This is a genomic window from Natrinema saccharevitans (genome assembly GCF_001953745.1).
Taxonomy (GTDB): Archaea; Halobacteriota; Halobacteria; order Halobacteriales; family Natrialbaceae; genus Natrinema; species Natrinema saccharevitans.
Genome location: NZ_LWLN01000001.1, coordinates 720151 through 829339, shown reverse-complemented (window position 1 = coordinate 829339; position 109189 = coordinate 720151). Strand labels below are relative to the sequence as shown.

The 109189-nt window shown below is 66.0% G+C and carries 114 protein-coding genes and 1 tRNA gene; 60 read left to right on the top strand and 55 right to left on the bottom strand.

Annotated elements, in window-relative coordinates:
• Positions 1–113 precede the first annotated feature (113 nt).
• Complete coding sequence (locus tag A6E15_RS20770) at positions 114–278, bottom strand: hypothetical protein (RefSeq protein ID WP_175607203.1); 165 nt, start codon at positions 276–278, stop codon at positions 114–116.
• A 531-nt stretch (positions 279–809) separates the two neighbouring features.
• On the opposite strand from A6E15_RS20770, the gene A6E15_RS20765 reads away from it, so the two are divergent.
• The 7 genes from A6E15_RS20765 (at position 810) to gdhB (ending at position 6748) form a co-directional block, all read left to right on the top strand.
• A complete protein-coding gene (locus A6E15_RS20765) occupies positions 810–971 on the top strand; it encodes a hypothetical protein (RefSeq protein ID WP_175607202.1) in 162 nt (53 codons plus the stop codon).
• Between the two features lie 70 nt (positions 972–1041).
• Complete coding sequence (gene msrB, locus A6E15_RS04285; protein WP_076144013.1) at positions 1042–1443, top strand: peptide-methionine (R)-S-oxide reductase MsrB; 402 nt, start codon at positions 1042–1044, stop codon at positions 1441–1443.
• A 53-nt stretch (positions 1444–1496) separates the two neighbouring features.
• Complete coding sequence (locus tag A6E15_RS04280; RefSeq protein ID WP_076144011.1) at positions 1497–1703, top strand: DUF2196 domain-containing protein; 207 nt, start codon at positions 1497–1499, stop codon at positions 1701–1703.
• A gap of 140 nt (positions 1704–1843) precedes the next feature.
• Positions 1844–2017 (top strand): DUF7556 family protein, encoded by a 174-nt coding sequence (locus tag A6E15_RS20760; RefSeq protein WP_175607201.1) that lies wholly within the window; start codon positions 1844–1846, stop codon positions 2015–2017.
• A 192-nt stretch (positions 2018–2209) separates the two neighbouring features.
• Positions 2210–5164, top strand: a complete 2955-nt coding sequence (locus tag A6E15_RS04275) for a bacterio-opsin activator domain-containing protein (protein ID WP_076144008.1) — start codon at positions 2210–2212, stop codon at positions 5162–5164.
• A 112-nt stretch (positions 5165–5276) separates the two neighbouring features.
• On the top strand, positions 5277–5423 hold the full coding sequence (locus A6E15_RS20240) for a rubrerythrin-like domain-containing protein (RefSeq protein ID WP_139326563.1): 147 nt from the start codon (positions 5277–5279) through the stop codon (positions 5421–5423).
• Between the two features lie 2 nt (positions 5424–5425).
• Positions 5426–6748, top strand: a complete 1323-nt coding sequence (gdhB, locus tag A6E15_RS04270; protein ID WP_076144006.1) for a glutamate dehydrogenase GdhB — start codon at positions 5426–5428, stop codon at positions 6746–6748.
• Between the two features lie 112 nt (positions 6749–6860).
• On the opposite strand, the gene A6E15_RS04265 is transcribed toward gdhB, so the two are convergent.
• Positions 6861–7481 carry a phosphoribosyltransferase gene (locus A6E15_RS04265; protein ID WP_076144004.1) on the bottom strand — a complete coding sequence of 207 codons (621 nt, stop codon included), beginning with the start codon at positions 7479–7481 and terminating at the stop codon, positions 6861–6863.
• A 186-nt stretch (positions 7482–7667) separates the two neighbouring features.
• Here A6E15_RS04265 and A6E15_RS04260 point away from each other — a divergent pair, with 186 nt between their 5' ends.
• Positions 7668–8444 carry an ADP-dependent NAD(P)H-hydrate dehydratase gene (locus A6E15_RS04260; protein WP_076144002.1) on the top strand — a complete coding sequence of 259 codons (777 nt, stop codon included), beginning with the start codon at positions 7668–7670 and terminating at the stop codon, positions 8442–8444.
• A 17-nt stretch (positions 8445–8461) separates the two neighbouring features.
• Here the strand turns inward: A6E15_RS04260 and A6E15_RS04255 are convergent, their stop codons facing one another.
• Both A6E15_RS04255 and A6E15_RS04250 read right to left on the bottom strand, forming a co-directional pair.
• On the bottom strand, positions 8462–9100 hold the full coding sequence (locus A6E15_RS04255) for a class I SAM-dependent methyltransferase (protein ID WP_076144000.1): 639 nt from the start codon (positions 9098–9100) through the stop codon (positions 8462–8464).
• Positions 9101–9190: 90 nt separating this feature from the next.
• Positions 9191–10621 carry a sensor histidine kinase gene (locus A6E15_RS04250; protein WP_076143998.1) on the bottom strand — a complete coding sequence of 477 codons (1431 nt, stop codon included), beginning with the start codon at positions 10619–10621 and terminating at the stop codon, positions 9191–9193.
• Positions 10622–10946: 325 nt separating this feature from the next.
• Between A6E15_RS04250 and A6E15_RS04245 the strand changes: the two genes are divergently transcribed.
• Together A6E15_RS04245 and A6E15_RS04240 are read left to right on the top strand one after the other, a co-directional pair.
• Complete coding sequence (locus tag A6E15_RS04245) at positions 10947–12020, top strand: pyridoxal-phosphate-dependent aminotransferase family protein (protein WP_076143996.1); 1074 nt, start codon at positions 10947–10949, stop codon at positions 12018–12020.
• A gap of 178 nt (positions 12021–12198) precedes the next feature.
• Entirely contained in the window at positions 12199–13398 is a 1200-nt protein-coding gene (locus A6E15_RS04240) for a redox-regulated ATPase YchF (protein WP_076143993.1), read from the top strand.
• Positions 13399–13422: 24 nt separating this feature from the next.
• Here A6E15_RS04240 and A6E15_RS04235 read toward each other — a convergent pair whose 3' ends face one another.
• Positions 13423–13635: a hypothetical protein gene (locus tag A6E15_RS04235; protein ID WP_076143991.1), complete on the bottom strand. Its 213-nt coding sequence runs from the start codon at positions 13633–13635 to the stop codon at positions 13423–13425.
• Between the two features lie 240 nt (positions 13636–13875).
• Here A6E15_RS04235 and A6E15_RS04230 point away from each other — a divergent pair, with 240 nt between their 5' ends.
• Positions 13876–14499 (top strand): hypothetical protein, encoded by a 624-nt coding sequence (locus A6E15_RS04230; RefSeq protein ID WP_076143989.1) that lies wholly within the window; start codon positions 13876–13878, stop codon positions 14497–14499.
• Here A6E15_RS04230 and A6E15_RS04225 read toward each other — a convergent pair.
• The 3 genes from A6E15_RS04225 to A6E15_RS04215 form a co-directional block, all read right to left on the bottom strand.
• A complete protein-coding gene (locus tag A6E15_RS04225; protein WP_076143987.1) occupies positions 14496–16331 on the bottom strand; it encodes a carbon starvation CstA family protein in 1836 nt (611 codons plus the stop codon). The genes A6E15_RS04230 and A6E15_RS04225 overlap by 4 nt on opposite strands.
• 233 nt (positions 16332–16564) lie before the next feature.
• Positions 16565–17542, bottom strand: a complete 978-nt coding sequence (locus tag A6E15_RS04220) for an ArsA family ATPase (protein ID WP_076143985.1) — start codon at positions 17540–17542, stop codon at positions 16565–16567.
• Positions 17542–17838, bottom strand: coding sequence for a hypothetical protein (locus A6E15_RS04215; RefSeq protein WP_076143983.1), 297 nt, complete (start codon positions 17836–17838; stop codon positions 17542–17544). Before A6E15_RS04215 ends, A6E15_RS04220 begins: the two co-directional genes overlap by 1 nt.
• A 93-nt stretch (positions 17839–17931) precedes the next feature.
• Between A6E15_RS04215 and A6E15_RS04210 the strand changes: the two genes are divergently transcribed.
• Both A6E15_RS04210 and A6E15_RS04205 read left to right on the top strand, forming a co-directional pair.
• The gene (locus A6E15_RS04210; RefSeq protein ID WP_076143980.1) at positions 17932–19161 is read left to right on the top strand and encodes a CobW family GTP-binding protein; all 1230 of its coding nucleotides are present in this window, start codon (positions 17932–17934) and stop codon (positions 19159–19161) included.
• A gap of 89 nt (positions 19162–19250) precedes the next feature.
• Positions 19251–19478, top strand: coding sequence for a hypothetical protein (locus A6E15_RS04205; RefSeq protein WP_076143977.1), 228 nt, complete (start codon positions 19251–19253; stop codon positions 19476–19478).
• A 91-nt stretch (positions 19479–19569) separates the two neighbouring features.
• Here the strand turns inward: A6E15_RS04205 and A6E15_RS04200 are convergent, their stop codons facing one another.
• The gene (locus A6E15_RS04200; protein ID WP_076143975.1) at positions 19570–21510 is read right to left on the bottom strand and encodes a hypothetical protein; all 1941 of its coding nucleotides are present in this window, start codon (positions 21508–21510) and stop codon (positions 19570–19572) included.
• Positions 21511–21613: 103 nt separating this feature from the next.
• Entirely contained in the window at positions 21614–22024 is a 411-nt protein-coding gene (locus A6E15_RS04195) for a polyketide cyclase (RefSeq protein WP_076143973.1), read from the bottom strand.
• 137 nt (positions 22025–22161) lie between these two features.
• Between A6E15_RS04195 and A6E15_RS04190 the strand changes: the two genes are divergently transcribed.
• Positions 22162–23844: a spermidine synthase gene (locus A6E15_RS04190; protein ID WP_076143970.1), complete on the top strand. Its 1683-nt coding sequence runs from the start codon at positions 22162–22164 to the stop codon at positions 23842–23844.
• 58 nt (positions 23845–23902) lie between these two features.
• On the opposite strand, the gene A6E15_RS04185 is transcribed toward A6E15_RS04190, so the two are convergent.
• Positions 23903–24697, bottom strand: a complete 795-nt coding sequence (locus tag A6E15_RS04185) for a helix-turn-helix transcriptional regulator (RefSeq protein ID WP_076143968.1) — start codon at positions 24695–24697, stop codon at positions 23903–23905.
• Between the two features lie 237 nt (positions 24698–24934).
• Between A6E15_RS04185 and A6E15_RS04180 the strand changes: the two genes are divergently transcribed.
• The gene (locus A6E15_RS04180; protein ID WP_076148179.1) at positions 24935–25915 is read left to right on the top strand and encodes a DMT family transporter; all 981 of its coding nucleotides are present in this window, start codon (positions 24935–24937) and stop codon (positions 25913–25915) included.
• A 3-nt stretch (positions 25916–25918) separates the two neighbouring features.
• Here the strand turns inward: A6E15_RS04180 and pth2 are convergent, their stop codons facing one another.
• Together pth2 and A6E15_RS04170 are read right to left on the bottom strand one after the other, a co-directional pair.
• Entirely contained in the window at positions 25919–26257 is a 339-nt protein-coding gene (pth2, locus tag A6E15_RS04175) for a peptidyl-tRNA hydrolase Pth2 (RefSeq protein ID WP_076143966.1), read from the bottom strand.
• A gap of 68 nt (positions 26258–26325) precedes the next feature.
• On the bottom strand, positions 26326–27141 hold the full coding sequence (locus A6E15_RS04170) for a hypothetical protein (RefSeq protein WP_076143964.1): 816 nt from the start codon (positions 27139–27141) through the stop codon (positions 26326–26328).
• Positions 27142–27343: 202 nt separating this feature from the next.
• Here A6E15_RS04170 and dcd point away from each other — a divergent pair, with 202 nt between their 5' ends.
• The 3 genes from dcd (at position 27344) to A6E15_RS04155 (ending at position 29418) form a co-directional block, all read left to right on the top strand.
• Positions 27344–27958: a dCTP deaminase gene (dcd, locus tag A6E15_RS04165; RefSeq protein ID WP_076143962.1), complete on the top strand. Its 615-nt coding sequence runs from the start codon at positions 27344–27346 to the stop codon at positions 27956–27958.
• A 155-nt stretch (positions 27959–28113) separates the two neighbouring features.
• Positions 28114–28410 (top strand): hypothetical protein, encoded by a 297-nt coding sequence (locus A6E15_RS04160; RefSeq protein WP_076143960.1) that lies wholly within the window; start codon positions 28114–28116, stop codon positions 28408–28410.
• Positions 28411–28623: 213 nt separating this feature from the next.
• Positions 28624–29418, top strand: coding sequence for an alpha/beta fold hydrolase (locus A6E15_RS04155; protein WP_076143958.1), 795 nt, complete (start codon positions 28624–28626; stop codon positions 29416–29418).
• On the opposite strand, the gene A6E15_RS04150 is transcribed toward A6E15_RS04155, so the two are convergent.
• Positions 29419–30702 carry a YihY/virulence factor BrkB family protein gene (locus A6E15_RS04150; protein ID WP_139326561.1) on the bottom strand — a complete coding sequence of 428 codons (1284 nt, stop codon included), beginning with the start codon at positions 30700–30702 and terminating at the stop codon, positions 29419–29421. It lies immediately after the preceding gene.
• A 234-nt stretch (positions 30703–30936) separates the two neighbouring features.
• Here A6E15_RS04150 and A6E15_RS04145 point away from each other — a divergent pair, with 234 nt between their 5' ends.
• Complete coding sequence (locus A6E15_RS04145) at positions 30937–31137, top strand: hypothetical protein (RefSeq protein WP_076143955.1); 201 nt, start codon at positions 30937–30939, stop codon at positions 31135–31137.
• 224 nt (positions 31138–31361) lie between these two features.
• Here the strand turns inward: A6E15_RS04145 and A6E15_RS04140 are convergent, their stop codons facing one another.
• Entirely contained in the window at positions 31362–31643 is a 282-nt protein-coding gene (locus A6E15_RS04140) for a YgaP family membrane protein (protein WP_076143953.1), read from the bottom strand.
• A gap of 324 nt (positions 31644–31967) precedes the next feature.
• Positions 31968–33083 (bottom strand): tRNA (guanine(26)-N(2))-dimethyltransferase, encoded by a 1116-nt coding sequence (locus tag A6E15_RS04135; RefSeq protein ID WP_076143951.1) that lies wholly within the window; start codon positions 33081–33083, stop codon positions 31968–31970.
• Positions 33084–33204: 121 nt separating this feature from the next.
• On the opposite strand from A6E15_RS04135, the gene A6E15_RS04130 reads away from it, so the two are divergent.
• On the top strand, positions 33205–33561 hold the full coding sequence (locus tag A6E15_RS04130) for a hypothetical protein (protein WP_076143949.1): 357 nt from the start codon (positions 33205–33207) through the stop codon (positions 33559–33561).
• A 119-nt stretch (positions 33562–33680) separates the two neighbouring features.
• Here the strand turns inward: A6E15_RS04130 and A6E15_RS04125 are convergent, their stop codons facing one another.
• The 5 genes from A6E15_RS04125 to A6E15_RS04105 form a co-directional block, all read right to left on the bottom strand.
• Positions 33681–34880, bottom strand: a complete 1200-nt coding sequence (locus A6E15_RS04125; protein ID WP_076143947.1) for a Cdc6/Cdc18 family protein — start codon at positions 34878–34880, stop codon at positions 33681–33683.
• A gap of 1064 nt (positions 34881–35944) precedes the next feature.
• Positions 35945–36607: an imidazole glycerol phosphate synthase subunit HisH gene (gene hisH / locus A6E15_RS04120; RefSeq protein ID WP_076143945.1), complete on the bottom strand. Its 663-nt coding sequence runs from the start codon at positions 36605–36607 to the stop codon at positions 35945–35947.
• Between the two features lie 111 nt (positions 36608–36718).
• A complete protein-coding gene (locus A6E15_RS04115) occupies positions 36719–37306 on the bottom strand; it encodes a uracil-DNA glycosylase (protein ID WP_076143943.1) in 588 nt (195 codons plus the stop codon).
• A 129-nt stretch (positions 37307–37435) separates the two neighbouring features.
• Entirely contained in the window at positions 37436–38008 is a 573-nt protein-coding gene (locus tag A6E15_RS04110; RefSeq protein ID WP_076143940.1) for an endonuclease dU, read from the bottom strand.
• Between the two features lie 3 nt (positions 38009–38011).
• Positions 38012–38188, bottom strand: a complete 177-nt coding sequence (locus A6E15_RS04105; RefSeq protein ID WP_076143937.1) for a DUF5786 family protein — start codon at positions 38186–38188, stop codon at positions 38012–38014.
• 202 nt (positions 38189–38390) lie between these two features.
• On the opposite strand from A6E15_RS04105, the gene A6E15_RS04100 reads away from it, so the two are divergent.
• A complete protein-coding gene (locus A6E15_RS04100; protein WP_076143934.1) occupies positions 38391–39008 on the top strand; it encodes an MBL fold metallo-hydrolase in 618 nt (205 codons plus the stop codon).
• Positions 39009–39261: 253 nt separating this feature from the next.
• On the opposite strand, the gene A6E15_RS04095 is transcribed toward A6E15_RS04100, so the two are convergent.
• Positions 39262–39411 (bottom strand): 50S ribosomal protein L40e, encoded by a 150-nt coding sequence (locus A6E15_RS04095; RefSeq protein WP_076143931.1) that lies wholly within the window; start codon positions 39409–39411, stop codon positions 39262–39264.
• A gap of 131 nt (positions 39412–39542) precedes the next feature.
• Between A6E15_RS04095 and A6E15_RS04090 the strand changes: the two genes are divergently transcribed.
• Complete coding sequence (locus A6E15_RS04090; RefSeq protein WP_076143928.1) at positions 39543–40457, top strand: hypothetical protein; 915 nt, start codon at positions 39543–39545, stop codon at positions 40455–40457.
• Positions 40458–40496: 39 nt separating this feature from the next.
• On the opposite strand, the gene A6E15_RS04085 is transcribed toward A6E15_RS04090, so the two are convergent.
• The gene (locus A6E15_RS04085) at positions 40497–41003 is read right to left on the bottom strand and encodes a DUF367 family protein (protein ID WP_076148177.1); all 507 of its coding nucleotides are present in this window, start codon (positions 41001–41003) and stop codon (positions 40497–40499) included.
• A gap of 183 nt (positions 41004–41186) precedes the next feature.
• Here A6E15_RS04085 and A6E15_RS04080 point away from each other — a divergent pair, with 183 nt between their 5' ends.
• From A6E15_RS04080 to A6E15_RS04070, 3 genes are all read left to right on the top strand, one after another.
• A complete protein-coding gene (locus A6E15_RS04080) occupies positions 41187–42089 on the top strand; it encodes a redoxin domain-containing protein (protein WP_084177335.1) in 903 nt (300 codons plus the stop codon).
• 60 nt (positions 42090–42149) lie between these two features.
• Positions 42150–42473, top strand: a complete 324-nt coding sequence (locus A6E15_RS04075; protein WP_076143923.1) for a nuclear transport factor 2 family protein — start codon at positions 42150–42152, stop codon at positions 42471–42473.
• A 93-nt stretch (positions 42474–42566) separates the two neighbouring features.
• Positions 42567–44099, top strand: a complete 1533-nt coding sequence (locus tag A6E15_RS04070; RefSeq protein ID WP_076143921.1) for a stage II sporulation protein M — start codon at positions 42567–42569, stop codon at positions 44097–44099.
• Positions 44100–44135: 36 nt separating this feature from the next.
• On the opposite strand, the gene A6E15_RS04065 is transcribed toward A6E15_RS04070, so the two are convergent.
• On the bottom strand, positions 44136–45509 hold the full coding sequence (locus A6E15_RS04065) for an MFS transporter (RefSeq protein WP_076143918.1): 1374 nt from the start codon (positions 45507–45509) through the stop codon (positions 44136–44138).
• 147 nt (positions 45510–45656) lie between these two features.
• On the opposite strand from A6E15_RS04065, the gene A6E15_RS04060 reads away from it, so the two are divergent.
• Positions 45657–46346, top strand: a complete 690-nt coding sequence (locus A6E15_RS04060) for a DUF502 domain-containing protein (protein ID WP_076143915.1) — start codon at positions 45657–45659, stop codon at positions 46344–46346.
• A 403-nt stretch (positions 46347–46749) separates the two neighbouring features.
• On the opposite strand, the gene A6E15_RS04055 is transcribed toward A6E15_RS04060, so the two are convergent.
• The 6 genes from A6E15_RS04055 to A6E15_RS04030 form a co-directional block, all read right to left on the bottom strand.
• Positions 46750–47688 (bottom strand): branched-chain amino acid transaminase, encoded by a 939-nt coding sequence (locus tag A6E15_RS04055; protein WP_076143913.1) that lies wholly within the window; start codon positions 47686–47688, stop codon positions 46750–46752.
• 114 nt (positions 47689–47802) lie between these two features.
• Positions 47803–48510, bottom strand: coding sequence for a 3,4-dihydroxy-2-butanone-4-phosphate synthase (ribB, locus tag A6E15_RS04050; protein WP_076143911.1), 708 nt, complete (start codon positions 48508–48510; stop codon positions 47803–47805).
• Positions 48507–49214 carry a DUF120 domain-containing protein gene (locus tag A6E15_RS04045; RefSeq protein ID WP_076143908.1) on the bottom strand — a complete coding sequence of 236 codons (708 nt, stop codon included), beginning with the start codon at positions 49212–49214 and terminating at the stop codon, positions 48507–48509. The genes ribB and A6E15_RS04045 overlap by 4 nt, the downstream gene beginning before the upstream one ends.
• 144 nt (positions 49215–49358) lie before the next feature.
• Positions 49359–50162, bottom strand: a complete 804-nt coding sequence (locus A6E15_RS04040) for a DICT sensory domain-containing protein (RefSeq protein WP_076143905.1) — start codon at positions 50160–50162, stop codon at positions 49359–49361.
• Positions 50163–50266: 104 nt separating this feature from the next.
• Positions 50267–51301 (bottom strand): 4-demethylwyosine synthase TYW1, encoded by a 1035-nt coding sequence (gene twy1 / locus A6E15_RS04035; RefSeq protein ID WP_076143903.1) that lies wholly within the window; start codon positions 51299–51301, stop codon positions 50267–50269.
• A gap of 59 nt (positions 51302–51360) precedes the next feature.
• Entirely contained in the window at positions 51361–51696 is a 336-nt protein-coding gene (locus tag A6E15_RS04030; protein WP_076143900.1) for a hypothetical protein, read from the bottom strand.
• Between the two features lie 137 nt (positions 51697–51833).
• On the opposite strand from A6E15_RS04030, the gene A6E15_RS04025 reads away from it, so the two are divergent.
• Positions 51834–52196 (top strand): hypothetical protein, encoded by a 363-nt coding sequence (locus A6E15_RS04025; protein ID WP_076143898.1) that lies wholly within the window; start codon positions 51834–51836, stop codon positions 52194–52196.
• 26 nt (positions 52197–52222) lie between these two features.
• Positions 52223–53224 (top strand): prolipoprotein diacylglyceryl transferase, encoded by a 1002-nt coding sequence (locus A6E15_RS04020; RefSeq protein ID WP_076143896.1) that lies wholly within the window; start codon positions 52223–52225, stop codon positions 53222–53224.
• A gap of 39 nt (positions 53225–53263) precedes the next feature.
• Here A6E15_RS04020 and A6E15_RS04015 read toward each other — a convergent pair whose 3' ends face one another.
• From A6E15_RS04015 to glpK, 3 genes are all read right to left on the bottom strand, one after another.
• Positions 53264–53944, bottom strand: coding sequence for an HAD-IIB family hydrolase (locus tag A6E15_RS04015; protein WP_076143894.1), 681 nt, complete (start codon positions 53942–53944; stop codon positions 53264–53266).
• Positions 53945–54081: 137 nt separating this feature from the next.
• A complete protein-coding gene (locus A6E15_RS04010; protein WP_076143892.1) occupies positions 54082–55155 on the bottom strand; it encodes a hypothetical protein in 1074 nt (357 codons plus the stop codon).
• A gap of 2 nt (positions 55156–55157) precedes the next feature.
• Positions 55158–56699 (bottom strand): glycerol kinase GlpK, encoded by a 1542-nt coding sequence (glpK, locus tag A6E15_RS04005; RefSeq protein ID WP_076143890.1) that lies wholly within the window; start codon positions 56697–56699, stop codon positions 55158–55160.
• A gap of 240 nt (positions 56700–56939) precedes the next feature.
• On the opposite strand from glpK, the gene glpA reads away from it, so the two are divergent.
• The 4 genes from glpA to A6E15_RS03985 are packed head-to-tail and all read left to right on the top strand — an operon-like array spanning position 56940 to position 62498.
• Positions 56940–58640 carry an anaerobic glycerol-3-phosphate dehydrogenase subunit GlpA gene (gene glpA, locus A6E15_RS04000; RefSeq protein WP_076143888.1) on the top strand — a complete coding sequence of 567 codons (1701 nt, stop codon included), beginning with the start codon at positions 56940–56942 and terminating at the stop codon, positions 58638–58640.
• Complete coding sequence (gene glpB / locus A6E15_RS03995) at positions 58641–59945, top strand: glycerol-3-phosphate dehydrogenase subunit GlpB (RefSeq protein ID WP_076143886.1); 1305 nt, start codon at positions 58641–58643, stop codon at positions 59943–59945.
• 40 nt (positions 59946–59985) lie between these two features.
• Positions 59986–61335, top strand: coding sequence for an anaerobic glycerol-3-phosphate dehydrogenase subunit C (locus A6E15_RS03990; protein ID WP_076143884.1), 1350 nt, complete (start codon positions 59986–59988; stop codon positions 61333–61335).
• Entirely contained in the window at positions 61335–62498 is a 1164-nt protein-coding gene (locus A6E15_RS03985; RefSeq protein WP_076143881.1) for a Cdc6/Cdc18 family protein, read from the top strand. The genes A6E15_RS03990 and A6E15_RS03985 overlap by 1 nt, the downstream gene beginning before the upstream one ends.
• 76 nt (positions 62499–62574) lie before the next feature.
• Here A6E15_RS03985 and A6E15_RS03980 read toward each other — a convergent pair whose 3' ends face one another.
• Entirely contained in the window at positions 62575–63528 is a 954-nt protein-coding gene (locus A6E15_RS03980; protein ID WP_076143879.1) for a DUF368 domain-containing protein, read from the bottom strand.
• 52 nt (positions 63529–63580) lie between these two features.
• Entirely contained in the window at positions 63581–66514 is a 2934-nt protein-coding gene (locus A6E15_RS03975) for an oligosaccharyl transferase, archaeosortase A system-associated (RefSeq protein WP_076143877.1), read from the bottom strand.
• 172 nt (positions 66515–66686) lie between these two features.
• On the opposite strand from A6E15_RS03975, the gene aglG reads away from it, so the two are divergent.
• On the top strand, positions 66687–67646 hold the full coding sequence (aglG, locus tag A6E15_RS03970; RefSeq protein WP_076143876.1) for a glucosyl-dolichyl phosphate glucuronosyltransferase: 960 nt from the start codon (positions 66687–66689) through the stop codon (positions 67644–67646).
• Between the two features lie 15 nt (positions 67647–67661).
• On the opposite strand, the gene A6E15_RS03965 is transcribed toward aglG, so the two are convergent.
• From A6E15_RS03965 to A6E15_RS03950, 4 genes are all read right to left on the bottom strand, one after another.
• Positions 67662–68828, bottom strand: a complete 1167-nt coding sequence (locus tag A6E15_RS03965; RefSeq protein WP_076143874.1) for a glycosyltransferase — start codon at positions 68826–68828, stop codon at positions 67662–67664.
• A gap of 71 nt (positions 68829–68899) precedes the next feature.
• Positions 68900–70027, bottom strand: a complete 1128-nt coding sequence (locus tag A6E15_RS03960; protein WP_076143872.1) for a glycosyltransferase family 4 protein — start codon at positions 70025–70027, stop codon at positions 68900–68902.
• A 105-nt stretch (positions 70028–70132) separates the two neighbouring features.
• The gene (locus tag A6E15_RS03955) at positions 70133–71149 is read right to left on the bottom strand and encodes an alkaline phosphatase family protein (RefSeq protein WP_076143870.1); all 1017 of its coding nucleotides are present in this window, start codon (positions 71147–71149) and stop codon (positions 70133–70135) included.
• 140 nt (positions 71150–71289) lie between these two features.
• Positions 71290–72228, bottom strand: coding sequence for a hypothetical protein (locus A6E15_RS03950; protein WP_076143868.1), 939 nt, complete (start codon positions 72226–72228; stop codon positions 71290–71292).
• Between the two features lie 238 nt (positions 72229–72466).
• Between A6E15_RS03950 and A6E15_RS03945 the strand changes: the two genes are divergently transcribed.
• From A6E15_RS03945 to aglM, 6 genes are all read left to right on the top strand, one after another.
• The gene (locus A6E15_RS03945; RefSeq protein ID WP_076143866.1) at positions 72467–73267 is read left to right on the top strand and encodes a hypothetical protein; all 801 of its coding nucleotides are present in this window, start codon (positions 72467–72469) and stop codon (positions 73265–73267) included.
• 70 nt (positions 73268–73337) lie between these two features.
• The gene (locus tag A6E15_RS03940; protein WP_076143863.1) at positions 73338–74492 is read left to right on the top strand and encodes a glycosyltransferase family 61 protein; all 1155 of its coding nucleotides are present in this window, start codon (positions 73338–73340) and stop codon (positions 74490–74492) included.
• 254 nt (positions 74493–74746) lie between these two features.
• Positions 74747–75544, top strand: a complete 798-nt coding sequence (locus A6E15_RS03935) for an alkaline phosphatase family protein (RefSeq protein WP_084177333.1) — start codon at positions 74747–74749, stop codon at positions 75542–75544.
• 171 nt (positions 75545–75715) lie between these two features.
• On the top strand, positions 75716–77182 hold the full coding sequence (locus tag A6E15_RS03930; RefSeq protein ID WP_076143858.1) for an oligosaccharide flippase family protein: 1467 nt from the start codon (positions 75716–75718) through the stop codon (positions 77180–77182).
• 144 nt (positions 77183–77326) lie between these two features.
• Positions 77327–78058, top strand: coding sequence for a UTP--glucose-1-phosphate uridylyltransferase AglF (aglF, locus tag A6E15_RS03925; protein WP_076143856.1), 732 nt, complete (start codon positions 77327–77329; stop codon positions 78056–78058).
• A 63-nt stretch (positions 78059–78121) separates the two neighbouring features.
• The gene (gene aglM, locus A6E15_RS03920; protein ID WP_076143854.1) at positions 78122–79411 is read left to right on the top strand and encodes a UDP-glucose 6-dehydrogenase AglM; all 1290 of its coding nucleotides are present in this window, start codon (positions 78122–78124) and stop codon (positions 79409–79411) included.
• Positions 79412–79433: 22 nt separating this feature from the next.
• Here aglM and A6E15_RS03915 read toward each other — a convergent pair whose 3' ends face one another.
• Together A6E15_RS03915 and A6E15_RS03910 are read right to left on the bottom strand one after the other, a co-directional pair.
• Positions 79434–79949, bottom strand: coding sequence for a metal-dependent hydrolase (locus tag A6E15_RS03915; RefSeq protein ID WP_076143851.1), 516 nt, complete (start codon positions 79947–79949; stop codon positions 79434–79436).
• Positions 79942–80484, bottom strand: a complete 543-nt coding sequence (locus A6E15_RS03910) for a hypothetical protein (protein ID WP_076143849.1) — start codon at positions 80482–80484, stop codon at positions 79942–79944. Before A6E15_RS03910 ends, A6E15_RS03915 begins: the two co-directional genes overlap by 8 nt.
• Positions 80485–80686: 202 nt before the next feature.
• Here A6E15_RS03910 and aglJ point away from each other — a divergent pair, with 202 nt between their 5' ends.
• On the top strand, positions 80687–81694 hold the full coding sequence (gene aglJ / locus A6E15_RS03905) for an S-layer glycoprotein N-glycosyltransferase AglJ (RefSeq protein ID WP_076143847.1): 1008 nt from the start codon (positions 80687–80689) through the stop codon (positions 81692–81694).
• Positions 81695–81795: 101 nt separating this feature from the next.
• Here aglJ and A6E15_RS03900 read toward each other — a convergent pair whose 3' ends face one another.
• Positions 81796–82125, bottom strand: a complete 330-nt coding sequence (locus A6E15_RS03900; protein ID WP_076143845.1) for a DUF5789 family protein — start codon at positions 82123–82125, stop codon at positions 81796–81798.
• Positions 82126–82272: 147 nt separating this feature from the next.
• On the opposite strand from A6E15_RS03900, the gene A6E15_RS03895 reads away from it, so the two are divergent.
• Both A6E15_RS03895 and A6E15_RS21645 read left to right on the top strand, forming a co-directional pair.
• The gene (locus A6E15_RS03895; RefSeq protein ID WP_076143843.1) at positions 82273–82482 is read left to right on the top strand and encodes a ribbon-helix-helix domain-containing protein; all 210 of its coding nucleotides are present in this window, start codon (positions 82273–82275) and stop codon (positions 82480–82482) included.
• 125 nt (positions 82483–82607) lie between these two features.
• The gene (locus tag A6E15_RS21645; protein ID WP_277612877.1) at positions 82608–82739 is read left to right on the top strand and encodes a hypothetical protein; all 132 of its coding nucleotides are present in this window, start codon (positions 82608–82610) and stop codon (positions 82737–82739) included.
• A gap of 71 nt (positions 82740–82810) precedes the next feature.
• Here A6E15_RS21645 and A6E15_RS03890 read toward each other — a convergent pair whose 3' ends face one another.
• Both A6E15_RS03890 and A6E15_RS03885 read right to left on the bottom strand, forming a co-directional pair.
• The gene (locus tag A6E15_RS03890; protein ID WP_076143841.1) at positions 82811–83233 is read right to left on the bottom strand and encodes a hypothetical protein; all 423 of its coding nucleotides are present in this window, start codon (positions 83231–83233) and stop codon (positions 82811–82813) included.
• 53 nt (positions 83234–83286) lie between these two features.
• Entirely contained in the window at positions 83287–83970 is a 684-nt protein-coding gene (locus A6E15_RS03885) for a hypothetical protein (protein WP_076143839.1), read from the bottom strand.
• A 142-nt stretch (positions 83971–84112) separates the two neighbouring features.
• Here A6E15_RS03885 and A6E15_RS03880 point away from each other — a divergent pair, with 142 nt between their 5' ends.
• Positions 84113–84802 (top strand): VOC family protein, encoded by a 690-nt coding sequence (locus A6E15_RS03880; RefSeq protein ID WP_076143836.1) that lies wholly within the window; start codon positions 84113–84115, stop codon positions 84800–84802.
• Positions 84803–85025: 223 nt separating this feature from the next.
• On the opposite strand, the gene A6E15_RS03875 is transcribed toward A6E15_RS03880, so the two are convergent.
• The 3 genes from A6E15_RS03875 to A6E15_RS03865 all read right to left on the bottom strand — a co-directional run bounded on the left by A6E15_RS03875 (position 85026) and on the right by A6E15_RS03865 (position 87165).
• On the bottom strand, positions 85026–85799 hold the full coding sequence (locus A6E15_RS03875; RefSeq protein ID WP_076143834.1) for an SDR family oxidoreductase: 774 nt from the start codon (positions 85797–85799) through the stop codon (positions 85026–85028).
• Between the two features lie 354 nt (positions 85800–86153).
• Entirely contained in the window at positions 86154–86444 is a 291-nt protein-coding gene (locus A6E15_RS03870; protein WP_076143832.1) for a DUF5779 family protein, read from the bottom strand.
• A gap of 265 nt (positions 86445–86709) precedes the next feature.
• Positions 86710–87165 carry a ferritin-like domain-containing protein gene (locus A6E15_RS03865; protein WP_076143830.1) on the bottom strand — a complete coding sequence of 152 codons (456 nt, stop codon included), beginning with the start codon at positions 87163–87165 and terminating at the stop codon, positions 86710–86712.
• Between the two features lie 456 nt (positions 87166–87621).
• Between A6E15_RS03865 and A6E15_RS03860 the strand changes: the two genes are divergently transcribed.
• The 7 genes from A6E15_RS03860 to leuD all read left to right on the top strand — a co-directional run bounded on the left by A6E15_RS03860 (position 87622) and on the right by leuD (position 95035).
• Positions 87622–88830, top strand: coding sequence for a LeuA family protein (locus A6E15_RS03860; RefSeq protein WP_245800597.1), 1209 nt, complete (start codon positions 87622–87624; stop codon positions 88828–88830).
• Between the two features lie 326 nt (positions 88831–89156).
• Entirely contained in the window at positions 89157–90974 is a 1818-nt protein-coding gene (ilvB, locus tag A6E15_RS03855) for a biosynthetic-type acetolactate synthase large subunit (protein ID WP_076143826.1), read from the top strand.
• Positions 90971–91630, top strand: coding sequence for an acetolactate synthase small subunit (gene ilvN, locus A6E15_RS03850; protein WP_076143824.1), 660 nt, complete (start codon positions 90971–90973; stop codon positions 91628–91630). The genes ilvB and ilvN overlap by 4 nt, the downstream gene beginning before the upstream one ends.
• Positions 91623–92672, top strand: coding sequence for a ketol-acid reductoisomerase (gene ilvC, locus A6E15_RS03845; RefSeq protein WP_076143821.1), 1050 nt, complete (start codon positions 91623–91625; stop codon positions 92670–92672). Before ilvN ends, ilvC begins: the two co-directional genes overlap by 8 nt.
• 10 nt (positions 92673–92682) lie before the next feature.
• Complete coding sequence (locus A6E15_RS03840) at positions 92683–92979, top strand: hypothetical protein (protein ID WP_076143819.1); 297 nt, start codon at positions 92683–92685, stop codon at positions 92977–92979.
• On the top strand, positions 92976–94400 hold the full coding sequence (gene leuC, locus A6E15_RS03835; protein ID WP_076143817.1) for a 3-isopropylmalate dehydratase large subunit: 1425 nt from the start codon (positions 92976–92978) through the stop codon (positions 94398–94400). Before A6E15_RS03840 ends, leuC begins: the two co-directional genes overlap by 4 nt.
• Positions 94400–95035: a 3-isopropylmalate dehydratase small subunit gene (gene leuD / locus A6E15_RS03830; protein ID WP_076143815.1), complete on the top strand. Its 636-nt coding sequence runs from the start codon at positions 94400–94402 to the stop codon at positions 95033–95035. The genes leuC and leuD overlap by 1 nt, the downstream gene beginning before the upstream one ends.
• A gap of 266 nt (positions 95036–95301) precedes the next feature.
• Here the strand turns inward: leuD and A6E15_RS20230 are convergent, their stop codons facing one another.
• Positions 95302–95799, bottom strand: coding sequence for a hypothetical protein (locus A6E15_RS20230; RefSeq protein ID WP_139326559.1), 498 nt, complete (start codon positions 95797–95799; stop codon positions 95302–95304).
• Positions 95800–96493: 694 nt separating this feature from the next.
• Here A6E15_RS20230 and A6E15_RS03820 point away from each other — a divergent pair.
• From A6E15_RS03820 to A6E15_RS21325, 4 genes are all read left to right on the top strand, one after another.
• Positions 96494–96712: a HalOD1 output domain-containing protein gene (locus A6E15_RS03820; RefSeq protein WP_076143811.1), complete on the top strand. Its 219-nt coding sequence runs from the start codon at positions 96494–96496 to the stop codon at positions 96710–96712.
• Between the two features lie 296 nt (positions 96713–97008).
• Positions 97009–97923: a DMT family transporter gene (locus tag A6E15_RS03815; RefSeq protein WP_076143809.1), complete on the top strand. Its 915-nt coding sequence runs from the start codon at positions 97009–97011 to the stop codon at positions 97921–97923.
• Between the two features lie 92 nt (positions 97924–98015).
• On the top strand, positions 98016–98996 hold the full coding sequence (gene leuB, locus A6E15_RS03810; protein WP_076143807.1) for a 3-isopropylmalate dehydrogenase: 981 nt from the start codon (positions 98016–98018) through the stop codon (positions 98994–98996).
• A 47-nt stretch (positions 98997–99043) separates the two neighbouring features.
• Positions 99044–99358: an MFS transporter gene (locus tag A6E15_RS21325; protein ID WP_245800527.1), complete on the top strand. Its 315-nt coding sequence runs from the start codon at positions 99044–99046 to the stop codon at positions 99356–99358.
• Positions 99359–99668: 310 nt separating this feature from the next.
• Here A6E15_RS21325 and A6E15_RS21640 read toward each other — a convergent pair whose 3' ends face one another.
• The gene (locus A6E15_RS21640) at positions 99669–99794 is read right to left on the bottom strand and encodes a hypothetical protein (protein WP_277612876.1); all 126 of its coding nucleotides are present in this window, start codon (positions 99792–99794) and stop codon (positions 99669–99671) included.
• A gap of 181 nt (positions 99795–99975) precedes the next feature.
• On the opposite strand from A6E15_RS21640, the gene A6E15_RS03800 reads away from it, so the two are divergent.
• Positions 99976–101061: an alpha/beta fold hydrolase gene (locus A6E15_RS03800; protein WP_076143805.1), complete on the top strand. Its 1086-nt coding sequence runs from the start codon at positions 99976–99978 to the stop codon at positions 101059–101061.
• Positions 101062–101227: 166 nt separating this feature from the next.
• On the opposite strand, the gene dph5 is transcribed toward A6E15_RS03800, so the two are convergent.
• Complete coding sequence (gene dph5, locus A6E15_RS03795; RefSeq protein ID WP_076143802.1) at positions 101228–102016, bottom strand: diphthine synthase; 789 nt, start codon at positions 102014–102016, stop codon at positions 101228–101230.
• A 72-nt stretch (positions 102017–102088) separates the two neighbouring features.
• The gene (locus A6E15_RS03790; RefSeq protein ID WP_076143800.1) at positions 102089–102508 is read right to left on the bottom strand and encodes a Rieske (2Fe-2S) protein; all 420 of its coding nucleotides are present in this window, start codon (positions 102506–102508) and stop codon (positions 102089–102091) included.
• A 325-nt stretch (positions 102509–102833) separates the two neighbouring features.
• On the opposite strand from A6E15_RS03790, the gene A6E15_RS03785 reads away from it, so the two are divergent.
• From A6E15_RS03785 to A6E15_RS03765, 5 genes are all read left to right on the top strand, one after another.
• Positions 102834–103235 (top strand): ArsR/SmtB family transcription factor, encoded by a 402-nt coding sequence (locus tag A6E15_RS03785; RefSeq protein WP_076143798.1) that lies wholly within the window; start codon positions 102834–102836, stop codon positions 103233–103235.
• Positions 103228–104415 (top strand): ACR3 family arsenite efflux transporter, encoded by a 1188-nt coding sequence (arsB, locus tag A6E15_RS03780; protein ID WP_076143796.1) that lies wholly within the window; start codon positions 103228–103230, stop codon positions 104413–104415. The genes A6E15_RS03785 and arsB overlap by 8 nt, the downstream gene beginning before the upstream one ends.
• A gap of 219 nt (positions 104416–104634) precedes the next feature.
• Positions 104635–105072 (top strand): arsenate-mycothiol transferase ArsC, encoded by a 438-nt coding sequence (locus tag A6E15_RS03775; RefSeq protein ID WP_076143794.1) that lies wholly within the window; start codon positions 104635–104637, stop codon positions 105070–105072.
• A gap of 211 nt (positions 105073–105283) precedes the next feature.
• The gene (locus A6E15_RS03770) at positions 105284–106321 is read left to right on the top strand and encodes a class I SAM-dependent methyltransferase (protein ID WP_076143791.1); all 1038 of its coding nucleotides are present in this window, start codon (positions 105284–105286) and stop codon (positions 106319–106321) included.
• A gap of 104 nt (positions 106322–106425) precedes the next feature.
• Positions 106426–106499 (top strand) — tRNA-Thr (locus A6E15_RS03765).
• 159 nt (positions 106500–106658) lie between these two features.
• Here the strand turns inward: A6E15_RS03765 and A6E15_RS21635 are convergent.
• From A6E15_RS21635 to A6E15_RS03750, 4 genes are all read right to left on the bottom strand, one after another.
• Positions 106659–106790, bottom strand: coding sequence for a hypothetical protein (locus tag A6E15_RS21635; protein ID WP_277612875.1), 132 nt, complete (start codon positions 106788–106790; stop codon positions 106659–106661).
• 236 nt (positions 106791–107026) lie between these two features.
• Positions 107027–107731, bottom strand: a complete 705-nt coding sequence (locus A6E15_RS03760) for an energy-coupling factor transporter transmembrane component T family protein (protein ID WP_076143788.1) — start codon at positions 107729–107731, stop codon at positions 107027–107029.
• Between the two features lie 49 nt (positions 107732–107780).
• On the bottom strand, positions 107781–108485 hold the full coding sequence (locus A6E15_RS03755; protein ID WP_076143785.1) for an energy-coupling factor ABC transporter ATP-binding protein: 705 nt from the start codon (positions 108483–108485) through the stop codon (positions 107781–107783).
• A 19-nt stretch (positions 108486–108504) separates the two neighbouring features.
• A complete protein-coding gene (locus A6E15_RS03750) occupies positions 108505–109089 on the bottom strand; it encodes a biotin transporter BioY (protein WP_076143783.1) in 585 nt (194 codons plus the stop codon).
• Positions 109090–109189: the final 100 nt, after the last annotated feature.

Below are 109189 nucleotides of genomic sequence, written 5' to 3'. Positions count from 1 at the left end.
CACGATTGGACGGCACGTGCTATATCGAGGCGCTCGGACCCGCGGACTCGCCGCTCCGTACCCCATCGGTCGGTTTCCGAGCGTCGCGGCCGATCGACGGAACGCGGACGACGTCAGCGAAGCGATAGGGACCGATCGCTGCTTTCACAGCGGTTCAGTTCCTGCTGACTCTGCTGGAAGTACTCGTTGGCTTGTCGACTATCACCGTCCTCGAGCGCTCGGGAGCCCCGCTCGTAGTACTTCGCTCCCTCGTGCAACGCGCTGGTGTAACAGGACAACTCGATGATGTCGCTCCGGTACTCCGCCGGTGCCGTCGCCTCGGCGTCGTAAAGCAGTTATCATCCGATCATAATCAGCGATGTACCGACGCTTACCGACCCGTATTTCCCACCCTGAATGGGACGGCCGTCCGACGAAATTTACGGGTTCGATCTATTTAATTGGTTTTTGATAGGTTCGATAACGCTTTTATCGCCGTTCGTGGACGAACCCCACGGAGATCCGGCGTCCCGGGCCGCCGAACCGACGATTCGAGCGCTAGATCGGGCGTTTTGCCGGACACGGCTCGCTCGTCGACGGGCGCTCGAGGACGGTGGCCGATCCGTCGAGCCGATCTCCGAACTCGTCAGCGCGACTCGCGGTCGCGATCGGCGTTCGTTCGCCGGCCCACGGGTCGCGCCGTCCGCGCTCAACCCTGTCAGACGCGGTCGCGGCCGATCGTCCCGATCGGCCGCTCGACCCGTCGGAACCGGTGAGAGATCTCCAAATGTGAACAAATGCCTATGTATGATCATCGCATAGATCAGCCTATGGCACAGGATCAGGCGACGCGCGGACAGTCACGGTGTCGCAATTGCGGCTTCGAAGCGCCCGGCGGGGACGACGACTGGCGGCGGATCGACGTCCCGAAACTGGGCCGAATGACCCAGTGTCCGGACTGTGAGAGTACGGACGTCATCACCACCCGCTGAGAGGGCCGGTCCTCCCAGAGTGGGCCGTGACTACGAACAGACTCTTCAACGGCTCGCCCCTACTGTCGGTATGAGCAACGAACCAGCGGACACCCCGTCGGCCGACGAGGAGTGGCGCGAGCGGCTGACCGACGAGGAGTACCGGATCCTCCGAGAAGCGGGAACCGAGCCGGCGTTCAGCGGCGAGTACGTCGACCACAAGGAGGACGGCACCTACGCCTGTGCCGGCTGCGGTGCCGAACTGTTCGACTCCGAGACGAAGTTCGAGTCCGGCTGCGGCTGGCCCAGCTTCTACGACACCGACAGCGACCGGGTCGAAACCCGCCTCGATACGAGTCACGGGATGCGACGGACGGAAGTGCTGTGTGCGAACTGCGGCGGCCACCTGGGTCACGTCTTCGACGACGGTCCCGAACCGACCGGGAAGCGATACTGCATCAACTCCGTCGCGCTCGAGTTCGACGACGAGTGACGGTAGCGACTGCAGGCAGCACGGTTTTCGAAACCCCTGCCCCATCACCGCCCATGTCGGGTGAACGACCGACGGCCGAGGAACTACGGCAGGGGATGACCGTCGAGATCGTCCAGGACGACGCGGACCCGCAGTCCGAGGACACGAAACCGATCGTCGGCGAAGTCGGGACGATCTACGGCGACGATCCGGACGGCCCGCACGTGAAACTGAAAAGCGGTATCGTCGGGCACGTCCGGTCGATCGCGCCCGACCGGTAGCGACCACCGAGTTCCGAGGTTCAACTCGAGTAGCAACTGAGATCGGTATCTAAACGAAATCGGCACATTATATCCAGTACTCAACCACCTATCGAGCTTCTTCCGGAACATTCATACTGTATGTAGCGAAAGGACCGACCATGACGCCCGAAGCGACACCGGTCGGACGAGAGGCGGACAGGGCGAGCGACGTCGTCGCCGCGGTCGACGAGATCGACGGTCAGCCGCACCTCGTGATCGCCGACATCGCTCGAGACGACGCGTGGGTCGCGATGGCCGAATCGGCGGCCGTCACCGTCGAAGACCACCGGTAGACCGCTCGGGATTTTCCGCCGTCGAGGGCTCCGTCAGCGACCGCCGTCGATCTCGCGAAGCGCCGCATAGATCGTCGACGGTGACGGCGACACGGACGTCGTCCGAACGGATTCGATCCGTGACGGCGTGCCGGTCCCGGCGAGTGCGACCGGAACGATGGGTTCTATCGGCCGGAGGTCGTAACGGGAACGATGGCTTCCGAACGGCCGCTCGACGGCGCTCGGCTCCTCGTCGTCGCGCCCACCGAAACGAGACCCGAGCCGCTGGCGAGCGTCCTCGACGACGGCGCGCTCGACGCGACCGCGGTGTCGACCGCCGCGGCGGCGCTCGAGCGCCTCGAAACGACACCCGTCGACTGTCTTTTGACCGTCCAGTCGCTCCCGGATCGGAGCGGCCTCGCCCTCCTCGAGGCGGTCAGGGAGCGCGCGCCCGACCTGCCGGTCGTCCTCGCGCCGGTCGACGGCGACGAGTCGGTCGCGAGCGCGGCGATCGCCGCGGACGTCTCGGCGTACGTCCCCCTCGACGGCTCCGCCGACGGACCGGACGAGGGCCTCCGACCGGCGATCGAACGGGCGCTGTCGGCCGCCGCCGATCGCCGGTGGCGGCGGGACCGCGCTCGAGCGTTCGACGCCGTCTTCGACGATCCGGAGACGTACGGCTGGCTGCTCGCGCCGGACGGGACCGTGCGGCGGGCCAACGAGCCCGCGCTCGGGGCGATCGACGCGACCGCGACCGACGTCCGCGGCCGCCCCTTCGCGGAACTCCCGTGGTGGGAGTCGGCCGTCGACGGGGAAGCGGTCCTCCGGGACGCGATCGACGCGGCCGCGAGCGGGGAGATCACACACCGAGAGCTGACGTGTGTCCGCGCCGACGGTACGACCGCTCGAGACGGGAGCGACGCGGCGGGAGAGAGGGCCGATCCCGACCGGGAGCGAACGTTCGACGTGACCGTCCACCCGATCCGTGACGAGTCCGGGACCGTCGTCTCGCTGTTCGCACGGGCGGACGACGTCACCGAGCGCGCCCGCCTCGAGCGGGAGTTACGCGAATCCGAGCAGTTACATCGCGTGACGCTCAACAACATGACCGACACGGTCCTCATCACCGACGACGACGGGGCGTTCACCTACGTCTGTCCGAACGTTCACTTCGTCTTCGGCTACTCCGACGACGAGATCCACGAGATGGGGACCATCGACGAACTGCTCGGACCGGACCTCTTCGACCGCGACGAACTCGAGGCGGCCGGCGTCCTGACCAACATCGAGTGTACCGCCACCGACAGGGCGGGCCGGGAACACACGCTGCTGGTCAACGTTCGCGAAGTCTCGATTCAGGGCGGGACGACACTCTACAGTTGCCGCGACGTGACGACGCGGAAACGCCGCGAGGAGGCGCTGACGGCGCTGCACCGAACCACCCGCAAGCTGCTGTACGCCGAGACGGACCGCGAGATCGCCGATATCGTCGTCGACGACGCGGCGGACGTCCTCGATCTCGAGGCCACCGCCGCGTACCTGTTCGACACGGACGAGAACGTCCTGCGGCCGGCCGCGTCCTCGCCGGCCATGGAGCGGTTACACGGGCCGGTCCGGGACCACCGGGCGACGGACGACAGCGTTCCCGGTCGCGTCTTCGTCGACGGCGAGAGCCGGTTCTTCGCGGACGTCCACGAGTCGCCGTTGCTCTCGAACCCGGGCACGGAACTGCGAAGCGTCGCGTCCGTTCCGCTCGGGGACCACGGCGTCTTCGTCGCGGGCTCGAGCGAGCCGGACGCCTTCGACGACGTCGCCCGCGAGTTGACGGCCCTGCTGGCCGCGACCGCCGAGGCCGCGCTCGATCGCATCGGGCGCGAGCGAACGTTGCGCGAACGCGACCGCGAACTCGAGCGGCGCAACCGCCAGCTCACCCGTCTGAACGGAATCAACGAGATCATCAGGGACCTCGATCAGGCGCTGGTCGGCGCGGAGACTCGCGACGAGATCGAACGCGCCGTCTGTGATCGACTCACGACCGCGGATCGATTTTCGTTCGCCTGGATCGGGGCGGCCGACGCCGGCGACGACCGACTCGCGGTCCGCGCCGACGGCGGCGCGACCGAGGGACGGGCGTATCTCGACAGCGTGTCGCTCTCGCTGACCGAGGGCACCGAACCCGGGGTCAGGACCGCGGCCGACCGGGCGGTAACCGGCGTCGCGAACGTCGCCGACGGGCTCCGCGAGGAACCGTGGCGGTCGGAAGCGCTCGCCTGTGAGTTCCAGTCCGTCGTGAGCGTCCCGCTGTCCTACGACGACTTCACGTACGGCGTCCTGACCGTCTACGCCGATCGGTCCGACGCGTTCGACGAGATGGTCCGGACCGTCCTCGCCGAACTCGGAGAGACGATCGCCGCCGCGATCGCCGCCGTCGAGCGCAAGCGCGCGCTCCTCTCGAACTCGAGTACGCGCCTCGAGTTCGCGGTGGGCGACGAGACGGTCCTCTTTACTCGCCTCGCCCGACGGACCGATTGCACCGTGTCGTTCGACGGCGGCGTTCGCCACCGCGAGGACGGCGCGACCGTCGTCGTGACGGTCGCGGGCGCGTCGCCCGACGACGTCGCCGCCGCGGCCACGGACCTCGTCACCGTCGATGGGGCGCGAGTCATCGGCCGCGAGGGCGACGCGGACGGCGCCGACGAGGACGTCGGCGGGGCGGTCCTGCTCGATCTCTCGCGACCGGTTCTCGCACTGCAACTCGCGGACCACGGGATACTGCTGCGCGGCGTGGAAGCGACCCCCGACGACACGCGCGTCGTCGTGGACGTCCCAAGTACCGTCGACGCGCGGGGCGGTGCCGACGTCGTCTCGACGGTGTTCTCCGCGGTCGAACTCCGGTCGAAGCGATCCGTCGAGCGGACGACCCCGCGTGACTTCCACGCGAGCCTCCGCGACCGGCTCACCGACCGCCAGCTCGAGGTCGTCCGGCTCGCGTACTACGGCGGCTACTTCGAGTCGCCGCGCGCGCAGTCCGGCGAATCGATCGCCGAGACGCTCGACATCTCGCCCGCAGCGTTTTACCGGCACGTGCGAACCGTCCAGCGGAAGCTCTTCGAGATCGTGTTCGACGAGATCGGGCTGCCGGCAAACCCATCGGGGAGGGTTGAATAGTGAACCCCAACAAATCGTCGACGCTAGTTATCTGACGAATAAGTTCATCCTAATATCCCTATTATTCCTAAGTGCGACGAACGCACGATCAGCCGCGCTCGTCATCTCTCACATGCAACACAAAGACGCCGAACTCGACCCCAAGACGGAATCGACCTACGAGTGTTTCGAATGCGGGACCGTCGTCCGCGCCGCCGCACCGGACGCCTGCCCCGAGTGCGGGGCCGAAATGCGAAATCGGCGCACACCGATGGAGTAACGATGGCATCGCAAAACCGTTCTTCGCCCTCGAACCGGGAAGCGACGGGTGAATCGACCGAGTCGGAAACCGCACTCGAGACGGCGCGCCGGCAACTCGACCGCGCCGCCGCCCGACTGGACGTCGATGACGCGGCCCTCGAGCGGCTGCGCCACCCCGCGTCGGTCCACGAGGTAACGGTCCCCCTCGAGCGCGACGACGGCTCGGTCGAGGTCTTCACCGGTTACCGGGCCCAACACGACAGCGTTCGCGGCCCCTTCAAGGGCGGCCTGCGCTACCATCCCGACGTGACCCGCGACGAGTGCGTCGGTCTCTCGATGTGGATGACCTGGAAGTGCGCGGTGATGGACCTGCCCTTCGGCGGCGCGAAAGGCGGGATCGTTGTCGATCCCAAGCGGCTGAGCGACGACGAGACCGAACGGCTCACGCGCCGGTTCGCACAGGAACTGCGCGACGTGATCGGGCCGAAGTCGGACATCCCCGCGCCGGACATGGGGACCGACCCGCAGGCGATGGCCTGGCTCATGGACGCCTACAGCATGCAGGAAGGCGAGACCATCCCCGGCGTCGTCACCGGCAAACCGCCCGTCATCGGCGGGAGTTACGGCCGCGAGGAAGCGCCGGGGCGAAGCGTCGCCATCGTCACCCGGGAGACCTGCGAGTACTACGACTACCCCCTCTCCGAGACGACGGTCGCCGTCCAGGGCTTCGGCAGCGTCGGTGCCAACGCCGCCCGCCTGCTCGCCGACTGGGGCGCGACCGTCATCGCCGTCAGCGACGTCAACGGCGGGGTCTACGACCCGGACGGGATCGACGTCGCGGCGATCCCCTCCCACGACGAGGAGCCCGAAGCCGTCACCCGGTTCGCGGCCGGTCTCACCGAAGACGACGGTCCGCGCCGGCTTTCGAACGAGGACCTGCTCGAGCTCGACGTCGACGTCCTGATCCCGGCCGCGGTCGGCAACGTCATCACCGCCGACAACGCCGACGCGATCGCCGCGGACATCGTCGTCGAGGGGGCCAACGGCCCGACGACGTTCGCGGCCGACGCCATCCTCGAGGAGCGGGACGTGCCGGTGATCCCGGACATCCTCGCGAACGCGGGCGGCGTCACCGTCTCCTACTTCGAGTGGCTCCAGGACATCAACCGCCGCCAGTGGTCCCTCGAGCGCGTCAACGAGGAACTCGAGTCCGAGATGATCCGGGCCTGGGCCGCGCTGAAAGACGAGGTCGAACGGGCGGACATCTCGTGGCGCGACGCCGCCTACGCCGTCGCGCTCGATCGGGTCGCCGAGGCCCACGAGGCGCGCGGCCTGTGGCCGTGATCGAGCGACTCACGTAGCGGTTTCGTCTCCGGCGCGCGCCACCGCACGTCGATTGATCGGTCTGGAGTTGTCTGCCCGCTTCGCAGTCGATCACCGGGTCGGCACCACTGTCTCACTCGAGGTATTCGAGCGCCTCCTCGTCGCTGACCTGCCCGAAAGTCCGGTAGTACTGGCCGACGGCGCGAAAGTCGGCCGGCGTCTCCAGTGCGATGAGGTCGTCGGCTTCCCGCTCGAGGTCGTCGAGCGCTCGCGGGGAGCCCACGGGGACGGCGAGTCCGACCCACTCCGGGCCGGCCTCGCGGACCTGCCGGAGGCAAGCGGTCGCGGTCGCGCCGGTCGCGACGCCGTCGTCGACGACCAGCACGCGTTTTCCCTCCAGATCGGGCAGCCCGTCGCCCTCGCGGTAGCGGTCGGCCTTCTCGCGGGCGTTCGCGGCTTCCTCAGCGCGGATCTCCTCGAGGTATTCTTCGTCGGGATCGAGCCGCTCGAGCAGGCCGTCGTTGTACCAGACGCTGCCGTCGCTGGCGACCGCCCCCAGTGCAACCTCGGGGTTTTCCGGCGCACCCAGTTTGCGGGCGACGACGACGTCTACGTCGGCCCCGAGCGCGTCGGCGACCGGCCGCGCGACGGGCAAGGCACCGCGGGGAATCCCGAGGACGACGTCGACCGCGAGTCCCCGCTCTTCGAGCGCTGCGGCGAGGCGGTCGCCGGCGTCGGTTCTGTCCTCGAACATGGCTCGAGCTACGACGGCGACACGTATTATAGTAACAACTGAAACGATTTACACACCGATCGCACAGCCGTCGTGCGATCGTGTGTGCAGTGACGTTCAGTGGCTACTGTAGCTTCCGCCGTCCGTGCCGGGCGCGAACCGGAATCGCCTGCCGAACGGCTACACGGGACGCTCGGGACGTGAGGTATGGGCCGCCTCCAGCAACCGCTCTCGAACGCCAGCGACGAGACGGGACGGGACAACGGCCGCGTCGGCATCGTCGGCGGCAGCGTCGCGTATCCGAACCAGCCCGCGCTGGTCGGGCGCGCGGCGCTGCGGACCGGCTCCGACCACGTCCGGGCGGTCGTCCCCGAACCGACCGACGAGGCCGTCGCGGGCCACTTGCCGAACCTGCTCGTCGACCGCTCCGGACACGAAGCCTCCTCGGACGGCGCGATCGAACGGACGCTCGAGGTAGCCGAGTGGGCCGATGCCGTCGTGATCGGCCCCGGTCTCGTCGACGCAGATCCCGACGCCGTCCGCGAAGCCGTCGACCGCATCGAGGCTCCGATCGTCGTCGACGCGCTGGCGATCGAGCCAGCCCTCGAGGCGGACCTCTCGAACGCGATCCTACCTGCCAGCGGTGCCGAGGACGACCCGAGCTACGAGGCTTCCGGTTCGCTCGCGGCCGTCTCGGAGGCGACCGGCGCCGTCGTCACGCTCACGGGCGAGGTCGACGAGATCGTCGCCGCCGGCGAGCGGATCGAAAACGAGACCGCCACGTCGGCCATGACCGTCGCCGGCACCGGCGATACGATGGCCGGAATCACGGCCTCGCTGCTCGGGCAGGGGACCGACCGCCGAGAGGCCGCCGAGTTGGGCGCGTGGATCCTCGGCAAGACCGGCGGACTCGCGACCGCGGCGTACGGCCTCGGCGTCGTCGCGACCGACGTCATCGAGCGCATCCCGAAGGCGATCCGGTAGCCGCGAGCGCCGCTCGATCAGGGCTCCCGCCGTCGTCGGAGCCGGCCCCGGACGATCGGCGTCGCCGGAACGACGCCGAGTCGGGTGCGGTCGACCTCGAGGACGTCGAACGCGTCGTGGCCGACGAACCGCTCGACGGTCTCGCGGGTCAGGTGACAGCCGCCGGCGGCGCGTTCCCAGACCGGGTTCAGCCGGTCCTGTACCCGCGCGCGCCAGCCGTCGTTGCGGACGTGTTCGAGAAATCGCAGTTCCCCGCCCGGCTCCAGCACGCGGGCGACCTCGTCCAGCGCTCGATCCGGCTCCCCGATCGTACAGAAAACCAGACTCGAGATCACGGTCTCGAACGCGTCGTCGACGTACGGCAGCGACTCCGCGCGGTCGCCTCGAACGTAGGTCCGCAGGGGCGACCGGTCGGCCGTCGCCGCCGCCCGCCGGCGCATGTTCGGGTCCGGCTCGACGGCGTGGTACTCGAGGTCGTCGTCACCGGCCGCGGCGACGTAGGGAATCATCGCGCCCGTCCCCGCCCCCAGATCGAGGACCCGCCCCGAGCAGTCGGCCGCGAGGTACTCGCGGTGGGGCCCGACCAGCAACCGGTCCGGCATGCACCGGTCGTAGAGGGCCGCAAAGAGGGGATGATCGATCCGTCGCTCGCCCATCGTGCGTCGTGAACTCGAGTCGGTCATTTCCGTCTCGGTCTCACTGACGGGCCGGTGAGTAATACTCGTTGGCCGGCTTCGCCCGCGAATTCAGCCCCACTGCTCGACGATGTCGACGTCCTGAAATTCGAATCGGGCTCCGCCGTCGGCACTGTCCCTGATCCGAAGCGTCCAGCCGTGGGCTTCCGCGATGCGGTTGACGATCGTGAGGCCGAACCCCGTCCCATCAGCCGCGGACGTCTGTCCCGGTTCGAGAACGGCATCACGAGATTCTACCGGGATTCCCCGTCCGTCGTCTTCGACGTAGATACCGTGGTCACCGAACCGGCCGACGCGAACGGATACCGCTGTTCCCCCGTGTTCGACCGCGTTCCGGAACAGGTTCTCGAAGAGGTGTCGTAATCGACTCCGGTCCCCACGGATCGTCAACTGGTCTCCGATCACGAGTGTCGCGTCGTCCGTGGCAACCGTCTGCCAGCAACTACTGCTCAACGCGCCGAGATCGATCGCCTCCATATCGGAGACGACCTGCCCTTGCTTGGCAAGCGTGAGCGTATCTTGAATGATCTCCTCCATCCGCTCGAGCGCCTGCTTCGTCGGCTCGAGGTGTTCGCTTTCGACGGCGTCACTCAGGAGATCCATCCGACCCTGTGCGACGTTGAGCGGGTTTCGCAAATCGTGAGAGACTACGCTCGCAAACTCCTGTAACCGATCGTTTTGCCGTTCGAGTTGCCGCTCTCGTCTGACACGCTCAGTGACGTTCCGCGTGATACCGACGATCCGGGTTATCTCGCCATCGATGATCACTGGCGCGAGTACCGTGTCCCAGAAGTGTGCGTCCTCGGCCACGGGCAGTTCTTCGCCATACGAGATCGGTTCACGAGCCCGCAAACACCGACGATAGTTCGCCTCGAGTTCGGCCCCGCGTTCCGCTCCGAACACCTCACGCGGGGTTTTTCCCCGCACGTGTTGGGTCGTGAATCCGGTCTGTTCCTCGTACGACGGGCTCAAACGCTCGAACACGAACGACTTGCCGTCCTCCGTAGATCGGACGTCGAGGAGGAATATCGCGTCTTCGACGTTATCGAGGAGGGTCTCGTACTCATCGGCGAGTTTCCGATACGACTGGGCCTGAGTTTTCCGCTCGGTGATGTCTCGGCTCGTGGCGAGGATGCCGCCGATCACCGGATCATCGAGTCGAGCGCGCAGCGTGGACTCGATCCAGCACCACGTGCCATCGGCGCGGCGGAACCGGACCTCAACCACGTGTGACGAATCGGGCCGGTCCTGGGCGCGTTCGACCGCGCGGGCGTTTGCGGCTCTATCGTCCGGATGGACGTACTCGTAGCCACGGTCTCCGATCAAATCTTCGGGCTCGTAGCCGAGGATACGCTTGACCGACGGGCTCACGTACGTGATCGTCCCGTCAGGATCGATTATCGTCGCGATATCTCCGGACTGCTCGACGAGTTTTTGATGAAGGTCGGCGGGTCGTTCGTCGTCCCCCTTCGAATCGGCCATCACCACGGCATTGCTCGCGTATGTATAAAATATCGGGGACCGAGTGAGAGCCGCTGTGCAGTTCCGCAGACGTCGTTACACGCCGAGGCGAACACCCCTGGCAGCACCCAGACGGGCCGTCGCCCGTCAGTTCCGGTGTACCCGCGACCGGCCTGCGGTTGCCGGCGGAGAATCGGGGCGACAGCCCGTGTGAATCGATTCCGACGCGACGGTACCGTGCGGTCGGCAACGATCGTCAGTGGCTCTTTCGGTGTGCCGTGCTGGGCGACCCTCGTCCGCCGGTCGCTCTCGAGTCGCTTATCCCCGAACGCCCGGTAGCCGTTGTATGAGCGACGACCGACTCCGCATGACGCCGGGGCCGACCGCGGTGCCGGCCGCCGTCCGCGATCGGATGGCCGAACCGACGCCCAACCCCGACGTCGAGCCCGAATTCTTCGAGTTCTACCGGAAGTTGACCGACGACCTCGGGGCGATCTACGGCGACGACGACGTCGTGATCCTCGGCGGCGAGGGCATCCTCGGCCTCGAGGCCGCGGTCGCCTCGCTCGTCGAACCCGGAGATCGGGCGCTGTGTATCGCCAACGGCCCGTACGGCGAGGGCTTCGCGGACTTCGTGGAAACATACGACGGCGAGGCCGTCGTCTGTGACTCCTCGTGGCGCGACCCGATCGATCTGGAGGCCGTCGAGTCCCGCCTCGAGGAGGGCTCGTTCGACGTGGCGACGATGGTCCACTGCGAGACGCCGACCGGCGTCCTGAACGACCTCGAGCCGGTGCTGGACCTGCTCGAGGACCACGGCACCATCAGCGTCGTCGACGCCGTCTCCTCGCTCGGCGGCACGGCGGTGCCGACCGACCGGATCGACGTTTGCCTCGGGGCCTCCCAGAAGTGTTTCAGCGCGCCGCCGGGCCTGACCGTCGCCTCGGTCAGCGACCGCGCCTGGGCGACGATCGAATCGTTCGAGACCCGCGGCTTCTACACCGACCTCGAGCCCTGGCGCGACGCCGCCGACGAGGAGTGGTTCCCCTACACGCACCTGTCCGCGAACCTCTACGGGCTCGGCGCTGCGATCGACCTGCTGCTCGAGGAGGGCCTCGAGACCGTCTTCGAGCGCCACGAGCGGGCCGCACGGCGGTGTCGCGAGCGGGCCGCCGACCTCGGGCTGTCGGTCTACCCCGACGACGCCCGACCGTCGCCGACCGTGACCGCGCTCGAGGTCCCCGGTCGGGCCGAGGAACTGCAACGGACGCTAGCCGACGATCACGATGTCGTCCTCGCGACCGGTCTCGGCGACCTCGCCGCCGACGTCCTCCGAGTCGGCCACATGGGACACAACGCCCGGGTCGACCGGGTCGAGCGAACGATGGACGCGCTCGAAACCGTCCTCGAGTCGTCCTGACGGCAGTCTCCGATCGGCCGGCGAGTGTCCGCAGTCGCCTCGGGTCTCCCTTCGCGCTCTCCGTCGACGACTACCCGTCCGGGACGACCGAGTCGGTTCCGCGGAATTGCTACGTCGACGCATACCACCGCAACGCCGGAGGGAAACCCGTTTAGGCGGGCCCCGCCCAGAAGGGGTAATGAGTACGAGTTACCGCATCGGACTCGTCGGCAAACCCTCGGTCGGCAAGTCCTCCTTTTTCAACGCGGCCACGATGAACGACGTGCCAGAGGGAGCCTACCCGTTCACGACGATCGATCCCAGCGTGGGCGAGGCCTACGTCCGCGTCGACTGTGCGGCCCCGGAGTTCGACGAGGAATGCACGCCCAACGTGGGCTACTGCGACGATGGCACTCGCTTCGTCCCGACGAAACTCGTCGACGTGGCTGGGCTCATCCCCGGCGCACACGAGGGCAACGGACTGGGCAACCAGTTTCTGACCGACCTGAACGAGACCGACGTCCTCGTCCACGTCGTCGACTTCTCCGGCAAAACCGACGCCGAGGGAGAACCAACCGAGGGCCACGACCCCCGCGACGATATCGACTTCCTCGAGGTGGAACTCGACCAGTGGTATCTCGACGTCCTCGAGAAGGGAATCGAGCGATACGAGACGGGCTACACGACCGAGGACGACGCCATCGAAGAGGAACTCGCCGAGCAGATGAGCGCGTTCAAGACCAGCGACGACGAGATCAAGCGGCTGATCCGACGGGTCGACGTCGGTTTCGAGCCCGAGGCGTGGGACGACGAGGACGAACTCGAACTGGCCCGCGAGATCCGCAAGGAGACCAAGCCGATGGTCATCGCGGCCAACAAGATGGACACGCCCGAGGCACAGGAAAACTACGAGGCGATCACGAGCGATCCCGACTACGATCACCTGACGATCGTTCCCTGTAGCGCCCACGCGGAGAAGGCGCTGAAGTCAGCCGACCAGGCCGGCGTCGTCGACTACCGGCCCGGGGACGCCGACTTCGACATTACCGGCGACGTCTCCGGCGAGCAAGAGCAGGGTCTAGAGCAGATCCGGGACTTCCTCGAGGAGTTCGGCGCGACGGGCGTCCAGGCGGCGCTCGAGACCGCCCTCTTCGACGTGCTGGGTGTGACACCGGTGTTCCCCGGCGGCGCGAACGGACTGGGAAACGAACGCGGCGAAGTGTTGCCCGACTGTTATCTGATCCCACCGAACTCGACCGCGGAGGACTTCGCCTACAGCCTCCACTCGGACATCGGGGATGGCTTCCTGCACGCGATCGACTGCCGGACGAACCGCCAGCTCGGGAAGGACTACGAGGTCGAGTCCCGGGACATCATCGAGGTCATCACGACGAACTAGGTGCGGACTTCGGCTGTGGCAGTCCTATCGTCCCCAGACGAATCGGCTGGCCGCGTCGTCGATTCGGGCCGTCAGTCGCGAGATCCAGGCACCGGGCGAGAGGGTCCGGAGCCGATCGTCGTCGACCTCGATGCGCGCCTCGCCGTACGGATCGTGATCGGTCTCGGCGTCCGCACTCGTGGCGTCGACGACGACTGACATCGAACAGCGGCCGCAGGCTTCGCGATCCGTTCCCATGGGTATCTACATACCGTTACGACCGCCCGGAACTTAAGCCTGATCGCGATGCCGATGGAATTGGCGGCGTCGTCGATCCACGATGGGCGACACGCCGTGTGTCGGCGGTCGGTGTCGGGACGGCCCTCCGACGGACTTTTGCCCGCGACGTGGTATCTTTCCCCATGGACACGTCCGTGACTACTCGCTGGCAGTCCGGTGTGTGGCGAGCCACGCGAGATATCGGGAGGCGAGCAAGCCATGTCTGACCGGACGGCCCCATCCGAGGACGCCGCGGACTCGAGTGGCGACGCCGAGCCGGCGGCCGTCCCCGATTGGGACGACGAGTACGTCGACCGAGTCAGCGACCGGCTCATGCACAATTACGACCTCGAGAAGGACCGTGCTGTCGACGGCGAGCGGTTCACGTTGTACGGACGAATGGACTTGACGAGCCAGAAGCACTTCCTCCATCCCGCGATTTCGATCGCCGAACACGAGTCGACGGAACACCTCTTCGTCGAGCGAGTCGACCGCGTCGACGACCGACTGCTCGATCGATACGTCGATCTCGGCCATCGACTGGCCGACGAGTGGATCGATCCCGACGAGGAACACTACAGTACGGAGTTTACGTTCGTCGCGGTCGCGCCGTCGGTCCCCGGAGACGTGCGCGATCGCGTCGCGGGGTTCGACGACCGGACCATGCTGAAGTACGGCTTCAACGGCCACTACGAGATCAACCTGGCCGTCGTCGCACCGGAAACCGAGACGCTGGCCGCCAGCGAGAACGCCGACGTCGCGACGGCCTTCCGGCTCTGGGAACCGATCGAGCGGAAAAAAGCCGGTGTGCTCGGGTTGATCGCCCGTCGACTCCAGCTTTAGTCGTCCGACTCCGACGGTTCGCCGCCGTCAGCCGCGACGGCCTCGCCACCGACACCGCGAGTGGAGCTGATGTTTCCGTAGCCGATTCGAAGCAGGGCCAAGGCCAGCGCGATCAGCGTCAGATTGATGACGATCTGGCCACCGCCGGAGATCCAGGTCCAAATGCCGGGGCTACCCGAGATGAGTCGAACGTACAGTACCTGATAGAACGCGACCCACAGGAGCCCGAGGACCGTGATAAACGCCATCAGGGCCAGCGGGACGCCCGTGCTGATCAGCTGTTTGTTCTTGTTCCAGTTGGCGAGCCAGACCGTTCCGGTCAGCAGTGCGAGTCCGGCGAGCAGCTGGTTCGCACCGCCGAACAGCAACCAGAGGTCCTCCCAGCTCCCGGAGCCCAGGAGGACGAAGGCGGCGACGACGACGACGCTCGTGTTGACATACCGGTTCGCACCGTACTCCTGAACGGTGGTCTGGGGCGTTCCGACGAGTTCCTCGACGAGATACCGGCTGAGTCGGACCGCGGTGTCCATGCTCGTCAGGAGGAAGCTGGCGAGTACCAGCGCCATGAAGGGCGCACCGTAGCTCTCGGGAATGCCGAACGCGGTGAGAATAACGCCGCCGCCGGTCGCGAAGTTCGGCAGGGCGAGCCCGATCCCGCCGGACGCGCTCGCGATGCCGGCGACGCCGATCGTACAGAGGGCAACCGTCGCCAGCAGCCCCTCGCCGAGCATCCCGCCGTAGCCGATCAGGCGAGCGTCGGTCTCCTTATCGAGCTGTTTCGCGGTGGTCCCAGAGGAGACCAGCGAGTGGAAGCCGCTGATCGTCCCGCACGCGATCGTAATAAACAGCAGCGGGAACAGCGGCATCAGATCGTAGGCCGCGTTGTTACTGCCCATCGCTCCGTACCACGCGTCGATCTGGAAGGTCAACGGCTGACTGGTGTCGGTGATGAACGTCCCGACGATGACCGCCAGCAGCGCACCGCCGACCCCGGTGTACAGCAGAAACGACGACAGGTAATCACGGGGCTGAAGCAGCATCCAGACCGGTAGGACGCTCGCCATCCCCCCGTAAACGAGCATCACGAGGACCCACGCCCCGACGTTCGGGTTGAAGCCGAGTTCCGGAACGAACGACGGTGCGGTCTCTCCGAACAGCACGATCGTATCCGGCGCGTTCTCGAAGCTCGAGCCAAACAGCGCGATCGGGTACTGGATACCGACCCAGACCGACGCGAAGATGCCGGCCACGAAGACGACCGTCCCGACCGAGAACGGGAGGTTCAGCTGGTACAGCCAGACGCCGAAGACGAACGCGAGTGCGACGTAGACCAGGCTCGCGGTCGCCGCCTGCGGAAAGCTGTTGAACACGATCCCGATGACCAGCGCGAAGACGGCGACGACGAGGATCGTCAACAGGAACGCGAACCACAGCAGCATGTTCTTGCCGCGTTCGCCGACGTACTCCCCGATGATGTAGCCGATCGACTTCCCCTCGTGGCGGAGGCTACTCGACAGCGAGACGAAGTCGTGGACCGCGCCCAGCAGCGGATTCCCGATCGCGACCCACAGCACCGCCGGGACCCATCCCCAGACCAGCGCCGCGGTGATCGGGCCGACGATCGGCGCGCCGCCCGCGATACTCGAGTAGTGATGCCCCAGTAATACCGGCTTCTTCGCCGGGACGTACTCCTGTCCGTCCTGATACTTGTGTGCCGGTGTCTCTCGGCTGTCGTCGAGATCGACGAACTGTTGCAGATACCGTCCGTACCCCACGTACGCGACCGAAAACAGTACCAACACCAGTGCGACGATCCATATTACTCCTGCCATGTTACCAACCCTCTAGTCGTGGCTCTCACGGCACAACCATAAATATAATTCATTGAATTCCGTACTAGTGTCGGACGAATTTCCGGTTTTTCCGGTACGAAGTACGACATCGATGCCCGGTTCGGGCCGCCGTCCGAAGGCGGGTCGATTCGCCTCGTCGTCCCGTCCCGCTCTCGCGCGCCCGACCGGCCCGGTCGGTCCGGTGACCGATCGATCACCGCGAGCCGCTCGTCTCACGCCGCCGAAAGCCGGTCGTCGTCACCGACCGGAATCTCGAGTTCGACCGCGACATCTTCCAGCAGGCTCCCGCGAACCTCCTCGACGCGGCTCTCGATCGTCGCGGCGACCGGAACGTCGAACTCCCGTTCGATCCGCTCGAGGCGATCGCGCTCGGTCGCGACGCGCTGACGGAGGTACGTCGCGCCGCGGCCGTCCTCGTCCGGGTCCGGTTCGGGGGTGAGCCGGTTGACGACCAGTCCCCTGACGGGGAGATCCGCCTCGGCCAACTGCTCGACCGACCGTCTGGTCTCGCGGATCGAGAGTGTATCTGGGTTCAGTACGAGGTAGAAGGCCGCGTTCTCGCGCAAGGTCTCCCCGGCGAACTCGAAGCGCTCCTTGCGCTCTCGCAGGCGTGCGAGGATCGGATCGCCGTCCATCACCCGCCGGGGCTCGTTGTTGCCGATCGCGGCCTTCTCGAAGAGATCGATGCTGCGTTCGCGCTTGTCCATCAGCCGGTCGATCCAGCGCTCGAGGAGGTCCGGCAACGCGAGCAGCCTGAGCGTCGAACCGGTCGGCGAGGTATCGAAGACGACTCGGTCGTACTCGTCTGCGGTCCGCATCACCTCGACGAACCGGTCGAACAGGGCCGCCTCGTAGGCACCGGGCGTCTGATGGGCCATCTCGAGTTGGATGTCGACCTCGTTTACCATCGTCGCGCTCAGTTGCGAATCGAGTTGTCCCCTGAGTTCCGAGAGGTGGTCCTGGACCTCTCGCTCGGGGTCGATTTCCATCGCCGAGAGGCCGTCGTATCCGTCGACCGGCCGAGGATCGTCGCCGAACGACTGATCGAAGACGTCGGCGGTGCTGTGTGCCGGGTCCGTCGAAACGAGCAGCGTCTCGCTGCCGGCGTCGGTACACTCCAGTGCGTACGCGCTCGAGACGGTGGTCTTTCCCACGCCGCCTTTTCCGCCGAAGAAGGTAAACGTCGTCATCAGAAGTGGTACTGGTGGCCCTTGCGTTCGAGGATCGACTGGCGATCCCACATGCGACGCTCCCAGGCCTGATACTCGTCCTCGAGGTAGGGGAGGAGTTCGGCCGTGTAGTAGGAGACCGGCGACGGGATGCCGAAGGCATCGGGGAAACACGCCAGCATGAACGCGTCCTCGAGGTCCTCGGCCTCGGCTTCGATCTTTTCGTAGGCGGGATGAGCGATCAGCCCGTGGTAGAGTCCCCGGAGCCACTCCGCGAGCGTGGCCCGAAACGACGCGATCCGATCGGCGAGTGTCATCGTTCGACATGCTCCGTTCCGAAAACGGAAATATGTCGCGTCCCGCGACGCCGTGATACGATGCTTCTTGCCGCTCGAGTTCCAACGCCATCCATGGGATCGCAGACGACGCCGGTCACCGTCCTCTCGGGGAGCCTCGGTGCGGGGAAGACAACGCTGCTCAATCACCTCCTGCGAACCGCCGACCGCGAGCTTGCGGTGCTGGTCAACGACATGGGCTCGGTCAACGTCGACGCCGAACTCGTCGCCGACGGCTCGGACATCGACGTCGAGGGCGGTGTCGCGGAACTCTCGAACGGCTGTATCTGCTGTGAACTCCAGGACGACCTCGAGACGGCGGTCGTCCGGCTGGCCCGCGAGCGGGCGTTCGACCACCTCGTCGTCGAAGCCTCGGGCATCTCCGAACCCGCGCCCGTCGCCAGGCTCTTCACCACGTCCTCGCGGGTCGCCGCCAGCTACGACCTCGACGCGCTGGTGACCGTCCTCGACACGCGGCTGTTCCTCGATACCTTCGCCGGCGAGGGGGCGCCCGAACGCCGCGGCGACGCGGACGAGAGCGATCGACCGCTCTCAGACCTGCTGATCGAACAGATCGAAGTCGCGAACCTCGTGCTGTGTAACAAGGCGGATCTGTGTACCGAGACGGAACTCGAGCGGGCCGAGGGCCTCGTCCGTGCGCTTCGGCCGACGGCGGAGACGATCCGCACCGAGTTCGGCGAGGTGACGCCGGACCGGATCCTCGGGGTCGACCTGTTCGATCCCGAGCAACTGGGTGAACTGGCGGGCTGGCGACGGGCGCTTTCGGACGACGCGAACGGCGAGACAACCGATCACGGTGGAACGCACGACGACCACGCCGTCCACAGCCATCCCGACGAAATATACGGTGTCGACTCCTTCGTGTTCCGCGCGCGCCGACCGTTCCACCCCGAGCGCTTCGCGTCGATCCTTCGAGACCTGCCCGACGACATCGTCCGATCGAAGGGAACGGCGTGGGTCGCCGGCCGAGACGTGAGAGTCGATATCTCTCAGGCGGGCCCCTCCGTCCGCGCATCCGTCCGCGGGCCGTGGATCGCCGATCTCCCCGAGATCCGGCGGGACCTCTATCGGTCCAACCGGCCCGACCTCGAGTGGCACGACGAACACGGCGACCGTCGGACCGAACTGGTCGTCATCGGGACGTCTCTCGAGACCCACGAACCGGCGCTTCGGTCGCGACTGACTGACGGGCTGGTCACCGACGACGAGTGGGCACGAGCCGACGAGCTACCGAACCCGTTTCCCAGCGACGAATCGGAGACGGTCGTGTTTCGGGAGCCCTGATACGGTTTACTGTCTCGGTGGGACCGCGGGACTCCCGGCGTCGATCGCGCACAGAAACGGCTAAGTGACCGCCATCCCCGTTTTGTTCCATGCCCGGTCCCGACGATGAGCGAAGCGACGGTCTCCAGGCCGGTCTCGAGTCGTCGGAGGGAGATCCGCGTGTCCTCTTGGTCCTGAACGCCGCGCTCTCGACGCTGTTTGCCGCGCTGTTCGTCTGGGGTGCCAGCCGGCTTGATATCCTTGCGTTTACGCCCACGACGATCGTGGCAGTGGCTCTCGTCGTGTTCCTGCTCACACACGTCGTTTCGCGTCCCTGAGACGCCGTGGCTCGAGCATCGGTTTCCAACTCGACGACCAGCTACACCGCCGGTAAACGGGCTGATACGAGCGGACGGGCGGGCCCGCTTCTTACGCTTCGTGGGCGTAGCCGATGTAGTACTGTCCCTCGTAGACCAACGACAGGCCTCGTGCTGCCGACGCATCGACGGGAATCGTATCGCCCTTCTCGAAGTCACCGTCGACCTCGTCCGCGAGGTCGATCTCGACGGAGCCGTCCTCGGACCACACGCGAGCTTCGAGTTTCGATGCGTCCACCGAGTCGCCGCCGACGTGTTCGACCGCGGTCCCGTCCTCGGTGAACGCGAGGTCGACCGTCGGTTGCGGGTACGCGCTGCCGACTCGGACGTCGTCCTCGCCCCAGACGACCTCGACGTCGGCACCGACCGGAACGGAGTCGATCTCGATCGTTGCACCCGAGGTAACGGTGTCGGCCGCGTCGGCCCACTGCGTCTCGGCCGGCTCACCGTCGACCAGGAGTTCGTAGGCCGAGGCGGGCCGTTCGGTGTCATCGTCCAGTTCGAGGGTCGCCGAGAGCGACTGCGCTTCGTAGTCGTACTCGAATTTGACGGTTCCTGGCGGCCGAGTGCGATGGGTCGCGAGACTCTCCCGGTAGTTCGGCTCGCCCCAGCAGACGTAGACCACGCTGCCCGGATCGACGCCCTCTATCGTCGCGTCGTCGCCTGACTCCATCGTCGTTCCCGCCCAGGGCTGGGCGGTCGCCGTCGGCTCGGGGTCGTCCTCACGGAAGCCGTAGGTTGGCCGGTCCTCGTGGACCGCGAGCCACACCTCGTCGCCGTCGAGCGGGAACTCGTCGGCGTACTCGACGGTGAGTTCCGTCGCGTCGGGGTCGTACGCGAACTCGAACCGGAAGTGTCCGAGGACCGTCGTCGTACTCGAACTGGAGCCGTACTCGTGGTCGTGGGTGAGCGTCACCGAGAGGTTCGGTTCGACATCGTCGGTCTCGATCACGATCGTATCGCCTTCCTCGAGGGTACCGTGCCCGTTGGTCCAGATGTCGCGGTCGTAGGCCTCGTCGCCGACTTCCAGCGTGAGATCCTCGATCGGGGTCGGATCGCCGCGGCCGATCTCGATCTCGAGGAGATCGTCCTCGAGGTCGATATCGCGTTCGACGCGAAGCGACCCGGGGCTGTCGTGTTCCCGGGCGGCCCGCTCGGCCGCGAGGTCGCGTTCCACGGAGACGGTGACGAGACTGCCGTCGACTTCGGCTGTCGGCTCGTCGGTCGTCGCCACGTAGGCAAACTCCCCTTCGAGGCGTTCGGCGAGTTCGTCGGTCACGTCGTCCGCGTCGGTAAAGGAGACCGCAAAGTCCATCGTGATCGTGTCGGGACCGCGGACGGTGATCGCCCGGACGACGTATTCGGCGGTCGCGTCGGTCTCCGGCGGCTGGAAATCGTCACCGACGTTGACGCTGTACCCGTCGGCGCCCTCGTGGACGTCGATCGCCTCCTCGAGGAGGGGTTTCGCGTCGAGGAGCCGGTCGGCATCGCCCGCGCCCGCTGCGACGGCGTCGGAGAGGACGTCCGCGTCCTGTGCGATGACGACGGCCTCGTCCGTGACCGCGGCGACCTGATCGTCGGCCTCGTAGCGGTCGTACGCGACGCCGTCGTCAGTTTCGCGGGACTCGCCGTCACCGTCGAGGTCGATCTCGCCAGTGAGGACCGTCACCGACTGGGTGAATGACTCACCCGTCGCGTAGACGACTGCCTGTTTCGTGACGGCTTCGTCGTCGATCCGGAACGCGCCGGTGGCGGCGTGGGGTCCGTGGGGTTCGTTCGCCTCGCGCCGGCGCTCGAGGTCCATCACCGACACCGTCATCGACTCGGTCGCGACCGAGGCCGGGAGGTGATCGAGGAGGGTCTCGAAACTCGGTGCGTCGGCAGGGTCGCGTTCGCCGTTTGCGTCGGTCGAACTGACGGTGTTGCCTGCCAGTCCGAGCGCTATCGTCGTCCCGATACCACCGAGGAGGGTTCGGCGGGGATACTGCGGCATACGATCCGTTTTCGTTTCCGACACTACAAGTAGGTTTTCATTACATTCTGGCTCAGAAATAGGTGGGGGTCGGCGATCTCGCCTCCCGGCGATACCCGATCCGCTACTCGAAAGCAGCCTCGGCCGACTCGAGCAGGGTCGTGAGTTCGCCCCGCCGCTTCCAGGCTGCGATCCGATCGCCGAACGGCAGGGGTGCGGCGAGTTCGACCGCCGACCGGGCCGCGAGCCGGGTCCGGCCGTGGTCGACCGGGTCGGTCTCGAGCGACGTCTCCATCGCCGAGAAGGGACCGCGCTCGCTCTCCTGCGTGTAGTAGATCGTCCCGTCGCGGTCCTCGAACCGCAGCGGCAGTTGCAGTCCCGGGCCGCTAGCGACGACGACCGTCGTCCCGTCTCGCTCCTCGACGCGTTCGACCGCGAAACTCCCCTCGGCTTCGACGATCGTCGCCGGCTCGAGCCACGCCGACAGCTCCGTCGGGGCCGCAGCGACGACTCGAGAGACCGTCACCTCGCGCATATCGACCCGCACGCACGGGACCGAGATAAAACGCCGGACTACCGACCGGCTCCCGGCGAGTCCTTTCGCTCGCGTGACTCCCGACGAATCCGTACCGAGGCGACAAGTTCTCCTGCCGGGCCCGCTATGTCCCGGTAATGAGTCTGGGGCAGCCCTCCGCGTACCGCCCGACGAAGCCCGACGTCGCGGTGTTCGTCTCCGGCGTTACCAGTATGGGTCTGGAAATTCTCGCGGGCCGGATCATCGCCCCGCAGTTCGGGAGCAGCATCTACACGTGGGGAAGTATCATCACCGTCTTCCTCGCCGCACTGAGCCTCGGCTACTGGCAGGGCGGCAAGCGCGCCGATACCGCCTCGAATGCGCGGATGAGCTGGATCCTGCTGGGGACGGCCGGTTACGTCGCGATCGTCGTCTACGCCAGCGATCAACTCCTGCTCTCGGCGTCGACGCTACCGTTGCCGGCTCGGTACGCCTCGTTGCCGGCGGTCCTGATCCTGTTCGGGCCGCCGACCTATCTGCTCGGCTTTATCAGCCCCTACTCGGCCGAACTCTCCGAGAAGGAGGGCACCGGCGAGGCGTCGGGCCACGTCTACGCGCTGGGCACTATCGGCAGCATCGTCGGCGCGGGCGCGACCACGTACTTCCTGATTCCGACGCTGGGAATCGACGCGATCGGGCTGCTGTTTGGCTTTATCCTCGTCGGCACCGCGTTCGCGCTGACCCTCCCGCGGGTCGCGCCCAGACCCGCGGCCGCGAGCGTCGGTATCGCCCTGCTGTTGATCGTCGCCGGCGGCGTCGGTCCCGTCGCGTTCGACCACCGCGGCGACGTCGTCTACGAGACCCAGACGGCCTATCAGGACCTCGAGGTCATCGACGACGGCGACGTGCGAACGCTGTATTTAGACGGCGCGCGCCACAGCGCGATGGACCTCGAGGACCCGGACCGACACGTCTTCGAGTACACGCGGTACTTCCACCTGCCCATGCTGATGACCGACGACCCCGACGAGGTCGACGACGTGTTGTTCATCGGCGGGGGCGGCTACACCGGCCCGAAGGACTTCGAGCGGACCTACGACGTCGACGTCGACGTCGTCGAACTCGACCCCGAGGTGACGCAAGCGGCCAAGGACTACTTCCACCTCGAGGAGGGCGAGAACATGACGGCCCACACCGAGGACGGCCGGATCTTCCTGCAGGAGACCGACGAGACCTACGACCTGATCGTCCTCGACGCTTACCAGAAGGATCAGGTTCCGATCCACCTGACCCAACTGGGCTTCATGGAACTCGTCGAGGACCGACTCTCCGACGACGGGGTCTTCCTCGCGAACGTCATCGCCGCGCCCAGCGGAGCCGGTTCGGCGTTCTACCGGGCCCAGTACAAGACGATCGACGAGGCGTTCCCCTCGACCTACAGCTTCCGGACCTCGAGTCTGGGCTCGGTCCAGAACATCGAGGTCGTCGCGACGAAGGCCGACACCGAGTTCACCGAGGCCGACCTCGCGGCCCGAAACGAGCGCCGCGAGCTGGGGATCGACCTGAGCGGCGAGGTCGACGCCTACATGGACGAACCGAACACCGACGACGTGCCGGTGTTGACGGAGGACCACGCCCCGGTCGACAACTTGCAGGCGTCGACGATCGGCCAGGAGTACGTCATCGAGGAGACCGGTGAAGAGGAGACGGAGCCGGAGCCCGCCTCGATCGCGGTCGGGCCGGACCCGCTTGCGACGGCACGACCCGCCGCGGGCCTCGAGGTCTCGACGCCGTTCCCGACGGAACGCGAGGCGACGGGAGCCGCGCCGGCCCAGCCGTAGGGGAGAGCGACGACCGCCTCGAGCGCCGGTATCGGTCCGTTTCCGCGCCGCAGTCACGTCAGTCGGCGAGGTCGTCGATATCGAGCGGCGTCGCGGTCCGCCAGTAGTGATCCAGCGAGTCCTCGGCCCACGCGCGGACGGCGTCGTCGTCGGTGTCGACCGAGGCCCGCAGGACGCCGGTCTCGTCGCGCAGGAGGAGATAGACCACGTCGTCGACGATCATGATCGCGATGGGGACACCCTCGTCTCGAACCCGAATCTCGGCCGTTTCGGCCGCGAGCAGGGCCTCGAGCCGGTCGCGAAGCTCCGACTCCTCGGCGAGGGCCTCGATCGCGCTGCGGCCGAAGACGCCCCGAAAGCGCTGGTCGCCGCCGATCACGCGCTCGCTGACGACCCGTAGCGCCTGTCCGTTGAACGTGTGTGAAAACGTCCTGATCGCCTCGCCCTCGCGGACGAACTCGAGCAGTCGCGAGAGCGGCGCGTTCGGCCGCGTCGCCGTCGGGACGGTGATCGTCGCGTCCGAGAGCCGCCGCAGGTCGAACTCCATCGCGTGGGTCGGCAGGTAGTCGACGATGTCGCGGAGCCGCCCCTCCGTCTCGAGGATCTCCTGTAAGTCGGTGAACCCCTCCGCGACGAGTCGGCCGGTCGCGGTCGCGACGTACTCGCTGCCCTCGTGTCTGACCCACGATCGGTCCTCGAAGTCCCCGAGGATCCGGCCCAGCGTCGCCTGCGATGCCCCGGTGGCGTCGGCCAGTTCCCTGCGCGTGTGTCGCCCCGCCGAGAGCAACTCCAGCACTTCGACGCGGTTCTCCGAGAGCGCCAGGAACTCGATCTCCTCGAGCGCCGATTCCATACGTCTCCTCTCCGGGCCGAGACCAAACCGTTTTCGCACCGTGAAACCGTTTCACGGCCCGCGCGGGTGTCGCGTCGACTGTCCCTTTCCCGGCCCGCTCTGATTTCTTACTATGAAATAGTTTCTAAACGAAACTATATGGCCGCCGCTCGTACGTCCGAGTACGATGATTTCCACTCTTCGCGCGTCGCCCGAATTCGGGTCGACGAACGCGGTTCGCACGGAGGCGGCGACGCCGTGGTAGCGCGTCGTACCGCCGTCTTCTTCGCCCTCTCGAGCCTGTTCTTCGGCGGTACGTTCGTCGCCGCGAAGGCCGGGCTCGCGTACTTCCCGCCTCTGCTGTTCGTCGCGCTCCGGTTCGACGTGGCCGCGGTCATCATGCTCACCTACGTCGGACTGACGACCTCGCGGGCCGACCTGTTGCCCCGAACCCGCGGCGACGTCGGAGCCGTCCTCGCGACCGGCGTCCTCGCGATCGGGCTGACCAACGCCTTGCTGTTCGTCGGCCAGCAGTACGTCACCAGCGCGGTGGGCTCGATCATGTACAGTCTCAACCCCATCATGACGCCGATCTTCGCCGCGTTCTTCCTCTCGGACGAGCGCCTCTCCGCTCGCGGCGCGGCCGGGCTGGGTCTGGGCCTGCTCGGAGTCGGTCTCGTGGTCAGCCCCGACCCCGCGAACCTGCTGGGCGGTGCCGTCGGCAAGGGCATCCTCTTCGTCGGCGCGATCGCCGCCGCGCTCGGGGCCGTGCTGATCCGCCGAGCCGACAGCGACCTCTCGAGTACGGTCCGGGTCGCCTGGGGGCTGCCCTTCGCCGCCGCGCTGTGTCACCTGCTGGCCTGGACGGGCGGCGAGTCGGCGGCCACGATCGACTGGAGCCTCGAGGCGGTCGCGGCGCTTGGCTACGTCAGCGTCTTCGCGGGCGTCCTCGCCTACATCGCCTACTTCGGCCTGATCGACACGGCCGGCGCGATCCGCGCGAACCTGATCTTCTACGTCGTGCCCGTCGTCTCGACGCTGGGGGGCTGGGCGCTGCTGGGAGAGACGATCGACGCGCCGGCGATCGCCGGCTTCCTGACGATCTTCGCCGGCTTCGCGGTACTCGGCAGTAAGTCGGTCGATCTCCGCTCGCTGCGCGAGCGGCTCACCCCCGACCCGCGGCTGCCCGACGACGAAACCCCGGTCAGGGACGAACCCCGCGGCTACCGCTCCGATTGACGGTCAAAACAGCGACAGCTCGCCGGTCACGCTGTCGACGCGGTCGTCCGCCGCCGGACCGACCGCCAGCGCGGTGACGGTCCCCGGCTCGAGCTGGGTGTGGCCGGCGTCCCGAACGAGGGCGTTCGGAATCCCCGCCTGCTCGGCGATTTCGGAGAGTTCGTGCAGTTGCCGTTCGCTCTCGCCTTTCAGGACGATCTTCTTCTGGCCGCCCTCCTTCCACTGGTCTCGTAGTTGCCGGTCGGCGTTCTCGTAGGCCGACAGCGACGCGTGGGCGACCTGTGCGGCGAGCTTTCCCTGTCCCATTCCGACGTCCGTCCGAGCGACGATGGCCTGTTTCATGGCCGACTCGAGGACGCCGACGCCTTTAGCGGTACCTATCGATCGCTGCGACGGACGCCGACGAGCCGTCAGTGAACGACCTCGCTCTCGCGGAAGTACTCCCGTTCCGTTCGTCTCGCCTCGGGCCCCGCCTCGACCAGCATCGGTTCGTCGACCGGCTCCGAGAACCGGCCGGGATCGGGCTCGACCCGCGCGATCATCGCCGAGAACACCGATCCCCGGCGGCCGCTCGCCGAGACGAAACCGCCGTACTCCCGTTCCTCGCGGGGGGTCTCGTCGGGATCGGGAAACTCCTCGCGGATGATCTCGGCCCCCTGCTCGAGATACGACGCCGCCCGCCGCTGGGAGTAGTAGCTCTCGTCGTAGTAGGTCTCGGCGTACTCCTCGTCGAGGTCTTCCGTGGAGTGTTCGGGCGACTCGTATCGAATCGCCTCGGTCGTCTCGTGTCCGCTGGCAAAGCGGATGTTGACCGTGAAACTGTCCGGATACCGGAGGACCAGCGGGACGTACAGCATGTCCGTGATCGTGGCCTGCTGTTGGGCGCGCCAGGCCCCCTCGAGGTAGTACGCGGCGATCGCACCGATGCGGTCGTCGCGGTCCCCCCGATGATACGCCCGTGCGACCGCCTTGTAATCGTCGCCGACGATCCGTCGAAGTCGCCGCTCGAAGCTCTCGGCGGCGTGGTCGAACTGTGCCTCGTAGGCGTCTAACACCGTCACTTCGGGATCGGCAAGCAGGTCCGCCTTCCGCTCCAGCGCGGCCGCGATCGTCAGCATGTTCTCGTGAAACACCCGCTCGGCCTCGAGATCGGGGAGCGGAACCCTGACAGCCCGCTGGTGTAGCACTTCCGCGTCCCCGTTGAATCGGCCCCGCCTCCCGCTCATGGACCCCCCTTCATCGTACAGCGTTATAATCGGTTAGGCCGTCCGTCCGCGGGTTACAGGCGCTTGAATTGTATCAACATCATAAATCATGTAAGCCGTTGACTCGGTCGAGGGCCGCCATCACCGGGAGACCGGACCGGGACCGCGCCGCGAGCGACGGCGGACCGAGGACTTTAGGGTGCCGTGTTCGCTCCCTCTCGATATGATCCTCTCCGACGCGGACATCCTCGACCGACTCGAGGCCGGCGACCTCGTCGTCGAGCCGTTAGATGACCCGGAACTACAGATCCAGCCCGCGAGCGTCGACCTCCGACTGGGCCGGGAGTTTCTGGAGTTCCAGCGGACGAACATCCCCTGTATTCACCCCAACTCCGAGCGAGAGGTCGAGGAGTACGTCTCCGAGACCGTCGTCGACGAGGACGACGACTTCATCCTCCATCCCGGCGACTTCGTGCTGGGAACGACCCACGAGCGCGTCGAGATCCCGGACGACCTGATCGCCCACGTCGAGGGCCGGTCCTCGCTGGGCCGGCTCGCGGTCGTCGTCCACGCCACCGCCGGCCTCTGTGACCCCGGCTATCGCGGCCAGATCACCCTCGAGTTGTCGAACCTGGGCTCTGCACCCGTCGCGCTCACACCCGGCATGCGGATCTCCCAGCTCACCTTCACCGAACTCAAGACCGCGGCCGACCGGCCCTACGGGAGCGAGCGGGGCTCGAAGTATCAGGACCAGAGCGGGCCCCAGGCCTCCCGCATCGAGAGCGACGACGAATTCGGCGGCGACCAACTCGAGCGCGGGGACGCGGACGACGAGTGAGCGCGAGACTGGAATTCGATCCGCTTTCGAGCCGTCGGCACGCCGTTTCGGTTCCGATCGACTGACGACGAACCGTCCCCGATCGACCGTCCCGCCGATCACCGACCGGCCATTGCAGGCGCTACCGACTTATTGCGAGTCGCGGTAGCGGAGGTATGTGCGCCGTCTTTTCCGACGACGACGTCGGCAAACCCGTCGAGAACGCAACCGGCGAGACCGTCGGCGTCGTCGCGGCGGTCGAGGGAGACGTCGCTCACGTCAAGCCGGATCCGTCGGCCGTCGAGTCGATCACATCCTCGCTCGGCTGGGAGAAAGGATTCCGGTATCGCGTCGCGTTGGGCCGGAACTCGGTCCGTGAGATCACTCCCGACGCGGTCCGGCTCGAGGGTGAGCTGCCGACGGAACCGGACTCCGATGCCGGTTCCGAGATCGACGACGGCCGGGATGAGTAAGCGACGGAGCGGTCACGCGCCCGCTCGAGTGCGCGCTCGCTGCGGGCGAAGATCGTCTCGGCCGCCGTTCTGAGCCGATCGTCCCGGCCTGCGAGGGGAACAACGTCGGCACCGGAACCGACGCAGGCGGGCCGGAAACTGCCTTTCCCGTCCGCCGTCGCCGTAATGGGCCGGGCGGACCACTAAGGTCGCTCTCGTGATACGCTCACCGGCATGGACTGGACAGGCGAGGGAGCCGACGGGGCCGGCGTCGACGTCGCCGGCCCGTCGGACGCCGACTCGATCGTGTTCGTACACGGCGCGATGTTCACCCGGAAGATGTGGCTTCCCCAGACGCGAGCGCTTTCCGAGGAGTATCACACCGTCGCGCCCGATTTACCGGGCCACGGCACCCGCGCGGGCGAGCCGTTCCGGACGGAGCCGGCGATCGACGTCCTCGAGGAGGTCGTGGACCGCCACACCGACGGCTCGGCGACGCTCGTCGGGCTCTCGCTGGGCGGCTACGCGGCGACGGAGTACGCCTACCGCCATCCCGGAACGGTCGACGGGCTGGTGCTGTCGGGCAGCAGCGCGAACCCGGTGAACGCGATGGAACTCGGCACGCGGGTGACTGGCGGCGTCGCGCGACTGCTGACCAAGCCCGACCTCGGGAAGCGGGCCGTCGAGAAACTCGCCGCCCGCTGGGTTCGACAGCGCGATCTCGCGCCCGATATCGAGCGCGAGATCATCGACGCCGGCTTCTATCCCGAACAGTTCGGCGACGCGGGGCCGGACGTCGCCGGTCGCGACGTTCGGGCTGCGCTCTCGACGTACCCGGGCTCGACGCTGCTACTCAACGGCGAGAACGACAAACTCATGCGCCGGGGCGAGCGCGATCACGCCGCCGCGGCCCGGGACGGTCGGGTCGAAGTGCTGGCGGGAGCCGGCCACATCTGTAACCTCTACCGACCCGAGACGTACACGGAACGGGTGCGACGGTTCGTCCGGCAGACCGCTCGCGTTCGGTAGCTATCGGCGGTCGCCGACCGCGTCGCGGAGCCGACCGGGCAGTCCGAGCAGGGAGATCCCGAAGCCGATCAGGACCATCAGGACGTAGAGCCCGAGCGTCGAGGTCCAGACCACGATCATCGCGAGGATCGCGACGAATCCCTCGAGGAAGTAGAACGCGCCGATCGACATCGCCGTCCCGTAGAGCAAGACGAGGTACGGCCCCCAGTCGCGGGCGTGGCCGCGCCGGACCCGACGGCGGACGTAGCGTTTCAACTCGCTCTCGAGGGACTCTTTCCTGACGGTGCGGTCCTCGACGTCGGACTCGAAGTCGTCGACGCGATCGCGGAGTCGCTCGATCTCCTCGCGCAGCGCCGCCGGATCGTCGGCTCGATCGCGGGTTCGGGCGCTCGCGCTCGATTCGCGTGCGCGGTCGCTGGCGCGGTCCGTGGCTCCCTCGTCGGCGCCCGTGGCGTCGTCGGTCATCGCTTCTGTCGGAATCTGTCGTCGGCCGGGACTTTGTAGCTGCCGATCCAGTTCACGGTCGGCGAGTACCGCGTTGACCACCGCCGCGAAGACGAGGATGATCGCGCCGACGTACAGCCAGACGAGGACGAGGAAGACGGCCCCCAGTGCGCCGTAGACCGCGTACTCGGAGAGCAAGCCAGCGTACAGCGAGAACGTGCGACTCAGGACGAACCAGCCGACAGCGGCGATGACCGTCCCCGGCGCGGCCTCACGGATCCCGACGTTCGCGTCCGGGAAGATCACGTACAGCGGGAGAAAGGTAACGAACAACCCCAGCACGACGAACAGCTGTCCCACGACCGCGACCGCGATCGACACCTCGAGCCCCGGCAGGAACCGAACGACCAGCTCGAGCGCACCCAGTATCGCGAGGCCGGCCGCGATGGCGATCGAGACGATCGTCGCGTCCCAGATCGTATCGAGCAGCGACTTCTCGCCGACCGTCCCGTAGACCTGCGAGAAGGCGCGGTCGAGCCCTCGGAGGACGCGGCTCGAGCCCCACAGCAGGCCGAGGATGCCGGCGACGGTCGCCCCGCGCCGACCCGTTTCGTCCGTGACGGCGTCGGCCAGCAGCGTCTGGGCCTGCACCGTGAGGATGTCGGTCGCGGCCGCCGAGAGGCGGTCCGCGAGCGCCTCGCCGCCGATCGACGCCGCAAGCCCGAGCGCCAGCAACATTAGCGGCACCAGAGAGAGAAAGCCGTAGAAGGCGACGCCGGCCGCCAGCAGCGTCAACTGCTGGGCCTTCGCGAGTCGAAGGACTCGCTTCGTCAGTGCCACCCCTCGTCCCCGATCGATCACGACTCGCCGTTCGAGATGGCGCCCAATATGTAATTACTCGCCACAGGTACCCAACGGGTTGTTACGTCCAGACGGACCGGCCATACTTTCGGCTTGGCCCGATCCGGGATCCCGTAGCAGTCGGTTTCGAACGGGCCGGCCCGACAGCACCGCGGTCCCACGCGATCCGGGGAGACGACGAAGTTCTTTGTGTCGGCGATCCAACGCCATCGCATGGAGCAACGACGCTGTCCCGACTGTGGCGTGACGATGGAGGAAACGGCGGTCCGCGATACCGAGGGGATGCGGCTGTCGATCACGACCGGAAAACGTGACGGGCTGTTAGGCAAGGTGGGGATCCGGAACACGGCGAACGTACAGGGCGTTTGTTGTCCCGAGTGCGGGCTCGTTCGCCTCTACGCCGACCTCGAGTGAACAGCGTCGGAGCCCGGTGGAGTATCCGGAGTCGCGCTGTCGACACGCTGATGACGCGGATGAGATCGCTTTCGCAGCCGTTCCGACCGCTGGCCAGCCGTCAGAAAACGGCCCATCGGGTCGGTCAGGCCCCACGGTGCCGGCTGGAGTCGCGTCGACCTCGGGTCGGCCCCTCGACTGTAGCACCGGCTCAGTGACAGTACAACGCCGCGGTAAAAATCGGATCAGCTGGGTCGACCGGCCTGCCGGTCGTCGGTCTCCGTCTCCGAGCGGGGCCGTTCGCGGTAGGTGTTGCGACCGAGCATCGAGTTCATCGGGCACTGCTGCGTGCGAGCCGTGATCGTCAGCACCGCCCCGACGACGAGTGCGAGGCCGGCGAGTACGATCCCGAGAGTTCCGGCAGCGATCGAGAACAATCCAGCGAGGGCGGCGATCCCGACGACCAGTAGCACCGGGCCGACGAGGAGTCGAGTCCTGCGGTCGTATCCACCGACGTTTTTTTCCATGGTTTCTATCACCAGACACACATACGGCAGCTGGCTATATAACGTATGCATATCGTTCATCGATGCAATCAGTCGTTGGTGACGATCAGTCGTCGGTGGCGTTCAGTCGTGGCTCCGCCGCGTCGATCGGGTCGGTCTCTCGTGTATTCTCGCTACGGGACTCGTCCGCTTCGCCGGCAATCAGTGCTTACGGCTCGGTGAGGACGCGCTCGGCGACTCGCACGGCGCGCGGTGACGCCGGACTAGAGTAGCCGCTGAAACGATTTACACACAGATCGCAACGCCGTCGTGCGATCAGGTGTGCAATGACGTTCAGCGGCTACTCTAGTCGAGACCGTCTTTCGTCGCTGCCCTGATCTCCCCGACGCTCGCGTCGGTTTTGAACGTCGTCCCGCCGTAGTGGGCCCGGGAAGCGGCGTGGCCCGCCTCGCGCAGGTCGGCGAGGAACTCGTCCATCGCGTTGGCCGGCAACCCCCAGTTCCGACAGAGTTTGTGCTGGTCGTAGTGAGTCGGCGTGTCGAGTTCGGCCGCGAGCGTGTCACAGAGTTCGCGGGCCTCGGGCGCGGTGTCGAACGTGTAGGGAATCTCGTCGCGGACCGCCCCGACGAACGACGCGTCCTGAACGGGACCGAGCCAGACCGGACCGGCCGCGAGGACGCGGTTGCCGTCGCAGTTGGGACAGGTCTCGAGCGGGTCGGCGATCAGCCCGGGGTCGGCCTCGCGGTAGAGACAGTCTTCACAGTGATAGAGGTGGCCTAACTCGTCGATCGCGGCGTCGGCCGCGGTGGCCTTGTGGGTCAACTCGAGGTAGGTCCGGACGTAGTGGCTGGTCGCGTGGGTGAGCAGCGGTTCGATGCCGACGTCGAACCGGGCCGCGCTGCGGGCCAGCGCCGAAATGAGTGTCCGCACGCCCATCTCGGCGTGGTAGTCCGTGTTGCGGGGAATCGCGGAGTAAGAGCGGACGCCGCTGTTGAAGTGTGCGCCACACATCGGCGCGGTGTCGGTCGCGGTGACACAGACCAGGTCCCGACAGTTCGCGAACGCGGCGTCGGCGAAGGGCATCGGCGTCCCGTATGGATCCAGATCGATCACGTCGAACGGCTCCTCGTGCATGAGGGCGTTGACGTTGCGGTGTTCGACCCGCCCCTCGCAGTCGTTTCGCTCGAGGTTCTCTTCGGCGAGCGCGATCGCTTCCTCGTCGATATCACAGCAGGTCACGTCCCAGCCGTCGGCGGCGGCTCGGACTCCGCGGACGCCGCTTGCCGTCATCGCGTCGAGATACGTCTCGGCCCGCGCCTCGCGCTCGCGGTAGGCCCGCAGCGTCGCGATCGTCAGGTCCCGATTCAGTTCCTGTCGCGGGTTGTAGAAGACCGCCTCCTCGATCCCCTCGGTCTGCTCGCCGGGGACCTCGAGGTCGACTCCGCCCTCGGTGACGCGCATACCACGTCTCGGAGGTAGCAGGCGAAAAGCGGTGTGGTCTCCCGCCGGCGGCCGACGGGAAGACGGCGGACCGCCGGCAGACAACCAAACCGATTTTACAGTTCGGCGCACAGTCACGGACGTGTCGGAGGCCAATCCCGTCGAACGGTGGCAGGCGACTCTCGAGGAGGCCGGCGAGTTGACGCCGGAGATCGTCGGGGCGATCACGCGGATCCACGGCGACCGCGGGGCCCGCGCCATCGAGGCGGTCGGCGAGAGCCGCGTGAAGGCCTATCGCGATTTTACCATCGTCGTCGGCTACGAGGACGAGTACATCGTCGAGGACGGCGGCTGTACCTGCAAAGACAGCGAGTACAACTTAGACGCCGAGGACCCCACCGAAAAGTGCTGGCACTCGCTGGCCGTCGCCATCGCTCGCCGGGTCGGCCACGTCGATTACCACGATATGTGGTACTCGGAAGTTCGCGAACTGCTCTGAGATCCTTGGGTACCGGTCCTCCGGAGCGCAGACGGCGCAAGCGAAGCGACTGAACGGGGTGGGAATATCCGTCGCCACGACGGCACCACGTTCACGACCGATGTCGGGCGGTCGAGACGCTACTCGGACTCGTTACAGGCGGCGATGATGACCTCTGGATCGTCGATCAGTCGATTCTCCATGTAATTTCCCTTCCCCTTCCCGGCCCACTTGCGCTCCTGGTCGATGATCGAGAGGAACTCGAGTTCCGAGAGGATATCGCGAACGCGACGGAGCTTCAGGTGTTCCGAGCCGTCCCGATCGCAGAGGCGCTTGTAGAGGTCGTACGCCTCGTTAGTCGTCACCGGCGCGTCGTCGCCCTCCTTTTGTTGAGTCAACAGCGCCATCGCCTCGAGGACGAGTTTCGCGTGACTGGGGCTTTTGGATATCAGCTCGGCCAGTCGGCTGGTCTCCTCGCGCTCGTGTGCCTGATCGACGCAGTCCTCCGTGACCGTCTCGAGGGCGTTCTCCTCGGCGATCTCACCCGCAAAGCGGAGGATGTCGATCGCCTTCCGTGCGTCGCCGTGTTCGCGGGCCGCGAGCGCCGCCACGCGGGGAACGACGCCGTCCTCGAGGACGCCCTCGTGGAACGCGTCGGACCGCGAGCGCAGGATTTCCCGGATCTGGGTCGCGTCGTACGGCGAGAAGACGTACTCGCGTTCACAGAGACTGGATTTGATTCGCTCGTCCAGCGAGTCCTTGTACCGGACCTTGTTCGAGATTCCGATGACGCCGACGGTACTCTCGGTGAGTTTGCCGGATTCGACCGCTCGGGAGAGTTGCATCAGGATGTCGTCGTCCTCGATCTTGTCGACTTCGTCCAAGATGATCAGGGCGACGTCGTAGCAGGTGTCGACGATGTGCCACAGGCGGCGGTAGTATTCGGCCGTACTCAGCCCCGAGTGTGGGATCGAGACGTCAGTCTCGGACTGATCGTTGAGTTGGTGACCCGTGGACTGCACTGCCTGCGTTTCCGTCGACTCCTGGAGGCAGTCGACGTACGCGACGCCGATCGAGACGTCGTTTCCCTCCGCGCGTTCGATCGCCTGATTGGTGATGAACTTCGAACACAGCGACTTCCCGGTTCCCGTCTTCCCGTAAACGAGGACGTTGTTCGGCGTGTGTCCCCTGGTCGCCGGTTTGATCGCGTTCGCGAGATTCGTCAGTTCGTCCTCGCGGCCGATGATCCGATCGCCGTCGGGGAGGTGTGACACCTGCAGCAACTCCTTGTTCCGGAAGATTTCGTTCTCGCTTCCGAAGTAGTCCGTCGAGTCCGACATTCGGGTACCGGCGACTTTCGGCGTCGACCACTTAACCGTTCGGGGCCGGAGTGCCGCTGTATAGTCTAAACTTTCCGTCTTGAGCCGGTAAATTCCGGGAATCTACACCCCGTAGTGCCGCTGTATCGGCCTATTTTCACCCCTCAATGCCGCTGTATGGGAACGTACTGGGCTGTCGGCCACTGCCGTCGAAGAACTGCAACCCTGCTGGAATCGAACCGGGTCGGAACCCCGGAGTGCCGCTGTATAGATGGGGAAAATCCCCGAGCGCAGCGGTATAGCCTCGAGACAGCCGCAGTGGCGAACCCCGGAGTGCCGCTGTATAGCACGGCGGCCGCGCGACGGGGGGAGCGAACTGGACGGCGGCGAGTCGCCAGTGGTGTTAGCCGGGTCAGACGACCGTTGTCGACGGATACGGACTCGACCCGGCGACCGGGACGGATACCGTCTTTCCGCTGTATCGGGTAAAAAGAGTTTCTATCGGCCGTGAGTCGATCGGTTTTCACCCCTCGGTGCCGCTGTATGTGGAGACACACACCCCGCGTTGCCGCTGTATAGTCGTGGTGGCGGCCGTCGATTCGAAGCGGGGGTCAGATATCGATCCAGAGAGCAGGCCGAACGAACGGGAGATCGGGTCGAACGAACGATAGGACACGGTGCGGCACCGGCTACGGAATCCGTACCGACCAGCAGCGACTCCGACGTGGATCCAACGATTCGGCCGAAAACGGCGCAAAAGCGACGGTATCCTTCGTCTCGAGCGTCGAAGACGCGTCCAAGACCAATTGGACGCTACCGCTTCCAAGGCACTCAATGAACGATGACACAGGACTCGTATATACCATTGGTGATTTTGATCGGAACTAGAGCCTCGGTGTCGGAACCGCTTTCGGCAGCGCACGGCAATCCGTGAACCGAAATCCGGGGATTTCCCGAGGAAGACGGAATCTCACGGATCGATACAGCGGCAACACGGGGTGTGTCTCTTCGCCACCCATCGTCGCCGTATTCGTCTTCGAGTCAACGCGGCAATCGTTTCAGTGGCTGCGATAGTCCCGTTGGAACTATTCTTCGGCGCAGATCTCAACGAAGTTCCGCAGGATCCGTAGTCCCGTCTCGCCGCTTTTCTCCGGGTGGAACTGCGTTCCGAAGACGTTGTCCTCGTCGTTGGCGACGATCGAGGGGAACTCGAGCTCGTAGTCGGTCGTCGCGACCGTCGCTCGCTCGTCGTCGGGAGCCGCGTAGTAGGAGTGGACGAAGTAGGCGTACTTGCCGTCTATCCCCTCGACGAGCGGGTGATCGCGCTCGACCGTCAGTTCGTTCCAGCCCATGTGCGGGACCTTCTGGCCCTCGTCGAAGCGAACGTTGGTCCCGGGGATCAGATCCAGCCCCTGCACGGCCGACTCGCCGTCGGTCTCGCCCTCCTCGCTCGAGGTCAGCAGCATCTGCATCCCGAGACAGATGCCGAAGAGGGGGGTTCCCGACTCGGCGACCGCGAGGAGGTCCTCGCGGAGCGGGTCGGCGTTCTCGACGCCCTCGCGGAACGCGCCGACGCCCGGCAGGACGACCCCGTCGGCCGCCTCGAAGGCGGCCGGGTCGTCGGTGATCTCGACGTCGGCACCCGCCCGCTCTAAGCCGCGGGTGACGCTGCGGAGGTTTCCCAACCCGTAGTCGACGACGACCACGGACGCGAGGGACTGCTCCTGTGGAGACGAAACGGTGTCCATACCGGTAGTCGGGACGGCGCAGTCAAGTGTATTCCCCTTCCAGTCAATTTTCTCCGGCCGCGCTCGAGTCCCGCGGCCGCCGTCCCGTCGTCAGGACCCGCCGTCCCGCTGTCAGAACCCGTCGAGTCGAGACTGGCCGCCTTCGCTCTCGGTGACGCCCGCCAGTTCGGCCGCCCGCCGGACCGCGTCCTCGAACGTCTCCGCTTGACTGCGGTCGTACAGCGTCGCCGCGGGGTGGACACAGAGCAACACGCGCCGCGGCGTGTCGCCGAGTCGGACCTCCTCGAGCGAGCCCGCCTCGTCGGTCACCGCGACGGATCGTTCGAGGAGGTGTTCGCTGGGGACCTTTCCCAGCGTGACGACGACCTCGGGGTCGACGGCCTCGATCTCGCGCTCGAGATAGACCCGGCAGTTCTCGAGTTCCTCGCCCGTCGGATCGCGGTTCTCGGGGGGGCGACAGCGCACGCAGTTGGTGATGCGGACGTCGCTCCGGTCGAGGCCGGCGTTTCGGAGGGCGTCGTCGAGAACGGATCCGCTGCGGCCGACGAACGGCTCGCCCTCTTCGTCCTCGTTGGCTCCCGGCCCCTCGCCGACGAACAGCAGGTCGGCGTCCGCGGGACCGGTACCGTTGACGATCCGGCTCCGCGAGTCGACCAGCGCCGGACAGCGCGTACACTCCGTGACCCGACAGTCCTCCATTTCCATACCGGTGGCTGTGACGGGCGGCTACTACGTCTTTCGGGTCGCGATTGCCGATTCGGGTCGCGATTGCCGACCGATCGTCGGCCACACCCCGAGCCGCACTTCGACCGTCCTCCCGCATCGCGCTCACTCGAGCGACCGGGCATACGCGTCCGCGGCGCTGGCCGCCTCTCGCGCGACCCGGATCGGCTCCGGACGACCGCCTTCGGGCGTGAATCCGCGGACGACCGCCGCGGCCGCGGCCGGCTCGAGGCCGACCGCTCTGACGTAGACCGTCTCGTCGTTGACCGACACCGCGCGTCGCTCGGGCAGCGACCGGTAGGTCTCGAGGCGCGACTCGAGTTCCGGCCCCGAGAACGCGTCCCGGAGACCGTCCTCGAGGCCGTCGCTGGCCTCGAAGGTCACTGCGAGGACCGGCCGATCGGCGGTCTCGAAAAGACGCGTGAGATCGAGCAGGTTGTACCACGCGGGGGCGACGGTGCCGAGCAGGACGTACCGGGCGTCGGGCCGGCCGAGGTCGTCGATCAGTCCGGCGACGGCATCGGTGCCGTCGGTGCCGCCGACGCGACAGGAGCCGTACGCGAACCCGTCACAGACGCGGTCGGCGCGGACGACGGCACCGGCGAACGTGCTTCGATTCCGATCGCGATCACCGCGGTACGATTCGGCGATGCCAAGCGCCCGCACCCCGGCTTTCATCGCTCACCCGTCGTCGTCTTTGATCTCCTGGAGACGGTCGAGCAACTCGTCGCTGGAGGCCCCGTTCTCGAACTCGATGGTTCCGTCGTGGCTGTTCGCTCCCGATTTCACTGCGTCATCGTCGTCAAAATCAGCGTCGACTTCCTGCTGTTCGGATTCGTCGTAGCTCCCGAATCCCATACGTGGTGTACTATGGGATACCGATTAAAAAATTCCGCGGTTACCAGTCCGCGAGGCTTTCCGAACCGCCGTAGACCCTCGAGAACGGGGCCAGCGACGCGAATCGTTCGATGCCAACTACCGTGTTCGAAGCGGTGCCGTCACGGGTCGCCGGCCCGCGGCGAGGGCACCGTTTTTGCCGTCGGCCCTCGAGTGTCCGGGTATGGAAGTCGTTCACGTCACCGAGGACGCGGAAGTCTTCACCTGTAACGCATTCCTCGCGATCGGCGAGGACGGGCAGACGACGCTGGTCGACGCCGGCGCGTGGGACGGCGTCGTCGACGAAGTCCGGAGCCACACCGACGACGTCGACGCCGTCGTCATGACCCACCAGCACGGCGACCACGTCGAGCGACTCGAGGCCGTCGTCGAGGCCTTCGACCCCGAGGTCTACGCCTACGCGGACCATCCCACCCGAACCCACGCCGTCGACGACGGCGACACCGTCCGGATCGGCGACGAGGCGTTCGACGTGGTCTACACGCCGGGTCACGCCGACGATCACGTCTCCTTTGTCTCCGAGTCGTCGCTGTTCTCCGGCGACGTGGTCGTCCACGACGACGGGGCCTTCGACTACGGTAGCTTCGGCCGGACCGACATGGCAGGTCAGTCCCGCGACCGCCTCATCGAGAGCATCCGTGACCTGCTCGAGCGCATGCCCGAAGGGGTCGAACACATGTACGCGGGCCACGGCGGCGTCTTCCACGGCGACGTGCGCGACGTCGTGGAAACGGCGCTCGAGCGGGCGGAGAAGCGTGAGCCGAAGTATTCCGACGAGTAGGGCCGCGAGCGAACGGGCAGCGCCCGTGAGCGAGCGGTCTTTTTTGGTCCAGATTTTTTGCGTGAGTGGTTCGCGACCGTCGGGAGCGAACCCGAACGGAAAAAAGGTGGGTCGGAGACGGCGCTCGAGCGGGCGGAAAAGCGCGAGCCGAAGCATCCCGACGAGTAGAACCGCGACCGCGGCGCTCCTCGGACGGCGTCGTCACTGAGCGATCGAAAACGACGGAGAACGGATCGGCCGGTCGATCCAGCGGTTATGCGGCGCGCGGTTCCTTCGCCTTGGGGCGAAGCTTCTCGTAGCCGCACTTGCGACAGCGTTCGGCGCGCTTGGAGTTGCGGGCGTTACAGCGCATGCAGATCATCTTCTCGAGCGTCCGTTTCTCGGCGGCGTCGAAACTGGCCATACCCCGGCTTCGCCCGTGGCCCATATAACCGCTGTGATTGGGGCCGCCGGCGGACGGCGGCCGGACGGTGAGTTGCCGAGAGCGAGTTGCCGAGACAACATTTAGGACCGGTCGGCGTGTCGGCTCGAGTGATGGCGGACTCGGTCCGGTGGACGATCGGCCCGCACAACAGCTGGCTCTCGCGACTCGTCACGTACGCTCCCTACGGGATCGGGGGCGGGCTCGGGCTCGTTCTGGTACTGAGCCTCGCGGGCTTCGGGCTGGCCGGAGCGATCACCGGATCGACGCTGGCGCTCGTCGTGGTCCTCGGGCTCGTCGGCGGTCCGATATCCCTGCTGTACTGCTGGCTACTCGTTCAGTACGGGACGAACGGATCCAAGTGGGTCGCCCGGTACGCGGCGACCGACCGGCTCACGGGACGCGGACTCGTCGTCGCGACGGCCGTCGGCGCGGTCCTCGTTACGGTCACGATCGGTACCGCACCCGAACTAACGATCGCGCTGTTCGTCCTCGCGCTCCTGTCGATGCTGTTCCTCGGTCCGCTCACGGCGACGGTCTCGCTCGAGCCGGAGGAGCGGCGGTTACAGCTGGGTACGGACGACGATATCGGCGGCCCAGTGGTGATCGCCCTCGAGGACGTGGTCGCCGTCTATCGGTTGCCCCTGCGTCGGCTCTCGCGGTGGCGGTTCCTCGTGATCCGCCGGGTTCAGGGACCGCCGCTTTTCGTTCCGGTACCGGACCGTCACGCCGCGGCCGTCGACCGGGCCCTCGAGCGGGGGCTCGCGGCGACGCCGACGGCCGAACCGAAGACGGCCGGCACGACCCGTCCGATGCGGCTCGTCCTGACGGCCATCGGCGTCGGGTTCCTCGCGGTCGCGGTCGGGTTTGCCGCTCTCGTCGTCCGAAACGGCGACCCCGCTGGCGGTCGAGCCGTCTATCCGATCGTCCTCCTCGTCACGTTCGCCGTCGTGGCGCTCGGCTACGCCGTGTACGAGTCGTGGCTCGCACGGCGGTCGGCACCGCCGAGCGAGGAGAGCGACGGGTGAGCCGCCTCGCGTCCGGCGTCACTCCTCCTCGTCGGCCAGTTACTCCTCTCCGTCGGCCAAATAGTCCTCCTGGACCGCGACGACCTCGCTCGAGTCCGTACACTCGCTGTAGCGACGCAGCGGCTCCTCGTTTAACGTCAGGAACGTCTCGCCCCAGCGGAACGGCTCGAGCAGCTGCTCGGCGCGGTCGTACTCGTCGAAAATGCAGCAGGCCGCGGCCAGCGCCTCGACAGTGGTCAGCCGGAACGGGCGGCCGTAGTTGACCGGATTCGCGGCGACGAGAAAGGGCAGCGCTCGGTGGACGCCGCGCATCTGGAACGACGCCTCTTCGGCGGACTCCCACGAGCAATCGAGCGCGACCAGCGTCTCCAGCCCCGCCTCGCGGTCGGCCGGCGCGAGCGCTCGCTCGGCGTGGGGGTTCAGCACGACCCCGTAGGGCACCTGCCCCATCGAGCGATAGAGGGTCGCCTCGTCGAACTGCTCGAGGCGACGCGCGGTACACTTCTCGGGGTCGTCGTCGCCCTCGTAGTAGACGTGACACTCCACGGCCGAACACAGGTCGGCTCGGGACAAAAGGGTCGCGAACCGCGCTCGAGTCGGCCGTTCCGGACGCGACGCCGCGTCGCTTTCCCCCGCTGACTCTGATCGACGTGCGGTCGGTGCCACCTCCGACTCGCGTCGCTTCGTGCGATCGGTGTGCATATGGCAGTCGTGGATCCAACGAGTGATATGCTCGAGACGGGGGCAACCGCACCGACGTTCGACGGGCCCGCAGCGGTCGACGACGAGATCCGCCACGTCACGTTCGACGAGGTGACCGCCGACAGCGGTGTCGTCCTGCTGGTGTTCTATCCGGCAGATTTCAGCCCGAGCTGTACCGAGGAACTCTGTTCGCTCCGCGATCTGGACCTGTTCGGGCTCCAGAACGACGTTTCGATCGTCGGGGTTTCGACCGACTCGGCGTTCAGCCATCGGGCGTTCGCGGACCAGTACGACCTCGATTTCCCGCTCGTGTCGGACAGCGACGGCTCGATCGCGGCGACCTACGGCGTCCGCTCGGACGACCAGTACGGCCACCGGCAGGCGGCCAAACGCGCCGTGTTCGTCCTCGACGGGGAACGGACGGTCCACTTCGCCTGGTCGAGCGACGACCCGCAACGACAGCCGCCTCTGGCGGAGATCCGCGAGACGATCGAGACGATCTCCGACGACGACGCGGCCGTCGAGCGCTACCGGATCGCAAACACCCACTACCGCGAGGGCGTGACGGAGTACGAGCGGGGCCGCGAGGCGTTCGCGGCCGAGGACTGGGTGACGGCGGCGGCCGCCTTCGACGTAGCGGTCGAGCCGCTTACCGACGCGCTCGAGGCGTTCGACGCCGCCAGACGGTACGCGGACGACGAGTCAGTGGCCCGGATCGCGGAACGGGCGAACGAACAGGCGACGGATCGGCGCAACGCCGCGAAGTGGTACGCGAGCGCGGCGGACCACTACGGCCGCGGCGACGAGGCGACCGGCGACGATTACCGGGCGGACGCCGACCCCGTTCACACCGCCGTTACCGACCGCAAGGAGCCGCCCAGGCCCGAGACCCTCCCCGAGACTGTCGACGAGGAATCCGACGACGATTGATCCCACGCTGAGGGGATCGGAGAGTCCCACGCTTTTGTCGGCTGCGACGAAACGTCGCGTATGAACTCCGCCACGCTCGTCAGGCGCTACTACGACGCGCTGGACGACCACGACTACGAGGCGCTCGAGTCGATCCTCGACCCCGAGTTCGTCCAGCGCCGCCCCGACCGCACCTTCGACGACCGGGCGGCGTTCGTCGCGTTCATGCGCGACGAGCGGCCGAACCCGGACACCGGCCACGAACTCGCGGCCGTGATCGTCGACGGCGACCGCGTCGCGGTGCGAGGCCGCGTCGTCGACGACGGTGCGACGCTCTTCGAATTCGCGGACGTCTTCGAACTCGCGGACGAGCGGATCGTCCGCCTCGAGACGTATTCCCGATAACGAGAGCCGACCGGACGGCGGACCCTCGAGCCGCCGGCTCTCCTCAACCGACGAGAACGATCATTTAACTGAGACGCCCTCCAAACGAGGGCTATGTCCCTGTCCGACTACGTCGCCGCCGTCGTCGCCGTTCTCCGTCGCCGGCCGGGCGATCTCCTGCCGGCTTATCTCGTCGGCGCGTCGATCCCCGCGATCGTCCGCACCGTCCCGTTTCTGGCCGTCGCCGTCGCATACCTCTTTCTCGCGACGACCGGCCGCCTCGAGATGATCCGGACCCAGCTGGCCGACCTCGAGCAACCGCCGACCGACCCTAACGCCGACCCCGAGCAGTTCGAAGCGTGGGCGTCCGGCCTCGAACCCGTCGTCGACCAACTCCTCGCACCGCCGCTGCTCGCGCTCGCCGCGGTAACCGTCCTCCTGAGTATCGCGCTGTTCGCGCTCGCGTCGGCCGCCGTCGCTGCGGGCCAACTCGCGGGCTGTTACGGACGCCTCCGGGACGAGCGCGGGCTCGTGGCCGCGCTCGCCGGCGCTCGTCGGTACTGGCCGCGCTTTCTCGGCCTGTTCGTCCTCGAGGTACTGTGCTGGGCGGCCGTCCTCGTCGCCGTCGGTATCGTGACCGCGGTGGTCGCCGGCGGCGTCTCGCTTCTGGGCGAGGTGGGTCTGCTGGCCGTCCCGGTCGTGTTGCTGGCCGTCGGCGTCGCGATGATCGCGCTCATCGCGATCCGTGCCGTGTTCGCGTTCGCTCCAGTCGCGGTCGTCGTCGACGACGCGGGCGTGTTCGGCTCGCTGCGGCACGCAGCCGGCTTCGTCCGCAGGCAGCCGGTCGACGCCGGCTTCTACTACGTCATGGCCGTCGGAGCGCTCCTCGCGCTCTCGACGGTCTCCGGGCTGCTCTCGCTCGTCGACGTCGTCGCGCTGGGCTCGCTGGCCACGTCGCTCGTTCTCTTTCCGGCACTCGATCTGCTGAAAACGGCCGTCTACTGTGGCTATCGCGGCCGGCTCGAGCCCCCCGCGTCGCCGACCCGCTCGCTCCGGGGGCAGTTCGGGGCCGGCCTGGGACGGGGCTGGTCGTCGCTGACCGGGTTCGTCCGCTCGCATCCGGGCACCCACGCGCTGGTCGTCGTCCTCGCCGGGCTGAGTTTCTGGGCCGGCTGGCTCGTCGCCGACCCCTACGCCGGCACCGTCGAGACCTCGATCGCCGCCCGCCTCGAGGGACATTTCCCGCCCGCAGCAGCCGTCGAACTGTTCGGCAACAACTGGCTGGTCGCGCTCTCGACGGCCTACGGCGGGCTCGCGCTCGCCGTCCCGGCAGTCGTCTCGCTGTTGTTCAACGGTCTGTTTATCGGAGCGATCGCCCGCCTCGAGGCCGATCCCACGCAACTGGCCGCGTTCGTGGCCCCCCACGGAATCGTCGAGATTCCGGCGATACTCGTCGCGGCGGCGCTCGGGCTCTCCGTCGGGGCGGCCGGGTGGCGGACCCTCCGGGGACGGGCCGGCCGAGTCGAGTTAGCGGACACCCTCGAGCGAGCGTTCTGGATCTTGATCGGGATCGGGATGGTACTTGCCGTCGCGGCGCTGATCGAGGGGTTCGTCAGCCCGTACTACTACCGCCCGTTCCTGCCGTAGAAACCGTTTATGGGGTTCTTGCGTTCGGTAGTTCGCTCACCGATAGGCCTCGAATTCCTCGCCGAACAGGAGGAAATAGCCCGCCCCGACCACTCCGATCGCGGTCGCGACGGTGAAGGCGACGACCGGGTCGCCGGGGAACAGTTCGACACCGGTCAAGGGGTTGGAAATGCCGTCCCAGAGCAGACCGCCCAGCGCGGCGCTGGGGATCACGATCAGGTTCCGAAGCAGGTAGTACGCGCCCGTAACCCGGCCGCCGGTACCCCGTTCGGCGGGGCCGACGATCAGCGCCTTGTGAGCCGGCAGCCCGGCGAATCTGAGCCCGGAGAAGGCGAAGAGAACGGCGAGGACGGCCGCGTCCGGGGGCGCGTTGATCAGCAGGATCGGGAAGACCGCGTAGACCACGAACCCGAGTGCGACGACCGGCTTGAGCCCGACGCGTTCGGCTGCTTTCGCGACCGGAACCATCGTCAGCAGGGCGACGAGCATCTCGAGCCCCAGCAACACCCCGAAGTACGACTGCGGCGAGAGCTCGAGCGTGCCCACCGCCGGCAGCGACACCGTGAGCCCGACCTCGAGAAAGCGCGTGACGACGATGACGAAGAAGACGTAGACCATTCCGTTTGCGAAGCGGACGAGCGTGTCTGCAACTAGCAGCGGGCGCAGTTCCGCGGGCAGCGCCCGGAGGTCGGCGAGCAACTGCGTGACGCCCTCGAACTCCGAACCGATGTCGTCGCCAGCGGGGTCGTAGAGCCGGTGCTGGACCAGCGTTCCAAGCGCACCGAAGACGACCGCGGCGACCAGGATCAACTGGAAGGCGGTGACGACGCCGCCGTCGCTCGAGCCGAACGGGTAGAAGAGCGCGGCGGCCAGCAGCGGGCCGACGAGAAAGGCCGTCCGGCGGAACGTCTCGGTGCTGGCGAAGCCGGCCGCCAGCCGCGACGGGGGAACGGCTTGCTTGACGATAGCGAACGTCGCCCCGAGCCCGAAGGACTTCCAGGCCTGCGCGAGGACGAGCCCGAGAAAGACCGCGACGACCGCAAGCGAGGTCGGGCCGACCGAGACGTCCGCCAGCGCCGGGGCGACGAGCCAGACGCCGAACCCGACCGTCGAACACAGCCCGAAGGCAGTCAACGCCGCCCGCGAGCCGATCCGGTCCGAGACCGCGCCGCCGGGGTAGGGATACACCGCGCTGATCACGTTCCCGAACGAGCCGAACAGCCCCACGACCAGCCCCGAGGCCCCGAGCGCGTACAGGTACTCGCCCATGTACCGACTCGTCATCTGAAACCCCAGACTGAACGCGAACATCGCCACCGAGAGGACCAACACGTCCCGCTCGAGCGAGACGAACTGTCGGAACGGATCGAGCGGGTCGGCCCCCTCGGACGACTCCTTCTCGAGGCTCATGCCTCTCGATGGTCGGGCTACTGGCTTGAAATTTGTCCGTGACGCCGGCGTCGCCGGCTCGGACTGCCGGCACGGAACAGTCGCGTTCGACTGACAGTATCGACCGAAGGGAAGGGCTCATTAGCACGCAGTGTGAGATAGGGGATAATGGCTTCGTGGAAGCGGGACTTCGCGAGCGGGCTGATCGTTCTCGGCCCGATATTGGTCACGCTCTATGCGCTCTACTGGCTCTACGGACTCGTCGCCGGACTGACGCCCGGGCTCATTCTCGACGCGGCCGCGCTCGAGGCGTTTATCCCCGGCGACGGTCAACAGGCGGTCCAGACCCGCGAGCAGATCGCCCAGTTCCTCCGCGTCGTCGTCGCGCTGACCGTCTTCGTCATTCTGACGTTCTCGGTCGGCTATCTCATGCGGACGACCGTCGGCGGACTCGTCGAACGACTCGTCGACAACATCGCGAACCGCGTGCCGGTGATGCGGGTGGTCTACAACGCCTCGAAGATGGCCGCCGAGACGGCCTTCGGCGAGCAGGAATCGCTGCAGAAGCCGGTCAAGATCGAGACTTGGGAGGGGCTCCGGATGACCGCCTTCAAGACCGGCAAGGTGACCGACGACGGGCGCGAGGTGCTGTTTTTGCCGACGTCGCCAAACATCACGACCGGCTACGTCGTCGAGGTCGAGTCCGACGAGATCACCGAACTCGAGGAAGACGTCGAGGACGCCCTGACGCGGGTCCTCAGCGCCGGCTTCGGCGACGCGAACCACCGGGGGATGGACGCCGGCATCTCGATCGACGTCATCGACGAGACGGGGCGGACCGGATCCAACGACGACTAAGCGACGAAGTTTTACTCTGCGTGCGCGCCTGCGGCGCACCCTCGGGAAAATCTTCAAAAGAGCGCGAGGCGCTCTTTTGGACCTCGCGGGATCTTCGATCCCGCTCAGCTTCGATGAAAAGCGCTTCTCCTTCCGTTCCGCTCACTCGACTCGCGGCTTACGCCGCTCGTCTATACGCGGCGCTTCGCGCCGCGCTTTCGTTCGCTCCACGTCAGTCGTCGGCCCGCTCGTTCGCGCCTGCGGCGCTCACTCGCGGTCGGTGAGGGGAGCCGCCTGCCCTCCCCCGAGTCGCGCGCCTCTCGCATCTGCTCGAGGCGCGCTCCCGGCCACGAGAATCAGTTTCTCGAAGTAAAACGCCCCCTCCAAAACAGATGAGAACCGATCTAAACCGACTCGAGCGCCGCTATTCGACGTCGACGAACTCGAACCACTCGTCGTACTCTTCGGGACCCTGCTCGACGATGTCGAAGAACTGCTGTTGGATCTCCTCGGTGACGGGGCCGCGGGAGCCGTTCCCGACGACGACGTTGTCGACCTTCCGGATCGGCGTAACTTCGGCGGCCGAGCCGGTGAAGAACAGTTCGTCGGCGGTGTTGAGTTCGCCCCGCGAGATCGAGACGTTGTCGTGGACGGTGTAGCCGAGTTCCTCGGCGATCCGAATGACCGCATCGCGGGTGATCCCGTCGAGGATCGACTCCGAGAGGCCGGGCGTGTAGATCTCGTCGTCGCGCACGAGGAAGACGTTCTCGCCGGGGCCTTCGGCGACGTTGCCCTCCTTGTTGAGGACGATCGCCTCCGCGTAGCCGTTCCGGCGGGCCTCCTCGCCCGCGAGCATGCTGTTGACGTACAGGCCCGTGGTCTTGGCGTTGGTCGGGATCTGGCTCGAGGCGTGTTTCCGCCACGAGGAGATCATCACGTCGATGCCGTTCTCGAGGGCGTCCTCGCCGAGGTAGGCACCCCACGGCCAGGCGGCGATGGCGGTGCGGGTCGGACAGTCCTTCGGACTGACTCCCAGCGAGTTGTAGCCGTAGAAGGCGACCGGGCGGATGTAACACGACCGCAGCTCCTGGCGCTGGATGAGTTCCTTCGTCGCCGCGGTGAGTTCCTCTTTCGTGTACTCGATGTCCATCTCGTAGGGCTTGGCGGACTGGAAGAGCCGATCGAGGTGTTCCTCCCAGCGAAAGAGCGCCGGCCCGTTCGCGGTGTCGTAACAGCGCGCGCCCTCGAAGACGCCGCTGCCGTAGTGGAGCCCGTGCGTGAGAACGTGGATCTGCGCGTCGTCCCAGTCGACGAACTCGCCGTCCATCCAGATCGTGTCGACGTCCATCTCGTCGAATCCCATGATCGAGAATGTTACAAGCCACCGTACTAAGTGTTCGTGGTTCCGCTCGAGACTCCCGCTGTCGTCGACTCCAGACGGCGCTGCTATAGATGGGGACGAAATCGGCGAAGAGCCCTACCGACAGCGCTCGAGGATCTCGCTGCCCTCGAGATACGCGAAGCCGTGGCGGTCGGCGTAGGTGCGGGCGTCGGCCGGCGAGAGCGCGTCCCCGGTCTCGTCGTCGAGCATCTCGCAGACGACGACGGCGGGCGCGAGGTCCGCGGTGTCGGCCAGTGCGAGCCCGAGTTCGGTGTGGCCCTCGCGCTGGGAGAGCAGGTCCGGCGCACCCTTCAGCAGGTGGACGTGGCCGGGGACGCGGAACTCGTCGGCGAACTCGACCGTCTCGGGGGTGGCGGCGGCCGCGCCCAACTCCCGGATGGTCGTCGAGCGGTCGTCGTCGGTGATCCCGGTGTAGGTGTCGCGGTGGTTGACCGTCAGCGAGAACGACGACCGGTCGTCGTAGCCGAGTTCGTGGTCGGCCGTCGCGGGGTGTTCGACCGCGTCCGAATAGAACGGGAGGTCGAACGCCTCGGCGATCTCGTAGCCCAGCGCGACGCAGATCAGTCCGCCGGCGTCGTTGCGCAGTCGGGCCACGGCCTCGGGAGTGACGGCGTCGGCGTGGTAGATCAGGTCCGTCTCGCCCTCGCGGTCGGCCGCGTCGTGGACGAGGATCGGCTCACCCGCTCGAAGCGACTCGAGGGCGTGATCGAACGCATCAGCAGCCGGCCCGGCACCCGCACCGCTGTCGGCGTTCGATCGGGGACCGGCGTGGTGGCCGGTCATTCGCGATCACCCACCGAGACGGTGACGTGATCGCCGTCCTCGAGGTCGAGTTCGTCGCGCAGCTTGGCGGGGGCGATCACCTCGAGCTGGTCGTCGTCGTGGTGGGTGCGTTCGGGGGCGATGGTGTAGGCCTCGTCGTAGGTCTCGCCGTCGGCGGTCTCGATCGTCGCGGGGTAACAGACGGCGGGGCCGTAGGTCCGGTCGTCGGACTCCCAGCCGTCGATCGGGACGGGTTCGAGGGAGGCCATCGCGCTTCGCCGGCGGACGCTGTCCTCGCGCAGGTCGACGTTGAGGGTCCCGGGGAACGGCTCGTAGCCGAGCCGGTCCTCGAACTGGCGCTGGTAGCCCGGCAGGGAGATGTAGTGTCGGCCCTCGCCCATCCCGCTCGTGATGGTCCCCTCGAGCGAGATCTGTGAGTCCGTCTCGAAGATCCGCCGGTAGTCCTCGTACTCGGCGTGGAGGGCTCGCTCGCCGTCGTCGGTGATCGCGACCCACTGGCCGTCGCTGACGGTGTCGCGCTCGAGCAGGTCGGCGCTCTCGAGTCGCTGGAGGCGTCGCGAGGCGGTCTGGTTCGAGGCGTCGAGCCGATCGGCGAGGCGAGAACAGGAGATCTTGACGTCGCCCTCGATCCCGCCCTCGAGCGCGAGGAGTTTGAGCACGGCGAGTTCGTCGTGCCCGACGGCGGACGCAGTGCGTACTGACATACCCGTCCTTATTGCCCATGCCGGTAAAAGCATACCGAATGTGGCATGCGTAACGAAACTGTGACGGTGTTCACGATCGTTTATCGCGTACTCCGGAATTGGTGACCGGACGGAAAAACCCACCGCCTCCCGTGATCGGTCGGGCTACAGCTCCCGCGCGACGTAGTCCTCGATCCGTGCGACGCGGTCGGGTTCGGTCGTCCAGACGGCGTCCCAGACGCGGGGTTCGGTCTCGAGACAGACGAGTGCGGTGCCGACGGCGTCGGGTGCCGTACGATCGTCGGGGTCGTAGATGACGAACCAGCCGTCCCGATACTCCGGCCCCGTCCCGGTGTGAATCGTCGTACCCAGTTCGGGCGGGCAGCCGTCGTCGATCCCGTAGACGTGAACGTCGACGTCGGTTTCGGCGAGTTTCGCGTAGGTCTCGTAGGTCCCGATCTCGTCGTCGATGCGCGAGAGCCGCTGGAACGCGCTGTATAACGTGCCGCGGCCGGCCGCCCAGGCCCGCTGTTCGATGTACCGCGAGACGACGATCAACAGGAGCTTCTCCTTGTGCGCGAGCGGATACCCACGCAGCCGGAGCCGGGTCCCTTCCAGCCCCGCCAGCACGTCGGGGAACTCGATCTCGCCCACGCCGCGCGCTCCGGTGACGAACAGGTCGGAGTTGATCGCGAGGATCGCGTCGTACAGCTCGTCCATCGGGGAGGCCGCGATCGGCTCGCCGTCCTCGAGCAACACGGCCGTATCGCCCGCGGCCGCGAGTGCGTCGTCGATCTCGGGGGCGAGATCGGTACCGATGGCACTGGCTTCAGTCCGCTCGACGCCGATCTGCTGGTCGGGAAACGCCTCGGCGAGCATGTCCTCGAACGGCCCCCCAGTGTCGTCTGCGACGACCGCAATCGTCCGATCGGGCGAACCCGTGTTATCGATGAACGATCGAAGGGTCACTATCGAAGGTTGATCTGTCCGGTACCTAAGTGTTATCGCCATCGCGAGCGCGGTGCTGGTCTCGATCGGGAGCGATCGGGCGACGGTCGGCGCGGCGGCTCCGGTCAGTCGCCGACGACCGGATCGCGCTCCCAGAACTCGCTGCCTTTCTTCAGTTTCGGAACCCACGTGTCGCCGGTCTTGGCGAGCAAGGCGACGCGGGAGGCCGGGACCTGCTTCAGCTCGTCGAACTCCGGCATGTGTTCGCCCACCTGCTCGGCGAATTGCACGACGTCTTCGTGGTCGGGCATCGCCGAGCGGTCGAGTCGGCCCTGCGAGTGGCCGACGTGCATGTACGCCTTCAGTTCGATGAAGTCCGGATCGGCCTGCTGGTAGAACCCCGCGTACCAGTCCGGATGGTGCATGTTCTCGCCCCCGACGAGCGTCGTCCGGAGGACGGTCCGGGTCTCGTCCTTCTCGGCGAGGACCTCCATCGTCTCGAGCAGCCGTTCCCAGGCGTCGTCCTCCATCGCGCCGACGACCTGATCGAAGGTGTGGCGTTCGGGCGCGTCGACGCTGACGTACAGCTGCGTCGGGTCACACTCCCGAAGCACTTCGGGACGAGTGCCGTTCGAGACGAGGAAGGTGGTGATATCGCGGTCGTGGAAGGCCTCGATGAGTTCGGGCAGGTAGGGGTAGAGCGTTGGCTCGCCGTCGAGCGAGATGGCGACGTGGCGCGGTTCCATGGCTTGTTCGAACACCTCGCGGGGGACCTCGTCGTTGCCGCCGAAGCCCGAGAGCAACTTCTTCTGAAGCCGGATCGAGGCGTCGACGACCGCCTCGGGGTCGTCCCACGCGACGTCGTCCATCTCGTAGGCGTGGCCCTGGTGGTCGCGCCAGCAGAAGACGCAGCGTTCGTTGCACTTGACCACCGGCGTCATCTGGATGCAACGGTGGGACTCGATGCCGTAGAAGATGTTTTTGTAACACTTCCCCTCGCCGCGGACGGCGTTGGCCGTCCAGCCGCAGGTCTGGGCGGCCGTGTGGTTCTCGCTGTGGTAGTCCGGGCTCGAGACCTGTGCCGGTCCGCCGTCGTCACCGTCCCCGTCGTCGGCGTCGACGCTCGCACCGTCGGCCCCGGGAGTCGCGGAGTCGCTCATGTTGGCGGTCGTTGGACGGGACCCGTCAAAAGGTGTGTGGTGTCGGGGGCGATCGGCGGCTACTCCTCGTCGGGGCGGTCGTTCGCGGTGTCCCCGCCCGGGCCGTCCGGCAGCGCGTGCGGATCGGCGGGCTCGTCGCCGTGTTTCACGTCGTCGCGCTCGAAGAGGTACAGCGCCGGGCCCGCGATCACCATCACGAGCAGGCCGGGGATCGGCACGTCCGGCGGTCCGAGGTACGTGACCAGCCCACCCCCGCAGGTGACGGCCACGAACCCCGCCCACAGCGCCGGTCGCGAGATCTCGAGGCGGTTCGCGTCCCGGTAGACGACGACCGCGGACGCGAGGACGATCGCGAACCCGACGGCGGCGACGACGACCGCCTGCAGCGAAACCATACCTGAACTTACGACAAGGTGGCCAAAAGCGTTCTGAGACCCGTTTCGCGGAGCCACCGTCGCGTCGCCCGTCGGTCGGCCGCCGGCTTCCGTACGAAAGCCGCGCGCTCTTTCGCCGTCCGATCCAACCGACGACCATGATCGGGGCCTACACCATCGGCAAGAAAGCGGTCACGTTCGGCTACAAACGCTACGGAGTCCCGGGAGCGATCGCCTCCGGCGGCGCGGCGCTCGCGGGCTATCTCGTCGTCCGCCGGGCGTTGAAATCCTCGACGAGCGACGGCAGCGTCGACTCGGCGATCGACGCGGGCGAGATCCAGTCGGCGGTCGAGGAACAGGGACTGAGCGCGGTGACCGGGACGGGGACCCTCGACCGGGCGATCGACGAGGAAGCAATCGGCTCGACGGTCGACGTGGACGACGTCCAGTCGTCGGCCGCGGACGAGACCGACGAGTTCGCCGAGGGGGCGGGCGAGGGCGACTCGAGCGACGAGAACTGAACTGCGCGGACGCGGATCGGATCACCATGAGCCAGCGAAACACCACCGAGACCGACGAGGAGCCGGCGGACGAACGACGCGTCGCGGGGATCGACCGCGACTCCCTCACCGGAGTGCTGCGAACCGTCCGGGACGGCGTTCGGTCGGGGATGCCGGCGGGCGTCGCCGGCCTCGCGAGCCTCCTGAGCGGCGTCCGGGCGCTGCGACGCGGCGACCGCGGACACGCCTACCTGCGGCTCGGCGCGGGCGGACTCCTCCTCGCGATCGCGCTCGACCAGCGCCGGGCGGCCCGCGATCGGACCGGCGTCGAACCGACGGACGTCGTCAGCACGACGCCCGATATCGGGCGTCTCGAGGGGCGGGAGCGAGACGCCGGCAGCGAGGTCGCCGGGACGTCGATCGACATCGGGGACGCGGCCTCGAGCCCCGAACGCAGTAGCGACGCGGACGCGGCGGACGTCGATGAAACCGACGTCGTCGAGTCCGGCCCCGACGCGGAGCGCCTCGCCGACGCCGCGAGCGGGGCGACCACTGCGGACGAGCCCGAACGCGCCGACGACGCCGAGAGCGAACCGGACGCCGCCGACGACGCCGAGAGCGAACCGGACGCCGCCGACGACGCCGAACCCGAATCCTACGAGCAACTGGGTGCGGCGGCGTTCGACGAACACAGCAGCGAGGTGCCGGTCCCGCAGGCGGCGTTCGACCGGACGATCCTGTCGCTCGGCTCGGAGGTCTTCTGGGGGATCCGCGAGGCCGACGACGCCGTCGTCGTCTCCGGACAGTTCGATCCGATTCGGGACGGCGACGGGATCCGGTACGTCGCCAGTTCCGAGGTCGACGGCGAGCGGTCGCTGACGGTCCCCGACGCCGTGTTGAACCACTGGGACGCGGTCGCCGGCGGCGGGCTGGCGGTCGGCTCCGGGGACGACCTCGTCTTCCTCACGACCGACACGCTGGGTGCGGACGACCAGATCCGGGTCGTCCCGGAGCAGTGGCTCGAGGACGCCCTCGAGGGCGGCGAGTAACGATCGACGGCCGCGGCGCGGTCCCGCCTCCGACGGCGGCTACGACCCGCGGACCCGCTCGAGGACCGCGAGCGTCCCGTCGGCGTGAACGCCGTCTAGGACCTCGTCGGCGGCCGCTTTCGCCAGTTCGTCGGCGTTGCCGACGGCGAAGCTCCGGCCGACGGCCTCGAACGTCGAGACGTCGTTGACGGAGTCGCCGACGGCCACGCAGTCGGCGAGGTCGATCCCGACGCGGTCGGCGATCGTCTCGAGTCCCTCGCCCTTGTTCGGATCGGTGTCCTTGACGTGGTAGGCGTAGCCGGTGTCGATCACCTCGAGACCGTGGTCGGCGGCGATCTCGCGCAGGGGCTCGAGCGGCTGTTCCAAGTTGATCGCGATCTCGGTCTCGCGCCAGCGGTTGACGGTGTCTTCCTCCCCCCAGCCCAGGTCGTAACCGGCGGCGCGGTACTCCGTGGCGACGGCTCGAGCGGCCTCGCAGTCGGCGGTGAAGAACACGTCGTCGCCGGTGTAGACGACGCCGCCGTTCTCGGCGACGACGAGTTCCGGAATCCCGACGAAGTGACAGAGGGCGACGGGGTAGGGAAAGGCCTTCCCGGTGGCGATGACGACGGGCGCGTCCCACTGGCGGATCGCATCGAAGACGCGGGGATCGATGCCCCACCCTTCCGGGCGGGTCAGCGTGCCGTCGATGTCCAGCACCAGCGGCGGATCGGCGGTCATATCGAGGAATGAGCGAGCCGTCCCCTAAAGCGGTCGGATCGGTGGGACCGTCCGCCCCAACGGCGACTCGCGTATCGTCGTCCGTATTCGAACGTGATTGAGACGACGCTCCTCTGGAAGACGAACGCCCCGGCCGTTCAGAGAGCGAGATAGCCCGCGTTGGGGAGCAATCCGGCCAGATGGAGGACGCCGATGACGAGCATCAACGCCGCGATGGCCATCGCGGGCGGGTCGACGTGGGTCCCCGAGTGCGAGTAGAACACCCGCTGGGACAGTTCGCCGACGAGGGCGCTGATCGCGCCGAACGCGCCGGCGACGAGCAACACGACCGGGTCGCTGCCGACGGCCGACGCCGCGATCACCGCGCCGGTCGATCCCAGCAGCGTGATGTGGTGGGTGACCGGAATCTTCTCCACGCCGAGGTTCAGGAAGAGCAGGCTCATCGCCGAAATCGCGTAGCCCATGAAGACGCTCCCGGTCTCGAGCCAGATGTAGCCCCCGAGCAGCCCGCCGACGATCCCGATGGCGGTCACGCCTGTCCACTCGTACTGGTGGGGGAGCCAGGGCTCGGTCGCCAGCCGGTCGGTCTCGGCGCCGCCGTCGGCGGCCACGCGCTTCTCCTCGCGCTCGAACGGCGACATGTCGAGGACGCTCGAGCCGCCGACCCGGCCCACGATCGGGTACCCGAACGCGAGTCGGGCGAGGAAGGCCGTCGCGACGACCGACAGCGCGATGTTGTCGGTCGGGAAGCCGAGCTCGCCCATGACTCGGGTGATGAGCATCCCGATCGCGCCGAAGACGGCCCCGACCGCGAGGATGTCCGGTTTCGTGCCGAACGCGTAGAGGATGTCCTTGCCGAAGTGGTAATCCCAGTCGTCGGGCTCCATCTCGGGGTGGGCCCGACCGGCGTAGGCCGTCGCGGCGACGCCGCCGGCGAAGGCGATGTGGGGGCCGGTGACAGCCCCGAAACCGATCGTCCCGGTGACGCCGGTCGCGATGTCACCGGCGGGAACGCCCTCGAGGCCGCCGAGTTCGCCCTCGAGAACGGCCAGCCCCTCGCCGAGGAAGACGACGAAGCCGGTGAAGACGAACGCGGGGAGGGCACCGAGGGCCGCGCCGAACGCGCCGCCGGCGAGGGCGGCGAGCAGGAGGACGGCGAAGGCCTCGAGTTCCATGCCGACGACGGGGACGGTAACGAGCGGCTGGAGCATCGTTACTCCTCCTCATCACGCGCCCAGTCGCGCGAGCGCTCGACGGCGTCGTTCCAGCGTTCGTATCGGCGGTCCGCGCGGTCGGGGTCCATCTCGGGCTCGAACTCGGCGTCGACCTGCCAGTTGCTCCGCAGCTCGTCGGGGTCGTCCCAGTAGCCGACGGCGAGGCCGGCCGCGTAGGCCGAGCCAAGCGCCGTCGTCTCGTCGACGACGGGGCGGACGATCTCCGAGCCGATGATGTCCGACTGGAGCTGACAGAGGAAGTTGTTCTTGACCGCGCCGCCGTCGACTTTCAGCGAGGTCATCTCGATCCCCGAGTCGGCCTCCATCGCCTCGGCGACGTCGCGGGTCTGGTAGGCGATCGACTCGAGGGTCGCGCGAACGACGTGTCCCTTGCGGGTGCCGCGGGTCATGCCGACGATGGTGCCGCGGGCGCGCTGGTCCCAGTGGGGCGCGCCGAGTCCCGTAAACGCGGGGACGACGTAGACGCCGTCGGTCGAGTCGACGCTGCGGGCGAGTTCCGCCGTCTCGGCGGGGTCCTCGATCAGCGTCATGTCCTCGAGCCACTCGATGGCCGCGCCGGTGACGAAGATCGACCCCTCGAGCGCGTACTGGACCGGTTCTCCCGAGCGCTGGAAGCCGATCGTCGTCAGCAGCCCGTGATCGCTCTCGACGGCCTCGTCGCCGGTATTCATCAGGAAGAAAGAGCCGGTGCCGTAGGTGTTCTTGGCGTCGCCGGCGTCGAAACAGGTCTGGCCGAACAGCGCGGCCTGCTGGTCGCCAAGCGCGCCCGCGACCGGCACCTCGGCCTCGAGGAACCCGTCGGGGTCGGTCGTGCCGTAGGTGTCGTCGTCGCTGGAGGGCCGGACCTCGGGCAACATCGCCTCGGGGATCGAGAACTCCGCTAAGAGGTCCTCGTCCCATTCGAGGTCGTGGATGTCGTACAACATGGTCCGCGAGGCGTTCGTGACCTCGGTGACGTGGTTCCCGGTCAGGTTGTAGATCAGCCACGTGTCGATCGTCCCGAACAAAACGTCTCCCTTCTCCGCGCGGTCGCGGATGTCCTCGGGCCGAGCGCGCTCGAGTTTGATCGGATCGGCGTTGTCGAGCAGCCACTCGGCTTTCGTCGCCGAGAAGTAGGCGTCGGCCTCGAGGCCGGTCTTCTCCCGGATCGCCGCCACTTTCCCCTCCGCCTCGAGGGACTCGACGCGATCGGTGGTTCGCCGGTCCTGCCAGACGATGGCGTTGTGGACCGGTTTCCCGCTGTCGGCGTCCCAGAGAACCGTCGTCTCCCGCTGGTTGGTCACGCCGATGGCCGCGAGCTGGGACGGGGCGATCCCCGCCCGTCCGAGCGCTTGCTGGATCACGGCCGTGGTGTTCTCCCAGATCTCCATCGGGTCGTGTTCGACCCAGCCGGGCTCGGGATAGATCTGTTCGTGTGTCTCGTAGGCGTTCGCGACGACCTGACCCTCGTGATCGAACACGATGAACCGGGTTCCGGTCGTTCCCTGGTCGACCGCTCCGACGTACGTTGTGTCTGGCACTGGTAGTCACCTCGTATCGCCACGCGATTCGTTTACTGCCGGTCGCGTGATACCAGTAAACAACACCGACGACCATTATAAATGTTATCAACAGCCTCACGAACGATGGGTATGTTGGGGGCCGAGACGGCGAGTAGTCCGTCAGTCCGTCGTCGACGGCGACGTATCACGATTGAGTTACGAGCGTTAGGGTTGCGGCGATAAAATAAAGAGTGCCGTCGACGTAGGTCCGGTGAACGAATGGTACGGGACACCGAGGTTCTCGTCCTCGGCGGCGGCTCGACCGGCTGTGGGATCGCCCGCGATCTTGCGACCCGCGGTCTCGAAGTCACGCTCGTCGAACGGGGGACCCTCACGGACGGCACCACCGGTCGGATGCACGGCCTGTTACACAGCGGCGGCCGCTATGCCGTCTCCGATCGGGCCAGCGCGACCGAGTGTATCGAGGAGAACGAAACGCTCCGGGAGATCGCCGGTCACTGCGTCGAGGAGACCGGCGGCCTGTTCGTAAAACGGCCCGAGGACTCGGACGACTACTTCCGGGCAAAACTCGAGGGCTGTCGCGACTGCGGAATTCCGGCACGGGTCCTCTCGGGGCGAGAGGCCCGCGAGATCGAACCCTACCTCGCCGAGGACGTCGAGCGGGCGATCGAGGTGCCCGACGGGGCGGTCGACCCGTTCCGGCTCTGTGTCGCAAACGCCGTCGACGCCGAGGCCCACGGCGCGCGGATCGAGACCCACGCCGAGGTGATCGACCTCCTGCGCGAGGGCGACGACGTCTACGGGGTCGAGGTCCGCCACGGTGCCGGGCCCGGTAAGCGAAGCGACGCCGCGGCCGGGACCACCGAGGAGATCACCGCCGAGTACGTCGTCAACGCGACCGGCGCGTGGGCGGGCCAGATCGGCTCGATGGCCGACCTGGAAATCGAGGTCCGCCCCTCCAAGGGCGTCATGACCATCATGAACGTCCGGCAGGTCGACACCGTCATCAACCGCTGTCGGCCGAAAGGCGACGCGGACATCGTCGTCCCCCACGAGACGACCGCGATCCTGGGGACGACCGACGAGGAGGTCGCGGATCCGGACGACTACCCCGAGGAACGGTGGGAGGTCGAGGCGATGATCGACACGCTCTCGGAACTGGTTCCGATCCTCGCCGAATCGCGGACCATCCGCTCGTTCTGGGGCGTGCGCCCGCTCTACGAGCCGCCGGGGACCGACACGCAGGACCCGACCGACATCACGCGGGACTTCTTCCTGCTCGATCACGCCGACCGCGACGGCGTCGCCGGGATCTCGAGCATCGTCGGCGGCAAGTTCACCACCTACCGGGCGATGGCCGAGGAGATCGCCGACCACGTCTGTGCGAAACTGGGCGTCACGGCCTCGTGTTCGACCGCCGACGAACCCCTGCCCGGCAGCGAGAACCTCGAGCGGCTCGAGGCGGGGATGGACGACTTCGGGCTGCGCTCGCCGGTGGCCCGCCGGAGCAAGCAACGGCTGGGGAGCCGGGCGAGCGAGGTCCTCGAGACCGACGAGCCGAACCCGGTGATCTGCCAGTGCGAGGGCGTGACCCGCGCGGAGGTCCGCGACGCGATCGAGGGGTCGGGCGCGGACCTGAACGCGGTCCGCATCCGGACGCGGGCCTCGATGGGGAACTGTCAGGGCGGGTTCTGCTGTCAGAACGTGGCCCACGAACTCCACCCCCAGTACGACGAGGCGACGGTCCGGGCGGCGCTCGACGAGCTCTTCGCCGAGCGCTGGAAGGGGCAACGCCACGCCCTGTGGGGCGAACAGCTCTCGCAGGCGATGCTCAACTACGCCCTGCACGCGACGACGATGAACCGCGATCGGGATCCCGCGGACGCGACCGGGGACGTCGATTTCGCGGCGTTCGACGACGGCGGGGCTCGAGGGGCCGAGCCTCGGAGGGACGACTGAATGGCCATCGAAGACGACGTCCTCGTCGTCGGCGGCGGGCTGGCCGGCGCGACCGCCGCGCTGGCCGCGGTCGAGCGGGACGTTCGGGTCCGGCTCGTTTCCCACAAGCAGAGCACGCTCCGCCACGCCAGCGGCCTGATCGACGTGTTGGGCTATACGCCGGCGGGCGAGGGGCCGCTCTCGGACCCGTTTCCCGCCCTCGCGGACCTCCCCGAGGGCCACCCCTACGAGCGAGTCGGGGCCGAGGCGGTCCGCGACGCCCTCGCCTTCTTCGACGGGATCGCGGGCGACGCATACGCGGGCGCACACACCGACGCCAACGCGCTCGTCCCGACCCACGGCGGCACCGTCAAACCGACCGCGCGGTACCCGGCCGCGACCGCCGCCGGGCTGGCGAGCGACGACCGCGACGCCCTGCTCGTCGGCTTCGGGACGCTGCCGGACTTCGAGGCCCCGCTGGCGGCGGCCCACCTCGAGGGCGCGGGCGTCCCCTTCGCGGCCCGCGGGGTCACGGTCCGCTTTCCCGGCATCGAGCGCGACGACGCCAAAGTCACGCGCTACGCCCACCTGCTCGACCGCGACGAACGCGTCGAGACGGCGGCCGGCGAGTCCACCGCGCGAACGGCGCTGGCCGAGACGGTCCGTCCCCACCTCGAGGGCGAGTCCCGCGTCGGGTTCCCGGCGGTCCTCGGCGACGATCGGGCCGACGCGGTCAGGGCCGATCTCGCCGACCGGCTCGGCGTCGACGTCTTCGAGGTCCCGATGGGGCCGCCGAGCCTCCCCGGACTGCGCCTCGAGGACCTGCTGTTCGACGCGCTCTCGGACGCGGGCGTCCGCGTGACGACGGGGGTACCGGTCGTCGACTACGAGACCGGGGCCCACGGCGCGGGCTCGAGCGGCCCCGCGCGGATCGACCGCGTCACCGTCGACCGCAACGGGAGCGAGGTTCCCCACAGCGCGGACCAGTACGTCCTCGCGACCGGCGGACTCGTGGGGAAGGGCGTGGAGTCCGACCGCGAGCGCGTCTCGGAACCGGTCTTCGACTGTCACGTCCCCCACCCCGCCGACCGCTACGACTGGTTCGTCGACGACGTCTTCGGCGACCAGCCATACGCCCGCTTCGGCCTGCCGGTCGACCGCGACCTCCGCCCGCTCGACGCCGACGACGCCCTCGAGTTCGCGAACCTCCGTGCCGCGGGGGCGGTACTGGGCGGCCACGACTTCGCGGCCGAGAAGTCAGGCAGCGGCGTCTCGCTCGCGACGGGCTACGTCGCGGGCCGACGCGCCGCGGAGGGGTGTCGATGAGCGAGACGACGGCTTTCGGACGACCCATTCCGGTGATCCAATGAGCGACGCAGAACGACCGACCGACGACAGTGGCGACGAGTTCGAACCGATCGAGGTCTTTCCGGAGGCCGGGGAGACCGACCTCCGGCCGGGCGCGGACGACTGCTACAAGTGTTCGACCTGCGACACCGAGTGTCCGGTCGCCGAGGTCGACGACGAGTTCCCCGGTCCGAAGTTCCAGGGGCCCGAGCAGTGGCGGCTCAAACGGCAGGACGACCACGACATCGACGAGTCGGTGATGAAGTGTTCGAACTGCATGCGGTGTGATAGCGCCTGTCCCTCGGACGTGCCGCTCTCGCAGATGCACAACACCGCCCGCGCCGAGTACGTCGAGGAGAACGTGAGCAAGTTCTCCCGGGAGTACTGGCGCAATCGGATGCTCGCGAACTACCGCCGACTCGCCCCGCTGGGGGCCATGTTCCCCCGGACGGCGAACTTTGTCACGGGGCTGTCGGCGACCCGGTGGCTCGGCGAGAAACTGCTCGGAATAGCCGGCGAGCGGGAGTTGCCCGAGTTCGCGACCGAGACGTTCCGCGAGTGGTGGACGAAGCGAGGCGGCGCACGGGTCGAGAACTCCGACAAGCGCATCGCCTACTTCCACGGCTGCTACTCGAACTACAACACCCCCGAGGTCGCGAAGGCGCTCGTCCGCGTCTACGAACACTTCGGCTACGAGATCATGGTCCCCGAGCAGGACTGTTCGGGGACCCCGATGTTCGCCAACGGCATGCTCGAGGACGCCCGTCGCGCCGCCGAGACGAACGTCCGGGAACTCGCCGCGGCCATCGACGACGGGGCCGACGTCGTCGCCTCCTGTAGCTCGTGTTCGATGTCGCTGCGCCAGGAGTACCCCGAACTGTTCGACTTCGAGGACACCGAGGCCGTCGCCGAGAACACCTGGGACGCCGTCGAGTACCTGCGGGTCCACGAGGACCTCGAGACCGAACTCGAGGGGACGGCAGTCGGCGAGGAGTTCGACGACTTCGCCTACCACGCGCCGTGTCACGCCCGCAATCAGGGTCTGGACGGTCAGACGGTCGAACTGCTCGGCCTGATCGACGGCGTCGAGGCCCACGACGTCGGCGACTCCTGTTCGGGCATCTCCGGCACCTACGGCTGGAAGGCGGAGAACTACGAAACCTCCATGGCGATCGGGGCGGAGATGTTCGATCACATGGACGACGCGGACGCGACGGCGGGCCTGACGGAGTGTCCGACCTGCTCGATGCAGATGGAACACGGCACCGGCTACGAGATCACCCACACCCTCGAGGTGCTTGCGGCGGCGCTCGTCGGGGACGGGGCGGACGCGACAGGGGCGAACGCGACGGGGGCACGCGCGGAGTAATGGACCTGCAGGAACGGATCGCCAGACGGCGGTCGGCCCGAGAGGGGCGACGGCTCGTCGTCGATCGCAACGCGCTCAGTCCGGTCGTCCACCGGCCGGAGCCGATCGGCCGGGGCCCGGTCCTCGAGCAACTGCTGGACGCCCTCGAGCCGGTCTTCGACGGCGAGTTGCCGCCCCCGGTCGCCGTCGTCGGCCCCGCCGGCTCGGGCACGTCGGCGATCGTGACGGCGCTGTTCGACGCCATGGACGAGGGGTTCGGCGGCTCGAGCCGGGCGATCGAGACGACGACCCGCGGCGGCACCACCGGCCCGGCGACCTGGTTCGTCACCGTCGACGGCCGCCGGGTCGGGAGCCCCTTCGCGTTCTACCGGGCGGTGCTGTCCGGGCTCTCGAGCGAGCGGGTCCCCGAGAGCGGCGTCGGGACCGACGACTTGCGCGACCGACTCCGCAAGCGACTGCGCCGCGCCGATCGGCGGGCGGTCGTCGCCGTCGATCACCACGACGAACCCGAGGCGCTCGGGGCCGACCAGGGCCGGGAACTGCTCGCGCCCGTCGCCGATCGGGTCACCGTCGTCTCGGTCGGCGCATCCGAACCGGCCGATCACGAGGGACCGACCGTCACCGTCCCGGCCTACCGCGATCACGAACTCGTCGACGTGATCACCGATCGCGTCTCCACGGGGCTCGCCGCGGGCGCGCTCGATCACGACGCCGTCCGCGACCTCGCGGCCTGGGCCGACGGGAACGCCCACGACGCGCTGGCGGCGCTGTTCGGCGCGGCCGTCCTCGCCGTCGAGGACGACGCCGATCGGATCGAGCGGCCCCACCTCGAGCGGGCCCGTGCGGCCGTCCCCGACGACGGCGTCCACGTCGCTCGGGCGCTGGCGCTCTCGGAAACCCGCCAGCGGGTGCTGTCGGCGCTGGTCGCGCTCGAGCCGGACGACCGGCCGATCGACGAGATCGCGGCCGCCGTCGCCGATCGGTCGTCGCTGACCGCCGGGACGGTCGAACGGTTCCTGTACGAACTCGCCGACCGGGGCGTCGTCGAACGACTGCCCGTGACGGTAACGTCGAGCGGCAGCGGTCGCCGGCCGAGTACGGTCGAACCGCGGTTTCCGACGATCGCGTTCCGCGCGTTGACGACGGCCGACGGCGACGGCTGACCGGAACGCTACCGTCGCTGCTGAGACGGATCACGCTGCTCGCGACGCGGTCGTGCGATCGGAGAGACGAGATCTGTCAGTTGCTACTATCGCCGGCGGGGTCGTCGTACTCGAGTCCGGCGGTGTATCGGTTCGCCAGTAGGACGGCGACGACGCCGACGATCCCCGCCGCCACCGCAGTCGGCAGCGTCGCGGTCGGCTCCGGCCCGACGTTGGTCGCGATCTCGGTCGCCGGCAGGCGCAACGCCCCCACCATCAGACTCACCAGAACGGCAAGCGTCGCCGCCCGGTAGCGCTCGAGCGCGCGGCGGACGATATGTGCCATCGTAAACAGCCCGATCACCGTCCCGAGCAAGTACAGCGCGACGATGGTCCCCGACTCGACGACCGGCCCGGCGGCGCCGCCGCCAGCCAGCCCGAACAGGCCGTCGACGAACGCGGTCAGCGTCGCGGTCATGAACTCGTACTGGCCCAGTAACAACAGGAAAAAGGCCCCCGAGATCCCCGGTAGGATCATCGCACAGACCGCGATCGCACCCGCGAGGACGATCATCGCCGGCCCGTGTGAGACGCCGGCCGCCGTCACGCCGGTGATCGCGGCGGCGATCGCGATCCCCGCGATCGAGACGGCGATCCGACGGGCGGTCCAGCGATCGATCTCGCCGTACAACACGATCGCCGACGCGCCGATCAACCCGAAGAAAAAGCCATAAGTCGGCACCGGATACTCGGTTATCGCGGCGTGTAACACCCGCGACAGAACCACGATCGCCGTCGCGATCCCCAGTCCGAGCGCCGTCAGAAACCCGGCGTCGATCCGCTCGAGTTCGACTCGGAGGGCCGCTCGCTGGGCCGGCTCGTGGAGTCGCCACGTCGATCGAAATTTTCGGGGATCGATCGTCGTGATCGCCCGAATCAACCGATCGTAGATCCCGAGAATCAGCGCGATCGTCGCGCCCGACACACCGGGCACGACGTCGGCAGACCCCATGGAGAATCCCTTCAAGTAGACGGCGAAAAGCTCCCGCATCGTCGATGTTTGGAACGGATCTCGCAAAAGCCTTCTTCTCGTCGTCGGCCGATCAGGTCGCCGGATCGGCGGCGATCGGCGCGACGGCCGCCGCCGTCTCGTTGTCCGTCGAGCCGTCGTCGGTCGTGCCATCGTCGGTCGTGCCGTCGTCGTCCGCCTCGTTGCCGGTCGTTTCGTTCCCAGCAGTTTCGTCGCTCTCGTTGCCCGTGTCGGTCTCGATCTCCTCGAGGGAGACGTCGACCGATTCGCCGTTGACGACGGCCGGTTCCGGAACCGTCGTTTCGCCGCCGTACTGGACGGTCTCGTTGCCGGACGGCGCGATTGCTCGAACGGTGTAGTTGCCCAGCGCTTCGACGCTACTGTCGGTGTGGCCGTCTTCGACACCGAGTTCGTCATTCGTCGCGTACGGGACGGTCACCTCGAAACTGCCGTCCGCGTCCACGTCGACGTTCTGCCTGTAGGAGAACGTCCGTCCGGGACCCGTCTCGAGCGGGACGCTGACTACGGCCGTGGCGTTGTCGGCGTCGATCGACTCGGCGTCGACGCTGCCGGTAATCGTCGCTCCCTCGACGCGTTCGTAGGTCTTGACTCTCGACTCGACGTGAGCGTCCCACATCGGAACGCCGAGTTGTTGATACACCTGATCGTTGCTTCGGGCCTGTGCGAGCTGTTGCTGGATCGCGGCCGTCTGATTGCTCCAGCCAGTCTCGAGATTCTGTCCGGTCGCACGGTTGTACTGGCTAAACGAGAGTGAATAGTGGGGGAGTCGCTGATTCCCGACCTGCATCCCGCCGACGATCGCGTAGTCGTCGCTCTCGTGAACCAGCCGGTAGTGTTCCATGCTGGCCGCGTCCTGCCGATACAGCGACGCAATCGTCGTGTTTTCGTAGTTTTCGTTGCTTGACGGAAGCTGAACCGTACTATTACCGGATCGATACTGTTCGTTCTGGACATACGAAGCGTAGTCCGGCCCGGTCCATGCCGTAATCGCACTAAATTTCCCGCCGATCATTTGATCGTCGATCATCACGTACCGGATCTCCTCGTCGGTCTCGTTGCCCTCGACGATCGTCTCGAGTTCCTCGTTGGACTGCTCGGAGACGGATTCGCCGGTGGCGATCGCGTCGAGGATCAGCTCCGCTCGCTCCTCGGACTGGGCGGTCAGGAACGCCGACGAGGATCGTGCGTTCTGCTGGAACGGGTTCGAGTGGGGAATCCGCTCGGCCTGGGTCGTTATCAGGTGGCCGTAGTCCCACCACGACAGCACGCCGTACGCGCCCTCGGGGTACTCGTAATCGCTACCCTCGGGGGAGTACGTACCGTAGTAGTCGAGCTGATCGGCGTTGTTCGCGTCGCCGTAGTTACCCGGTGCCGGCGTGTTCTCCTGGAGCCACTCGTTGGAGTCCTCCCACGTCGTAGCGGAAGGATGCGGTCCGCCACCCTGGGCGCTCCCCCACGCGGTCGCCGTCGCCAGCGGCGGAAGCAACGGCGCGAACAAGAGGACGACGACGAGAACGACGACGATCACCTGGTAGGTCTCGATCGATTTGATCGACTCGAGACTCCCCGTGAGATCGAGACTGAAGAGTTGGACGAGTTCCGCGATGAACGCGGCGTTGACGATCGCGACCGCGAGGACGAGGTAGTACGAGAACCGGACCTGGGTCGCGGTCATGCTGATCAGGAACAGCGACCAAACGATGACGAGGGTGTGTTCAGCCCGGAACTTCCGGCCCAGCAGGGGACGGATCGCGAGGAACGTGAGTCCCGCGAGCATCGTGTAGAACGCGCTGCCGAACTCCCGGAACACGTGCTCGAAGAAGGCGTCCGGGGGCTGGGCTTCCTGGATCGTAAGCGTCCCCGTACTCGGGTTGAGCGGCAGCAGTCGGCTCGTCAGGTTCCCGACGAACGTGTCGTAGAGGCCGGGGAGCGCGACCCACATGACCAGCACCGCGGCGGCGGCGATACCGACGATAGCGACCGGGTAGTAGCGCCGATCGAGGTCCCGATTGTTCCACTCCCGAGCGAGCCAGGCCATGAAGACACAGCCGAGGGCGACGAGGAGCGCGCTCAGCGGTTGGAGGAAGCTGAAACTCGTGATTCCGATCCCGGCCTGGTCGATCAGCAGCGTCGTCAGGACGGTCGTGACGCCCAAGCTGATGGCACCGACGAAGGCGACGTGATCGGGCGAGACGCCTCGGAGATAGTCGAGACAGAGCTGAACGGCGAAGAAGACACCGAAGATGCCGATCAGGACGATCGCCGACGGCCAGACCCAGACGTACAGCGCCATGGCGAGGCCCGCGAGAGCGCTGTAGATCGCCGGCGTTCGCAGCGCGTCCCAGTCTTTCGCGGCGAGCAGTTCGTACGCCGGCTTTTCGCGTTCCCCCGCGGTCAGTGCGACCATCATCGCGAGGACGGCGAACGCCATGAACAGGACCTCGCCGGCGTGGTGATCGAGTTGGCCGACGGTCGATCGCGAGAGGAACTGCCCCTTCGAGAGCGCGAGAACGACCACGGAGACGAGCCCACCGATGGTGCCGCCGAGGCGGCGGCCCGCGTAGAAGACGGGAATCGCGACCAGGGCGGCCATGACGGGGATCGCGAGCAGGGAGACCGCGTACAGCGTTTGGGGCGACGGATCGCCGAGGCCGACGATCATCGCGGCCGTGACGATGAGCTGATCGAACAGCGTCCCGAACTGACCGACGGAGGTGCCGGTCGGGAACCCGGTCCACACCTCGTAGGGCATCGTGTGCGGGTAGTTCTCGGCCGTCCAGCTGATCGTCCGCCACTGATACCACGAGTCGATACCCGCGAGCGCGGGCGTTCCATCGCCGGTGACGAACCGATCGTACGACTGGGTCCGCAACCAGACCATAAACAGCATCACGGCCCCGAGTACGGGGAGGTGATACCAGTTTTGTAGCGTCTCGAGGGTGGAGGTTTCAGTTCCCTCGTCGACGCGTTCGGTGTCCGTACTCATTAGGTTCCACCAGACCCAAGTCAAGAATAAGCCTTGTCATATACGCGTCGGCGTTTGATATCCCGTCACCCGAGGGCCGGGAGCGACGACACACCTATTTTCGGACCGTTCCTCCGCCGAGCGGGGCACTGAAGGAAAAGGCTTATTCTCGCCTCTCCGAAATCGATTCCCGATGAAGGTCTCCGTCGTCATCTGTACGTACGCGATGGACCGGTACGACGTCTTCTCCGAGTGTGTCGATAGCGTCCTCGCACAGACCTACGACCCGCTCGAGATCGTCCTCGTCGTCGACGGCAACGAGCCGGTCTTCGACCGCGTGCGAGACGACTACGGGGACCTCGAGGACGTCGTTCTCCACTGTAACGACGAGAACCAGGGCATCTCTTACAGTCGAACTCGCGGAGCCGAGATCGCGACCGGCGACGTGGTCGCGTTCATCGACGACGACGCCGTGGCCGAAGCGGACTGGGTCGCGGAACTGGCTCGCGTCTACGAGGAGACCGACGCGATCGCAGTCGGCGGCCACGTCGCCCCCGACTGGGTGACCGAAAAGCCCGACTTCTTCCCCGCGGAGTTCTACTGGCTCGTCGGCTGTGACGAGCGCGGGATGGGGGATCACATGGAGGAGTTGCGAAACACGTACGGCTCGAACATCTCCTACCGGCGGGACGTCTTCCTTGCCGTCGGCGGCTACGACGAGAACACCGGCCGAAAGGGCGACCGCCACATCCAGGCCCACGAAGCACCGGTCTGTATTCGGATGGCGAACAAGTACGGGAAGGGCGTGATCTACAACACCGACGCGGTCGTCCACCACAAGCTGTTCGACTACCGGGGCGACTTCCGGTGGCTCGTCGCCCGCTCGTTCTGGCAGGGCTACTCGAAACGAATCATGGACCTGCTGTTACCCGAGGCGAAGGGGGATAAAAACGAGTATCTCGGACAACTCATGCTCGAGTTCGTTCCGAGTCGGTTGTCGGAACTCGTGCGACGGCCCTCGAGTGCGAAGGTCCAACAGCTCGTGACTATCTTTATTTTTACCGCAGCGGTCGGCTTCGGTTACCTGTACGGACTGACCGACGTGGACCGGGCGGAACTGACCGCCGAACGCGACGCGCCGAGCGGCGCGTGACTGTCCGCGGTCGACTCAATCGCCGGTTTCGTACGCCTCGTACCAATCGGGCGTGATATCGGCGCTCGCAACCGCGGTATCGACCGCCTCCCGCATCCCCTCGTGGAACGCGTCCACGGAGAACCGCTCGGCGAAGGCAGCGATCTCCGACGGCGACCACTCGATCCCCTCCGTCTCGAACCGGCGGATCGTCTCGGCCAGCGAGGGCCCGGCTTCGCCCGATCGCGTGTGGCAGTAGCCGTTCTTCCCGTCGACGACCTGGAACTGTGTCATCCCCTCTTCGACGCCGAGCAGCGGCGTGCCGGCCGCCAGCGCTTCGACCGGAGCGATCCCGAAGTCCTCGTCGCGGCCGTTGAACACGAAGGCCTTCGCGCCCGACAGCAGGCGTCGTTTCTCGGCCTCGTCGACGTAACCCAGGAACTCGACGTTGTCGCCGGCCAACCGCTCGAGGCGCTCGCGTTCGGGACCGTCGCCGGCGACGAGCAGTCGCCGACCGAGGTCGTTGAACGCCCTGACGATCCCGTCGACGTCCTTGTGCCAGTCCAGCCGCGAGAGTGTCGCGTAGTACTCGCCGGTCTCCTCGTCGTTCGGGTCGTACTCGTGGGTATCGACGGGCGGATAGACGACGCTGATCTTCTCGCTCGGTACGCCCCAGTAGCGCTCGAGGCGGCGCTTGACGAGTTCGGAGTTGACGACGTAGCGGTCCGGCCGGTGAGTGTTGTGATCGAACAGGACCCGAATCGCGTAATAGAGGAGTAATCGGAGCCGAGGGAAGCGGCCGGACTCGACCTCGGTGATCTGGTCGGACTGCCTGCGGTTCGTGTGATGGACGTAGGCGACCCAGGTCTGCTCGGTCGGGGCGACGTAAAACAGCGGCTCGTTCCCGCTCGTGACGAGGACGTCGTACTCCCGCAGGGGCTCGGCGAGCTGCCAGCCCACGAGGTGCGCGAGCTGTCGCGCCAGCCCGCCCCGCTCGAGGGCTCGGTTCAGTAACCGGCCCTGGATGAGCTGTTCGGCCTCGATGTCGGTCGGCTCGATCGACTCGTCGCGCCAGCCGACGTAGAACGGCGCGTCTTCGAAGACACGGGCGAGTTCCCAAGCGAGGCGATCGCCACCGCCGTTGGCGTGTTCGCCCCAGTGGGCGACCGCCAGTCCTCGGCTGGCGGGTTCGAAATTAGTCATTACGTCCGTCTTCTCAACCGACGGGCATATCCTTCACGGGTTGATCGGCGGCTGCAAGTGGCCGCTCACTGTCAATCACGCAAGACTCGCTCGTAGACCTCGTGAAACTGTGGCACGACGACGTCGGGGTGATACCGGTCTTCAACGAACTGCCGATTCTCTCGGGCGATCCGGTCGCGGTTCGCGATGGCGTGTTCGATGCACTCGCCCAGACTCGCTGGATCGCCGGGTGTCGCCAGCAGCTCCGATTGCGGGACGGTTTCGGCCGGACCGCCGATATCGGTCGCGACGACGGGCAATCCAGCCTGCATGGCCTCGAGGATCGTCCGGCCGAACGGCTCCGGCCAGACGCCGGGGTGGACGAATACGTCCGCGTCAGCGTACGCTCGTGTGACCGCCTCGTAGGGGACCGAGCCGGTGAACTCGATTCTGTCGGCCGCGGCGGTATCCGCGGCCCGCTCCGCCAGTGTGTCTCGTTCCGGGCCGTCGCCGACGACCGTCAATTCGACCTGCTCGGGGAGCCAGTCCATTGCATCGATCAGATACCGAACGCCCTTCGTGTCCCGGAGGTAGCCGACGTACAGCAACCGGAACCGGCCCGTCTCTCCTGAGTCGTCGGGGACGGAAAACGACGGATCGAGCATGTTCGGGATCACCTCGTAGTCGGCGTCCTCGAGGCCGTTGTTTCGGTAGACGCGCTCGACGGCGCTGCTGAGCGGCAGGAACAGGTCGATGTTCGACATCTGTCCCAGCAGGCGGGACCGTTCGAGACGCAACAACGTCTGCTCGTACAGTCGACGCTTGAACGACGGGGTCACGTTCACCTCGGCCCAGTCGACGAGCGGGTACGCGTTCAGCGTCGCCACCGCGGGAACGTCGAGCGTCGCGGAGAGCCGTCCCACGGCGGGATGGAGGTGCATGTTGTACGCGTGAATTACGTCGGGATCCGGACCGACCGCCCTGAGTTTCCGGTAGGCGATTTCGTTCGGTAGGGTGTAGGGATACTGAGGAACGTCCGTAAGTCGGAAAACCGGAACTTCCCCGACCGTTTCCGTCGACTCGCCGTCGAACGAGTAGACGACGACTTCGTCGACGGCGTCTCGAACGTGAAGCTGTTCGGCGAGCAAGCGGGCGCTGATCTCACCGCCGCCGGCGTGGGTCGGCGGGTAGCGAGGGGTGACGAGGGCGAGTCGTGTCATTAGTATCATCTCGTTGCCCTCCGATTAGCGGAGGTAACCTGAGCAGTGGTTCTCATACCGCTTTCTTCATACCACTCCTTTCAGCTCGGAGTCATCATTCCCGAATTACATTTTGTATCCTAAGGCCTCGAGTTGCTCGGCGAGATCGTTATCCGCGTCGTTCGTCGATGGTGCTTCGAACTCCGGAGTGTACGAACCGGTGTCCGTTGCGGACGTCTCTACCCATGGCACGTTTCGGACGTTCGGATGCATGCTACCCGTTTTGTGGCCGAACTCCCAGAATTCACCGAACGCGTCACCGTGATCGGACGAGATAACGACCCGTTCGGCGTCCATGTTTTGCAGGAGTAGTTCTACGTCGTCGAGTACGAACCGTAGTTCGTCCAGATACGTCTCCCAAATCGTGTCTTTATCATCCGTTTCCCCTATGTATCCCCACCAGTCTCGTTCGTGTTTGTACAACGGGCGGTCTTCCTCGAGCGCCCGCGCCATGTAGGGTGGGTGTGGCTGAAGATAGTGGAGAATAAGACGGTCGAAGCTCTCATTGCGGGCGACATCGATACCCCTGTCAGTTACGTATCGAGGCGGCGTCCCTCCCTCAGTGTGGCCCAGTGGTCCCGATTCGCCAACCGGTTCGCATTCGAACAGGTACTCGCACTTCCCCAGCGTCTCTACGCCGACGGTCGGGATTCTGTCCAGTAGATCATAGGTAAAGCTTTTATCAGCTAACGATCCGGCATCGGGGCTTGCAGTGTCGAGGATCGGCTCCGTGAAGACGTTCGTAGTGAGGTACGCCGTTTCCCGGATCGTCCCCTCGTATTCGTCGACGAACGTCTTGGCGATCCACTCGGGGGATCGACCGCCGACCGAACGAATGCTATCAACCGATGAGATGAAGTCGTACTCGTCGGCAACCGCGCGAAGCGCGTCGACACGGCAGGTATCCAGCAGAATCAACACCTCCCACTCGCGTGTGAAGACGTTCGTCCCGATGGTCGTTACCGTATTTGCATACGTCATTGGGATCCGATAGAAAAGTTCGTAAAGAGTCTCGTCAACGGCCTGATCGGGGTTCTTTAGAGCCCTCTTAATATTGTCGACGCTCACTTCGTGCCGCAGCATTGGTCTGAAGTAGCCAACGGCAGGGATAATATTTGCGATAAAACCTGCTGATTTCGGTAAAATACTCGACTAAATACCATAAATAATTATATAATATATTTATCTTTATACTGTGGAGAGTATAAAATACCTATCGGAGCTTATCGATACCCAAGTGATCGTAGCCGATCCTCAACCTCCGCTTCGCTTCCCCGGTTGATCTCAGTGGGACTATCGGCTGTAATAGTTCTTCTATTGTTTGTCTTAATCTCGAGCCACGGTACGACGTACAATTCCTTGTTCTTTAGATGTTCCCATGAGTGTCCGTATTTCGGTTTTGTGAACCTCGTGAATTGATCACCGAGTAGTTCGCCGTGATCGGCACTCACAACGGTCTTTCCGGAGAGTGCGTTCGATACCTTCTCTGCATATTCGACCGCGGTCGCTACGTTTTCCCGATACGCTTCACGTATCCGTGGGAGGGAAAGTTCGCCTCGTTCAACGCGTGCAGTGAAGTCCGTCTCCTCTCGTTCACCATTCGATTCCTCGTAGGACAACATTCTATTGTATCCTCCTAGATTGTACTCTTCTCTTAATTTTCGTCCTGTTGGCCCGATAAACGGCCGGTGGGGTTGCATAAAATGGATGATCAATCGTTTGTTCGGATACTCCTCGTGTGCGTCTATCGCTGCATTGAGTACGTCTTCGGGAAGGACAGTTTCGTATTCATCGTTCCACGCTTCGAGATGGAGCATTTTTACGGCATGGAACACGTCATCGGAGAGTTTTCCTGTATGAGGGTTTGCCGTGACGTAGACGGTGTCGTGGAGGTCACGGTTGGCGAAGTTCGCCTGCATGAACGGCCAACTCGATCCTCCTTTTGAGACGACTGATGTTAACTTCCCGTCTATCGTGTTTTCCGATTTGAACGAGTCATAACGGCACGCATCAAGGAGAATAAGGTTATCCCAGTCTTTCGACATCACATCGATTCCATCCCCAAACCGGAACTGAAATATTTTCCGTTGGAGTTCCCAGAGAACGTACTCCGGTTCGCGCAGTAACTTCCGAAAGTTCTCGAGAGTATATCGCTCTGGCATTGCCTAGAAATGCCAATTCCAATGGTTTGATTGTACCGCTTACCCGTTCGCTTGCTGAACCGAAACGTTATTTCCCCAGAAGGAAGTTCCACATCGTATGCGTCACCATCTCCGCAAAGCGAAGGAACTCTACGCCAGCGGAGGGTTACTTCAAACCTCTACGAGCGTATTACGATACGTTCCTATCGAACTCAATAATCTGGTTTTCCGCCTTCGACACGGAAACGGAACCCATATCATGTCTGAAGATTGGGACAATTTGCTAATTCTAGACGCCTGTCGCTACGACATGTTCGCGGATCGGATCGATATCGATGGCGAACTCGAGTCACGGATTTCGCTGGGATCGAGTAGCGAGGAGTTCTTGGAACGGAATTTCACGTCGGGGACGTTCCACGATACCGTCTACGTTAACGCGAACCCGTACGTTCCACGTCTAAATCTTGATGAAGACACGTTCCATGCCGTCATCGATTGTCTGGGTGACTGGGATACGGAGTTACAGACCGTAACCCCGGAAACCGTCGCACGAGCGGCGGTAGACGCCCACGAAACCTACCCTGACAAGCGTCTTATCGTCCACTTCATGCAACCACACACGCCGTTTATCGGCAAACTCGGTCGAAACATGGCCGGCGGCGGATGGACGATGGATCTCGACGTAGAGGAGGAACCGGGTATCTGGAACCATCTCCGAAACGGGACCGTCGATGTGGACATAGAAACGGTCTGGAAGGCGTATCTGGAGAATCTCGACGTCGTCCTCGAGGAAGTCGCCGACCTGCTCGAGACGCTCGAGGGCAAGTCGGTGATCACGGCCGACCACGGCAACTTCGTCGGGGAGCGGCTATCGCCGATCCCGAGCCGCCGAAAGTACGGGCATCCGTACGGCGTCCACGCCGAGGAACTGGTCAAGGTCCCCTGGTTCGTCGTGGAGGGCGACGGCCGTAGGGAGGTCCGAACGGAACCGCCTGTCGAGCAGGAAAGCGTCGATGAAGAAACCGTCGACGAGCGTCTCGAGGCGCTGGGGTATCGATGACCGGGTGCCTCGCCCAGCACCGACGGCGATCGGTACCGCCGGGAGCGACAACGCATTCGCTCACGGGAACATGATACCGACTGAGTTCAGTCCTCGAAAGCTAACGCGAAAGCTCGCGGCCGACGGGGCCGGGGAGTCGATCGTCGCGGCCGGCGATTTGCTGACCCGGAAACGACTCGGTCGGCCCGTCTTCGATCCGCTCGTCGAACGTGGCGTCGTTCGGACCATCTCCCGGGACGCCCTCGGATCGACCGCAAGTGAAATCATCACGGTTCCGGGAGACGACGGGGAGCAGTCGTCCCCGTTCGTCGCGCTCGTCGAGGATGGACGCGTCCTCTCGGAGACCGGACTGGCACTGACCCCGCAACGCGAAATCCTCGAGGAAAGCGCCGCCGCGCCGGACCAGGCTCAGCAGGCGATGATGGCGATGCTCTCCAGACAACTGTTCTACGGCGACGCCCCGCTCCGTGGCCTGCTATCGGGACATCGCCGACGCGACTTCCGCGAAGTCGCCGACTCGCTGGACACCGCCGCACCGCTTATGCCACGGTATCCGAACTACTATCACTGGATCGTCGAGACGGTTCCGAAGATCCGCTATATCCGGGCGTTCGAGGATGCAACCGGCGAGCGCGTGACACTGTTGATACCGCAGGATGCGCCGCCGTTCGTTGACGAAACGCTCGAGTTGCTCGAGTGGCCCAAGTGGCGAATCGAGTACGCGACGAAACCGGCATACGACGTCTCGCGTCTCGTCGTCCCGTCGTTCCCGGAGCGACGCGCCGAGGACTTCGCGTGGCTCCGCGGAGAGATACTCGACCGCGCGCCCGAAACGACGCCGGAGAGCGGCGACAACGTCTATGTCTCGCGTGCCAATGCCGTCGAACGTCGCGTGGTAAATGAAACAGAGGTCATGGATGTCCTGTCGCAGTTCGGCTTTTCGTGCTATCGGCTGGAGGAACGGTCACTCGAGCGGAACGCGCGGCTGTTCGCCGATGCAGACGTTGTCGTCGGTCCGCACGGAGCGGGCCTCACCGACATCGTCTTCGCCGACGACTGCACTCTCGTAGAACTGTTCGGCGACAAGGTCAAACAACCCTACCGGCTGTTGGCGGCGACGCTCGGCGTCTCGTACGAACCGATGTACTGTCGGGCAGAGTCGGCTGATATTGTTGTGGATACAATATTACTGAAAGAAACGGTTCGAGAGATACAGAGTCAATAGTCTCTTGGAATCCACTGTCGACCGCAAAGCGGAGAGTGCTGGAACGACGAAAGTGGCTTGAGTAGGGGACAGCATGTATTCAAACACCCGTACACACCAGAATTATGAACAATCATTATACACTCGAGAACTTGAAACGGGCGATACGGAACCCGGTTCTGATCGGCCGAGAGGCGGTTCGGTTGACTAGCTGGCCAATACATAAGGGATACGGCAAATACACCGATCGAAAATACGGGGAAGGGCTCGACGTCATGGCAGAGGACTGGGACAACCTGATCATCCTCGACGCGTGTCGGTACGACTATTTCGAGCGTCTCAACACGATCGACGGGACGCTTTACAAGGCACCGTCGAAAGGGAAGAAAAGCTGGGAGTTCATGCGGGAGAACTTCGCGACGGGGGAGTTTCACGATACTGTTTACGTGACGGCGAACCCGTTTTCGACCGATCTCGATGCGGAGACATTCTATCACATCGATCACCTCCACGCCGATCGGTGGGACGAAGACATCGGAACAGTCCAGCCGGACGATGTCGTCAGCGCGGCGATCGCTGCCCACGAGCAGCATCCCGACAAGCGACTGATCGTTCATTTCATGCAGCCCCATCGACCCTATCTCGGGGAGACGGCGGACAAACTACGGCGGCGACTGGACCTTCAGGGGTACGGGAAACACGACGAGGGGATCCAGATCTGGGGCGCAGTCAAACAGCGGGACGTGACGTTTCAGGAGATCCGTGATGCCTACACCGAAAGCCTCGAGATAGCGCTCGGCCACGTCGAGGAACTGCTCGAGGCGGTCCCCGGGAAATCCGTTGTCACCGCCGATCACGGAGAGATGCTCGGCGAGCGGGTCTACCCGTTCACGAGCCGAGTCTGGGGTCACATGGAAGGGTTCAGTACGCCGACGCTTCGCGAGGTCCCGTGGCTGGTCATCGGGGCGGACGACCGCCGTGAGATCCGCAGTTCGGACCCCATCGAATCCGAGAGAGAGCTGGACGACGACGAGATAACGGACCGATTGGAAGCCTTAGGATACGCTGATTAACGGCGCGGGTTCGATAGCGGGCGACGGCACACCACCAGAGCGGTCCGGTTCGGTCGGCGGTCGGATCCGTCGCGACGGCCTCGTGCGAACTCCATCAGTTTCGACTCGAATCGACGGACCGAAGAACCCATACGCGGATAGATCGAATCAACGCCCTCTCAGTGTCCACATATGCGTCTCGGCCAAACTTCCGTCATATATTTTATTTCGAAATTCTTCGCATCGGGACTCGGATTTCTGGCGACCGTCTATATCGCCAGAATGCTCGGTGCGGGTCCGCTCGGCGTTTACAGCGTTGCCATCGGACTCGTTTCGTGGCTCGCCATCGTGGGGAAAGTCGGCCTCTCCGGAGCGATATCGAAGCGGGTTTCGGAGGGAGAAGATCGGGGGGAGTACGCCCTGGCGGGAGCGACTATTATCTTCGGTCTGTTCGTTCTCATCGGCTGTGGACTCATATTGTTTCGAGCGCGGATCACGGGCTATGTCGGGTATCCAGCCACGGGATATATCGTGGTAATTCTACTGGTAGTCCTTCTCAATAGTCTGCTCAATTCGCTTCTCACTGGATTACATTTAGTACACGTAAGCGGCGCTCTATCACCGGTCCGAACGGGAAGCCGAGCATTATTTCAGATCAGTCTCATTGCCGCCGGCGCAGGCACGGCTGGACTGTTCACCGGTCATATCGTCGGCTACTGTCTCGTTATTCTGGTCGGCGGGTACTTCGTCGTGCGGAATTTGTCCGAGGTCTCACGGCCCGAGCGACAGCACTTCGAGCGACTCGTGGAGTTCGCGAAGTTCTCCTGGCTGGGTAGTCTCCAGTCGCAGATGTTCAGCTACACCGATATCATTGTCCTCAGACTTTTCGTTTCGTCGGGTCTGATCGGCGTCTACGCGGCGGCCTGGAATATCGCGGAATTTCTCATCCTCTTCAGCGGCGCGCTCAGTTCCACCCTGTTTCCCGAAATGAGTTCGCTCTCAGCCAAAGAGGATTCACAGGCCGTCGCGGGAATCGTCGAACAATCCCTCGCGTTCGCCGGGCTCTTTTTGATTCCCGGGCTGTTCGGTGGGACACTCCTCGGTGAGCGGCTCCTCCGAATCTACGGCCCGGAGTTCCCGAAGGGGGCAACGGTCCTGACACTCCTAATCGTCGCAAATCTCCTCATGGGCTATCAGAACCAGCTGCTGAACACCCTCAATGCGGTCGACCGCCCCGATCTCGCCTTCAGGGTCAACGTCACGTTCGTGGGGCTCAACGTTACGTTTAACGTCGTGTTGATCTACCTGTACGGATGGCTTGGCGCGGCCGTAGCGACGATGGCTTCAGTCGCGGTCAGTCTCATGCTGGCGTACTACCACGTGGACGCGATCATCGACTTCGCGGTCCCGACGGGCGAGATCGCCAAACAGTGGTTCGCCGCCGTTCTCATGGCCGGCGTGGTGTACGCCGGACTCTGGACGGAGTCGACCTACGGACTGCTCAACCACAACGTCGCAACTGTCGTGTTGCTCGTCGGTCTCGGTGCCGGCGTCTACTTCGCTGTGCTATTGGGAATCTCGACGGAGTTCCGGACGGTCGTCGACCAGAACGTGCCGTTCGACCTGCCGGTCTCCTCGAGTGGCTATAGTAGGCGCTGAAACGATTCACACGCTGATCGCAGCGCAGTCGTGCGATCAGGTGTGCAATGACGTTCAGCGGCTACTATAGTTGAACTGGGTCGCACCGGTCGCGACCGCTGCTATCTCCCAAAGTATTTGTCCAACTCTTTCGACCCATTCGGTATGCAAGCAGTCGTGCTGGCCGCGGGCAAGGGAACCCGCCTCCGGCCGCTTACGGAAGACAAGCCGAAGGTTCTCGTCGAGGTCGACGGAACTCCCCTCATCGAGGACGTCATGGACAACCTCATCGAGATCGGCGCGACCGAGTTCGTCCTCGTCGTCGGCTACATGAAAGAGAAGATCATCGAGCGCTACGGCGACGAGTACCGCGGCGTTCCGATCACCTACGCCCACCAGCGCGAACAACTCGGACTCGCCCACGCCATCCTGCAGGCGGAACCCCACGTCGACGACGACTTCATGCTCATGCTCGGGGACAACGTCTTCCGAGCGAACCTCGGGGACGTGATCAACCGCCAGCGGGAGGAACGGGCCGATGCCGCCTTCCTCGTCGAAGAGGTCCCCTACGACGAGGCATCGAGATACGGCGTCCTCGACACCAACGAGTACGGCGAGATCGTCGAGGTAATGGAGAAACCGGACGATCCGCCGTCGAACCTCGTCATGACGGGTTTCTACACGTTCACGCCGGAGATCTTCCACGCCTGTCACCTGGTCCAGCCCTCCGGCCGCGGCGAGTACGAACTACCGGACGCGATCGATCTGCTGATCCAGTCCGGTCGGACGATCGACGCGATCCGGATGGACGGCTGGCGCATCGACGTCGGCTATCCGGAGGACCGAGAGAGAGCCGAAGAACGACTCGCCGAACTCGAGAACGAAGACGACCAGTAACTGACGGTCGACTATCGCTCCGAACCCAAAAACAACTAATCGCTACCGTTCGACTCTCCGTTCATGCACGTTTCTATCGTCGGCAGCGGTTACGTCGGCACGACAGTCGCCGCCTGCCTCGCCGACCTCGGTCACGACGTGGTCAACGTCGAAATCGACGAGGACATCGTCGCCAGCATAAACGCCGGCGAGGCACCGATCCACGAGTCCGGACTCGAAGAGCGGATCGCCGCCCACGCCGGCACCCGTCTCCGCGCGACGACCGACTACGATGCCGTCCGCGAGACGGACGTTACCTTCCTCTGTCTCCCCACGCCCCAGTCCGACGACGGAAGCCTCGATCTCGCGATCATGGAGGCCGGGGCGGAGTCGCTCGGCCGCGCCCTCGCGAGCAAGGACGACGATCACCTCGTGGTCGTCAAGAGTACGGTCCTGCCCGGGACCACCGAGGATGTCGTCGCGCCGATCCTCGAGGCCGAGTCCGGAACCCCCATCGGCGAGGGGATCGAGGTCGCCATGAACCCCGAGTTCCTCCGGATGGGAACCGCGGTGCAGGACTTCCTCGAGCCGGACAAGGTCGTCTTCGGCACGGCGAGCGACGATGCGGCGGCCACCCTCCGCGAGCTGTACGCCCCGATTCTCGAGCGCGACGGGACCGATCCGGTCGAGACCGACGTTCGGGAGGCCGAACTCATCAAGTACGCGAACAACGCCTTCCTCGCGTCGAAGGTCTCGCTGGTCAACGAGTTGGGCAACGTCGCCAAGGCCTACGGCGCGGACGCCTACGAGGTCCTCGAGGCGGTCGGGCTCGACGATCGGATCTCCGAGCGGTTCATGCGCTCCGGCCTAGGCTGGGGCGGCTCCTGTTTCCCCAAGGACGTCAACGCCCTGCGGGCCGGTGCCCGCGAACAGGGGTACGAGCCGGAACTGCTCGACGCGGCCGTCGCGGTTAACGACGGCCAGCCGCGGCGGCTCGTCGATCTCCTCGCGGACCACGTTCCACTCGAGGGTGCCCGCATCGCGGTACTCGGACTGTCGTTCAAGCCCGGCACCGACGACGTGCGCAAGTCCCGCGCGCTCGACGTGATCGACGTCCTGACGGCGCGCGGCGCGGACGTCGTCGCCTACGATCCGGTCGCGATCGAGAACGTCCGCCCCGATTACCCCGACATCGAGTACGCCGACTCGTCGGAGGGCGCGCTCACGGACGCGGACGGCGCGGTCGTCGCCACCGGCTGGCCGGAGTTCGACGGGCTCTCGGTCGATGGAATGGCCCGCACAGTCGTGGTCGACGGCCGCCGGATCGACGTCGACGAGGACGCACTCGAGGTTTACGAGGGGCTGACCTGGTAGCCCGCGACTCGCGGACCGGTTCTCAGTCGGCCGTCGTCGCGTCTCCCTCCCGATGCTCGCGTCGGCGGGCGACCGCCCGAGCGAGGGCGGCACACGTCCCGGCGACGAGCGCCGGCCAGCGGTCGGTACTCAGATAGAGGTCCCCTGCCGGAAGCCGGACCGAGGTCAGCGGCCAGAAGACGGCGTAGCTCTCCCCCGTCGGCGTCACGAGTCCGAGATCGAGGAGGTGGTGCGACGCGGCCCCGAGCGCGACCAGCGCGAGAACGGTCCGACGGTACTCGGGCGCGAACAGCAGTACACAAAGCGCCGCCGCAAGGACCGACCCGACGACGGTATGCAACGCCGACCAGCGAAACGGAACGCCGAGCAGGTCGCTGACGACGATCGCCGGAACGACGAGGTCGACCTTCGCGAGGTCGGGCGAGAGCGCGCCGAGCATCACCAGCGTCACGTGGCCTCGGTCGAACCACCCGTACAGGACCGACAGCGCCGTCCCGATCGCGTAGCCGACGAGGACGTGCGTGAGCAGGTCAGGCATCCCGATCACTCCCGTCCCCGCGATCCGCGTCCTCGAGCGAGCGCGGGCCCGTCCGCCGAACGACCGCGAGTCGATCGCGATCGAACCGCCAGTCGGTCGCGAACCGACCGGCCGTCCAGAGGCCACCGAGAAGGGAGACGACGAGCATGTACGCCGTCCCGATCGGGTCGCCGACAGTCGTTCGCTCGGCGGCGAGGGTCGATTCGTCGACGAGCCGTCCGGACGCCGTCACGCGATCGCCCCGCTCGAGGGGGCCGTCCCCGTTGTGCAGTCGGTCGCTCGCGTCGACCACCCTGAACCTCCCGCCGCCGGGACGGGTCGCGACGACGACGGGATCGGCGTCGGCGGCCCGCCCGGAGAGGACGACCCGCTCGCCGACGTACGCCCCGCGGTTTTGCGTCACCTCGCCCGCGGTCGGATACTCGCTCTCGAGGGGATCGGCGGTCGCGCCCGCTCCCAGCGAGAGCCCGACCAGTGCGACGAGGAGGACGACGCCGGCGAAGCGACGATCGGGCCGCCCGAACGGATTCCACATACGGCGACGGGTCAACGCTCGCCGGGGTATGGTTTGGGTTTGCGACAGTCGCGGCCGTCGGTTCCATCGTTCGTCGGTGACCTGCAGTCCCGGTAGTACCGGTCCGTTCGTGCCGACGGCGGCACCGATCGAGCGGCCAATATAAAGGCCCGCCGGTGATCAATCAGCAACCTTTTGCAGTTACGCGGGTGAGTAGTCGTCGATGGAGGATGACGTGGTACGTTCGGGGTCGGATCCTCGGCCGGACGTCGAGGAGGTAATCGCGATGACCGACGACTCCCGCGAGATCACCTCCGACGAGGTCTGTATCCTCATTCCCACGCTCGACGAGGCCGCCACGATCGGCGACGTGATCGAGGGCTTTTACGACGAGGGATACACGAACGTCGTCGTCATCGACGGCGACTCGAGCGACGAGACTCGCGAGATCGCCCGCGATCACGGTGCCGAGGTGATCGTCCAGTCGGGCAGCGGGAAGGGCCAGGCGGTCCGCGAGGCCCTCGAGTACATCACCGTTCCCTACGTGTTGATGCTCGACGGCGACGGGACCTACGATCCGGCCGACGCCGACCGGATGATCGAACCGCTCTCCCGGGGCTACGAACACGTCATCGGCAACCGCTTCGCCGACATGGACGACGACGCGATGCGGGCGCTGAACGGGTTCGGCAACCGAGTGATAAACCGCGCGTTCGGGTTCGTCCACGGCGCGAACTACGAGGATATTCTGTCGGGGTATCGGGCCTTTACCGTCGACTCCTTCGAGCGCCTGTCGCTCGACTCGGACGGCTTTACGATCGAGACCGAACTCGCCGTCGAGTGTGTCAAACACGGAGTCGAAACGACCGTCGTTCCGGTCAGTTACAGCGCCCGTCCCGAGGAGTCCGAAACCAACCTCCACCCGATCAAGGACGGCGGTACCATCCTGCTCGCGCTGTACTCGCTCGCCAAGACGAACAACCCGCTGTTTTACTTCGGGAGTCTCGGCATCACCGGCATCGTCTCGGGCGGTCTCATCGCGATGTACGTCCTCTGGGAGTGGATCCAGTACCAGCAGGGCCACGAGATCATGGCGCTTGTCTCTGCGGCCGCCATCCTGCTTGGCGTACAACTGCTCATGTTCGGCGTCCTCTCGGACATGCTCGTGACGCTGCACCGCGAGCAACGTCGCCGCCTCGAGCGGATCGCCCGGGACGAACCCGAGAAGTAACGGCCGCTCGCGACGCCGCCGAGCGGCCGATCCGCTCGGGACGCTCCCCGGTATTGCTTCGCGGCCGATACAGCGCCGCGACGGCTCTTGAGCGAGCGCGTTCAGAAGGGCAACAGCGAGCGGACCTGTGCGACGACCCCGCCCGAGCGGTTCCGCCGATACTCCTCGAAGGGTTCGTGGAGCGCGTTCAGCAGTTCCTGCCGGGAATCGAACTGTTGGGCCGGGACCCGCTCGAGCATCTCGGACAGCGCAACGTCGTTGCCGTGGACATCGTAGGGGATGCGTTCGTGGCCGAGCGCCGCGTTGACGTCGTCTTTCGTGGCCGGAAAGCGCAGATCGGCGTCCTTGAGGCGGGCGTCGACGGCCGCGATGCCGAACTCGATGCTGTCGGGTTCCTCGTCGTCGCCGCTCGATGGTGGCCGTACTCCCATACCTGTACCTCCCGATACGGAGCCGGATATAAAAATGGCTGTGGAGACGGTCGAGATCGACGGCGATCTGACGGGACAACCCCGGGCGAGTCGCCGACGAGCGTCGCCCGTCGACACGCCTTTGGGGACCGCGACGGAGTATGGTGTATGACCGACTACACCACGGTGTCGATCCCGAAGGACCTCGCGGACCGCGTCGAAGAGACGATCGAAGGGACGAGCTTTCAGAGTACGAGCGACCTCGTCCGCTTCCTGCTTCGCAGCATCGTGATCCAGCACCAGAAGGAGGGCGAACTCACCGAAGCGGAGTTCGAGGAGATCACCGAACAGCTCCGCGGGCTGGGCTACCTCGAGTAGACCGCGGCCACCCGATCGCGTCGTTCCGCGCCGATCGATCGGGCCGACCGGGACTGCTCCGGCCCGATTGCAACGGGAGAGCGTTTTTGTCTCTCGAGGGCGTACCGCCGGCCGGAGCGAGACGGATGCCACACGTTCCGAACTTCCCGTCCGAGGACACCGACGAGTCCGACGACGAACGGCGCGATCGGAATCCGGGGAGCATCATCGACCGAATCATCGGTGACGGCGAGTTGCCGGTCACGACCGGGAGCTGACACCCGGCCTCCCGTCGCTCCGTTTTTTCGCCCGCCGGCGTCGACGGTCGCTCGAGCCGACGGCGGAGCCGTCAGTCCGTCAGTGACTTCCCCGGCGGCGTGGCGTCGACGATCTCGAGGGATTTGCGGCGGCCGCTACGGTCGAACGCCGCGAACGAGCCCTCGCCGGGTTCCCACGGGGGGACGGCGACGAAGACCACCTCCGCGAGATCGTCGCGGCGGGTCACCGCGAGTTCGCCGACGGGATGGGAGACGAACCGCCCCTGTGTCTGGCGCGCGGGCGTCGACAGGTTCACGCCGAAGACAGCGTTGACGGCGTTGCCGGGGTCCGGCAGAAAGAAGTCGGTAAAAACCGGCGTCTCGGTCGGGAGATCGGCCGCTCCCTCGAGGTCGCCGGCCGGCGAGACCGAGACGCCGGTCGTCAGCTCGTCGGGGTCCGCATCGCTGGCCAGATCCAGTAGGACGTCGACGAGACCGCGAGTGACGTAGACCACAGGCGTCCTATGGGGGGCTGCTAGTTAGATGTATTCCCCGACGCGGCCCTCGTTCAGAACGGCAGCATCTCCCAGGCGGTCCCCGCGTACAGCCGCGGTGCCCGTTTTCGGGACCGAGAGAGCGCGGCCTCGAGGACGGCCGCCGCGTTCTCCATCACGCCGGCACCGTGGCCGACGAGAACGCGTTCGGGAGCGACGCCGCGCAGCGCCGACCGGGGCGGTTTCAGCCGCAAGGCCGGATGGACGCCGAGCGTCTCGTCGCCGGCCAGGAAGTAGTCGACGGTCCCGACCGATTCGGGGATCACGAACGTGCCGTCGGTCGGATTGTAGAGGGCCACCTCCTGCCAGAAGCGGTTGTCGACGACGGTGATCGCCCGGAGCCCGGTGTCGGAGAGTTCGTCGTCGAACCGGGCGACCGCGGCGTCGATGTCGCCGGTGACGCCCTCGAACCACTCGGGGAGATAGACAGGGACATCGTGGCGGTTCGCGACCGCGGCGGCGTCGCGTTTGTGCCGGTCGAGTCCGACGACGACGCCGGCCACGTCGCCGAACTCGGCCAGGAGGTCGTCGAGCCCCTCGGCGTCGACCGGGTCGATCACCCAGACCTCGCCGTCGATCTCGAGGGCGTGGCTGGCCCGCTGCATCCGCTCGTCGGGGTGGGCGATCCAGCCGACGCCGCCGTCGAATCGGTCGATCTCTCGGAAGTCCGTCGCTCGTTCGTCGGCGCGAAAACTCATGTCGTGTGTTATGAGCCACCGACGCATAAACGTAGGTAAACCCCGCTTCACGCGGTCGTCGTTGTCGACGGCCGACGGTCGGCCGGTTCGGTCGCTGGAGCGCGGCGACGCTTCTATGCGCCCGTCGCCCGTACGGTCGGCTATGGTATCCGGGCTGGCCTGGCTGGCGCTCGAGGCCAAGTACCTCGAGCCGGCAGCGGCGTTCTACGAGGACGAACTGGACCTGACCGTCCGCGAGCGCGGCCCCCGCGAGGTCGTCTTCGCGGCCGGCGACACCGACCTCGTCGTCCGCCGTCCCGACGGCGTCCCGCGGGGCGGGCTCCACACCCATTTCGCGTTCTCGATCCCCGACGCCGAGTACGACGACTGGTGGGTTCGACTGAGCGCCGACCACGACCTCGAGGAAGCACAGTTCGGTCCCGCTCGATCGCTGTACCTGTACGACCCCGACGGCAACTGCGTCGAACTCGGACAACGGGACGTGGCCGGGCCGGGCATCGACGGGATCTTCGAGGTCGTCCTCGAGGTCCGCGACCTCGAGCGCGCACAGGCGTTCTACGAGGTGCTGGGGTTCGACGCGGTCGACGAGGGCGACGACCGCAAGCGCGTACGCCTGCAGGGTCCGATGGCGCTGGAACTGTGGGAACCCCACCTCGGCATCGCCGACGCCCGCGGCGGCGTCCACGTCGATCTCGGGTTCGAGACCGACGATCCGGCCGCGGCGCTCGCCGCGGTTCGGGATCGGATCGGCTCGCTCGAGCGCGAGGCCGACGACGAGGTCGTGATTCGGGACCCGGACGGGCACGTCCTGACGTTTACCAGTAGAGCGTAACGCGGTTTCTTTATTCAAAATTCTATGCGAAATGGGGAGGACAGTTCGATCACTACACGCGCGAATCGATCACTGCACTCCGACCAGAGATGGCCGATCAACATCTGTCGATCGACGGCAAGTAGCGGCCGTGGTAAACGGTGACTGCCAGTGGGATAGTGCGACCAGTACAACACGGAAAATGATCCAACGGTCACTCCCCTCTGTGACCGTCGTTTAGCAGCTACTGTGTGTTCGTCATCCCGCCGTCGACGACGAGCGATTCACCGTTTACGTAGTCCGAGAGATCACTTGCGAGGTACAGCGCCGCATCCGCGACGTCTTCAGGTTGGCCCGCCCGCCGCGACGGGATCGCCTGCAAGAAGTCTTCTTCGGCGTCCGTACCCATAATCGGGTAGTCATCAGTCGTCATCGTCGTCTCGATCAGCCCCGGATGGATAGCGTTCACTCGAACGCCGTCGGGTCCCAGCCTTGCCGCCATCGCATACGTGAGTAGTCGCACGGCGCCTTTCGTCCCACAGTACGTGATGAACTCGCCCGAGCCCTCGAGGCCGGCGACCGACGAGAGGTTGATGATTCGTCCGCCATCGGCTTCGATCATCCGCTTTGCCGCCGCTTGCGCGCCGAAATAGACGCCTTTGACGTTGATGTCCATCATCCGATCGAACTCGTCTTCGTCGACTTCGAGGAAGTCCTCGCCGTGGAAGATTCCCGCGTTGTTCACCATCACGGTGACACCACCGAACTCCTCGGCAGCCTCGATCGCCGCTTCGAGATCGTCGGCGTTCGTGACGTCACACTCGACGAACGTCGCCTTCGACTGCGTTTCGGCCTCGATCAGTTCGTGCGTTGGTTCTCCACCCTCGCGAGGCGACGCCTGAATATCCGCGATAACGATGTCGGCTCCTTCCGAAGCGAACCGACGGGCAATCGCGCGTCCGTTGCCGCTGGCACCACCGGTAACAACTGCCACGTCGTCTGTGAGTAATGTGGACATTACACACGATCTAGGGCGAGAGAAGATATAAGCGTATCACAACTATACATCGCTAAATCCGCGTAATACGGCGGTCTGAAACGGTACTCACGATCGAGAGATTTGAGGGCTCTCCCGAATGCGAGTTTTTCGAACCACTCTGGAGAACGAAATCGCCCTCTCAACTACTGTTCCCGCGGTGTGCGTTCCGATCGTACCGAGCTGTACCCACCGCGCAGTGGCGCGCGCTGGAGAGCAACGCGAGGGGAACACGGACGACGCTCTCGCTGCGACCGAATCGACCGCGGAGGACGGTCCCTCCGCGTCGCCATGATCGCGAAACGACGGCGTTCGATTCGCTCGTCTCGAGAACAGTTAGAGCCGTTCGGTACTCACGTCCACGCCCGGCGGCGTCACCAGCAGGAACCCCCGGAAGTGAACGAGGTTGCCACCCTCCTCCCTGACGTCGCGCGCGAACCCCGCGGCCAGCTCGTTGACGTCGCCCTCGACGTTCAACACGAGGACGTTCCCCTTGGAGATCGTCTCGAGCCACTCCTCGGCCGGGGTATCCCCGTCGAGGACGCCCAGCACGATGCTGCCCTCGATCTCGAGTTCGTCGTCGATGTGTTCCTCGACGGTTCGGAGGTCGAGGTCGAAATCGCTCATGCGCCGTGGATGGCAGCGCGACGAGAAAAACGTTCGCCATCGACCGTTTGCTCTGCGGGCGCGCCTCCGGCGCGCCCTCGGGGAAATGTCGATCAAAAGCCTTCGTCACCCCCTTAGCCGCGCCTCCGGCGCGGCTTCGAGGGTTCCTCGGCCCGCTCGCTCACTGGCTCACGGCAGAGCCGTTCGCCTTCCCGCGGCGCGTAGCGCCGCGCACCCGTTCGCTCGCGGTCTTCAACCGTTCGCGGTGGCTATCAAGTCGGGCAGATTAGTCCATCGGGAACTCCTTCTGGAACCCGCGGAATTCCGTCCGGTGGGCCTCCTCGTCGGCGAGGATCGTCACCGCCACGTCCTCCGTGACCGGATCGTTGGCCTCCGTCGCGGCCTCGATCAGCGACCGGTAGGTCTCGATGGCGTCCTCCTCGGCCTCGAGGACCCCCTCGATGACCGACTGGACGTCGGTGGTGTCTTCGGGCGGCTGGAGGCCGTGCTGGTTGGCCTCGAACGACTCCGAGCCCGGCGGGGATTCGTCGAGCTGTTTCAGCCGTTCGCCGAGCATCCGGGCGTGGTCGAGTTCCTCTTGGATGTCCTCTTCCAGGCTCGTCTTGACCTCCTCGGCGTGGATGCCGTCGAGGACGATCGCGTTGGTCTGGTAGTTCATCACCGTCTCGAGTTCGTCGATGTACGCTCCGGTCAGCAGGTCGGTGATCTCGTCGGTCGTCATGCCGTCGGTCCTACGACGAGGCGACATAAAAATACGCACGTCTACCCGTCGCGGCGACCGCCCTCGAGGGACGGCCGACGATCCGAATCGAACTGAACGATCGATCACTTACAACGGCGAATATGGCTTCACATCTATCGTTCCGTGACGAACGCGGCACTGGCTGCCCGAACGTTCACTGCGAAGCGCGCGCCAGCGCTTGCAAGCGACGAACCGCCTTCGATCGCCCTCGTTTCGGGGCCGATCGGGGTTCGGTCGCACCGATCGTGCCGAGTTCTCCATACAGTACTAGGTCATAAATGTCAATAATAGGCCGTCGCAGTCATGCGATTTTCCGAACTCTCACGATCGATCGGGAGAGTCTAGTTCGCCGACGACTCCGTTCGCAGCGGTAGTTTTATATACCTCGTCGCACCTCGGGTTCAGATACAATGTCTTCACAAGACAGCCCATCCTCTGACAACAGTCAGGGGGGTCGAGTTCTTCCAGGGCACGTTAGATTCCACTGACGAAATAGAGTCAGCACGTGTCTTCGATACGACCCTCCGGGACGGCGAACAGTCGCCCGGCACATCGTTTTCCTACGACGACAAACGGCAGATCGCGTCCATCCTGGACGAGATGGGAACCCACGTCATCGAGGCCGGGTTCCCGGTCAACTCCGACGCGGAGTTCGAAGCCGTTCGTGATATCGCTTCGGCAACCAGTTCGACGACCTGTGGCTTAGCCCGCGTCGTCGACGGTGATATCGAAGCGGCCCTCGATTCCGGCGTCGAGATGGTGCATACGTTCGTGTCCACCAGCGACGTCCAGATCGAGGACTCGATGCACGCCACCCGGGAGGAAGTCGTACAGCGCGCAGTCGAGTCGGTCGAGCGCATCAAAGAGGCGGGCGTGACCTGCATGTTCTCGCCGATGGATGCGACCCGGACCGACGAGGAGTACCTGATCGACGTGATCGAAGCGGTCACGGAGGCGGGCACCGACTGGATCAACATCCCCGACACCTGCGGGGTCGCGACGCCGACCCGGTTCCGGGCCATGATCGAGAAGGTCTGTGCCCACACCGACGCGCGCGTCGACGTTCACACCCACGACGACTTCGGACTGGCCACCGCCAACGCGCTGGCCGGTATCGAAGCCGGCGCGGCACAGGCCCAGGTCTCGGTCAACTCGATCGGCGAGCGGGCCGGCAACGCAGCCTACGAGGAGTACGTGATGGCCGTCGAGTCGCTCTACCAGTGCGATACCGGGATCGATACGACGCGCATCACCGAACTCTCGAGCGTCGTCGAGGAGAAAAGCGGCATGGACACGCCGGGTAACAAGCCCGTCGTCGGCTCCAACGCTTTCTCCCACGAGAGCGGCATCCACGCCGCCGGCGTCATCGAGAACTCCGACACCTTCGAGCCCGGCGTCATGACCCCCGAGATGGTCGGGGCCGAGCGTCGACTGGTCATGGGGAAACACACCGGGACTCACTCGGTCCGGGAGCGACTCGTCGAGCGCGGCTTCGAGCCCACCGACGACCAGGTCAAAGCGGTCACCCGCCGCGTCAAGGACTACGGGGCCGAGAAGCGCCGGGTCACCGTCGACGACTTGGAGCGCTTCGCCGAAGAGGCCGGCGTCGAGCGCCGGAACGAGGAGGAGGAGGTGCGGATCTGAGGGATGTCCTCCCCGTTTGCCACCGTCCGCGAGCCCCGGCTATCGCGTTCGAGCGATCGGTCCCGGGTCACTCGTAAGGATTATATCCCTCGAGAAAGCTACGTAGACAGTAATGACGGTCGGCGCTTCCCTGTCGACGTCCGCCAACGCGGTCGACAGCAGCGCGTTCGGTTCGATTCGTATTGTAGGGGCAGCATAGCCCCTCATATAGTACTTCGTCGCTTCAGACCCGAATTCGCCGCATCGTTCTCCGAGCGATCAGCAACCCCCCAGATGACACACTACCGTACACCACCCGATCGCCGGCCAACGGCGGGAGGCAACCGATGAGCGAACGCGCAGCAAAGATTTCGCCAGCGGAAGAGGAACAGGACGACGACCAGATCACCGACAGCGCCGCGCCCGACGCGGCCGTCGAGGAGGACGCGACGAGCGACTCCGAGACGACGACCGAGCCCGTTACCTCGGGTGCCGAATCGGTCGTCCGCGCGTTGGAGAACGCGGGCGTCGAGTACGCCTTCGGCGTGCAGGGCGGGGCGATCATGCCCGTCTACGACGCGCTGTACCATTCGGACATCGATCACGTGATGATGGCCCACGAGCAGGGCGCGGCCCACGCTGCCGACGCCTACGGCATCGTCTCGGGCGAGCCAGGGGTCTGTCTGGCCACGTCGGGACCGGGCGCGACCAACCTCGTGACCGGCATCGCCGACGCCGACATGGACTCGGACCCGATGCTCGCGCTGACCGGGCAGGTCCCGACGGAGTTCGTCGGCAACGACGCCTTTCAGGAGACCGACACGACCGGCGTCACGACGCCGATCACGAAGGACAACACCTTCGCGAGCAGTTCCGACACCGTCGGCAACGACGTCAGCGAGGCCTTCGCGCTGGCCCGCGAGGGACGACCGGGGCCGACCCTGGTCGACCTGCCGAAAGACGTCACCAACGGCGAGACCGACCGCGAGCCCGACGCGCCGGCAGTGCCCGACACCTACGAGGTCCAGGAGCGGGCCGACGAGGAGACCGTCGCGGCCGCGGCCGAGCGGATCGAGAACGCCGACCGCCCCGTCATGCTGCTTGGCGGGGGCGTCATCAAGGGCGAGGCCAGCGAGGCCTGCCGCGAGTTCGCGATCGAACACGAGATCCCGGTCGTCACCACGATGCCCGGCATCGGGTCCTTCCCCGAGGATCACGAGCTATCCCTCGAGATGGCGGGGATGCACGGCACCGGCTACGCCAACATGGCGATCACCCACTGTGACACCCTGATCGGGATCGGCACCCGGTTCGACGACCGCCTGACCGGCGGCATCGAGACCTTCGCGCCCGACGCGGAGGTCATCCACGTCGACATCGATCCCGCCGAAATCTCGAAGAACATCTACGCGGACTACCCGCTGGTCGGCGACGCCGAAACCGTCGTCGAGCAGTTAGCCGAGGCGGTCGACGACTCGCCGGAAGCCAAGAAGTGGCGCGCCCAGTGCCAGCAGTGGAAGTCCGACTACTCGATGGCCTACGACGCGCCGAAGGACAAGCCGGTCCAGCCGGAGTTCGTCGTCGAGGCCCTGGACGAGGCCACCGACGACGACACCATCGTCACGACCGGCGTCGGCCAGCACCAGATGTGGGCCTGCCAGTACTGGACCTACACCGAGCCCCGCACGTGGGTCTCGAGTCACGGGCTCGGCGCGATGGGCTACGGCCTGCCGTCGGCGATCGGCGCGCGACTGGCGGCCGACGACGACCAGGACGTCGTCTGTATCGACGGCGACGGCTCGTTCCTGATGACGATGCAGGGGCTGTCGGTCGCGGTCCGCGAGGACCTCGATATCACGGTCGCCGTCCTCAACAACGAGTACATCGGGATGGTCCGACAGTGGCAGGACGCCTTCTTCGAGGGCCGACACGCCGCCTCGGACTACGGCTGGATGCCCGAGTTCGACAAGCTCGCCGAGGCCTTCGGCGCGCAGGGGTACCGGATCGACGACTACGACGACGTCGCCGACACCGTCGCGGACGCCATCGCGTACGACGGCCCCTCGGTGATCGACGTCCACATCGATCCCGACGCAAACGTCTACCCGATGGTGCCCTCTGGCGGCGACAACGGCCAGTTCGCACTCACGGAGGACCAGCTATGAAGAAGGGACTCGAGGGCCCACCACCGGAAGAGCGACCGACTCCCGCGGGACGGCGCAACAAGCAGGGCATCCGCATCGATCCCGAGGTCGAAGCGACCCACGACCCCCGCCGGACCGTCATCTCGGCGCTGGTCGAACACGAGCCCGGCGTCCTCTCGGACGTCTCGGGCCTGTTCTCGCGCCGACAGTTCAACATCGAGAGCCTGACGGTCGGGCCGACCGAGGACGACGACCGCGCTCGGATGACGATCGTCGTCGAGGAGCCCGATCCGGGCATCGATCAGGTCAAAAAGCAACTGCGCAAGCTCGTCCCGGTCATCGCGGTGCGCGAACTCGAGCCCGACGCCATGCGCCGGGAACTCGCGCTGATCAAGGTCGACGCCGACGACCCCGCACAGATCGCCGCCGTCGCCGAGATGTACGGCGGCAAGACCGTCGACTCGAGTCCGGAGACGGCGACGGTCGAGGTCACCGGCGCGCGCCAGAAGATCGAGGCCGCGGTCGAGACCTTCAGCCAGTTCGGGATCCGGGAGATCTCTCGGACCGGGACGACGGCGCTGGCCCGCGGAACCGACCCGACGGGGACGGCCGGCGCGACGGCACAGCCCGCCGACGAGGCGAACCACGACGAACCCTACACAGCAGACGATGACTGACGAATTCACCACCGACATCTACTACGACGACGACGCAGACGTATCGACGCTCGACGACGAGACCGTGGCCGTGCTTGGCTACGGGAGCCAGGGCCACGCTCACGCGCTGAACCTCCACGACAGCGGGGTCGACGTGATCGTCGGCCTGCGCGAGAGTTCGTCCTCCCGGTCGGCCGCCGAAGCGGACGGGCTGACGGTCGAGACCCCCGCCGACGCGGTCGCGGCGGCCTCCTACGTCTCCGTCCTCGTGCCCGACACCGTCCAGGCGGACGTCTACGAGAACGCCATCGCGCCGAACCTCGAGGCCGGCGACACGCTGCAGTTCGCCCACGGGCTGAACATCCACTACGCCCAGATCGAGCCGCCGGAAGACGTCGACGTGACGATGGTCGCGCCCAAGAGCCCGGGCCACCTCGTCCGGCGCAACTACGAGAACGACGAGGGGACCCCCGGTCTGCTCGCGGTCTATCAGGACACGACCGGCGACGCACAGGAGCGCGCCCTCGCGTACGCGAAGGGGATCGGCTGTACCCGCGCCGGCGTCATCGAGACGACGTTCCGGGAGGAGGTCGAATCGGACCTCTTCGGCGAGCAGGCCGTCCTCTGTGGCGGCGTCACCTCGCTGGTCAAACACGGCTACGAGACGCTGGTCGACGCCGGCTACTCGCCGGAGATCGCCTACTTCGAGTGTCTCAACGAACTCAAGCTGATCGTCGACCTGATGTACGAGGGCGGCCACGCCGAGATGTGGGATTCCGTCTCAGATACCGCCGAGTACGGCGGTCTCTCCCGGGGCGACCGCATCGTCGACGAGACCGTCCGCGAGAACATGGAGGAGACCCTCGAAGAGATCCAAGACGGCGAGTTCACGCGCGAGTGGATCCTCGAGAACCAGGCCGGTCGCCCGAGCTACAACCAGCTCCGGGAGGCCGAGAAGAACCACGAGATCGAACAGGTCGGCGAGCGCCTGCGCGACCTGTTCGCGTGGGCCGACGAGGAGGAAACGGAAGACGAGTCCGTCCAGGTGCAGGCGGACGACTGAGAGCGAACCCATGACAGCAAACGACAACACGGATACGATGGCCGAGATCAGCCACACCAACCCCTACACCGGGGAGACGGCCGGTCGACTGTTCAGCCGCGGGCCGATCGTCGCAGCGGACGGTGGCACGCCCGATGCGACCGAGCCCGACGACGCTGACGAGACCGACGAACGGGCCGACACGAAAGGGACCATGCGCGACGTCGACCACACGCCGCCGAAGGAGGCCGACGATGCGAACCGGGTCTTCGAACGCGGGACCGAACACGGACGACGCTCCGACAGCGACACGGTAGTAGAGGAATGAGCGAGGACACACTGTACGACAAGGTCTGGGACCGACACAAAGTCACCACGCTGCCGACCGGACAGGATCAGCTGTTCGTCGGGCTCCACCTCATCCACGAGGTCACGAGCCCGCAAGCGTTCGGCATGCTCCGCGAACGGGACCTCGAGGTCGCCTACCCCGAACTGACCCACGCGACGGTCGATCACATCGTCCCGACGGCCGACCAGTCCCGCCCCTACGAGGAGGACGCGGCCGAGGAGATGATGGCCGAACTCGAGGAAAACGTCCGCGAGGCGGGCATCGACTTCTCGGACCCGACGACGGGCGATCAGGGGATCGTCCACGTCATCGGACCGGAGCAGGGACTGACCCAGCCCGGCAAGACGATCGTCTGTGGCGACAGCCACACCTCGACCCACGGTGCCTTCGGCGCGCTCGCCTTCGGCATCGGGACCTCCCAGATCCGCGACGTGCTCGCGACGGGAACCGTCGCCATGGAGAAACAGAAGGTCCGCAAGATCCAGGTCGACGGCGAACTCGGCGACGGCGTCGAGGCCAAGGACGTCATCCTCGAGATCATCCGCCGGCTGGGCACCGAGGGCGGCGTCGGCTACGTCTACGAGTACGCCGGCGAAGCCATCGAGAGCCTCGGGATGGAAGGCCGGATGTCGATCTGTAACATGTCCATCGAGGGCGGCGCTCGCGCGGGCTATGTCAACCCCGACGAGACCACCTACGAGTGGCTGGAAGAGACCGACTACTTCCGGGAGAACCCGGAGAAGTTCGACGAACTCAAACCCTACTGGGAGTCGATCCGGAGCGACGAGGACGCCGAGTACGACGACGTCGTTCACATCGACGCCGACGAACTCGAGCCGGTCGTCACCTGGGGGACCACGCCCGGCCAGGGGATCGGCATCACGGATCCGATCCCGGAGCCGGAGTCGCTGCCCGCGGAGAAACAGGACACCGCCCGACGCGCACAGGAACACATGCGCGTCGAGCCCGGCGAGACGATGGAGGGCTACGACATCGACGTGGCCTTCCTCGGTTCCTGTACGAACGCCCGCCTGCCCGACTTGCGACGCGCCGCCCGGATCGTCGAGGGACGGGAGGTCGACGACGACGTCCGCGCGATGGTCGTCCCCGGCAGCCAGCGCGTCCAGAAGGCCGCCGAGGAGGAAGGGCTCAAAGACACCTTCGAGGAGGCCGGCTTCGAGTGGCGCAACGCCGGCTGTTCGATGTGTCTGGGCATGAACGAGGACCAGCTCGAGGGCGACGAGGCCTGTGCCTCCTCCTCGAATCGGAACTTCGTCGGCCGACAGGGCTCGAAGGCCGGCCGCACGGTGTTGATGAACCCGCAGATGGTCGCCACGGCGGCGATCACCGGCGAAGTGACCGACGTTCGAGAGCTGCCGGAAACGGAGGTGACCGCCTGATGGGCGACGAAATCGAGATTCCGGAGGTCGACTCCGTCGCCGGCTCGGGCGTCCCGATCCGAGGCAACGACATCGACACCGACCAGATCATCCCCGCCCGCTTCATGAAGGTCGTCACCTTCGACGGGCTGGGCGAGTTCGCGTTCTTCGATCTGCGGTTCGACGACGACGACAACCAGAAAGAGCACCCGTTCAACGAGGACCGCTATCAGGACTCCTCGGTGATGGTCGTCAACAGCAACTTCGGCTGTGGCTCCTCGCGCGAACACGCCCCGCAGGCGCTGATGCGCTGGGGCATCGACGCGATCATCGGCGAGAGCTTCGCCGAGATCTTCGCCGGCAACTGTCTGGCGCTCGGGATCCCGACCGTCACGGCCGACAGCGAGACGATCGAGGCCCTGCAGGACTGGGTTGACGAGAACCCCGACGGCGAGATCGAAATCGACATCGAGGCCGAGGAAGTCACCTACGGCGACGAGACGATCGACGTCACCGTCGACGACGCCCAGCGCAAGGCCCTCGTCGAGGGCGTCTGGGACACGACGGCGCTGATGAAGTCAAACGCCGGCGCGGTCCGCGAGACGGCTCGCGAACTGCCCTACGTCGACGACGCGGCGATTCCGGAAGCCGAATAGTCTCAGTCCTCGACCCGATCGAGTGCGATTTTCGATCGAGACACACTCTAGCCGACTCGAGTGAACTGGGATCGTCTCTTTTCGGGGTGGCTCGAGTTCCGTAATCCGGGTCCGTGTGGCTGTATCAAAGCTTACCTGCGAGAGTGCTATCGGAGAAAATATGCGAATTTCCGCGGTGAGTTCCCTGCATCCGTACCGCGAACACTCCTAATATGGACGGCACAGTCCTATCGGAAACTACGCCTGAAACTTCAAATAGTATGGTGTTACCGCGAACTGTTTGTAAAACGGCTAACTTCCTCTCGATATTCTGGAACGTTTTTAGCATCGATCCGCTCAACCGACCAGATCAGTGACTCACCACTAGGATGGACGTGCCCGTATAGTCCGATATAATTGCTTTCTTCGGTTGCCTCACCAACTGTAGAGAACTGTTCGTTTACTCCACTGAGTTCTCCCGTCACTTCGAAATACTCCGCTTTCTCCTCCCAAATAGCAGGGACGTACTCTTGATACGGTGGGAGCGGTGTCTCATCCATGTCCTGTCCGCGTTGAGTCGACTCGAGCGTTATCGTTTCAGCCACTGGTTCTGACTTGGCAGCACGTACCGTTACTGTTACATCTACACGTTCATTATGCATATTTATTATGGATATGTAAACTAAGTGAACATCTTCGGGAATTAGTCGCGAGGTACAACCAGCAGTACTCGATACAAGTCCGACAGCGACTGTTCCGAGGAGTTTTCGTCGGCTGAAATCCATCCGGTTAGAGAACATATTTTACTTGTACTATAAATATTTTTCTTATTTAATGTATTCGTGAGTAGATTCCACGAGAAAGAGACAGATTACTCGAGGCGAACGGCTTCGAAACCCACGCGTAACTCCCAACAGGTTCGGGGAGATCGACGAAATTTCTCGAGGTGGCCGCTTCGCTCGAGCGTCGTTTCGTTTTTGTCCCTAAGTTGATTCGAGAAAGAAGGGTATCGAGTCCTTGGGGTCGGATACCGTCACAGGCACAACGCGCGGTCCGCTCCGGAAACTCACGGTCCGGACGACAACCCCGGCCCAACCAGTCAACATCCTAACGTTCTTTATGGTTGGTTGCGTAACACACGGATGCGCACGAAAGTGCGCCGAGTCGGAGTGTCCAGGACCAACTACACACTCCGACTCAACTGAGGCCCCCGCGTAGCGGGAGCAATCCACCATTGACGTTGGCGAAATAAAGATGTGCCGACGTCCCGCCGCCCAGTCGTAACTGTGACCGGCGGGCTCGCTGGATTGTGTTTCGCTGTGTCGGGGCCTGCAACCGAACGACACATGGTCTCGAGAATCACCATCCACTGCGACTGTGGTACCGACGTCCGTCTCGCGACGACCGACGATCCGGCGACGTGTCCGGACTGTGGAACGGCGTTCGCGACGACGGTCTTCGAACTCACCAACTATCACCATGCACCCAACACTCGCCACGGCACTGTCACGTATCGCGGCCCGTGAGGGCTGTGATCGATCGGCCTTGCCACCGCTGTACGAGGCCGTCGACCCCGAGGCACTGGCCGCGGTACTCGAGTCGAACGGGGACGTCGCCGTTCGCTTCGCGTACGGCGACTACCGCGTCGTACTCGGCCCCGATCCCGACGAAGTGACGGTGATCGACGGGGCGCAGTAACGGGTCGTCAGTCGGAATCGGTCGACGATCACCTGTCTCCCTCGAGTCGGGTTTTCACCGCGTGTTGACGCCCGTCCGGAGCGATTCGTCGGGCACAGCGACCGGCGTCCGTGTCCGTGACGCGACGTTTCGGCTATAGTAGCTCTCGAAAGTCAATGCACACCCGATCGCAGGACAACGCTACGATCGATGTGTAAATCGTTTCGAGAGCTACTATCGGTCGTCTCCTTCCTCGCGTCGGCCGCGGGCTGGCTCGAAATCGCGGGATACTTCGGAGGCAGCGCCCAACTACGGGTATGTCTCGTTTCCGCGACGGGGGACTTTTCCTGTTGCTCGCCGTCCTGTGGGGATTTTCGTTCCCCGCGATCTCGGTCGGCCTCGAGTATCTCCCGCCGCTGCTCTTTGCGGCCGCCCGGTACGACATCGCGGCGGTCCTGTTGTTGACCGCGGCCGTCGTCCGGGTCGAGAAGTGGCGACCGACCGCACGGAACGACCTGCTCGCGGTCGCGGGCGGCGGCGTCTTCCTCATCGCCGGCAACGGCCTGCTCTTTCTGGGCCAGCAGACGGTTCCGAGCGGCGTCGCCGCAATTTTGCAGGGACTGGTGCCGATCATCACCGCGCTGTGGGCGATCCCGCTGCTGGGCGAGCGGCTCTCGCCGCTCGGGGCCGTCGGCGCGGCGATCGGCTTTCTGGGCGTCGGCCTCGTGATCCAGCCCGATCCGGCCAACCTGCTGGCCGGTGACACCGCCTCGCAGTTGCTCATCGTCGGGCAGGTCTGCAGCGTCGCGCTCGGCGGCGTGTTGATCCAGCGGGCCGGCCCGACCCTCGAGCAACTGCCGCTGGTCGGCTGGTCGATGCTCGTCGGCGGGCTCGTCTTGCACGCGGTCAGCCTCGCGGCCGGCGAGTTGCCGAGCGTCGACGTGGTCGGCCCCGTCTCGGTCGGTGCGTTGCTCTATCTCGGCGTCTTCGCGACCGCGATCGCCTTCATGATCTACTTTCGCGTCCTCGCGGAATACGGCGCGTTCGAGGCGGCGTTGATCGGCTATCTGGTGCCGATCGTCGCGACGATCGCGAGCGTCGTCCTGCTGGGCGAGGAGATCGGCGCGCTGACCGTCGCCGGCTTCGGGCTGGTGGCGGTCGGCTTCGCCCTGCTCAAGCGTCGCGCGATCGCCGACGCGGTGGGGTTCTCGACGGGCGTCGGAAGCCCCTGATTGGCGAGTGAGTCGGGACAGTCGGCTCGAGCCGCGAGTGGCATGATACCGGTATCGATACCCTCTTTTCGGCCCCGCGACGATGATTGGGCATGACTCACGAGATCGCCGTCATCCCGGGCGACGGAATCGGACAGGAAGTAACGCCGGCCGCCGTCGAGGTACTCGAAGCCCTCGAGCCCGAGTTCGAGTTCGTCGACGCGGACGCCGGAGACGCGGTAAAGGAAGAAACCGGCGAGGCGCTACCCCAGGAGACCTACGACCTGGCGGCGTCGGCCGACGCGACGCTGTTCGGCGCGGCCGGGAACACGGCCGCCGACGTCATCCTACCGCTCCGGGAGGCGGTCGAGTCGTTCGTCAACGTCCGCCCGGCGAAGGCCTATCCCGGCGTCGACGCCGTCCGTCCCGAGACCGACCTCGTTTTCCTCCGGGAGAACACCGAGGGCGTCTACGCGGGCCACGAGGATCGACTGACCCAGGACGTCTCGACGCTGACCCGCGTCGTCACGGAGTCCGCCTCGGAGCGACTCGCCGAGTTCGCCTGTGACTACGTCGCCGGCGACGACCACGACGGCTTCTCGATCGTCCACAAGGCGAACGTCATGCGCGAGACGGACGGACTCTTCCGCGACACGGTCAAGGGCGTCGCCGACGAGCACGGCGTCGAGACCGATCAGGTGCTGATGGACGCCTTCGCGACGCGGGTCTGTCTCGACCCCGAGCAGTTCGACGTCGTCGTCTGTCCGAACCTCGCGGGCGACGTCCTCTCCGACCTCGCCGCGGGACTGGTCGGCGGGCTGGGCCTGCTTCCCTCGGCCAACATCGGCCCCGACCGCGCCCTCTTCGAGCCCGTCCACGGCACCGCGCCCGACATCGCCGGCGAGGGCGTCGCCAACCCCGCCGCGACGATCGTTTCCGCGGCGATGTTGCTCGAGTACCTGGGCTACGACGAGGCGAGCGACCGCGTCCACGATGCCGTCGAGGCCACGCTGGCCGACGGGCCGCGAACGCCGGATCTGGGCGGTGACGCCTCCACCGAGGACGTGACCGCGGCGATTATCGACCGCCTGTAACGGGGCTCACTCGCCGTTTTTAGTAGCGCGGGGTCGCCCGACACCGCATGGCTCGGAACGATCGAGCCGTGACGGCCTTCGCCATGCTCGGCCACGCTACGTTTCACACCTACGAGCTGGTGATTCCGATCTTCGTCGCCATCTGGCTCGAGGCTTTCTCGACGACACCGGCGTTTCTGGGGGCCGCCGTCGGCGCGAGCTACGCCCTCGTGGGGGTCGGCGAACTCCCGAGCGGCCTGCTCGCCGACCGAGTCAGTTCCAAGGCGCTCGTGCTGGCGTGCTCGCTCGGCATGGGTGCGGCGTTCGCGGTCGTCGCCGTCGCGCAGACGATCGCCGTGCTGACCGCCGGGCTCCTGTTGTGAGGGCTCGCCGCGAGCCTCTATCACCCGGCCGGACTGGCGCTGCTCAGCCGCGGGACGAAAGCCCAGGGGACCGCGTTCGCATACCACGGCGCTGTGGGCAACGTCGGCGTCGCGACCGGGGCCCTGCTCTCGCGGCGGTGGCGCTCGCGTTCGTCGGCTGACAGGCCGTTGCCGTCCTGCTGCTGGGGCCCGCCCTCGCCGCGGCGGCCGTCGGGGGTACCCTCGGCTTTCTCACCTTCATCATCGCCCCGATCAATCAGGAGGCGATCTCGGCGTACACGCCGGCCGACGCGCGGGGGCTCTCCTTCGGCTACTCGTACACGGCGATCTTCGGCGTCGGCGCGGTCGGCTCGTCGCTGGCCGGGTTCGTCCTGACGCGATCGACGCCGACCGTGCTGTTCGTCGTCGCCGCCTGTGCCGCGGTCGCCGCCCTCATCGGCGGGACGCTCCGTCGTCGCTCCGGCCGGCGGTCTCCTGACGGCGTGACGGCGGACGATTGATGCGGATTATTGTCACCGGGACTGACTGACAGTAAACCGTGTGAGCCCGCCCCCGACGGCGAGTCGGAACCCTGTTCCGGCCCGAGAGTTATCATGGGGGCCGTGGTACCGGCGGCCATGACTCGAGACGACACCCTCGTCGGGGTCGACTCACGGTTCGTCGAAACGGGGCGATTGGGGACCCACTATCTCGAGTCGGGGGATTCCGACCGGACTGTGGACGCGGGCGAGACGGTCGTGTTCCTCCACGGAAACGTCTCCTCCTCGCGGTTCTTCGAGGACGTGATGGCCGACCTGCCCGGTCGGCATCGGGCGATCGCACCCGACATCCGGGGGTACGGCGACTCGGAGCCGAAACCGGTCGACGCGACGAACGGGCTCGGCGACTTCGAGCGGGATCTGCACGCGCTGCTCGGCGAACTCGATCGCGCGGAGCCGGTCGTCCTCGTCGGCTGGTCCAACGGCGGCGGGGTCGCGATGCGGTACGCGATCGACCACCCCGAGGCGGTCGCGGCCCTCGTCCTCGTCAACCCGCTGTCGCCGTACGGCTTCGGCGGGACGAAAGACCTCGAGGGAACGCCGTGTTTCGACGACCACGCCGGCTCCGGCGGCGGGATCGGCAACGATGCCTTCGTCGCGGGACTTGCCGACCGTGACCGTGGCGTCGAGGGCCGAACCTCGCCGCGGAAGGTCCTGCGGACCTACTACGTCGATCCGACCCACGAGTTCGACGCCGAGCGCGAGGAGTCGTACCTGACCGGGATGCTCGACACGGCGACCGGAGACGAGAACTACCCCGGCTCGTCAAACCCCAGTGACAACTGGCCCGGCATCGCCCCCGGCGAAACCGGGGTGAACAACTCAATCTCGCCCAAATACTGCGACCTCGAGGGGGTCACCGAGATCGACACCGACGCCAAGCCGCCCGTGCTGTGGATCCGCGGTGACTCGGATCAGATCGTCTCGAACGCCTCGCTGTTCGACCTGGGGACGCTCGGCCGAATGGGCGAACTCCCCGACTGGCCCGGCGAGGACGTCTTCCCGCCCCAGCCGATGGTCGACCAGACCCGCGCCGTCTGCGAGCGCTACGCCGACCGCGGCGGCGAGTTCGAGGAGGTCGTTTTCGGCAACACCGGCCACGCGCCCCATCTCGAGGTTCCGGGGGACTTCCGCGACCGGCTCGAGTCGGTGCTGGGTGGCTGAGGTCGCGGGCAGTATGGGCTCAGGACTCCGGGTTCCACTTCGGGGCCGCTTCAGCATCGAGCGCCGACGGGTCGAGGATACCGACCGTCCGTCTCCCGGCGTCCGTTTTCGATCGAAACACGGTCAGTCGGGGACGGCTATCGGGCCGGCCCGTCGTTGCCCTCGGTCAGGCGATATCGAGGGCGTCCCGATCGGCCCCGGCCAGTTCCTCGAGCGCGTCGGCCTCGAGGAGGTGACACTCGCCGGGCACGACCAGCAGATGCAGCGGGGCGCCGAACTCCCGGTCGGCGAGTTCGGTCATGGTGCCGGCCTCGACGATCGGGTCGGGGCTGCCCGCGCGGGCGACGACGACGCCGACGAGATCGGGGTATTCCTCGGCGAGCAACTCGGCCCCGACGTCGGCGGTCATGTACTCGTCCTCGTCGGTCCGCTCGTGGCCGATCTTAATATCGAGGTAGACGATCGTGTGGAGCCCGTCCGCCCGGTTCGAATCGGTCGTCTCGGTCACGCTCGCGGGCAGGCCGTCGGCGCCGTGGGCGTAGGGAAAGGGCAGCGTCGTCGCCTTCCCGAACCGGTAGTTCTGGAGTCCGGTCAGCGCGCTGGTGGCCGTCTGGGCCGTGACGCCGTGGATCACCCGCGTCTCGATCCCGCGGTCGTGGGCCCGCAGGCGCAGGTCGACGTGAGTCGTCGAGATCATCGTGTCGCCCGCGGTGAGAAAGGCCACGTCCTCGGTCTCCGCCGCCTCGAGCATGTCTTCGGGATGCTGTTCGACGCCCGCGCGGTCCCGGACTTCGATCGCCGTGTCGTGGTGAGACTCGAGGTCCTCGATCGTCGTCCCGATCAGTTCGCTGGTGTAGAACTCGGCGTAGGCGCGGTCGGCCGCCCGGAGGGCCTCCCGGCCCTCGACGGTGATCGACCGCTCGTCGTAGAGTCCGAGGCCGATGAACGTGAGCATACGAGGCCGTAGTCGTAGCTCGCGGAATACGTTTTCGAGACGACGGTTCCGGTCGTGGACGGCGCGAACCGTTCAGAACCCGATGTGTGAGGTCGACGACGGACCGTCGTCCTCGTCGTCTTCGTCGTCGATCGCGCCTTCGTGGGCGAAGGTGAAATCGTCGTCGGTCAGGTAGACGACGCCGTCTTCGACGGTCACGCCGACGGACGGCAGCGTCGTATCGGCCGCCTCGCCGTTGTCGCAGTAACCCGAGCAGCTGTCGAACATCGATCCGTGTTTCGGGCAGATGATCTGTCCGTCCCGAATCGCTGCCCCCCGGCCCGTGTCGAATCGCTGGGCCTCGTGGGTACAGCGATTGATCCACGCTTCGACCCCCGCTCTACAGGGGACTAGAATCGCCTCGTCGGGTTCGCCGTACTGATCGCGAATCGTAAAGAGCCACGATCGGTCCTCGTGGACCGTTTCGACGGTCGTGAGTCGCGTTCCGCGCATTCAACGATCGGGTTCGGCTCCCGGCGGCAAACCGTTTCCGGCGACGGCCCGACCGACTTCGGGAATCGCCGAACCGCCGACACGACCGCGAACTGATCGACGACGAGCGGTCTCCGATCAAGACAGTATCGGCGTTCCCGCGATCGCACTACGAATATAGTTGAAAATATAGACAACTATTATCTCGGCAATTTCCTTGCCGAACGTCGAGATGTAATCGATAGCGATCGCATTCAGCACCCAATCGCGCTTCGAGTATGGATCCACCCCCTTAGCTGATCCTCAAACAAAACAGTTAATTGAATATCTAATCAAGTATCTCTCGATGGCACAAGCGACGAACCGACTCCAACGCTATCTCGACGACGAACTCGGAGAGTGTCGCAGCGAGGATGTCGAGCGACGACTGGACGAACTCAGCACGCTCGAGGCCGGACTCGGGACGGCACAGGCGGAGGCGGAACTCGACGTTCTTTCGGCGCTGGCCAACGAGACGCGCTATACCCTCGTACGCGTACTCGTCGCAGCCGAAGAAGAACTCTGCGTCTGCGAACTGAACGCCGTCGTCGACGTGACCGAGAGCGGGCTCAGCCACGCCCTCTCGGCGCTCGTCGACGCCGGCCTCGTCGAGAGTTGGAAGGATGGCCGCTGGAAGAAGTACCGGGCGACCAACCGCGCGGTGGCACTCGTCACCGTCCTCGAAGGGAGCGTGACTATCGATGAGTAACGTCGAACACGAACACGGCCCGGACTGCGGCTGTCCGGACTGCGGGGATCCGCGGTCGATGGACTTCCTTGATAAGTATCTGACCGTCTGGATCTTCGGCGCGATGTTCGTCGGCGTCGGCCTCGGCTACGTCGCCCCGTCGGTGACCCAACCCATTCAGGACCTTCACCTCGTGGAGATCGGACTCATCCTGATGATGTATCCGCCGCTGGCGAAGGTCAACTACGGCCAGTTGCCGACCGTCTTCAAGAACGTGACGGTACTCGGGCTGAGCCTCGTCCAGAACTGGCTGATCGGCCCGACCGTGATGTTCGCGCTGGCGATCGTCTTCTTCAGCGGCATCACGCCGGGGCTGCCTGCCCGACCGGAGTTCTTCCTCGGGCTGGTGTTCATCGGGATGGCCCGCTGTATCGCGATGGTCTTGGTGTGGAACGAACTCGCCGACGGCTCCAGCGAGTACGCCGCGGGGCTGGTCGCGTTCAACAGCGTCTTCCAGATCTTCACCTACGGCGTCTACGTCTGGTTCTTCGCGTTGTTCGTCCCCGACCTGCTGGGACTCGAGGAACTCGCAGCGGGTATCGACTCCTTCAACATCGGCCCGTGGGAAGTCTTCACTGCGATCGCGATCTTCCTCGGGATCCCCTTCGCCGCGGGCATCGTCTCGCGCGCCGTCGGGACGCATACGAAAGGTGTCGAGTGGTACGAGGAGGAGTTCGTGCCGACGATCGACCCGCTGACGTTGATCGCGCTGCTTTTCACCGTCGTCGTGATGTTCGCGATGCAAGGCGAACGCATCGTCGGCCAGCCCAGTGACGTCCTGCTGCTCGCCGTCCCGCTGACGATCTACTTCGTGGTGATGTTCTTCGTCAGCTTCGGGATGGGCCACGGAATCGGAGCCGACTACTCGACGACGACCGCGATCGGCTTCACTGCGGCCTCGAACAACTTCGAACTCGCAATCGCCGTCGCGACGGCGGTGTTTGGCGTCGGATCCGGCGTCGCCTTCGCGACGGTCATCGGCCCGCTGATCGAGGTGCCCGTCCTGCTCTCGCTCGTGTACGTCGCACTGTGGTTCCAGCGCCGACTCGACTGGGCCGGCCACACGACGGGACAGCTCGAGAGTACGAAACCGTCTAGTTCCGGTAGCAGCGGATCCGACCCGGTCACGGAGGATGACTGACATGACCGCCGGTATACGACTGGCACCGACTGACGGCAGTCACTCGGCCGCAGCCGCTACGGCCCGTAGCTTCGAACGGGCAGCGCAACTCGACGCGAGCGGATACGGCCGCTCGTCCGCGAACAGCGGCCACGAGACGGGCCCGACCCACGTCGGTGACTCGCTACGTGTCCACGAGCAAATCACAGAACACGCGACAGTGCGTGCGGGTGAGAACGAATGACCGATCCGTCGGAACCGATCCGTATCGCCTTCGTCTGTGTCCAGAACGCCGGCCGGTCACAGATGGCCTACGCGTTCGCCCAGCGGGAGGTCACGGATCGGGGATTATCGGACGATGTCGACCTCGTGACTGGCGGAACCCACCCCGCCGACCACGTTCACGACGGGGTCGTTCGAGCGATGTCCGCAGTCGGAATCGATATTTCGGACCGGACGCCTCGAGAGATTACGTTCGAGGAGATCCAAGAAAGCGAGTACGTCGTCACGATGGGGTGTTCTGCCGAGGACGTGTGTCCGGCCGGATGGGCGGGTGAAAACCGCGACTGGGGCCTCGACGATCCGGATGGGAAATCGGCGACCGAGATCGACCAGATCCGAGACGAGATCGACGACCGGGTCAGCAGATTGTTCGACGAGGTCGCCTCGCAACGCTGATACTGCCGGACAGGACGACGTGACGCCGCTCGCAGCCGTGCGGTCGTCACCGATGGGACGACCGCGACATCACGACCGGTGTCGGAGTAACTGCTATACCGGTCTCTCTACTCACAGAATTCCCTCTCAATTCCTATCGCGATTATTGATTTATATCGATCTCGAGCCGCCAAAACGTCAGCGTTACGGCGGCCCACCGGCCAGTGCGAATATGGAAGTTCCGTGCGTCCGCGTCGCTCGCGAGGAGGGGGAAGCGACGCGATCGGCGCTTGCCGACGCGGACCTGATCGACGACGACTACGAGATCGCCGTCGAGGACGGGTGGCTCTACATCCCCGTCGCCGACCCCGACGCCGCCGCTGCCCTGCTCGCGGACGGCGAGATCGTCTCGCGGACGGTCAGCGAACGCGAGCAGCAAACGACGCCCGCGGACCTGCTCGAGTTCGACCCCACCTACGAACGTCTCGGAGAGGCCGCACTCATCGACGAGGACGACCCCGAGCACGCGCGGGCGATCGCGGACGCGATCCTCGAGTCGGACCTCCCCGTCGAGACGGTGCTGAACAAGGCCTCGAAAGTCAAAGGCGAGACGCGGGTCCGTGACTGGGAGCTGCTCGCGGGCGAAAACACCGAGGTCGTCCACCGCGAGTACGGCTGTGAGTTCCTGTTAGACCTCGCCGAGGTCTACTTCTCGCCGCGGCTCGCGACGGAACGGCATCGCGTGGCCGAGCAGGTCAGCGAGGCGCACCGGGCCTCGGAACGTGCGAGCGGGCAGGGCCCGCAAGCCGCAAGCGAGCGCGCCTTCGACATGTTCGCCGGCGTCGGCCCCTTCGTGATCCCGTTCGCGAAACGCGGCGCGACCTGCGTCGGGGTCGATCTCAACCCCGACGCCGTCGAATACCTCCGCGAGAACGCCCGCCGGAACGGCGTCGCGGACCGGGTGACCACCATCAACGACGACGTCCGCGAGGTCGCGACGGAGTACGCGGACTGGGCCGACCGCCTCGTGATGAACCTCCCTCACAGCGCCGACGAGTTCCTCGAGTCGGCGGTCATCGTCGCCGGCGACGACTGCACCCTCCACTACTACGACATCCAGCACGAGGACGACCCGTTCGGGCCCGGTGAGCGGGCAATCCGCGCGGCCGCCGAACCCGAGTACGACGTCACCGTCGAGACCCGCCACACCGTCCGCTCGTATGCCCCCCACGAACTGAACGTCTGTCTGGACGTCCGCCTCGAGCGGTGACGTGCCGACTCGTCGGGACCGCTCGGGCGCGTAACTCCCTCCCACGACCGGCTCGATTCGCAACCCTTATGGCCGGTATCGGTCCTACCAATGAATGCGTTCGCGCCGGTGTAGCTCAGACTGGCAGAGCGAATCCTTCGTAAGGATTAGGTCGAGGGTTCAAATCCCTCCACCGGCTTTCTTCCGGCGAACAAATCCGTGAGCCGGGAGTACGTTCTGAAGGGATTTGAATCAGGGAGCAGCTTCGCTGCGACCGTGGTTCAAATCCCTCCACCGGCTCTTTCTGCGACGAACAACGCAAGTCAGGAGCGAAGCGACCCGCTGACCGACGATCCGACTATCGATATGTGACGGGCGATTCCCCGGCGACCAGTCGCGACTCGAACTCCGCAACTGAAAGGACCTCGAGGTTCCCCTTGCGCTCTTTCCCGTGGACGTAGTCGACGATCCGATCGGTGCAGACTGACACGGAGGGCACAGCGGCTCAGCAGACCGGTTAGCTGACGGAGCCGGTACCCGATGGCCGCCGGAGCGGCGCCACCGCGGGCCGGTCGTTGCCGGTTGATAAATGAATTACGACGATACCAAATCGGCTGTGCTGGGGTCGAGACGGCTCGAGCCCGTCGCCGGGGACGGCTCGAGGACGGTGCTTCGACCGCTCGAGGGAGGAAATCGCGCGTCTCGACCGGGTTCGAACGGCGGGGATCAGTAGAAGGCGGACAGCACGAGACACAGGGCGAAGGCGAGGACGGGGTAATCGAGGCGGGAGAACGTAAGCGGCGGCAGCGTGGGGTTCCACGCGAAACACCGTGCGCGGAGCGCGAGCGAGAGACGGTCGGCCCGGTCGAACGCCCGCGTGAGCCCGAGCATGCCAACCGTGCTGATCCGGTCGACCGTGCCGCGTTCGGTCCCCAACCGGGCGGCCATCGCCTCGCGAATCGTCCGGAGATCGCCCTGCAGGACGGGGAGGAACCGGAAGACGAGCGCGATCCCGATCCCGAGCAGTTGGCCGGGTTTGCCGGGGATCGTCCGCTGGATCGCCGCCCGAGAGTCCCGGACCGGCGTCGACCGGACGTACGCCGCGCTGACCAGCAGGATGAGGAGGACCCGATAACTCGCCAGCCCCGACGTGAGGGCGTCCGCGCGGTCGAACCACGGGGTGCCGATCGTGACGCCGGCCAGCACCGGCGCGATCGCGAGGACGACGAGCGCGTACCGGTAGGCGGCGACGGTCCGACGGATCGAGACGCGCGCCGCCGCCAGGACGACGACGGTCACCACCGACAGCGCCAGCAACGCTCGAGGCGTCGGATGGGCCAGTGCGGTCGCCGCGAACCCGAGCTGGACCGCCAGCTTGCTCCGGGGGTCCAGTCGGTGGGCCAGCGTCTCGTCCGGGTCGTAGGTCAGCATCGGTCGCCTCCGGAGTCGCGCGAGTGGAGTAGCAGTCCGGTCATCGCGATCACCGGTCGGGAACGCGGACCTCGAGGCCCGCGAGGTCTCCGAGCGCGTCGTCGGGCGAGCCGTCGACGGCCACCCGCCCGTCCCGCATTGCGATCGCCCGGTCGGCCAGTCCCAGCACGTCCCGCAGGTCGTGGGTGGCGAGCAAGACCCCGGTGCCGTCGGCCGACAGCGCCGCGAGTCGCCCGAGGACCGAGCGGCGCGCGGGCTCGTCGAGGCCGGTGAAGGGTTCGTCGAGGACGAGGTGGGTCGGATCCATCGCGAGCGCGCCCGCGATGGCGACGCGGGACTGCTCGCCGCCCGAGAGGGCCTCGATCCGGTCGTCTTCCCGGCCGGCCATGTTGACCGCCTCGAGGGCGGCGTCGACGCGGCGGTCGATCTCGGCCCGCTCGAGGCCGAGGTTTTCGGGCCCGAAGGCGACGTCCGCGCCGACGGTCGCGGCGACGAACTGGTCGCGCGGGTGCTGGAAGACCATCCCGACGCGCGAGCGGGCGGCGATCAGGTCGTCGGAAACGGGCGTGCCGTCGACCAGCACCGTTCCGCTGTCGGGCGTCAGAAGGCCGTTGCAGTGTCTGAGCAGCGTCGTCTTCCCGCTGCCGTTTGCTCCCGCCAGCAGGCAGAACTCGCCGTCCTCGATCGTCAGCGAGACGTCCTCGAGGACCGAAACGTCGTCGAACGCGTAGGAAACCGACCGAAACTCGATCATTGGATCGTGCCCCGAGCGATCACGTCGGATCGATGTGGCCGGCCTTGACGATCACGATCGCGGCGACGATCTTCAGCAGGTCACCCGGGACGAACGGGACGACGGCGAGCTGGAGCGCCTCGATCGCCCCGAGTTCCAGGGCGTACGCGAACCACGCCGTCCCGAGCCCGTAGATGACGATCAGCGCCGCGAGCAACGCTGCGACGAGGACCGGCGCCGAGGCGTCCGCGGGATCCGCGAGGCCGTCGGTGCCGTGAACCACGGCCCCGATCAGTAGTACGGCGAGCGGGTAGGCGACGAGATAGCCGCCGGTTTGACCAAGCAAGACGCCCACGCCGGCCGTTCCGTTGGCGAACACCGGGATTCCGATCGCGCCGGCGGTCAGATAGAGCCCGATCGACACCGTTCCCCAGTACGGACCGAGGTACAGCCCCATCAGGTAGACGACGAGGACCCCGAGCGATATCGGGATCGGCGAGAACGGGATCGGGATCGATCCCACCACGGCCGCGGCCCCCATCAGTGCCGCGAGGATGGCCGCCCGCGCGAACGAGCGGACGGCGTCGTCGTCGACTAACTCGACCGAATTCCGTTCCGTTGCCATACCCCCGCTCTCTCGTAAACCCGGATCAATACTTCGGTTTCCGAAACATCCGGTCGATCGGATGACAGAACGGGTCGAGCGGCGGCTCGATACCGAGACG

What these genes read in the sequence shown, in the direction of transcription:
- A6E15_RS20765 (WP_175607202.1), top strand. Translation starts at nt 810, where the DNA reads ATGGCACAGGATCAGGCGACGCGCGGACAGTCACGGTGTCGCAATTGC.
- msrB (WP_076144013.1), top strand. Translation starts at nt 1,042, where the DNA reads ATGAGCAACGAACCAGCGGACACCCCGTCGGCCGACGAGGAGTGGCGC.
- A6E15_RS04280 (WP_076144011.1), top strand. Translation starts at nt 1,497, where the DNA reads ATGTCGGGTGAACGACCGACGGCCGAGGAACTACGGCAGGGGATGACC.
- A6E15_RS20760 (WP_175607201.1), top strand. Translation starts at nt 1,844, where the DNA reads ATGACGCCCGAAGCGACACCGGTCGGACGAGAGGCGGACAGGGCGAGC.
- A6E15_RS04275 (WP_076144008.1), top strand. Translation starts at nt 2,210, where the DNA reads ATGGCTTCCGAACGGCCGCTCGACGGCGCTCGGCTCCTCGTCGTCGCG.
- A6E15_RS20240 (WP_139326563.1), top strand. Translation starts at nt 5,277, where the DNA reads ATGCAACACAAAGACGCCGAACTCGACCCCAAGACGGAATCGACCTAC.
- gdhB (WP_076144006.1), top strand. Translation starts at nt 5,426, where the DNA reads ATGGCATCGCAAAACCGTTCTTCGCCCTCGAACCGGGAAGCGACGGGT.
- A6E15_RS04265 (WP_076144004.1), bottom strand. Translation starts at nt 7,481, where the DNA reads ATGTTCGAGGACAGAACCGACGCCGGCGACCGCCTCGCCGCAGCGCTC.
- A6E15_RS04260 (WP_076144002.1), top strand. Translation starts at nt 7,668, where the DNA reads ATGGGCCGCCTCCAGCAACCGCTCTCGAACGCCAGCGACGAGACGGGA.
- A6E15_RS04255 (WP_076144000.1), bottom strand. Translation starts at nt 9,100, where the DNA reads ATGGGCGAGCGACGGATCGATCATCCCCTCTTTGCGGCCCTCTACGAC.
- A6E15_RS04250 (WP_076143998.1), bottom strand. Translation starts at nt 10,621, where the DNA reads ATGGCCGATTCGAAGGGGGACGACGAACGACCCGCCGACCTTCATCAA.
- A6E15_RS04245 (WP_076143996.1), top strand. Translation starts at nt 10,947, where the DNA reads ATGAGCGACGACCGACTCCGCATGACGCCGGGGCCGACCGCGGTGCCG.
- A6E15_RS04240 (WP_076143993.1), top strand. Translation starts at nt 12,199, where the DNA reads ATGAGTACGAGTTACCGCATCGGACTCGTCGGCAAACCCTCGGTCGGC.
- A6E15_RS04235 (WP_076143991.1), bottom strand. Translation starts at nt 13,635, where the DNA reads ATGGGAACGGATCGCGAAGCCTGCGGCCGCTGTTCGATGTCAGTCGTC.
- A6E15_RS04230 (WP_076143989.1), top strand. Translation starts at nt 13,876, where the DNA reads ATGTCTGACCGGACGGCCCCATCCGAGGACGCCGCGGACTCGAGTGGC.
- A6E15_RS04225 (WP_076143987.1), bottom strand. Translation starts at nt 16,331, where the DNA reads ATGGCAGGAGTAATATGGATCGTCGCACTGGTGTTGGTACTGTTTTCG.
- A6E15_RS04220 (WP_076143985.1), bottom strand. Translation starts at nt 17,542, where the DNA reads ATGACGACGTTTACCTTCTTCGGCGGAAAAGGCGGCGTGGGAAAGACC.
- A6E15_RS04215 (WP_076143983.1), bottom strand. Translation starts at nt 17,838, where the DNA reads ATGACACTCGCCGATCGGATCGCGTCGTTTCGGGCCACGCTCGCGGAG.
- A6E15_RS04210 (WP_076143980.1), top strand. Translation starts at nt 17,932, where the DNA reads ATGGGATCGCAGACGACGCCGGTCACCGTCCTCTCGGGGAGCCTCGGT.
- A6E15_RS04205 (WP_076143977.1), top strand. Translation starts at nt 19,251, where the DNA reads ATGCCCGGTCCCGACGATGAGCGAAGCGACGGTCTCCAGGCCGGTCTC.
- A6E15_RS04200 (WP_076143975.1), bottom strand. Translation starts at nt 21,510, where the DNA reads ATGCCGCAGTATCCCCGCCGAACCCTCCTCGGTGGTATCGGGACGACG.
- A6E15_RS04195 (WP_076143973.1), bottom strand. Translation starts at nt 22,024, where the DNA reads ATGCGCGAGGTGACGGTCTCTCGAGTCGTCGCTGCGGCCCCGACGGAG.
- A6E15_RS04190 (WP_076143970.1), top strand. Translation starts at nt 22,162, where the DNA reads ATGAGTCTGGGGCAGCCCTCCGCGTACCGCCCGACGAAGCCCGACGTC.
- A6E15_RS04185 (WP_076143968.1), bottom strand. Translation starts at nt 24,697, where the DNA reads ATGGAATCGGCGCTCGAGGAGATCGAGTTCCTGGCGCTCTCGGAGAAC.
- pth2 (WP_076143966.1), bottom strand. Translation starts at nt 26,257, where the DNA reads ATGAAACAGGCCATCGTCGCTCGGACGGACGTCGGAATGGGACAGGGA.
- A6E15_RS04170 (WP_076143964.1), bottom strand. Translation starts at nt 27,141, where the DNA reads ATGAGCGGGAGGCGGGGCCGATTCAACGGGGACGCGGAAGTGCTACAC.
- dcd (WP_076143962.1), top strand. Translation starts at nt 27,344, where the DNA reads ATGATCCTCTCCGACGCGGACATCCTCGACCGACTCGAGGCCGGCGAC.
- A6E15_RS04160 (WP_076143960.1), top strand. Translation starts at nt 28,114, where the DNA reads ATGTGCGCCGTCTTTTCCGACGACGACGTCGGCAAACCCGTCGAGAAC.
- A6E15_RS04155 (WP_076143958.1), top strand. Translation starts at nt 28,624, where the DNA reads ATGGACTGGACAGGCGAGGGAGCCGACGGGGCCGGCGTCGACGTCGCC.
- A6E15_RS04145 (WP_076143955.1), top strand. Translation starts at nt 30,937, where the DNA reads ATGGAGCAACGACGCTGTCCCGACTGTGGCGTGACGATGGAGGAAACG.
- A6E15_RS04140 (WP_076143953.1), bottom strand. Translation starts at nt 31,643, where the DNA reads ATGGAAAAAAACGTCGGTGGATACGACCGCAGGACTCGACTCCTCGTC.
- A6E15_RS04135 (WP_076143951.1), bottom strand. Translation starts at nt 33,083, where the DNA reads ATGCGCGTCACCGAGGGCGGAGTCGACCTCGAGGTCCCCGGCGAGCAG.
- A6E15_RS04125 (WP_076143947.1), bottom strand. Translation starts at nt 34,880, where the DNA reads ATGTCGGACTCGACGGACTACTTCGGAAGCGAGAACGAAATCTTCCGG.
- hisH (WP_076143945.1), bottom strand. Translation starts at nt 36,607, where the DNA reads ATGGACACCGTTTCGTCTCCACAGGAGCAGTCCCTCGCGTCCGTGGTC.
- A6E15_RS04115 (WP_076143943.1), bottom strand. Translation starts at nt 37,306, where the DNA reads ATGGAGGACTGTCGGGTCACGGAGTGTACGCGCTGTCCGGCGCTGGTC.
- A6E15_RS04110 (WP_076143940.1), bottom strand. Translation starts at nt 38,008, where the DNA reads ATGAAAGCCGGGGTGCGGGCGCTTGGCATCGCCGAATCGTACCGCGGT.
- A6E15_RS04105 (WP_076143937.1), bottom strand. Translation starts at nt 38,188, where the DNA reads ATGGGATTCGGGAGCTACGACGAATCCGAACAGCAGGAAGTCGACGCT.
- A6E15_RS04100 (WP_076143934.1), top strand. Translation starts at nt 38,391, where the DNA reads ATGGAAGTCGTTCACGTCACCGAGGACGCGGAAGTCTTCACCTGTAAC.
- A6E15_RS04095 (WP_076143931.1), bottom strand. Translation starts at nt 39,411, where the DNA reads ATGGCCAGTTTCGACGCCGCCGAGAAACGGACGCTCGAGAAGATGATC.
- A6E15_RS04090 (WP_076143928.1), top strand. Translation starts at nt 39,543, where the DNA reads ATGGCGGACTCGGTCCGGTGGACGATCGGCCCGCACAACAGCTGGCTC.
- A6E15_RS04080 (WP_084177335.1), top strand. Translation starts at nt 41,187, where the DNA reads ATGCTCGAGACGGGGGCAACCGCACCGACGTTCGACGGGCCCGCAGCG.
- A6E15_RS04075 (WP_076143923.1), top strand. Translation starts at nt 42,150, where the DNA reads ATGAACTCCGCCACGCTCGTCAGGCGCTACTACGACGCGCTGGACGAC.
- A6E15_RS04070 (WP_076143921.1), top strand. Translation starts at nt 42,567, where the DNA reads ATGTCCCTGTCCGACTACGTCGCCGCCGTCGTCGCCGTTCTCCGTCGC.
- A6E15_RS04065 (WP_076143918.1), bottom strand. Translation starts at nt 45,509, where the DNA reads ATGAGCCTCGAGAAGGAGTCGTCCGAGGGGGCCGACCCGCTCGATCCG.
- A6E15_RS04060 (WP_076143915.1), top strand. Translation starts at nt 45,657, where the DNA reads ATGGCTTCGTGGAAGCGGGACTTCGCGAGCGGGCTGATCGTTCTCGGC.
- A6E15_RS04055 (WP_076143913.1), bottom strand. Translation starts at nt 47,688, where the DNA reads ATGGGATTCGACGAGATGGACGTCGACACGATCTGGATGGACGGCGAG.
- ribB (WP_076143911.1), bottom strand. Translation starts at nt 48,510, where the DNA reads ATGACCGGCCACCACGCCGGTCCCCGATCGAACGCCGACAGCGGTGCG.
- A6E15_RS04045 (WP_076143908.1), bottom strand. Translation starts at nt 49,214, where the DNA reads ATGTCAGTACGCACTGCGTCCGCCGTCGGGCACGACGAACTCGCCGTG.
- twy1 (WP_076143903.1), bottom strand. Translation starts at nt 51,301, where the DNA reads ATGAGCGACTCCGCGACTCCCGGGGCCGACGGTGCGAGCGTCGACGCC.
- A6E15_RS04030 (WP_076143900.1), bottom strand. Translation starts at nt 51,696, where the DNA reads ATGGTTTCGCTGCAGGCGGTCGTCGTCGCCGCCGTCGGGTTCGCGATC.
- A6E15_RS04025 (WP_076143898.1), top strand. Translation starts at nt 51,834, where the DNA reads ATGATCGGGGCCTACACCATCGGCAAGAAAGCGGTCACGTTCGGCTAC.
- A6E15_RS04020 (WP_076143896.1), top strand. Translation starts at nt 52,223, where the DNA reads ATGAGCCAGCGAAACACCACCGAGACCGACGAGGAGCCGGCGGACGAA.
- A6E15_RS04015 (WP_076143894.1), bottom strand. Translation starts at nt 53,944, where the DNA reads ATGACCGCCGATCCGCCGCTGGTGCTGGACATCGACGGCACGCTGACC.
- A6E15_RS04010 (WP_076143892.1), bottom strand. Translation starts at nt 55,155, where the DNA reads ATGCTCCAGCCGCTCGTTACCGTCCCCGTCGTCGGCATGGAACTCGAG.
- glpA (WP_076143888.1), top strand. Translation starts at nt 56,940, where the DNA reads ATGGTACGGGACACCGAGGTTCTCGTCCTCGGCGGCGGCTCGACCGGC.
- glpB (WP_076143886.1), top strand. Translation starts at nt 58,641, where the DNA reads ATGGCCATCGAAGACGACGTCCTCGTCGTCGGCGGCGGGCTGGCCGGC.
- A6E15_RS03990 (WP_076143884.1), top strand. Translation starts at nt 59,986, where the DNA reads ATGAGCGACGCAGAACGACCGACCGACGACAGTGGCGACGAGTTCGAA.
- A6E15_RS03985 (WP_076143881.1), top strand. Translation starts at nt 61,335, where the DNA reads ATGGACCTGCAGGAACGGATCGCCAGACGGCGGTCGGCCCGAGAGGGG.
- A6E15_RS03980 (WP_076143879.1), bottom strand. Translation starts at nt 63,528, where the DNA reads ATGCGGGAGCTTTTCGCCGTCTACTTGAAGGGATTCTCCATGGGGTCT.
- A6E15_RS03975 (WP_076143877.1), bottom strand. Translation starts at nt 66,514, where the DNA reads ATGAGTACGGACACCGAACGCGTCGACGAGGGAACTGAAACCTCCACC.
- aglG (WP_076143876.1), top strand. Translation starts at nt 66,687, where the DNA reads ATGAAGGTCTCCGTCGTCATCTGTACGTACGCGATGGACCGGTACGAC.
- A6E15_RS03965 (WP_076143874.1), bottom strand. Translation starts at nt 68,828, where the DNA reads ATGACTAATTTCGAACCCGCCAGCCGAGGACTGGCGGTCGCCCACTGG.
- A6E15_RS03960 (WP_076143872.1), bottom strand. Translation starts at nt 70,027, where the DNA reads ATGACACGACTCGCCCTCGTCACCCCTCGCTACCCGCCGACCCACGCC.
- A6E15_RS03955 (WP_076143870.1), bottom strand. Translation starts at nt 71,149, where the DNA reads ATGCTGCGGCACGAAGTGAGCGTCGACAATATTAAGAGGGCTCTAAAG.
- A6E15_RS03950 (WP_076143868.1), bottom strand. Translation starts at nt 72,228, where the DNA reads ATGCCAGAGCGATATACTCTCGAGAACTTTCGGAAGTTACTGCGCGAA.
- A6E15_RS03945 (WP_076143866.1), top strand. Translation starts at nt 72,467, where the DNA reads ATGTCTGAAGATTGGGACAATTTGCTAATTCTAGACGCCTGTCGCTAC.
- A6E15_RS03940 (WP_076143863.1), top strand. Translation starts at nt 73,338, where the DNA reads ATGATACCGACTGAGTTCAGTCCTCGAAAGCTAACGCGAAAGCTCGCG.
- A6E15_RS03935 (WP_084177333.1), top strand. Translation starts at nt 74,747, where the DNA reads ATGGCAGAGGACTGGGACAACCTGATCATCCTCGACGCGTGTCGGTAC.
- A6E15_RS03930 (WP_076143858.1), top strand. Translation starts at nt 75,716, where the DNA reads ATGCGTCTCGGCCAAACTTCCGTCATATATTTTATTTCGAAATTCTTC.
- aglF (WP_076143856.1), top strand. Translation starts at nt 77,327, where the DNA reads ATGCAAGCAGTCGTGCTGGCCGCGGGCAAGGGAACCCGCCTCCGGCCG.
- aglM (WP_076143854.1), top strand. Translation starts at nt 78,122, where the DNA reads ATGCACGTTTCTATCGTCGGCAGCGGTTACGTCGGCACGACAGTCGCC.
- A6E15_RS03915 (WP_076143851.1), bottom strand. Translation starts at nt 79,949, where the DNA reads ATGCCTGACCTGCTCACGCACGTCCTCGTCGGCTACGCGATCGGGACG.
- A6E15_RS03910 (WP_076143849.1), bottom strand. Translation starts at nt 80,484, where the DNA reads ATGTGGAATCCGTTCGGGCGGCCCGATCGTCGCTTCGCCGGCGTCGTC.
- aglJ (WP_076143847.1), top strand. Translation starts at nt 80,687, where the DNA reads ATGGAGGATGACGTGGTACGTTCGGGGTCGGATCCTCGGCCGGACGTC.
- A6E15_RS03900 (WP_076143845.1), bottom strand. Translation starts at nt 82,125, where the DNA reads ATGGGAGTACGGCCACCATCGAGCGGCGACGACGAGGAACCCGACAGC.
- A6E15_RS03895 (WP_076143843.1), top strand. Translation starts at nt 82,273, where the DNA reads ATGACCGACTACACCACGGTGTCGATCCCGAAGGACCTCGCGGACCGC.
- A6E15_RS21645 (WP_277612877.1), top strand. Translation starts at nt 82,608, where the DNA reads ATGCCACACGTTCCGAACTTCCCGTCCGAGGACACCGACGAGTCCGAC.
- A6E15_RS03885 (WP_076143839.1), bottom strand. Translation starts at nt 83,970, where the DNA reads ATGAGTTTTCGCGCCGACGAACGAGCGACGGACTTCCGAGAGATCGAC.
- A6E15_RS03880 (WP_076143836.1), top strand. Translation starts at nt 84,113, where the DNA reads ATGGTATCCGGGCTGGCCTGGCTGGCGCTCGAGGCCAAGTACCTCGAG.
- A6E15_RS03875 (WP_076143834.1), bottom strand. Translation starts at nt 85,799, where the DNA reads ATGTCCACATTACTCACAGACGACGTGGCAGTTGTTACCGGTGGTGCC.
- A6E15_RS03870 (WP_076143832.1), bottom strand. Translation starts at nt 86,444, where the DNA reads ATGAGCGATTTCGACCTCGACCTCCGAACCGTCGAGGAACACATCGAC.
- A6E15_RS03865 (WP_076143830.1), bottom strand. Translation starts at nt 87,165, where the DNA reads ATGACGACCGACGAGATCACCGACCTGCTGACCGGAGCGTACATCGAC.
- ilvB (WP_076143826.1), top strand. Translation starts at nt 89,157, where the DNA reads ATGAGCGAACGCGCAGCAAAGATTTCGCCAGCGGAAGAGGAACAGGAC.
- ilvN (WP_076143824.1), top strand. Translation starts at nt 90,971, where the DNA reads ATGAAGAAGGGACTCGAGGGCCCACCACCGGAAGAGCGACCGACTCCC.
- ilvC (WP_076143821.1), top strand. Translation starts at nt 91,623, where the DNA reads ATGACTGACGAATTCACCACCGACATCTACTACGACGACGACGCAGAC.
- A6E15_RS03840 (WP_076143819.1), top strand. Translation starts at nt 92,683, where the DNA reads ATGACAGCAAACGACAACACGGATACGATGGCCGAGATCAGCCACACC.
- leuC (WP_076143817.1), top strand. Translation starts at nt 92,976, where the DNA reads ATGAGCGAGGACACACTGTACGACAAGGTCTGGGACCGACACAAAGTC.
- leuD (WP_076143815.1), top strand. Translation starts at nt 94,400, where the DNA reads ATGGGCGACGAAATCGAGATTCCGGAGGTCGACTCCGTCGCCGGCTCG.
- A6E15_RS20230 (WP_139326559.1), bottom strand. Translation starts at nt 95,799, where the DNA reads ATGGATTTCAGCCGACGAAAACTCCTCGGAACAGTCGCTGTCGGACTT.
- A6E15_RS03820 (WP_076143811.1), top strand. Translation starts at nt 96,494, where the DNA reads ATGCACCCAACACTCGCCACGGCACTGTCACGTATCGCGGCCCGTGAG.
- A6E15_RS03815 (WP_076143809.1), top strand. Translation starts at nt 97,009, where the DNA reads ATGTCTCGTTTCCGCGACGGGGGACTTTTCCTGTTGCTCGCCGTCCTG.
- leuB (WP_076143807.1), top strand. Translation starts at nt 98,016, where the DNA reads ATGACTCACGAGATCGCCGTCATCCCGGGCGACGGAATCGGACAGGAA.
- A6E15_RS21325 (WP_245800527.1), top strand. Translation starts at nt 99,044, where the DNA reads ATGGCTCGGAACGATCGAGCCGTGACGGCCTTCGCCATGCTCGGCCAC.
- A6E15_RS21640 (WP_277612876.1), bottom strand. Translation starts at nt 99,794, where the DNA reads ATGAGGGCGGCGACCGCGGCACAGGCGGCGACGACGAACAGCACGGTC.
- A6E15_RS03800 (WP_076143805.1), top strand. Translation starts at nt 99,976, where the DNA reads ATGACTCGAGACGACACCCTCGTCGGGGTCGACTCACGGTTCGTCGAA.
- dph5 (WP_076143802.1), bottom strand. Translation starts at nt 102,016, where the DNA reads ATGCTCACGTTCATCGGCCTCGGACTCTACGACGAGCGGTCGATCACC.
- A6E15_RS03790 (WP_076143800.1), bottom strand. Translation starts at nt 102,508, where the DNA reads ATGCGCGGAACGCGACTCACGACCGTCGAAACGGTCCACGAGGACCGA.
- A6E15_RS03785 (WP_076143798.1), top strand. Translation starts at nt 102,834, where the DNA reads ATGGCACAAGCGACGAACCGACTCCAACGCTATCTCGACGACGAACTC.
- arsB (WP_076143796.1), top strand. Translation starts at nt 103,228, where the DNA reads ATGAGTAACGTCGAACACGAACACGGCCCGGACTGCGGCTGTCCGGAC.
- A6E15_RS03775 (WP_076143794.1), top strand. Translation starts at nt 104,635, where the DNA reads ATGACCGATCCGTCGGAACCGATCCGTATCGCCTTCGTCTGTGTCCAG.
- A6E15_RS03770 (WP_076143791.1), top strand. Translation starts at nt 105,284, where the DNA reads ATGGAAGTTCCGTGCGTCCGCGTCGCTCGCGAGGAGGGGGAAGCGACG.
- A6E15_RS03760 (WP_076143788.1), bottom strand. Translation starts at nt 107,731, where the DNA reads ATGCTGACCTACGACCCGGACGAGACGCTGGCCCACCGACTGGACCCC.
- A6E15_RS03755 (WP_076143785.1), bottom strand. Translation starts at nt 108,485, where the DNA reads ATGATCGAGTTTCGGTCGGTTTCCTACGCGTTCGACGACGTTTCGGTC.
- A6E15_RS03750 (WP_076143783.1), bottom strand. Translation starts at nt 109,089, where the DNA reads ATGGCAACGGAACGGAATTCGGTCGAGTTAGTCGACGACGACGCCGTC.